The organism is Vibrio sp. 10N.247.311.49, assembly GCF_041467655.1.
GTDB lineage: Bacteria > Pseudomonadota > Gammaproteobacteria > Enterobacterales > Vibrionaceae > Vibrio > Vibrio crassostreae_C.
Genome location: NZ_JBFSVA010000006.1, coordinates 1 through 115,343 on the forward strand (window position 1 = coordinate 1; position 115,343 = coordinate 115,343).

Genomic DNA, 115,343 nt, shown 5'->3' on the forward strand with positions numbered 1-115,343 from the left:
TTCACAATAATTCATCAATCTTAATTAGATCACATTTTTACTTTAATTGGTATAATTCACTAGCTACCACCAAAAACTTAAGTACGATATGCACCTAATCCTAAATGGCGACTAATATAATGAGTAAGCGTCAGTAATTTGGGATTATTATGAGGTTCTTTTTTGCACTGGTTGTATTCTTTTGTTCATTTTCTCTATCAGCAACTTCGTGGGAAAAAGAGAGTCACCCTACTAAAAATTCACCCTCATCAATTGGAAGCTATGCCAATGGCTGTCTAGACGGCGCGCAGGCTTTGCCTATTAATGGTTTGGGGTATCAGATCATTCGCCCTCAAAGAGAGCGCTACTATGGCCATACAGAAGCTATAAAGTTTATTGAGAGGTTAGGAGTCACGACCAGCGAGAAGCTCAATACTAATTTATTGATCGGTGATATTTCTCTTCCCAGAGGAGGGCGCTTTTCTTCAGGTCATTCAAGTCATCAAACAGGGTTAGATATTGATATATGGCTAAGGTTAACCAGTAAGAGGTTGTCAGAGAACGAATTAGCTGTGCCTAAACCTGTGAGCGTTGTGGATCTTACCAACTACAAATTGCGTGAATCGAATTGGACCGATGATCATTTTCAAGTTATTCGTTATGCGGCGAAAGATGAAAAAGTGGTGCGTATTTTTGTTCATCCAGTGATCAAGCAAACCCTTTGTGAACAAGAAAACTCTGACGCTAATGATAGAGCTTGGTTAGGCAAAATAAGACCTTGGTGGGGACACCACTCCCACTTCCACGTTCGTTTAAAGTGTCCTGAAGGCAGTTCAAACTGCATAGCTCAAGCGAGCCCTCCTAAAGGTGACGGTTGTGGAGATGAACTTGCAAGTTGGGCTCCAAAGACTGTTCCAGTTCCACCTCCTAAAAAAGTAGCGAAAACTAAGAAAAAGAAAAAAGTTAAAGTGATGCCAAGTCAGTGTTTGGCCTTGATATCGAATAAGTAATCCTGTTCATCGAGGCTTTTTACAGTGGTACTGCCACTGGTTTTTTCGACTCTAAAATGGAGAAATATCACACTTTTGTCTAGAGTTTATAAACACGAGATTAAGAACATCGTTTGATATTAATAAAAGCAATAACGGTATCAGCAAGGGCGATGGCGAATTTGACAAGGTTTGGTCAGGGATTGAGTGTTTTGGGGTGAAAGATGCGGCTTATATGCAGTATGCGAAATCAGAGTCTGATACCCGTCGATAGATAATTCAAGGATAAGACTATGACTATGATTTGTGCGAAGGAATTTTCAGAATGGTTAAGACATAGGTTCAACGCTGAAAGCTCGGGTATTTCAATTTCAAGAGATGACATCAATCAGCTAACAGGCAGACAACGTTTAGACCCTAGTTTCGTAAATGATGTTCACTATGAATTGATGCAGTATGGAATGGCATTTGTGACCGATACCAGCAGGGAAAACTTTTATCTTGTTCCTATAGCTCAATCAATAAACTGGCGAGAACGGCTCGAATATCAATTTGAAAAAGAGCTCTTCTGCAATATTTATCCAATCGGAAAATCAGGATGAAAAAAAAGGTTCAACTTATGGTTAAGTTGAACCTTTCTTCTTTTAGGTCAAGCCTTGAATGATAACAAACTTCTCAAGTAGCTCGTCATCAGTTTCAATATGGTTTGGGTCAGTGATGATGCATTTTGTAATCGGACACACTGACTGGCATGTTGGCTTTTCATAGTGACCTTTACACTCTGTACATAAATCAGGATCGATCTCGAAGATGCTGTCGCCCATAGTGATTGCACCATTTGGGCATTCAGGATCACACATATCGCAGTTTATGCACTTGTCAGTAATTAACAGAGCCATTATTTTCTTCTCAAGTAAGTCGCTTAAGTAAAAATTATTTGCCTGATGCGTTACGTGTATCTTGGCCTTCGCTCAAGTTACGCATCAGCAAGCCGTACTCTAGATCTAGATCTGCTGGTACAGGAATAAATACAAAGTGACCGTTACCTTTCGCATCGTCGACCGCTTCAGATTTGCGGTTTTCCATAACTTCTAGTTTGAAAACAACGTTACCTTTCGGTGTCATCATTTCTAAGCTGTCGCCTACTAGGAACTTGTTCTTCACTTCTACTTCCGCTAGGTCACCACGGCGCTTACCTGTGAACTCACCAACAAACTGTTGAGTGTCAGAGATAGAGTAACCGTACTCGTAGTTTTGGTATGTATCGTGTGTATGGCGACGTAAGAAGCCTTCAGTGTAACCACGGTGAGCTAGGCTCTCTAGTGTACCCATTAGGCTTTCATCGAATGGTTTGCCTGCCACTGCATCGTCAATAGCTTTACGGTAAACCTGAGCAGTACGTGCACAGTAGTAGAAAGACTTAGTACGACCTTCAATCTTCAGAGAGTGAACACCCATCTTCGTTAGGCGCTCAACGTGTTGGATTGCACGAAGGTCTTTTGAGTTCATGATGTAAGTACCATGCTCATCTTCAAACGCTGCCATTTTCTCTTCTGGCTTGTGTGATTCAGAAAGCAGAACCACTTCGTCTGTTGGTTTACCAAGGCCTAGTGTGTTGTCTGGACGCTCATCTTGAACTTCAATGTCTTGCGTTTCTACTTCTTGAATAGCAACACCAGTAGGGTTTGCTTCAACGATCTGACCGTTTTCGTCTTCTTTCGCTGCTTCTGTTTTGTATTCCCAGCGGCAAGCGTTGGTGCAAGTACCTTGGTTTGGATCGCGCTTGTTCATGTAACCAGAAAGCAGACAACGGCCTGAGTAAGCCATGCAAAGAGCTCCGTGAACAAAGATCTCTAGCTCTGTTTCTGGGCAGTGTTCGCGAATCTCTTCGATCTCTTCAAGCGATAGCTCACGAGATAAAATCACACGCTCAACGCCTTGAGTTGACCAGAACTTAACGGTCGCCCAGTTTACTGCGTTTGCTTGAACAGAAAGATGGATTGGCATTTCAGGGAATGCTTCACGAACCATCATGATAAGACCAGGATCTGACATGATAAGCGCGTCAGGGCCCATGTCTACAACTGGTTTGAGGTCGCGAATGAATGTTTTTAATTTAGAGTTGTGCGGCTGAATGTTACATACAACATATAACTTTTTGCCTTGAGCATGAGCTTCATCGATACCAATTTGTAGGTTTTCGTGATTGAACTCGTTGTTACGAACACGAAGGCTGTAACGTGGCTGGCCTGCGTAAACTGCATCTGCGCCATAGGCGAATGCGTAACGCATGTTTTTAAGGCTTCCTGCCGGTGATAATAGTTCAGGTACAAATGGTTTTTGTGTAGTCATTGCTTCGTTCTCTAATCTGATCTCAAGTCAGGTTGATACCACCAAGTGATATCAAAGGGGCGCAAATTTTACGCTAAAATGAGTTTGGTTGATAGCCCTAAAGATAGCAATGACATTAACAAGAGGGTCTAGAGGCAGATATAAGTGAGAACTTAGTGAGAAATAAGCTCAGATACCGTTAGCACCTGAGCCTATAGTTTGACTGATTAAGCGTTAGGTTGAGTTAACCCGCCTAATGATTCAAATAGGTTTGGAAGGAAAACACTGAACTCACCACAAAGTAGAGAGAAGTCCGCATCAAAACGCGCAGCTTGATCTTCACGAGGAATATCGTCGTTTTCGTCTTTGAGCTCATCACTGAATTTTAGGCGTTTGATGCTGCCATCTTCTGCAAGAATGAATTCAATACGGTCTTGCCAGTTGATAAGAAGTTTCGTCACCATCTTATTGGCTTCGATGTGGTTTTTAATCTCATCAGCTTCTAGTTCTTGTTTCTTAACTCGAACAATACCGCCGTCTTCTTGAATAGATTTTAGTTCTGCTTCATCAAGCATAGTGATGCCTTGTGGCGTATCACCTGATTTCACCCATTCTGTAAGAGTCGTTTCGATCGCTTGCTCTGGGATAGCTGGCACTACTGGCAGGCTACCCATTGTCTTACGTAGCAATGCTAATACATCTTCTGCTTTTTTGTAGCTGCTCGCATCAACCACAATGAAACCTTCTTTTGGCATGATCAGCGCGTAAGTGAAGTTGCTGCGGCTGAATGCTCGAGGAAGTAGATCAATGATGATGTCTTCTTTTAGGCTGTCTTTCTCTTTCTTTTTCAGAGGGGTACCAGACTCTGCCTCAAGCGTTTCTACTTTTGCGTTCAATGATTCTTTGATCACAGAAGCGGGTAGCATTTTCTCTTCTTTCTTTGCACAGATAAGAATGCGGTTTTCTGATACGTGCGTCATCATATCGCCATGTCTACCCATTGCGTGTACCCAACCAAACTTCTGTTTGTCTTGGCTACCACAAGGAGTAAAGCGGAATTCTTCAAGTTGTTTCTCTAGCTGATCTGCGTTGAAATCAATATCACGGTTGAAGCGATAGACTAGGCAATTTTTAAACCACATAAATTTTTCTCATACCTTTTTAGAAGTGCTTCATGATATGAGATCTAATTCGATTTGTCCCTAGCTCTGTATCAAAAGTTATAAAGTGAAATGTTTGAGACAGTTATATGAAAATTTGTTTTCAAAGGTCACAAAAGTGTCATAATTAACTCAGATAATGCAATGCGTTGATTAAATACAAAGGCTATTCAATTATGTCGAGAAGGATTCTGGTCGTTGAAGATGAAGCACCTATTCGTGAGATGCTGTGCTTCGTGCTTGAACAAAAAGGCTACCAAGCAGTAGAGGCTGAAGATTACGATACAGCGGTAAACAAGCTATGTGAACCTTTCCCAGATCTAGTATTACTAGATTGGATGCTACCTGGTGGTAGCGGGATAAACTTTATCAAGCACATGAAGCGTGAAGAGTTAACTCGCAACATCCCAGTGGTGATGCTAACGGCTCGTGGAGAAGAAGAAGATAAGGTGCGTGGTTTAGAAGTGGGTGCTGATGATTACATCACCAAGCCATTTTCACCCAAAGAGCTCGTTGCTCGCCTGAAAGCGGTTATCCGCCGTGTAACGCCTACTGCACTAGAAGATGTGATTGATGTACAAGGTCTTAAGCTAGACCCAGTATCTCATCGTGTTACCGCAAGCGAAGGTCCAGTTGATATGGGACCAACAGAGTTCAAAATGCTGCATTTCTTTATGACTCACCAAGAGCGTGTGTACAGCCGAGAGCAGCTGCTTAACAACGTTTGGGGTACCAATGTTTACGTTGAAGACCGAACGGTTGATGTACATATTCGACGCCTGCGTAAAGCGCTTGAGTCTGCAGGTCACGATAAGCTAATCCAAACGGTTCGTGGCGCTGGCTACCGTTTTTCTACAAAGGCTTAATGTGGCTTCGCTGCCCAGTTTACGGAGTCCTGAATGGTTGAAAAGTTAACCTGGAAAAAGCTGGCTTGGGAGCTGGCTTTTTTTTACGCACCATGGGTTTTAGTCGGATGGATATTCGGTTACCTACCTTGGTTGCTGCTGGCTGCTACGGTATTGCAGCTCGGCTGGCATCTACACAACCAAATGCGTTTGTCCGCATGGCTGTGGGATGAGAAGCGTCTAACTCCACCTTCAGGCTCTGGGAACTGGGAATCTCTGTTTAACGGTATTTATCGTATGCAGCAGAGACAGCGTCGCAAACGCAAAGAACTGACTAACCTTATCCGCCGTTTCCGTAACGGTGCAGAATCGCTTCCCGATGCCGTTGTGGTATTTCGCGGTGAAGGCAATATCGTTTGGTGTAACAAGCTAGCTCAGTATTTGCTGGGCTTTCGTTGGCCAGATGATTCAGGTCAACCGATCTCTAATTTGATTCGTACTCCAGATTTTATTAAGTACCTTAATAAGCAAGATTTCTCTGAGCCATTAGAGATGCCTTCTCCATTGAATGTGGAGCGTATGCTCGAGCTGCGTATTGTGCCGTATACCGAGGGTGAACACCTGATGGTGGTACGTGATGTGACCCAGCTTAAGCAGTTAGAAGGCATGCGCCGTAACTTCTTCGCTAACGTTTCTCATGAATTGCGTACGCCGATGACCGTCCTTCAAGGTTACCTTGAAATGACCGAAGATCCAGACATGATCGTTGGCCCAATGTGGACCAAGGCGCATGGCGTAATGACTGAGCAGCTCAATCGAATGAACAGTTTGGTTAATCAACTACTCACGCTTTCGAAAATTGAAGCGGCGCCAATGCATGAGTTGGATGAAGTGGTCAACGTTCCGGCGATGCTTGAGGTTCTTGAGAAAGAAGCGGCGAGCCTTAGCGGTGAGCGCGAACATAAGCTTGAGTTTGATATCGATAAGAGCCTACGAGTTCTTGCCGATGAAGACCAATTGAGAAGTGCGATATCGAATTTGGTTTATAACGCGGTTAAATACACACCCGCAGGTGCAACGGTCAAAGTGCGTTGGTATCAAACCAGCCAAGGCGCGTGCTTAGATGTGTCAGATACTGGTGATGGTATTGAGCCTCAACACTTACATCGACTCACAGAGCGCTTCTATCGTGTAGATAAAGCCCGCTCTCGTGATACCGGTGGTAGTGGTCTTGGATTAGCGATTGTAAAGCATGCGCTTAGCCACCACGATTCACATCTCGAAATTCAAAGTGAAGTGGGCGTCGGCAGTCGTTTCCATTTTACTTTACCAAATCGACTGACCGTATCATGAGTTGTTCGATACGCAGGATGCATTTTCCAGTCAGCTCATTATTAGCGTTTGCTTTAGTTAACCCTGTGCATGCCGAACAGGGTGTCGATTCTCTTCCTGATTATTCTAAGGTTCCGGGAATTTCTGGGAGCTTATTATCGGTCGGTTCGGATACCTTAGCGGGTATGACGACGTTATGGGTGGAAGAGTTCAAGTCCTACTACCCAAATGTTAACGCTCAAGTCCAAGCATCGGGTTCTTCTACTGCTCCTCCAGCCTTAACCGAAGGGACTGCACATCTAGGGCCAATGAGTCGTCCGATGCGCCTGCGAGAAATTGAAGCATTTGAAAGGGAGCATGGATATAAGCCAACAGCACTGCGAGTTGCTATCGATGCGATTGGGCTTTTTGTGCATCGTGATAACCCTATTGAGGGGCTTAACTTTCGTCAGATTGATGGCATTTTTTCTGAGACATTACGCTGCGGAGCAACAAGGCCCCTCAATAACTGGCAAGATCTCGGAATCGATCAGCCATGGGCGAAACATCGATTCCAATTGTTCGGTCGCAATTCTGTATCGGGGACTTATGGATACTTCAAACAGAATGCACTGTGCGGCGGTGACTTTAAAAATCGTGTGAATGAGCAACCTGGTTCGGCTTCAGTCGTTCAGTCGGTCGCTTCATCCATCAGTGGGATTGGCTACTCAGGTATTGGCTATCGTGTCGCTGGCGTTAAGTTAATTCCTATTGCTGAGCATGGTTCTGATTATGTAGAGCCGACTCGAGCGAATATCTTGAGCGGTGATTACCCTCTATCACGCTTTCTTTACGTATACGTGAACAAACACCCAGATAAACCGCTTTCTCCCGTTGAAAGAGAGTTCCTCACTTTTGTGTTCTCAAAGCAAGGACAAGAACTTGTAGAGAAAGATGGCTATTTAGCAATACCGTCTGAGTTCGCAGAGCAAGAGTTGGCAAAAGTCGGGCTCTAATTCAGGCTGCGATAAACTTAGATAAGAAACGTATGAACAGCTTGCGCGTCGCAGGCTGTTTTAATTTTGACTATTCGTTATTTTAGCTTTAACGACCATCCTGCATTTTGCCAACGTTGTTGCTCTTCTCTGAGCTCATAATCAAGCAGTTGGTTTTGGGCCAACCAATCGCTGTTAGTTCCTTTCAATTCCCAGTTATCCTGTTGTTCAATCGTTAGAGTCACGTCTGGGGCCAGTGCTTGATTTCGCTGACGGTTGAGTAAGATAGCGAGTCTCAATATACGAATCAGCAGGGTGACTTGTTGCTGAGTAAACAGAGAAAGTTCCGGCAAATCTTGTAGTTTGAGCGCTTTTCTTTGATAGCGAACCAATGCTGATATAAGGCGTTGTTGCTCAGTATTAAAGCCTGGCATTGTCGTATGCTTAAGCAGATAAGCCGAATGGCGGTGATAGCCTTGGAATGCAATGCTTTGTCCTACCTCATGAAGTACTGCAGCCCAACCAAGCAGATCATACAGCTCATTAGTGACCGCAGTTGTCACTTGAGGCTGTACTTGTTTCAGCAATGAAAGAGCGAGCACTTTCACTTTCTCGCCATGAGTTACGTCTACATGGTATCGAGAGACGAGCGTTTCGGCAGTTCTTGTTCGAATATCAATATCTTTAAACCTATCCTCCATGTCATAAAGAACGCCTTCTCTCAGGGCACCATCAGAAAAATGTAACTCCTTGATGTCTAGCGTATCCATTGCTGCTGAAAGAATGGTGACGCCTGCAGCAAACACAGGCTTTCTCTCATCACTTAAGCCTGAAAGATTTACGGTGTTGGATGATGAAAACTCACATAAGTGATTCTTTAAATAGGACAGGCGTTGGGGCGTAATGAGACCATCGGTGAACCCTAAGCCAATGAGTACTTCTTTTATTGATTTCGTGGTACCAGATGAGCCAAAAGCGATTTCCCAAGGGGCTTTTGTGTATTCTTCAATCAATGGCATCAATAGACGAGTAGCTGCGGTATAAGCATCTGAGAAGTGTCGTGAAGTTAGCCCTTCGTCAGCAAAGAAACGTTGAGTGAAGTTGACGCATCCCATCGGTAAACTGCGCATAATTAGAGGAGTAAAGCCTTGTCCGGCGACGAGTTCCGTACTCCCTCCACCGATATCAATAACCAACTTAGATTCAGAAGCGGTTTGAGTGTGTTCTGCTCCGTTATAGATTATTCGAGCTTCTTCTTGACCGGAAATGATCTCTATTGGAAAAGGAAACAGTGGCTTGGCTTGCTCTAAGAAGTCTTTAGCGTTTTTGGCTTTTCTTAGGGTATGAGTCGCAACAACTCTGACATCATCAAGCTCAAAATCCGCCAGTCGTTCTGCGAACACCTTGAGGCATTCTAGGCCTCGCTCGATAGCGCTTTCAGATAGGACGTTACGTTCATCCAATCCATCACCTAATCTCACTTTCTGTTTGTGTCTGCTGACTAATTGCAGGTGTTGATCGAATACTCGGGCAACCACCATATGAAAGCTGTTCGAACCTAAATCGATAGCGGCAATACATCGAGAATGTTTGTTATCAATTAGCGGCATGATTTCTTCTCTTGTTTGTACTTCTTGCGAGCAAGTTTCTCCATACGTTTAATATAGTGGTAAGTGGAGAGTTGTGACGTCGGGTATTCGAGTTGGTTTGCTGGTGCTTCTATGTAAGGGTTGCTCATCGCTTGGTCTAGCACTCGAGCTTTGTTGCTGTCATCGAAATGAAATTCGGTGATATCGATAATGGTTTGCTTGATATTTGGATCTAAAATTGGAGTGGCGACTTCGATCCGATGATCGAAGTTTCGCATCATCCAGTCAGCTGAAGATATATAGACTTTCGGCTTTCCAGCGTTACCAAAGATCATCACTCTTGGGTGTTCAAGAAAACGATCGACCACACTGACAATCTCAATATGGTCACTGATGTTGGGTATGCCAGGGACAAGAGAGCACATGCCACGAATGACCATTCTCACTTTTACATTGACTTGGCTGGCCTGATAGAGCTTCTCAATGATCTCTCGGTCGACCAAATTGTTGAGTTTTAGAGTGATGCTTGCAGGTTTACCTTCTATCGCGTTTTGTATTTCATTATCTATCAATTGGTACAGACGTTTTCTAGTATTCTTTGGTGACACAATCAGTTGTTTGAACTGTGATTTTTGATAAGGGTTTTCAATATATTTAAAGACTTGTCTCACCTCTTGGGTCAAATCTTCATTCGCAGTGAGCAGAGAAAAATCGGTATACACGCGCGCTGTTACTTCATGAAAGTTACCGGTGCCAATATGGGCGTAATGCGCCGTATGCTTGCCTTCTTTCCGTTTAATGAGCAGCAGTTTGGAGTGGACTTTCAAACTTGGGATGCCATGGATGACTTTTATACCGGCTTCTTGAAGTTTCTTTGTCCACTGAATATTGGCTTGTTCATCAAAGCGAGCTTGCAGCTCGACAACCACTGTGACCTTTTTTCCATTGTGTGCCGCATCGATGATTGAGCTAAGGAGTTTGGAGCCTTCTGCAACACGGTAAACGTTTATTTTTATGGAGGTTACTTTCGGGTCAAAGGAAGCCTGCCTCACGAGCTCAGTGATGTGATTAAAGGTGTGATAAGGGTAATGCAACAAGATGTCACGAGCTTTGATCGCTTCAAAATAGTTTGGATGGTGGCTAAAATGCGCGCACTTAATCGCGGGTAACGGGCGATTAACTAAATCACGTCGGTTAAGGCTTGGGAACTCAGAGAAATGTTTGAAGTTGTGGTAGCGACCTCCGGCGATAACACTGTCGTAGTCAGATAGTTTTAGTCTGACTTGTAAGAAACTGAGCATTTCAGCTGGCATTTCTGACTCATAGATAAGGCGTATCGGTAGTGCCGTTAAGCGCTGTTCTAAACCTAAAGACATCGATTCTAATAGGCTGCTTTCATTGTTCTCTTGAAGGTCATAATCGGCGTCACGAGTCATTTTTATAGCAAAGCAACGCACTGAGTCATACTCAAAGAACCCTTTAAGTAAGTCATCTAAACAAAATCGAACTATATTATCTAATAAGATCAAAGTAGTACGCTGTGAACTCGAGGTGTCTGGTAGCTTAACAAATCGAGGGAGTGCTTCTGATGGGATTTCGAGTAATACGTATTGAGAAGATGCCTCACGCTCGATGTCGATGGCTAAGTAACTTTGCTCGTCTTTCATAATATTGAGCAACTGGCGATCTTCGTTCAAGAGAAACGGAGTTAAATGTGGCAGCACTTTTTTCTTAAAGTACTTTTTGATCCAGCCACTTTGTTCTTCGCTGATTTGCTGTTCGTTGACCAAAAAAATACGATTGCGCGCCAGTTCCAACAATAGGTCGTTATACAACTCATGGAATCGAGCATCGAGCTTACTTGCTTTGCTCTGCATTTGAGTGAGTAAGGTTTTCTGCGAGTTGGCAGGTAATTGAGGATCTTGAAGTAAGATCTTTCGTTTCACGTCAGCAAATCGGACTTTGTAAAACTCATCGAGGTTTTTTGAGTAAATACCTAAAAAACGAACTCTTTCGATTAAGGGAACTGATTTGTCGGCTGCTTCTTGGAGCACTCTTTCGTTGAAGGATAACCAGCTAAGTTCTTTTGTGACATAGTCTTTTTCCATCGAGATGATAATCCTTGAGTGCTGGCTATAGAGCTGATTACTTTAATTTAGAATGACAAAATTCACAAAATCTATGATCTTACTTTAAGAAATATGGTCAACAAACTTGTTATTAGTTTCAGTTGTTTAACGTAACTTGTAATATAATTGTCATCTAACGTACATATTATGTCAGTAGCTAAAAAAAGGTAGATAAACAGATGGCTTCAGCCCAATTTTCATTGAAAGAGCGTGACAAAAAAAGATGGTTAAAAGATCGTCTCGTCCGTTTTTCAGTGACATGTGGTGCCGTCAGTGTTCTAGCTGCTCTGGTATTGATCTTTGTCTACTTGGCAATGGTCATTTTACCGGTGTTTTCTGATACTGGTTTAGAGACAGACCAAGCCGTAAAGACCGTTGCTTTAGAAAAGCCTATCGCCTTATCTGTTGATGAATACGGTCAGCATGCATTTACTATCGAAAAATCTGGCTTGGTGCAGTTTTGGGATTTAGAGTCTCAAAATACACACTCTTACTTTGAGCGAAATGTTTTAGCCAATCCTGTTGCCTTCTCTCGAAATACCCCATCAGAAAACTGGTTTGCCTTTGCCGATAGTGCAAGCAACCTTACTTTTTTCTATCCTGAGTATAGTGCGCCTGTGCTGCAAAAGGGCAGTGAAGCCGATCCTAAAATTGAGCAAATCGATCTCCCTGAACCATTTTTAAATGATGAATCGTCAAATGGGACGACAATCGAAAAATTCGCGTTCTCTAAGAATGGACGTGGTATCACGGTTGCCGCTCAGCTAAGTGACCAACGAGTCTTAGTGAAGTGGTACCAAAGTGATGTTACGGGTCAGTATGTTTTTCAGAAGAGCCAATGGCTATCGGATAAGTTGGGCTTGCAGCAACAGTTGTTAGTCACACCTGATGGCCAAACCTTATATCTCCGATCTCAATCGGATTTAGTGGTTTTGAAGCTATCAGATAGCGGCTTCAATGTTCGTGAAGTGATTGATCTTAGCTTGAATGATGCGAAGCACTCGGTGAAAAGTATTGATTTACTGTCTGGAGCTTATTCACTGTTGGTTACGCATGAGGACGGACAGGTTTCTCAATGGTTCGATGTACTCAAAGATGAAAAACGTAGCCTGACCCATATTCGAGATTTCCAACTAGCTGAACAAGTGCAATTTATTTTGCCCGATACTTATAGAAAGGGTTTTTATAGCTTCTATAAGAACGGCACATTACAAAGCCACTATACGACCAGTGAAAAGCTGTCGCTGTTCGAGCGTGCATTTGATAAATCACCACAATTAGCGGCTATGTCTGCCAATGAACTGCATCTGGCGACGCTGATTGATGGCACCATCAGTGTGGCTAAGGTCGATAATGAATACCCACAAATATCATTCTCATCGCTTTGGCAAAAAGTCTGGTACGAAAGCTACCCTGAGCCACAATATGTTTGGCAATCAACCTCGGCGAATGATGACTTTGAAGAGAAATTCAGTTTAGTACCTATCACATTCGGTACTATCAAAGCAGCTCTGTTTGCGATGATGTTTGCCGTGCCGGTTGCTGTGCTCGGAGCTATTTACACCGCTTACTTTATGTCTCCACGCATGCGAAGAGTGGTGAAGCCTTCGATAGAGCTGATGGAAGCACTTCCGACCGTGATCATCGGATTCTTGGCCGGGCTTTGGTTTGCTCCAATCGTCGAGACGCATTTAACGGCCGTCTTCTCATTGATGGTGTTATTACCACTGAGCACACTGCTGACTGGACTTGTTTGGTTCTGTTTACCGAAGAGGGTAACGGGTCGCTTCTCTAATGGTTGGCATGCTCTGATATTGATTCCGGTATTGGTGATTACAGTGGTTGCGGTGTTTGCTGGTGGAAACAACATTGAAGCCTTGTTATTTGGTGGTGATATTCGTACCTTCTTGGCTAGCTATGGTATCGACTTTGACCAACGCAATGCGCTAGTGGTTGGTTTTGCTATGGGCTTTGCGGTCATCCCAACGATTTTCACTATTGCTGAAGATGCTATTTTCTCTGTACCTAAACATTTGTCTGATGGGTCATTAGCGTTGGGTGCGACGGCGTGGCAGACGCTTATTTATGTGGTGCTATTGACGGCGAGTCCAGGTATCTTTTCAGCGGTTATGATGGGCCTAGGTCGAGCGGTTGGCGAAACCATGATCGTCTTGATGGCGACAGGTAACACTCCAATTCTTGACTGGAATATTTTGGAAGGGATGAGAACCTTATCGGCAACGATTGCTGTTGAGCTACCAGAATCAGAAGTAGGCGGTTCTCATTTCCGCTTGCTGTTCTTGGCTGCACTCTTGCTGTTTATCTTTACATTCGCGGTGAACTCAGTTGCTGAGTGGGTTAGACAAAGACTGAGAGATAAATATCGTGCGCTGTAGTTTTAAAGGTTTGCCTCAATGTGTATCAATGGCTTTTAGTGGCTTGACTAGCGTGTCTCTTGATCTTTGCAGCTCCTTGATTTCAGCACGCCAAGAGCAAGGTCGATCATGATGAATAAACTGAAGTCATTATTATCTTGGGTTAAATCGGGCTCTCCGTGGATCTGGCTTACGGGCGGGGCGGTGAGCATCAGTATGCTTTCTGTTCTTGGCCTAATGCTGCTGATTGGTTGGAAGGGCTTAACCTATTTTTGGCCCGCACCTTTGTATCAATGGCAAGTTGACTCCAAAGACTTATCGCTAGTGGTCGATCTTGACGAAACCGTATCAAAACAAGATGTATTGGTTGGTCAGTTATATGAACGAAAATACATCCCGATAGAGCAAGTTCCACAAGTCCATGACCTTTTGTCTCCTCAAAATTTGTCGACTGGGCTGATACAGCGCTTAAGCATCAAAGTTGCTAACAGAGAACTGTACCCTGCGGACTTTGTTTCTATTCTGGATGTTAACTTACGTGAACCCACTACCCCGCTTGATTGGGTTGTGATTGAACGAAGTCGAGGTGGTTATTTCTTTGGTAAGCCGGTGGGTTTTAAAACCGCTTCTGGCACCTTTGATTCGAACATAGACCAAAAGCTCGAACAAGGCTTGGCGTTCGCTGATGCGCTACGTAAAGAAACGTCGCGTGTCGTGAACCAAGAAATTCGCAATATCAGCTGGCAATTGGAAAACCTGCGCTTAGAAAAGCGTAAGCTTGAACTCAATGAGTCAGTGAGCGATGAATACCTTAAAACCTATACTCAAACTAAACTGGAATTAAACCGCCAGTTAGGTGAAGCCGAAGTTAAGCTTGAGCACCTTAGAACGCAACTTAATGTCGAAAGCTTACTCGTTGAGGATATGACAGGCGAGCAGGTCGAGATTTCGCTAAGTCACATTCTGGATTATTGGTACCCAAATAATATGTCTTACCTAGAAAAGGTTGGGCACTGGGGCAAACAAGTTTGGAAGTTCTTATCAGAGAACCCACGAGACTCAAACTCTGAAGGCGGTGTGTTTCCTGCTATTTTTGGCACAGTACTGTTGGTTATTCTCATGTCGATCGTCGTGATGCCTCTTGGGGTAGTCGCTGCGATATATCTTCATGAATACGCAAAAAACAACGCACTAACACGTTTAATTCGTATCGCCGTGATTAACTTGGCGGGTGTACCGTCGATTGTGTATGGCGTTTTTGGTTTAGGCTTTTTCGTCTATACCATTGGTGGCTCGATTGATACGTTGTTCTATGCAGAGCGATTGCCAGCACCGACATTTGGTACGCCGGGTCTACTTTGGTCAGCACTAACCTTAGCGGTCTTGACGCTTCCAGTCGTTATCGTAACCACGGAAGAGGGCTTAACGCGTATTCCTAGTGCAGTGAGGCACGGTTCATTAGCGCTTGGTGCGACTCAATTTGAGACGCTTTGGCGCATTGTTTTACCGATGGCAAGCCCAGCGATTATCACTGGTTTAATTTTGGCAATCGCGAGAGCCGCGGGGGAAGTTGCACCACTTATGCTGGTGGGTGTTGTTAAATTGGCATCTAGCTTGCCAGTCGATGGTCAGTTTCCGTATTTACACTTAGATAGAAAGTTCATGCATTTAGGCTTTCATATCTATGATGTTGGTTTTCAAACCTCTAATATCGAAGCGGCACGACCTTTAGTGTATGCGACTTCATTTTTATTGGTTACGGTGATTGTTGGGTTGAACTTAACAGCCATCAATATCCGTAATAACTTGCGTGAAAAATACCGAACCTTAGGACAAGATTAGATGTTCTCGATTAATGAAACCTTGGGTTACCAAGCACCACTTGATGTTCACAATCTGAAGGATGAGCAAATTGCTATCTCGATCGAAGGGCTAAATCTTTACTATAAAGAGAGCCAAGCACTTGATGATATCTCGATGCAGATCCCGAAGGGGCAGGTGACGGCGTTTATCGGCCCTTCTGGGTGTGGTAAGTCGACTCTGCTGCGCTGCATTAATCGCATGAACGATCTTGTTGAAGGCTGTAAGGTTTCCGGGAAAGTGAAGCTTCATGGCAAGAACGTCTATCACCCTAAGGTGGATGTTGCGACCTTACGACGCCGTGTTGGTATGGTATTCCAGCGTCCAAACCCTTTTCCTAAATCTATCTATGAGAATGTGGTTTATGGCTTGAGGCTACAAGGCGTTAGCAACAGCCGAGACCTTGATGATGCGGTTGAACGCTCTCTGCGCGCTGCTGCGTTATGGGATGAAGTGAAAGATCGGTTGCATGAGAATGCTTTTGGTTTATCTGGCGGTCAACAGCAGCGTTTGGTTATCGCTCGTGCGGTTGCGATTGAGCCTGAAGTGCTGTTGTTAGATGAGCCGACATCGGCACTCGATCCGATTTCTACTTTGACGATTGAAGAGTTGATCAACGATCTCAAAACGCAATACACAGTGGTGATTGTTACCCACAACATGCAACAAGCCGCGCGTGTAAGTGACCATACTGCCTTTATTCATATGGGAAAATTGATCGAGTACTCAGATACGGACTCAATTTTTACGTCTCCATTGAAAAACCAGACGGAAGACTACATTACTGGTAGATATGGCTAACCTCTCCAAAGGTGTCATCTAGAGCTAAGTCACTCTACAAAAATGGCTTTCTTCATTTCTTTCAAGGAGCAAGTATGCATTTCGGTCGCCACATTTCAGGGCAATTCAATGTCGAGTTAGAATCGATCCGTACTCATGTATTGACCATGGGCGGGTTAGTGGAGCAGCAACTCTCGTTTGCAATGCAGGCGCTTCATAAAGACGATGTTGAATTGGCCAAAAAAGTGATTCGTGATGACCACAAAGTGAATGCGATGGAAGTGTCGATTGATGAGGCTTGTACTCGAATCATTGCAAAGCGTCAGCCGACAGCGAAGGATCTGCGTTTGATTATGGCGATCATCAAAACGATTACCGATCTGGAACGTATTGGCGATGTTGCTTCTAAAATTGCGCAAGGTGCTATTGAGATCCCTTCAACCAAAGAGCAGAAATTCCACGTATCTTTAGAGCCTCTTTGCCGTCAGGCTATCACCATGCTTCACCAAGTATTAGATGCTTTTGCTCGTATGGATGTTGATGCGGCAGCTGAAGTTCACAAGCTTGATGATAAGTTGGATGCGGAGTACGAGGCCGTTATTCGTCAGTTAATGACCTATATGATGGAAGACCCTAAGAACATTCCTAATATTTTGCAGGTGATGTGGTCAGCGCGTGCGATTGAGCGAGTGGGAGACCGCTGCCAAAATATCTGCGAATACATTATTTACTTTGTGAAGGGTAAAGATGTACGTCACCTAGGCGATCAAAGCCTTGATGACGCACTCAAATAGAGCTTATCTTTAGAAGCTAATTATTGCACCAAGATTGAAATTGACCGTTGTGTCGTAAGGCACAAAGGTTTTGTTGTGATCAAAAATATTCATATCAACACCAGCACGTAATCCAAGCATTGGTGTCGCTTGGTAAACGTAGGCCCCGCCTAGGCTTATACCATGTGTTGTTTTCTCTTCTACTTCGCCTGAGCGCGTTTTCGTACCGTCATAACTTGCCACGCCAATTTCAGCCTGAAAGCCGTGGATTTGGTTTCTTCCAAACATGTTTTGCTTCGTAACAGGTTTAAATCAAGAGAGCTGAATAAGTCTTTAGCCATATCTATCCATGAAAATTTTCTGCGCTATTAAATCTAATATACGTCAGTCAGTTAGATTAGTCAGCGAGGTTCTCTGGATTTATGCTGGCGACTATTGCCCTAAGCGGTGAGGGCGGCTCTCACATCAGATATCTTACTCGCATCTGTCACTGGGATCTGATAATCATCAATATTATCACTGCCCATTTGAGCACTTGAGTTGTTTTCCATTAGACTCGGCCTTGTCGATTTACCTGAAAGGTGAAGAGCAGGTACTTGGGTAGCGCTTTGAATCATTTTGGCATTCGCAGCGTTAACGCCAGCCCCCGCCATGATATCAATTCGTCCATCGGCTTGTTTGACCATTGCAGCCAATACATCGATACCTTGCTCAGCATTAGCAGCAAGCCCTGATGTCAGGACTCTTTCGCATCCAAGTGTAATGATTTGTTCTAATGCTGCTTGGAAATCAGAGCTTTGATCGATGGCTCTGTGGAAGGTAATCCCAAGCTTTAACGAGTGCGCTTTGTCAGCCAGTTGTTGCATCTTTGGCATATCAATACTTCCGTTCGGCGCTAACACACCAAGTACGACCCCATCCAATCCTGCATTTGCACAAGCTTCAATATCTTCAAGCATACAGAGCATATCGTCATCATCGAAAATAAAGTCGCCTTGTCTTGGGCGTATCATAGCGTAGACCGGAACCGACGAAACTATTGCCGCTTGTTTCATCATTCCGAAGCTTGGAGTTAATCCGCCAAGTGCTAATGAAGAGCAAAGCTCAATTCGATTCGCGCCACCAGATAGTGCGGTATGAAGAGATTCTAAGTTATCGATACAGACTTCAATTTCGGTGTTCATCGTGTTTATCCGTTCAAAAAGATACTGATGAAATAATAGCAATCTAGGTGTGATTCTGAATAGATGGGGATAAGGGAAAATAGAGGTAAAGTTTAGGTTTATCGCTACCTCAATTATCTATTACAAGAGTCAGTCTAGGGGAGCGAGGAGGGGGAAAACAAAAAGCCCGAAGCGTTAACTTCGGGCTTTTAATAGGACTTTACTTCTTAACTGATTGGCGGTGCGCTTTGCGCTATTAGCTTATGCTTTATGTCTCTTTAAAGAGAATCTTCCAACCATTAACCCGCGTTGAGTTCGGGCTTAAGAGGTAATTACTTGCTTAGGTCGTCAGCGTGCTCAGATAGGAATGCTGCAACACCTTTTGGAGATGCGTCCATACCTGATTTGCCTTCTTCCCATTGTGCAGGACAAACTTCACCGTTCTTCTCGTGGAAGTTTAGTGCGTCTACCATGCGTAGCATTTCGTCGATGTTACGACCTAGTGGAAGATCGTTAACTACTTGGTGACGTACAAGACCGTCAGCGTCGATTAGGAAAGAACCACGGAAAGCAACGCCTGCTTCTGGGTGCTCAACATCGTATGCTTTGCAGATCTCGTGCTTAACGTCAGCAATTAGAGGGTATTTAACTTGACCAATACCGCCATCAGCGATAGCAGTGTTACGCCATGCGTTGTGAGAGAATTGAGAATCGATAGAAACACCGATTACTTCAACGCCTTTAGCTTGGAAATCTTCAAGACGGTTGTCGAAAGCGATTAGCTCTGAAGGACAAACGAAAGTGAAGTCTAGTGGGTAGAAGAAAACTACAGCTTTCTTACCTTTAGTGAATTCTGCGAAGTTGAAGTTATCAACGATCTCACCGTTACCTAGAACAGCTGCTGCAGTAAAGTCAGGGGCTTGACGACCTACTAGTACCATTTTGGAATCTCCTAAAAAATTAGTTGGCCCAACACATCTTTGTTTGGGCTCCGTTTCTACGGGACAAACTATAGTACAATCGGTACTATAGAAAAAAGCGAATTAAATAGATTAAGTTAATCGAAAAAAGCGATAAGCTTATTCTTTGTCCTGTCCTTAGGTCGAATGACCTTTACCTAACTTATCCTACTCATATTACAAAGTAATTTCATGAATAAATGGCCAAGTCTTAAGCAACTTCACTATCTTGTTACTCTTCACGAAACTCGTCATTTCAGTGATGCCGCAGATCGCTGTTTCGTCAGTCAATCTACGCTAAGTAAAGGCATTCAAAACCTAGAAGAGCTGATTGGTTGCCCGCTTTATGAGAAGAAAGATAAAAAGAGCCCGCTAGTTTTCACGCAAGCAGGTGAGCTGGTGGTCAAGCACGGTCGAGAGCTACTAGCGAAAGGACAAGATCTCGTAGAGCTTGGAAATCTATGTAACGGGGATGCGATGCAAGGGCAGCTGCGAGTCGGGTGTATTCCTACTATAGCGCCGTTCCTTTTGTGCGATTTGGTACAGGAAGCCAACCAGCGCTTTCCACAATTAAATTTGCTGTTACGTGAAGACACAACGACCAACCTATTGGCTGCGCTGCGTCATGGAGACTTAGATGTGCTGATTCTGGCTTTGCCTGTCGATATCGACAATATGGAAAGCCAAGTTGTTGGGCAAGACCCTTTCCGGATGGTGATCAGTCGCAATCAAGCTGATGGTATTCGCGTTCCGATTAAATACGATGACCTGCCAGACGAATCTGTATTTTTGTTGGAGAACGAGCATTGCTTAACCGAGCATGCTGTGTCGGCTTGTAAGTTAACGGATAAAGAGAAGATCAACCCGTTCACTGCGACGAGCCTTCACACATTGGTGCAAATGGTGGCCAATGGTTTAGGAACCACCTTTATTCCGCAAATGGCGATCGACCACGGTTTATTGGAAAACCAGAATCTCGTTGTGATCGATCCTCCTGGTCAGCAGGCCTACCGAGATATTGGCCTTGTCTGGCGACCAAGCTCTTCGCGTCGTGAGACATTCCATCAATTAGCGGATGTGGTATCTGAGCTTCTATAATAATCCGCTGCGACAACAATCCCTCTGAGCGGCTGAATTGGCCGCTCTTCTTTATATCAATTCCGAGCGTTACTCTACTTCTGCTTCTTCTGGCTCTACTTCTTCTTGCAGCTCCAGTAAATTGATCGCTATCGTGACAAAATCGCTGTCTGTAATAATGCCTACTAGTTCGTGGTTTTCTACGACAGGTAAACAGCCCACTTTATGTTTCTGCATGTAGATAGCCGATTCTTTTAATCCTGCACGCGGCTCTACCGACATAACACTTTTGTGCATGATGTCGTTGAGGGGAGTAGCAAGAGTAAAAGATTGAGCTTGTGGGATGTTTTGTAGGCTGGATTCTTGAGCGGCGAGAACGTCTCGTTGTGTGACGACACCTAGTAGTTGCCTGTCGGAATCGACGACCGGAATATGGCGGATATCAAGTGCTTCCATCATGTGCTTAGCATCGGCCAGTGAATGTGAGCGCAATAGGGTATGAGGGTTGCGAGTCATCATATCTTCAACCTTGATCATACGAACCTCCTTCTTTTTTATTTGTTGCTATTACTATAGTTTTTTATCCAAAAAATAACTGAGATCTGACGCATTCTTGGGTGAGTTTTATGCAACTAATTCTTTAGCTTGAGGAGGTGAATCAGTCGCATTATTTTACGCCTCTTTACAATAATCCAGTGCTGTAAACCTTGCTATTGCGGCTCGTGTGCCTATACTAGCCCACTGCGAAATTTTTAGTCGTGTTTGCGATGTGTTTCTGGTAACGATTGACTTACCGTAACGATTATCCAGCAACTACGATTTATGATTCGTCAACGGCACAAATCTCATCAACTAAGACAAGACTAGACACATGCAAGTTTCAGATTTTCACTTTGACCTACCAGATGAACTCATTGCTCGCTACCCTCAAGAGGAGCGTACAGCAAGCCGCCTGCTTAAATTAGATGGCAACAGCGGTAACCTAGCTGATGGTTCGTTTAAAGACGTTTTAGACTTGGTTGAGCCAGGCGATCTTGTTGTTTTCAATAACACTCGAGTGATTCCAGCTCGTGTATTTGGTCGCAAGGCATCAGGCGGTAAGCTTGAAGTGCTGGTTGAACGTATGCTTGATGAGAAAAGCATTCTTGCGCATGTTCGTTGTTCTAAATCACCGAAGCCGGGTACCAAGTTGTTCCTTGGTGAGAACGATGAATATGAAGCTGAAATGGTGGCGCGTCACGATGCGTTATTCGAAATCCATTTCACATCTGATCAAAGCGTTTTAGAGATTCTTAACAGTGTTGGTCACATGCCACTGCCTCCTTACATCGATCGTCCTGATGAAGATGCAGATAAAGAGCGCTACCAGACTGTCTATAATGAAAAGCCGGGTGCGGTTGCAGCGCCAACAGCAGGCCTTCACTTTGATGACAAGCTAATGGCTGACATGAAAGAAAAAGGTGTTGAGTTTGCTTACGTGACGCTTCATGTTGGTGCTGGTACGTTCCAGCCAGTAAAAGTTGATAATATTAACGATCACCACATGCATGCTGAGTACGTTGAAGTGCCGCAAGAAGTGGTTGACGCCGTAGCTGCAGCAAAAGCCCGTGGCGGCCGTATTATTGCTGTTGGTACAACATCAGTACGCTCACTAGAAAGTGCAGCTCAAGATGCATTGAAGAAAGGCACTGAGCTCGTTCCTTTCTTTGGTGATACAGAAATCTTCATCTTCCCTGGCTATGAATACCAGTTGGTGGATTGCTTGATTACCAACTTCCACTTGCCAGAATCAACACTGATTATGTTGGTGAGTGCATTTGCTGGCTACGACAATGTGATGGGCGCATACGATCACGCAGTGAAGAGTGAATACCGTTTCTTCAGCTACGGCGATGCTATGTTCATCAATAAGAAAACGAGCTAATTTAAGCAGGTTTAAGCGATACAAAAATTTACGGGTGCTAGCAGTAAGCTAGGAGTCGGGCAGGGTGTCTGTCTAATCTCTCGCAAGGAATACGCGACCGCTCCTCATAGAACCCACTAGACTGAACTTTTGTTTGGCCTAAGGTTCTGAATTAACAGTCAGATTGTTTCTCTGGCATATTGGAGGCTTCGTGAAATTAAAATACGAACTTAAAAAAACTAATAGCGGCGCACGTCGTGGTCAACTTCAGTTTGAACGCGGTACCGTTGAAACCCCAGCATTCATGCCTGTAGGTACTTACGGTACTGTTAAAGGTATGACACCTGAAGAAGTAAAAGACACAGGTGCTGAAATCCTATTAGGTAACACATTCCACCTATGGCTACGTCCTGGTCAAGAAATCATGAAAATGCACGGTGACCTGCACGATTTCATGAACTGGCACGGTCCTATCCTGACTGATTCAGGCGGCTTTCAAGTATTCAGCCTAGGTGCAATGCGTAAAATCACTGAAGAGGGTGTTCATTTCCGTAACCCTGTAAACGGTGACAAGATCTTCATGGACGCTGAGAAGTCTATGGAAATCCAAAAAGATTTAGGTTCAGACATCGTAATGATCTTCGATGAGTGTACGCCTTACCCTGCGACACACAAAGAAGCAAAAGACTCAATGGAGATGTCTCTTCGTTGGGCTGAGCGTTCACGTAACCACTTCGACAAACTTGAAAACCCGAACTCACTGTTCGGTATCGTTCAAGGTGGCGTGTACGAAGACCTTCGTGATGTATCCGTTAAAGGCCTAACAGAAATTGGTTTTGACGGTTACGCAGTAGGTGGCCTAGCAGTAGGCGAACCAAAAGAAGATATGCACCGCATTCTTGAGCACACATGTCCTCAACTGCCAGAAGATAAGCCACGTTACCTAATGGGCGTAGGCAAACCGGAAGACTTGGTTGAAGGTGTTCGCCGTGGTATCGACATGTTTGACTGTGTAATGCCAACGCGAAATGCACGTAACGGCCACCTGTTTGTGACTGAAGGTGTGATCAAGATCCGTAATGCGAAGCATAAAACCGATACAACACCACTAGATTCAGAGTGTGACTGTTACACTTGTAAGAACTACAGCAAGTCGTACTTACACCATTTGGATCGTTGTAACGAAATCCTAGGTGCTCGACTGAACACGATTCATAACCTGCGTTTCTACCAACGAGTAATGTCAGACATTCGTCAGTCTATCGATGAAGACCGCTTTGAAGAGTTCGTTGCAGAGTTCTACGCAAGAATGGGGCGTGAAGTGCCACCACTAGGTAAAGAATCTTAGTATTTCTTTTTTGCGAGCCCTATCTCTCTTCCGAGTGATGGGGCTTGAAAATAAAGGGATGCGACCCAATTAGACAAACAATTACGAAAATATAAATAGAGGATGTTTTAAATGTTTATTTCTCAAGCTCACGCAGCAGCAGAAGGTGCACCAGCAGGCGGCGGTTTCGAAATGCTTATCATGCTAGGTATGTTCGCTGTGATCTTCTACTTCATGATCTACCGTCCACAAGCTAAGCGTGTTAAAGAGCACAAGAACCTTATGTCTTCTATGGGCAAAGGTGATGAAGTTCTTACAAGCGGCGGCCTAATTGGCAAGATCACTAAGATTGCAGAAGACAGCGACTACGTTGCTATCGAACTGAATGCAAACAACGAAGTAGTTATCAAGAAAGACTTCGTTACAGCAGTGCTACCAAAAGGTACTCTGAAATCTCTATAAACAGCTAGAGGATCCTCGCTGTGCTAAACCGTTACCCGTTATGGAAGTACCTGATGGTGGTGTTTACTATCGCCATCGCTGCGTTGTACGCACTTCCGAATATATACGGTGAAGATCCGGCAGTTCAAGTTACAGGGGCGCGCGGCGCCTCTGTAGATATGTCTACGCTGGATGCTGTCACCAATGCTCTTGAAGCTGAAAACCTTTCTACTAAATCCGTTGCTCTAGAAAACGGTTCCATTCTTGTTCGCTTTAACGATACAGACTCTCAAATTAGTGCTCGTGATGTCATCACTGAAGCATTAGATGAAGACGTAATCGTTGCTTTAAACTTAGCTGCTTCAACTCCTGATTGGCTTGAATCTATTGGTGCTGCACCAATGAAGCTTGGTCTTGACCTACGTGGTGGTGTTCACTTCTTGATGGAAGTGGATATGGACGCTGCGATGCAAAAGCTGGTTGGCCAACAAGAAGAAGCGTTCCGTAGCGAACTTCGTGAAGAAAAAATCCGTTACCGTGCAATTCGCCCATCTGGTAAAGATGCGGTTGAAGTGATTCTACGTAACGCCGAGCAGCTTGCTGAAGCGAAATCGCTACTGCAATCTAAGCACCAAGACATGACGTTTGTAGATTCTGAATCTAATGGTCGTTTTTCTTTGGTTGCTAGCTTCACAGAGGCTCGTCTTCAAGAAATCCGCAACTATGCGGTAGAGCAAAACATTACCATTCTACGTAACCGTGTTAACGAACTTGGTGTTGCTGAACCTTTGGTTCAACGTCAAGGCTCTAGCCGTATCGTAGTGGAATTGCCTGGTGTTCAAGACACGGCTCGCGCTAAAGAAATTCTTGGTGCTACCGCGACGCTTGAGTTCCGTGAAGTGGATAGCAGTGCTGACTTAGCCGCTGCCGCTTCTGGTCGTGCCCCTGCGGGTAGCGAAATCAAGCAAGATCGTGATGGTCGTCCTGTGGTACTTAAGAAGCGCGTTATTCTAGGCGGCTCAAGTATTACTGATGCAAGCTCAAGTGTTGATGAATATGGTCGTCCTCAAGTTAACATCTCGCTAGACAGCGAAGGTGGTAGCAAGATGTCTGCATTCTCTCGTCAGAATATCGGTAAGCTAATGGCAACGGTATTTGCAGAGTACAAAGACAGCGGTCGTAAAACACCGGAAGGTCGAGTTATCTTGAGTAAGCACGAAGAAGTGATTAACCAAGCGACGATTCAATCTGCGCTAGGCCGTAACTTCCGTATTACTGGTATCGATTCGACGGCTGAAGCTCATAACTTGGCACTTCTACTGCGTGCTGGTGCATTGATTGCGCCTATCTCGATTGTAGAAGAACGTACCATTGGTCCATCTATGGGGCAGCAAAACATCGATATGGGTATCATGGCGATGGTTTGGGGTATGGCTGCTGTAATGCTGTTTACGCTGCTTTACTACCGTAGCTTTGGTCTGATTGCGAACGTTGCGCTAATGGCTAACTTGGTGTTGATTATCGGTGTGATGTCGATGATTCCGGGGGCTACCATGACCCTGCCAGGTATTGCCGGTATCGTATTAACGGTCGGTATGGCGGTTGATGCGAACGTTCTGATCTTTGAGCGTATACGTGAAGAGCTTCGAGATGGACGCAGTCCACAACAAGCGATTCACCAAGGTTACGCGAACGCATTCAGCACAATCGCCGATGCCAACATCACCACACTACTAACAGCAATTATTCTATTTGCTGTGGGTACTGGTGCTATCAAAGGCTTCGCGGTAACGCTGTCTATCGGTATCTTGACTTCAATGTTTACAGCTATTGTCGGAACACGTTGTATCGTGAACCTGATGTATGGCGGCAAACGCGTTAAAAAACTGTCGATCTAAGGCTAGGAATTAATATGTTTCAGATTCTAAAAGCAGAAAAAATGATCGACTTTATGCGTTGGTCAAAGGTTGCCTTTTTATTCTCAATTTTGATGATTGGTACTGCCATCTTTACCTTAACAACGAAATCGTTGAACTGGGGTCTAGATTTTACCGGTGGTACCCTGATTGAAGTGGGTTTTGAGCAACCAGCAAACCTACCTGATATCCGTAGTGCACTAGAAGCGGAAGGTTTCGGTGATGCAACGGTACAGAACTTTGGTTCTGCACGTGAGGTAATGGTTCGTTTACGTCCACGTGACGGTGTTGCTGGCGAAACGCTTGGTAACCAGATCCTGTCTGCAATTAAAGATGGTACTGGTGAGCAAGTTGAGATGCGTCGTATCGAGTTCGTTGGCCCTAATGTGGGTGACGAGCTAACAGAAGCGGGTGGCCTTGCTATCCTTGTTTCTCTGATCTGTATCTTGATCTATGTGTCAGTGCGATTTGAATGGCGTTTGGCAGCAGGTGCGGTATTAGCACTGGCGCACGACGTTATCATCACTCTGGGTGTGTTCTCTCTAATGCAAATTGAGGTGGATCTTACCATCGTAGCAGCCTTGCTAACGGTCGTCGGTTACTCCCTCAACGATACCATAGTCGTATTTGACCGTATTCGTGAGAACTTCCGTAAGATGCGTAAGGGTGAAGCACCTGAAGTACTGAACAGCTCAATCACACAAACATTGAGCCGTACATTAATCACTTCTGGTACAACGTTATTCGTAGTTATCGCGCTGTTCGCTCAGGGCGGTGCTATGATTCACGGCTTCGCGACTGCACTTCTATTGGGTATTACTGTTGGTACTTATTCTTCTATCTACGTTGCATCTGCACTCGCTATGAAGTTGGGTATTACGCGTGAACACCTAATGCCACCACAAGTGGATAAAGAAGGTGAAGAGTTTGACGAAATGCCTTAGGCCTTGGCTTACAATTTTCGCTGAACCAAAAAAACCGCTAGGCAACTAGCGGTTTTTTTACGTCTAAATTTAATGGGGAAGCTCAACGCAATTTATTGGCGAATTGAGTTGGACGTACTGTCACTAAGAACCACCATTCTCGTATCTCGTATCTCGTATCTCGTATCTCGTATCGCAGATACAAAAAAGCCTCGCTATATAGCGAGGCTTTGGAATTTCTATGCGCCCTTAAAACAGGGAGCGTTAACGTAAGTTCTGAATTACTTCAGCATACCTTCGTTAGCGTTCTCACGAACGTGCTTAAGAATAGACTTAACACCACGTGCGCTTGAAGCAACAACATTACCAGAAGTCATGTAATCAGTACCGCCAGCAAAGTCAGTCATGATAGCACCAGCTTCACGAGCGATTAGATCGCCAGCTGCTAGATCCCATGGCTTAAGGCCAAGTTCTAGGTAACCATCAACACGGCCAGCTGCTAGGTAACATAGGTCAAGAGCAGGAGAACCTGTACGACGGAAATCAGCACAGTCGATGAATAGACCAGAGATGATCTTCATGAAAGATTCAGAGTGTTGTTTTTGCTTGAATGGGAAACCAGTCGCTAGAACAGTACCTTGAAGGTCTTTTAGTTGAGTAACACGCATACGAGCGTTGTTAAGTTGAGCGCCAGCGCCACGTTGAGCTGTGAATAGCTCGTTTAGCATTGGGTCATAAACACAAGCAACTTCTGTACGACCGTTCATGCGAACAGCGATAGATACAGAGAAGTGAGGGAAACCTTTTACAAAGTTGTTGGTGCCATCCAGTGGGTCAACGATCCATTGTACATCAGAGTCTTTACCTTCAGTCAGGCCTTTCTCTTCAGAAATAATGCTGTGCTCTGGGTAAGATGCTTTGATTGTCTCAATGATCATGTACTCAGCTTCTTGAGCAATGTTAGTAACGTAATCGTTGTTACCTTTTAGAGACGATTCGATCTTATCAGTTGTTTCTAGAGATTTAGCAATATGGTTGCCAGCTTTACGCGCAGCGCGTATCGCAATGTTTAGCATTGGATGCATATGGTTTTTCCCACAAGATGTTAAAGAACAATTTAAAGCGGCGGCGAGTATACCAAAGTTTTACCAAAAGGGAAGTGGTTATTTTTTGAACTCTTGGTTTCACATTACGCGAAGGGTCTGACCATTTTACTTTGCTATGTGTTAATATCTCGCGATTATTTTTAAAGTGGTGTCATATAGCATGTTAGACAATGTAAAAGTCGTTCTGGTTGGTACGTCTCATTCGGGAAATATCGGATCAGCAGCTCGCGCAATGAAAGTGATGGGTTTGAGTCAATTAGTTCTTGTAGACCCTCAATGTGAAGTTGACGAGCAGACCTTAGCACTGGCTGCGGGTGCAGGTGACATCGCAGAAAACGCGACCATCGTTTCTACATTAGACGAAGCCGTAAAAGACTGTGGTTTGGTGGTTGGTTCGAGTGCACGTTCACGTACGCTTGAATGGCCAATGCTTGAGCCTCGTGAGTGTGGACAAAAGTTTGCGATTGAAGGTCAAAAGCACCCAGTCGCATTAGTGTTCGGCCGTGAACGTACTGGCTTGACTAACGATGAGCTTCAGAAGTGCCACTTCCATGTATGTATCCCAGCTAACCCTGAATACAGCTCGCTAAACCTAGCAATGGCAGTGCAGACTCTGAGCTACGAAGTGCGTGTAGCTCACCTTGATATGGTCGCTAGCCAATATCAGCCACAGCAACAAGATGAGTACCCTCGTCACGAAGAACTAGAAATGTTCTATGAGCACCTTGAAAAAGTGATCATTGATACCCAATTTATCTCTAAGGATAAGCCAGGTCAGGTGATGAATAAACTACGTCGTCTGTTCAGTCGAGCTCGTCCAGAGTTGCAAGAGATCAACACTCTACGCGGCATTTTGACTTCAATTGAGAAGAGCAAAAACGACAAATAAAAACCACACAAACCCCAAGGGTGAATACTTGACTAAAATAGTCAACTAAATACTTGACCAATTTAGTCAGGTATGGGAAGATTCCAACCACATAAACAATGTGGATTCGGTGTGATATGAAACTTACATCTAAAGGAAGATATGCGGTAACAGCTATGCTAGATGTAGCACTGCATTCGCAAAAAAGCCCAGTTCCTCTGGCTGATATTTCAGAGCGACAGGGCATCTCATTATCTTACTTAGAACAGCTATTTTCTAAGTTACGTAAAGCTGGCTTAGTTGCTAGTGTTCGTGGTCCTGGCGGTGGTTACCGTTTAGGTGCTGAAGCGAGCGACATCGCTGTCGGAACTGTAATTGCTGCAGTAGACGAATCAGTTGATGCAACTAAGTGTCACGGTCGAGCAGATTGCCAAGGTGGCAGTCGTTGTTTAACTCACACTCTTTGGCGTGATTTAAGCTCCCGAATCAGCAGCTTCTTAAATGACATTACGCTCGGTGAGCTAATGAAAGATAACGAAGTTTTACAGATTTCTGATCGTCAAGATATCGATCTTGCGGTTAATAATGGTTTTGCACATAAAAATACGAGCACTACAACGATTAGTGCAGCACCTCACGGTGTTAATGCCCGCTCTTAGCGGTCAGTTTTTACATTGGAGTAGAAAATGAAACTGCCTATTTACTTTGACTATTCAGCTACATGCCCAGTCGATCCACGTGTTGCTGAAAAAATGGTTCAGTGCATGACGATGGACGGTAACTTCGGTAACCCTGCATCTCGTTCACACCGTTACGGCTGGCAGGCAGAAGAATCAGTAGATAATGCTCGTGAGCAAATTGCCGATCTACTAAATGCAGACCCACGTGAGATTGTTTTCACGTCAGGTGCTACAGAGTCAGACAACCTTGCTATCAAAGGTGCAGCGCACTTTTACGAGAAGAAAGGTAAGCACGTAATCACGTGTAAAACAGAACATAAAGCGGTTCTTGATCCATGTCGCCAACTAGAGCGTGAAGGTTTTGAGGTGACTTACCTTGAGCCTGAAGCAAACGGCATCATTGATTTAGACAAGCTACAAGCAGCAATGCGTGAAGATACGGTTCTTGTTTCTATCATGCACGTAAACAACGAGATTGGTGTAATCCAAGATATCTCTGCAATCGGCGAATTATGTCGTTCACGCAAGATCATCTTCCACGTTGATGCGGCTCAGTCTGCGGGTAAAATCCCACTAGATGTAAAAGAGATGAAAGTTGACCTTATCTCTCTTTCTGCACACAAAGCATACGGCCCTAAAGGCATTGGTGCTTTGTACGTTCGTCGTAAGCCACGTATTCGTCTTGAAGCACAGATGCACGGTGGAGGTCACGAACGTGGTTTCCGTTCTGGTACGCTTGCTACTCACCAAATCGTGGGTATGGGTGAAGCTTTTGCTGTCGCTAAACAAGACATGCAGAAAGATTATGACCACGCACTAGCACTTCGCGAGCGTCTATTGAAAGGGGTTCAAGATCTAGAAGCAGTAACGGTAAATGGCGACTTAGATCAACGTGTACCACATAACCTAAACGTGAGCTTTGCTTTCGTTGAAGGTGAATCTCTGCTTATGTCTTTAAAAGACTTAGCGGTATCATCAGGTTCTGCATGTACATCAGCGAGTCTTGAGCCTTCATACGTTTTACGCGCTCTTGGCTTAAACGATGAACTGGCACACAGCTCAGTACGTTTTTCATTCGGCCGTTTCACTACGGAAGAAGAAATCGACTACGCGATTGCACAAATCCGTGTAGCAGTAAATAAATTACGCGACATGTCTCCTCTATGGGATATGTATAAAGAAGGGATTGATTTGAACACTGTTGAGTGGGCTCATCACTAATCTCACGGAAATAGAGGATTCGAGGTAACTATCATGGCATATAGCGAAAAAGTAATTGATCACTACGAAAACCCACGTAACGTAGGTTCGTTTGATAAAGAAGATCCAAGTGTAGGTAGCGGCATGGTTGGCGCACCAGCTTGTGGTGACGTAATGAAACTGCAAATCAAAGTATCTGCAGAAGGTATTATTGAAGACGCAAAATTCAAGACTTACGGTTGCGGTAGCGCAATCGCTTCTAGCTCACTAGTCACTGAGTGGGTTAAAGGTAAAAGTATTGATGAAGCAGCTGCTATTAAAAACTCTGAAATCGCAGAAGAGCTAGAGTTGCCACCAGTGAAAGTTCACTGTTCAATTCTTGCTGAAGATGCAATCAAAGCAGCGGTTGCGGATTACAAAAAGAAGCACTAATCGTTTCTACAACGTAATCACTTCAAAAAAGTAATATTTGGGAGCACCCTTTGTGCTCCCCCTGAGTTCTCAATTTATATAAAACACAAGGTTGTAGTATGGCCATCACCATGACAGATACGGCAGCAAGCCGAGTTCAAGCTTTCCTAGATAACCGAGGTAAAGGTATCGGGTTGCGCTTAGCGGTAAAAACTACTGGCTGTTCGGGTATGGCGTATGTACTGGAATTCGTTGACGAGCTCAACGAAGAAGACGAAGTGTTCGAGCATTCAGGTGTTAAGGTCATCATTGATCCAAAAAGCCTAGTTTACCTAGACGGTACTGAGCTTGATTACGTAAAAGAAGGCCTAAACGAAGGTTTTGAATTCAACAACCCTAACGCGAAAGGCGAATGTGGTTGTGGTGAGAGCTTCAATGTATAAACGCCTCAATCGTTGAGCGTTTATAATGAGCGAAGAATAAAATTAGGCTCTAAGTAAAGAGCCTAAACTTAGGACCACCGTTACATGAATCATTTCGAATTATTTGGGCTACCACTTCAGTTTCAACTGGATGGTAGCCTTCTTTCTTCTCAGTTTAGAGATCTGCAACGCCAATTCCACCCTGATAAATTTGCCACGGCTTCTGAGCGAGATCGCTTGCTGGCTGTGCAAAAAGCTGCGCAAATCAATGATGCGTACCAGGTGTTGAAAAATCCAGTCAGCCGCGCTGAATACCTGTTAGTTCAACATGGTGAGGATATTCGTGGTGAGCAGCAGACTATGCAAGATCCTATGTTCCTGATGGAGCAAATGGAATTGCGTGAAGAGCTGGAAGATATCGCCGACAGTTCTGATCCTGAAGATGCTTTGTTTGCATTTGAAGGAAAGGTTAGCAAAATGTATAAACAACAATTAAGCGCTATCCAACAAGAACTCGACAGCGAAGCTTGGTTAGAAGCTGCAGACCGAGTAAGAAAGCTTAAGTTTATTGCAAAATTAAAGAATGAAATCGAGTTAGTTGAAGATCGTTTGATCGGCTAGCTCGTATAACAAGGACACATCCATGGCACTACTTCAGATTGCAGAACCAGGGCAAAGCGCCGCTCCTCACCAGCACAAGCTTGCAGTGGGTATTGATTTAGGTACAACAAACTCATTGGTTGCGTCAGTGCGCAGTGGTGAGGCAAGCACGCTTGTTGATCAACAAGGTCGCAGTATTCTCCCTTCCGTTGTTCACTATCAGTCAGAGTCGTACACCACTGGTGATGAAGCGCGTGTAAATGCACAAACTGATCCTAAAAATACCATTATCTCAGTTAAGCGATTAATCGGTCGTTCACTGTCAGATATTCAACAGCGATACCCATCTCTGCCATATCAGTTTGAAGAAAGTGATAATGGCCTGCCTGTGATTAACACAGCGCAAGGAAATAAGAACCCAATTCAAGTATCTGCAGATATTCTTCGTGCACTCGGTCAACGTGCTGAGTCGACGTTAGGTGGTGAATTGGCTGGTGCCGTGATTACCGTCCCTGCGTACTTTGATGATGCACAACGTGCAGGTACCAAAGACGCAGCGCAACTTGCTGGTCTTCATGTGTTACGTCTTCTTAATGAACCCACTGCAGCTGCGATTGCTTATGGCTTGGATTCAGGTAAAGAAGGGGTAATCGCTGTTTATGACTTAGGCGGTGGTACGTTTGATATCTCTATCCTACGCCTGTCTAAAGGTGTCTTCGAAGTTTTAGCAACCGGTGGTGACTCTGCATTAGGCGGCGATGACTTTGACCATTTAATTGCGGATCATTTCCAAGAGCAAATGGGCTTGTTAGAGCTGACAGCAGAACAGAACCGTATTCTTCTAGACGCAGCAACAGAAGCGAAGATTGGCTTATCTGAAGCTGAAAGCGTTAATGTTGAAGCACTAGGTTGGTCTGGCTCTTTAACTCGTGAAGAGTTCGAAGAGATCATCAAGCCACTAGTTAAGAAAACGCTGCTTTCGTGCCGCCGAGCACTGAAAGATGCGGAAGTTGACGCGGATGAAGTACTAGAAGTCGTGATGGTAGGTGGTTCAACTCGTACCTTACTTGTTCGTGAAATGGTCGGTGGCTTCTTTGGTCGTACTCCATTAACCAGTATTAACCCTGATGAAGTGGTTGCGATTGGCGCATCGATTCAAGCGGATATCTTAGTTGGCAACAAGCCTGACTCTGAGATGCTGCTATTGGATGTTATCCCTCTGTCACTGGGTATCGAAACCATGGGTGGCTTAGTCGAAAAGATCATCCCTCGTAATACCACGATCCCAGTTGCTCGTGCACAAGAGTTTACCACGTTCAAAGACGGTCAAACTGCAATGACAGTACACACCGTGCAAGGCGAGCGTGAGATGGTTGATGACTGTCGTTCACTGGCTCGATTTGCTCTGAAAGGCATCCCGCCGATGACTGCAGGTGCTGCTCATATTCGTGTTACTTACCAAGTGGATGCTGATGGCCTGCTATCAGTTACCGCAATGGAGAAGAGCACTGGCGTTCAAGCTGAAATCCAAGTTAAGCCTTCTTACGGTCTAAGCGACAACGAAGTGGCTAGCATGCTGAAAGATTCGATGACGTTTGCAAAAGAAGACATGCAAGCGCGTGCTCTTGCTGAGCAACGCGTAGAAGCGGATCGCGTTATCGAAGGCCTTATCGCTGCAATGCAAGCCGACGGTGACGAGCTACTTGATGAGCAAGGCAAACAACAACTTGTTCAAGCGATTGAAGCACTGATTGAAGTGCGTAATGGCGACAACGCTGATGCTATTGAACTAGAAATTAAGAATACCGACAAAGCGAGCCAAGACTTTGCTTCTCGTCGTATGGATAAATCAATTCGTGCTGCACTGTCAGGTCAGTCAGTCGATAATATTTAATAGTTAGAGAATAGATAAACATGCCAAAGATTATTGTTTTACCTCACGAAGATCTATGTCCAGAAGGCGCTGTTTTAGAAGCAAAAACTGGTGAGACGGTTCTTGATGTTGCATTGAAGGCCGGTATTGGTATTGAACACGCATGTGAAAAATCGTGTGCATGTACAACATGTCACGTTGTGATTCGTGAAGGTTTTGATTCTTTAGAAGAGAGTGATGATCTAGAAGACGACATGCTAGATAAAGCATGGGGCTTAGAGATGGAATCTCGCTTGGGTTGCCAAGCTAAAGTGGCTGATACGGATCTTGTTGTAGAGATTCCAAAGTACACGTTGAACCTGGCTTCTGAAGACCATTAAGAACCTGTTCTCAGTCATGGCTAATACAGCGATGACTGAGAGAGTTATTGCTTAGACAAACATACTAAGAAAACTGGCCTAGAATATAGATCATAAAGGTGACAGAGCGTCGCTGATAAATATAAGGAAGTGTTATGAGCTTGAAGTGGATTGATTCGCGAGATATCGCAATTGAGCTATGTGATTTGTACCCTGATACTGATCCTAAAACGGTACGTTTTACCGATCTGCATCAATGGGTGCTAGACCTTGAAGAGTTCGACGACGAGCCTAACCACTCGAATGAAAAAATCTTAGAGGCTATTATTTTGTGCTGGATGGATGAGATGGATTAATCCTCTTATCTGATGATTTGGTCGCGGGTTGGCATCAGTCCAATATAAAACGCAGCCAAGTTAACAATTCTTACTAAAAAAAGCGGACCTTATGGTCCGTTTTTTTATCAAAATGACATTTTCCTCCTACATAATGCTAACATCAGTGAGCTAATAAAAAATAATCAGAATCACACTCTCGAAGTGGTTCATGACAAGGAGAAATCATGTCTACACAGATGCCAGTATTTTTAAGTCAAGAAGCTGCCCAGCCTCAGTGGGGAGCAAGAGCTATTTTATCGTTCTCAGAAGCGGGAGCGACAATTCACATTGGTGAAGGCCACGATCTAGGCGCAGTTCAACGTGCGGGTCGTACGCTTGACGGACAAGGTATCGCATTCGTTTCACTTCGTGGTGAAGGTTGGGATCTAGAAAGCGTTTGGGCTTTCTACCAAGGCTACCGTGGACCAAAGAAAAAGAATGCATTGGAATGGGATGCACTTTCAGAAGCCGATCAAACTGAGCTTGAAGCTCGTATTCGCGCAACTGACTGGACGCGTGACATTATCAATAAAACCGCTGAAGAAGTGGCACCTCGTCAACTTGCGACAATGGCTGCAGAATACATCAAGTCAGTGGCACCAGCGGGCACTGTTAAAGCGAAGATTGTTAAAGACAAGGATCTACTAACCGAAGGTTGGGAAGGCATCTACGCGGTCGGCCGTGGCTCTGAGCGTACATCAGCAATGCTGCAACTGGACTTCAACCCAACAGGCGATGAAAACGCACCTGTATTTGCTTGTTTAGTCGGTAAAGGTATTACGTTCGATTCGGGCGGTTACAGTATCAAGCCAGGCCAATTCATGACAGCGATGAAAGCTGACATGGGTGGCGCAGCAACGATTACTGGTGGTTTAGGTCTTGCGATTGAACGCGGTCTTAACAAGCGCATCAAGCTTATTCTATGTTGCGCAGAGAACATGATCTCTGGTCGCGCATTGAAGCTTGGCGATATCATTACCTACAAAAACGGTAAAACAGTTGAGATCATGAACACTGATGCGGAAGGTCGCTTAGTGCTAGCTGATGGCCTGATGTACGCAAGTGCACAAAGCCCTGAGCTGATCATCGACTGTGCAACGCTAACAGGCGCGGCTAAAAACGCATTAGGTAACGACTACCACGCACTATTAAGCTTCGATGATGAGTTGTCTCACCAAGCGCTAACAGCGGCAAACCAAGAGAAAGAAGGCTTATGGCCACTGCCTCTTGCTGATTTCCACCGTGGTATGTTGCCTTCAAACTTTGCTGATCTTTCAAACATCAGCACAGGCGATTACACACCGGGTGCAAGTACAGCAGCGGCATTCCTTTCTTACTTTGTAGATGATTACAAAAAAGGTTGGATTCATATGGATTGCGCGGGTACTTACCGTAAGTCAGCAAGTGACAAGTGGGCGGCAGGCGCAACGGGTATGGGCGTTCGCACACTGGCTCGTCTTCTTATCGACCAAGCAAAATAATAATAAGGGTGAGCGGTATTTTGTGCCGCTCATTCATAAAGCTCAGATCGAAAGATCTCAGTAATTTCAGTATTTAATAACAAAAAAATGAAGTGAAGGAATCCCTATGGCTCTAGAAAGAACGTTCTCAATTGTTAAGCCGGATGCAGTTAAGCGTAACCTTGTTGGTGAAATCTACCACCGTATCGAAAAAGCAGGCCTAGAAATTATTGCTGCTAAAATGGTTCGTCTTACTGAAGAGCAAGCGAGTGGCTTCTACGCTGAACATGAAGGCAAAGAGTTCTTCCCAGCTCTTAAAGAGTTTATGACTTCTGGTCCTATCATGGTTCAAGTGCTTGAAGGCGAAAACGCTATCGCTCGTTACCGTGAACTTATGGGTAAAACAAACCCAGAAGAAGCGGCATGCGGTACTATCCGTGCTGACTACGCAATCAGCATGCGTTACAACTCAGTTCACGGCAGCGACAGCCCTGAGTCTGCAGCTCGCGAAATCGAATTCTTCTTCCCAGAATCTGAAATTTGCCCACGCCCAGCTCAATAATCGGCACTGCAAATTATTCTAAAGGCTTCACTTCGGTGAGGCCTTTTTTGTAAGTGGATTTTACGCTCTCGATAATCAATTTAGTCGTCATTCTCGAAAGCGACGAAGGAGCGTAATCGGGAATCTGTTTTTGTTATTGGAGATTCCAGATACTTCGTTCCTCAGTTCTGGAATGACGGGGAACTTTGGAGCAACCATCTCGTGGTAAATATTATCGAGCAATTGGTGATTATTTACGTCATTCCCGAAAGCGACGAAGGGGTGTAATCGGGAATCTTTGTTTAAATTGGCTAATATCAGGCCGATAAACACAATTGTTCAAATTTTAATCGCTTAAGTTTGAATGTCTTAATAAACACAGGGTTTTACAATGCTTGTTGAAGTTGCGTAAAGCCTGTACAATTCGCGCCCTTAATTATTGTTCCGTCATTGAGAGGCATCATGACCACAGCTAAAGTCAATCTACTCGATTTTGATCGTAAAGGTCTTCGTAAATTTTTCACAGAAGAACTGAATGAGAAAGCGTTTCGAGCAGAGCAAGTGATGAAGTGGATTTATCACTTCGGTGTCGATGACTTCGAACAAATGAATAACATCAACAAAAAGTTACGTGAGAAACTTCAACGTCGCTGTGAGATTGTTGCACCTGTTGTTTCTGAAGCTCAACACTCTTCAGATGGCACAATTAAATGGGCGATGAGCGTTGGCGACCAAGACGTTGAAACGGTATACATCCCAGATGGTGACCGTGCGACGCTATGTGTATCTTCACAGGTTGGTTGTGCACTTGAATGTAAGTTCTGTTCTACAGCTCAACAAGGCTTCAACCGTAACCTAAAAGTTTCAGAGATTGTTGGCCAAATCTGGCGTGCATCTCGCGAAATCGGCCTAGAAAAAGAAACCGGTCGTCGTCCAATTACTAACGTTGTAATGATGGGTATGGGCGAGCCTCTATTGAACATGAAGAACCTAATGCCATCATTAGAAATCATGCTTGATGATCTAGGTTTCGCACTGTCTAAGCGTCGTGTAACCGTATCAACTTCTGGTGTTGTTTCTGGCCTTGACCAAATGACAGACAACATCGATGTCGCATTGGCTATTTCTCTACATGCGCCAAACGATGCACTACGTAGCCAAATCATGCCGATCAACGACCGTTGGGATATCCAAGACTTCCTAGCATCTGTTCGTCGTTACATTGCATCTTCAAATGCTAACCGCGGTAAAGTAACGGTTGAGTACGTGTTATTGGATCATGTGAATGATGATATGGACCACGCACGTGAACTTGCTGAGCTAATGAAAGAGACGCCTTGTAAGATCAACTTGATTCCATTCAACCCTTACCCGGGGTCGCCTTATAAGAAGCCAAGCAACTCTCGTATTGATCGCTTCCAAAAAACGCTGATGGAATACAACTACACAGTAACCGTTCGTAAGACTCGTGGTGATGATATTGATGCCGCGTGTGGTCAGTTAGTCGGTGATGTGATTGATAGAACCAAACGTACCAAAATGATCAAAGCAGCCTCTGAAGCGAACTTGATTGCCGGTGGTGTGATTGAAGTAAAAGCGGTATAAAACGCGATTAGAACCTAAACAAGCCAGAAGTCCTACTTCTGGCTTGTTGCTTTTCTGGGGTACAGTTTTTGATTTTTTGGACTTCTTGCCCACGCTTTCTTACATTTTTCGTCAAATTTTGGACAAAACCATGAGCTGACGGTAAATTTTGTTTAAAGTGTTTTTGCCTTGTAATGGCATTAGCTTATGATTAACTAATCTTAAATTAATTTAAGTGCTCGCTTGCTACTGATCATCAATATGTCTATTTAGGTTGGCTACTTGATAAACTAGCTTCCTGAGAAGGTCATCCATAACAAATGAATGATGTTCGCCTTTAAGGGTTGATGATTTAGATAGCAGGAAAAATTCCACATAACGTGGGTTGTTAGATTGAGCTTAAACGACAATAAGAAAACGCTCTCCTCAACCTGCGATAATACTTTAGAAGTTCACTCTCTATGAACACAGAACAAGATACACAAACGCAAGAAACCGTAGCTCCAGCTTTGGAAGCGGGAACGCTGCTTAAGAACAAACGAGAATCTCTTGGTTTAACGCAAAAGCAGATTTCTGATCGCTTGAAACTTCGCGTTACGCTGATCCAACAAATTGAAGAAAACCAATTCGAGTCAGATCAAGTGGCGACGTTTATGCGTGGCTATATTCGTTCATACGCGAAATACGTCAATCTTGACGAAAAAGTCGTATTGAGTGCGCTGCATCATGCCGGTGATGCTCAGCATCAAGAGCAAGAAATGTTGAGCTTTTCTCGTAAGACCAAAACCGAGAAGCACAACAGCCGTATTATGATCCTGACTTGGAGTATTTTTGCGGTCATTGCGGGTATCTCCTCACTTTGGTGGTGGCAGAACCAACAACAAGACACCCTATCTCAATCTTTAGCGAATACTGAAAGCTCAGAAGAGCTAGCGGTAGAAGAATCACTTGCCCCTGAATTCACCTCTTTAGAAGTGATTGAAGCTGAACAAAACGAAGCGGGTGCTTCTGTTGTTGAAGGTACTGAAGGCCTTGCTGCAATAAGCGATGCGGAAGATACTTCAGGTGCTGTTACTCCAGCTGACGAAACTCCTGCACAACAAGCAACAGAGACAGAGCCAACTGCTGAAGCTGCTGCGAATGTAGAAACGGTTGAAGCTAGCACGGCTCCTGAAGCTGTGGCTAACGAGCTAGTCATGCAGTTCTCTGCTGATTGTTGGATCCAAGTGAAAGATGCTTCGGGCAAAACATTATCTACTGGCATTAAAAAAGCAGGCCAGACATTAAATCTTTCTGGAACTGCACCATATAAAGTGATTCTGGGTGCGCCTGAAGGCGTATCGATGACATTTGCAAGTGAACCTGTCGACCTTTCTGGGTATACTTCAGGCAAAGTAGCTAGAATAACCTTACCTTAGAGTTAATATGCAACACGAATCTCCTATTATTCGTCGCAAATCAACCCGTATTTATGTGGGTGATGTGCCGATCGGTGATGGTGCACCAATTGCTGTGCAATCCATGACCAACACAAGAACAACAGATGTAGCCGCGACCGTTGCTCAAATTAGAGCTCTGGAAAAAGTTGGCGCTGATATCGTTCGCGTATCTGTACCGACTATGGATGCAGCTGAAGCCTTTAAGCTAATCAAGCAGCAGGTCTCTGTTCCTTTGGTTGCTGATATTCACTTCGACTACCGTATCGCACTTAAAGTGGCGGAATACGGCGTTGACTGTCTGCGTATCAACCCAGGTAACATCGGTAACGAAAGCCGTATCCGCTCAGTTGTTGATTGTGCACGTGATATGAATATTCCGATTCGTATTGGTGTTAACGGCGGTTCTCTTGAGAAAGAGATCCAAGAGAAATACACAGAACCTACAGCAGAAGCGCTTGTTGAATCAGCAATGCGTCACGTAGATATCCTAGACCGTCTGAACTTTGATCAATTCAAAGTCAGCGTTAAGGCTTCTGATGTATTCCTTGCTGTCGGTTCTTACCGTTTGCTGGCTAAGCAGATTGATCAACCTCTCCACCTTGGTATTACCGAAGCGGGTGGTGCGCGTGCAGGCTCTGTGAAGTCAGCGGTAGGTTTAGGAATGCTTCTTTCTGAAGGTATCGGCGATACGCTGCGTATATCGCTAGCGGCTGATCCGGTTGAAGAGATCAAAGTTGGCTTTGATATTCTTAAATCTTTGCGCATTCGTTCGCGTGGCATCAACTTCATTGCGTGTCCGAGCTGTTCTCGTCAAGAGTTCGATGTTATTAACACCGTTAATGCCCTTGAAGAGCGCCTAGAAGACGTGATCACTCCAATGGACGTATCTATCATCGGTTGTGTGGTTAACGGCCCTGGTGAAGCTGAAGTGTCTCACTTAGGTTTAGCTGGTAGTGCACGTAAGAGTGCCTTCTACGAAGATGGTAAGCGTCAGAAAGAGCGCTTCGACAACGATGACCTTGTCGACAAACTTGAAGCTAAGATTCGTGCAAAAGCGTCAGTGCTTGATAAAGCAAATCGCATTGATGTAGAAAACTTAGAAGATTAATACAACGCGATGGGGTGTGATTGTCTATTCGCACTAACACCTGGTCGTGAGAAATTACGGAATAAATACTGTGGCTAAAAATATTCAAGCAATTCGAGGCATGAACGACTGCCTTCCAACTCAATCACCACTGTGGCAGAAAGTAGAAAGCGCAGTTAAAAACGTGGTGAGTGCATACGGTTACAACGAAGTACGTATGCCTATCGTTGAAGAAACAAACCTATTTAGCCGTGCAGTTGGTGAAGAGACAGACGTTGTTTCTAAAGAGATGTACACCTTTGACGACCGCAATGGCGATAGCCTAACGCTGCGTCCAGAAGGCACAGCAGGTTGTGTTCGTTCATGTATTCAAAACAGCCTTATCAACCGTGATGAACAGCGCCTATGGTACATGGGCCCTATGTTCCGTCACGAGCGTCCTCAAAAAGGTCGTTACCGTCAATTCCACCAATGTGGTGTTGAAGTGTTTGGCCTAGACGGTCCAGACGTTGACGCAGAACTTATCATGATGACAGCACGTCTATGGCGTGAGCTAGGCATCGACAAGCACGTTCGCCTAGAGCTGAACTCAATCGGTTCTCAAGAAGATCGCGTTAGCTACCGCACTGCGTTAGTGGCTTTCCTTGAGCAACACATTGATGTGCTTGACGAAGACTGCAAACGTCGCATGCACACTAACCCTCTACGTGTACTTGATACTAAGAACCCTGATGTTCAAGCTATCTTAGGTGACGCACCTCGACTATCTGAATATCTAGGTGAAGAATCGAAGCAACATTTTGCTGGTTTGTGTGAACTTCTTGACGCTGTTGGTATCGAATACCAAGTTAATGAGCGTCTAGTACGTGGCCTAGATTACTACAACCGCACTGTATTTGAGTGGATCACAGACAGCCTTGGTGCTCAAGGTACAGTATGTGGCGGCGGTCGTTACGATGGTCTTGTTGAGCAACTAGGCGGCAAAGCAACCAATGCAGTTGGCTTCGCAATGGGTCTAGAGCGTCTGGTTCTGATGATGGAAACGCTAGAGCTAACAGAAGTTCGTCGTAGCGTTGATGTATACGTAGTTGCTGCTGGCGAAGGTACTATGATCGCGGGCATGCAGTTAGCGAATCAATTACGCGACACCGTTGAAGGCGTGCGTGTAATGAACCACTTCGGTGGTGGTAACTTCAAGAAGCAATTCAAACGTGCTGACAAAGTAGGTGCTGTTGTGGCGCTGGTACTTGGTGAGAACGAAGTTGCTGACAATACAGTTGTGCTAAAAGATCTGGTTGGCGGCGAGCAAGAAACCGTGTCTCAAACGGAAGTTGCAGAGAAAGTTGCTGCGCTAATCTAATTAGCCATTGAGCAAACGCTCATAATGAATACTAACGTCAGCACTATGCTGGCGTTTAAAGAATTAAAGAGGACAGGAAGTGGAACTTTACGATAGCGAAGAGCAACAAGTTGAAGCCATTAAAGATTGGTGGAAAGAGAACGGTAAAGCCGTAATCTTTGGTGCGGTTATTGGTTTAGGTGGTCTATTTGGCTGGCGCTATTACCAAGATTCAGTAGTTGAAGCGCGTGAAGCAGCTTCAGAAAGCTACACCTCTGTAATTTCAGCTCTTGATGTTAAGGGTGTTGATGCTCAATCTGATATTCAAGCTTTCATCGACGCAAACAAAGATGCTGAGTACTCAGTACTTGCTGCTATGCAACTAGCAAAAGTACAAGTACAAGCAGGCGATCTAGCGGCGGCACTTGAACAGCTCGAGTGGGCAAAATCGGCAACTAAGGACGCGGCACTTGCGCCACTACTTACTTACCGTGTTGCACGTATTAAAGCTGAGCAAGGTGAATTTGACGCAGCACTGACTGATCTTGCTGCTATGACAGACGAATCTTGGAAAGGCCGTGTTGCTGAACTGCGTGGTGATATCTCACTTCGTAAAGGCGACACAGACGCAGCATACAGTGCTTACACAGAAGCACAGCAAGCTGTTGACGCTAGCCAAACGCTTCAAATCAAACTTGACGACCTAGCTAAATAAGGCGCTTTGAATGAAGAAGATGTTTCCAAAAGCGGCGTTGTGTGCGATTGCTCTTGGCCTACTAGCTGGCTGTGCGGGTGAAGAAGACACCGTAATCATGGCTCCAGTACCAACGGTAAACAGCGAGTTCACTCCTAGTCAGGAATGGTCTACGTCGGTTGGTGATGGTGTTGGTCACTACTTTTCAAAACTAACGCCAGAATTGGCTTACGACAAAGTGTTTGTTGCAAGCCGTGAAGGTATGGTTAAAGCGCTTGATCCTGATACAGGTAAAGCGCTGTGGAAAGTCGATCTTGAGAAAGACGTATTGGCTCGTTTATCGGGTGGCTTAACGGCGGCTTACGGTAAAGTTTTTGTTGGTTCTGAAAATGGCGAAGTGATCGCACTGGAAGAATCGACCGGTGAAGAGCTGTGGCGTGTATCAGTCAATGGCGAGGTGCTTGCATCCCCAGCAACTGATAGCAACATGGTCATTGTTCATACCAGTCGCGGTATGTTGATCGCGTTAGATCAAGCAAGCGGTGAACAAAAATGGACCATCAGTACGGAAGTACCAAGCCTAACACTGCGTGGCGATAGCTCGCCTGTTGCAGTTTCTGGTGGTGTATTCTGGGGTACAGCAAATGGTCGTCTAGCTGCGGCTATCGTTGATCGTGGTCAGCTTATTTGGCAACAGCCAGTAGGCACACCAAAAGGTGCAACGGAAATTGATCGTTTGGTTGATGTTGATGCATCTCCAATTGTTCTTGGTGGCACCCTGTATACCGTAGGTATCAATGGTCAGCTGATTGCTATCGACCTTCGTTCTGGTAAGCCAATTTGGAAACGTAACTACTCATCAGCGATTGATTTAGCAAGTGATGGTAGCCGTTTGTTCGTTGTTACCGACAAAGACCATGTGGTTGCGGTTGATGCGCGTAGTGGTACTGAACTGTGGAGCACTCCATTGTTAGAAAACCGCTTACTGACAGCACCTGCTATTATTAATGGTTATGTAGTCGTGGGTGATACTGAAGGTTATCTGCACTGGTTGGATCGTTCATCGGGTGAGTTTGTTGCTCAACAGCTTGTCGATGATAGCGGCTTTGCGGTTGCACCAATTGAACTGCCTGAAGGCTACTTAGTGACGACTCGCAATGGCGATGTAAAGAAACTAACGATTAGCCAATAAAAGCGTGATATAATTCACAGTCGGCTCCTGGTTGGTAACAGCCAGGAGCCGTTTTGTTGTTAAAAATTAATAAACCGTGTGGTTATAGGTAAGAGTTTAAACTTGCGAACAAGTGCTTACCTATAACTACATTTAGAGAAGAAATTGTAGAGGTTGTTATGGTACCTGTTGTTGCTCTAGTAGGGCGTCCGAACGTAGGTAAATCTACGTTATTTAACCGATTGACTCGAACTCGTGATGCATTGGTTGCGGATTTCCCTGGCTTAACGCGTGACCGTAAATACGGTCATGCTCATTTTAGCGAGCATGACTTTATTGTTATTGACACTGGCGGTATCGACGGTACTGAAGAAGGTGTTGAAACTAAAATGGCTGAACAGTCGCTAGCGGCGATTGATGAAGCTGATGTCGTTCTATTTATGGTAGATGGCCGTGCGGGTCTAACACCTTCAGACGTGGCGATTGCTAAGCACCTACGTCAACTAGAAAAGCCTTCAATGCTAGTAGTAAACAAGGTTGATGGTATCGACCCTGATGCTGCAAGTGCTGACTTCTGGCAACTAGGTGTAGAAGACATGTACCAAATCGCTGCGGCGCATGGTCGTGGTGTTACTGCACTTATTGACCTTGCTCTTAACCCATTCGCAGAAGCGCTAAAAGCTGAGAATGGCGAAGTAAGCGACTTAACTGAGTTTGAAGACGAAGAAGAAGAGCAGGTTGAATTTACAGAAGAAGAAGCTGAAGCAGAATTCAAGCGTCTTCAAGATCAACCGATCAAACTAGCGATCATTGGCCGTCCTAACGTAGGTAAATCAACGCTAACGAACCGTATTCTTGGTGAAGAGCGTGTGGTTGTTTACGATATGCCAGGTACGACTCGTGACTCTATCTACATCCCAATGCAGCGTGACGAGCGTGAATACGTTCTAATCGATACTGCGGGTGTTCGTCGTCGTAAAAACATCAACGAAACGGTAGAGAAGTTCTCAGTGGTTAAAACACTGAAAGCGATTGAAGATGCTAACGTTGTATTGCTGCTTATCGATGCTCGCGAAAACATCTCTGATCAAGATCTAAGCTTGCTAGGCTTTGCGTTGAACGCTGGTCGTTCAATTGTTATTGCCGTAAACAAGTGGGATGGCCTAGATAACGACGTTAAAGAACGCGTTAAGAAAGAGCTAGACCGTCGCTTAGGCTTCGTTGATTTCGCACGTATTCACTTTATCTCTGCACTTCACGGTACAGGTGTTGGTCACTTGTTTGAGTCTGTACAAGAAGCTTACAAATCAGCGACTACTCGTGTTGGTACTTCTGTGCTAACTCGTATCATGAAGATGGCGACTGATGATCACCAACCGCCTATGGTTCGTGGCCGTCGTGTGAAACTGAAATACGCGCACGCTGGTGGCTACAACCCACCGATTATCGTTATCCACGGCAACCAAGTTCGTAACTTGCCAGATTCATACAAACGATTCTTGATGAACTACTACCGTCGTTCACTAGAAATTATGGGTACACCTATTCGCATTCAATTCCAGAACAGCGAGAACCCATTTGAAGCTAAGACAAACAAGCTGACAATTTCTCAAGAACGTAAACGTAAGCGTATGATGAGCATGGTTAAAGGTCGTAAGTAAACCTTTCCAATAGATTTGATACCCGAGCCTGTCTCGGGTATTTTTTTAAGCAAAATTCACGTTAAGCCATAACAATACGTTTTTATCATCATGGCTCAACGAATCAGACTAGATTCCAGAAGAAGAACGATATGACTACTAGCGATTTGATTACACCTGTGTCAGCAATCACACCAACCATCACTCAATTTTGTCATCAGGCTTGGCAGCTCAATGCTAAAGCGCAGTACGTTGAAAGCGACGACAGCAAAACTTACCTGATTGCCGACGTAACACCTTTCCACCCAGTGAGTCATATTTGGCCCGATCACCCTGCAGACCAAGGCTTTGTGAATGTTGGTGAAGTGCAATTTCCCGTTGAAGACTGCCTTGTTGGTGCTATAGAACAATCTACTGGCAAGCTTCATATCGCAGCAGATATCCCTGTTAAGCGTGATACGGAAGGGTGGGCGTTTGTTGTTGTCCACCAGCTACCTACATCTGCTTCTATGATTAAGGTTAACGACGAAGTCGTGTTGTCGGTTGATAAAGAGTACCAAGCCAGTTTGAGCCGTGGTCACAGTGCTGGCCACATCGCTTTCCTAGCCTTGAATAAAGTATTGGCTGAGAGCTACTGGCGTAAAGATGCGGACAGAAAAGATCCGCTTGGCAGTTACGACTTCAATAGTTATGCACAAGTGACGAGCTTTGTGACTCCAGAGCTGTGTACCGATAAGTATCGCTTAGGCAAAACCCTGAAGAAGCGCGGTTTGAACGTTGCAGACATGCTAGCAAATCTTGATGACATCGAAGCTGATATCAACCAAATGCTTGCGGGCTGGCTTGCAGAGCCGACGCCAGTTGCGATGAGACTAGAAGGCGAGGCGTTAACAGACTCTCGTTACTGGGAGTGGCAGCTTGACGCAGATACTCAGGTCACTATTCCTTGTGGTGGCACACACATTGGAAATACCTCAGAACTTGGTGCGCTGTCCGTTAAGCTGACCCAGCTAGATGGCCAAAACATTGAAATGCTGACGCATGTAATTCGATGATTTAGACTACAGATCGAAATGGCTTGTGCTGTTTATTTTATTTTTACATGTCACTTTTGATATAAATGACTATTTGAAATTGAAATGCAGCATATGTAACTTATGCTTTCGGTGTGTGGTGATATAAATATTCTTTTTGGGGTAGATCGCTGATCAAAATAGATAAAGCGAAAGATCAACCTATGATCTTCGATTGTGTGTCGTACTAATTTAGTGTGTTATTATTAACCAATAACAAGCTTGCATAAGAACAAGTTGTACCCGATTACACAATTGAAAGCCTTAGTGAATGGAACAACAATTTTTATTAGAAGGTCATCGAGCCGTCAATAGCTTGCTACGGAAGCTTGCGCTTGGGATGGATCGCAAAGATTTAAATCACAAGATTATTCAGCTTACCGAGCAGCTTTTTGGGCAGCGCATGGCTTCAATTCTACTGCTCAACTCAGAGTCTAAAACGTTACACCTTGAATATGCCCCAAACCTGCCTGATTTTTACAATCAACAGATTGAAGGGGTAGGAATTGGTGCGGGGATAGGCTCTTGTGGCGAGGCAGCTGCGCTTAAGAAAGCTGTTATGGTCTCTGATATTAATACTCACTCAAATTGGGCGCCTTTCTTAACCTTGACCAATCAAGCCAACTTACACGCTTGTTGGTCGGTGCCCATCATCTCTTCGCATGGCCACGTGCTAGGTACATTTGCGATTTACAGCCGATGCATTTCAGAACCTCATGAATTTGAACTCGAGATCTTGGAGCTGCTTGCTTCTTTGTATTCAGTAGCGCTAGAGAAATACGAGCTAGAGAATCAACTCAACTTTTTTGCCAGTCATGATTCGCTGACGCATTGCTTGAACCGCCGAGCATTGTTAAGTGAAGCTAAGAAGGTTTTAGTTAAACGATGTTTTGCGGACAAAGTGATGGCCTGCCTGTTTGTTGATGTTGATAAATTCAAGTCAATCAACGATACGTATGGCCATAGCTTTGGCGATGATGTTCTGTTAGCCGTTGCAAAAGTTCTCGATGAAGCGACTACGGCATGTGCCAAGGTAGGTCGTTACGGCGGTGACGAGTTTGTAGTGTTTTCTTGCTTTGATACCGAACAAAAAGTGTCAGACTTTTATCACAGCTTAGAAAAAGCGTTGGATAAAGCTCTCTATATTAATGGCGTTCAGTTTTCAGTCAGTGTTGGGATTGCTTGTGAAAAGTCGCCTAAAGGGCTCGATCAGTTGATTGCGTCAGCTGACAAAAGCATGTATCAAATCAAGCAAGCCAAGGCGAAGAAAGAGTAGATTGCTTATTAGTACTGAAAGTAAAAAGTTAGGATTTCCTATGAGTGAAAATATCTGCCCTAAATGCCAGTCAGAACTTAGCTGGGATGGTAAATACCACTGTGAAAGCTGCCAAGATCACTTTACAAAAGTGGGCTTTTGTCCTGAGTGCAGCAGCCAATTAGAGAAGCTTCAAGCTTGTGGGGCTGCGAGCTATTTCTGCAATGGTGATTGTAACGAGCTTAAATCTAAGTCGAGAGTGAAATTCGAGTTTCAACAAGCCGAATAGTCTTACCTCTCAATGGCAAGACGATAATCTGAGGTGTTTTTTGTAGGTCTAGTATGAAAATATTGGGCCTTTTTTGTATTTAGCGAATATGCGTGTGTCATCTTGGTTCAATCTTATCGTCACTGCACCAGCATGAAACATAGTAACCTTGTCGCTATGCACTGCATTGGTGTTAACTTAGTTAAAGTACTATTAAATACAAAGGCTTAAAACTTTGTTGGTTATGTTTTAAGTTTGGCACTCTTCTTGTAACTCTGTAATTGAATAACAAAAATACAATTATGGAGTAACAATCATGAACAAGGTGTTCAATTTATCGCTAGCTGCACTGTGTACAACACTTTCATTTTCTTCTGCAACAGTGCTTGCGGCTGACGATACCATTAAAGTCGGCGTTCTACATTCATTGTCAGGCACTATGGCGATCAGTGAAACAACGCTAAAAGATACCGTTCTTATGCTCATCGACGAGCAAAACAAAAAAGGTGGCTTACTTGGTAAGAAGCTTGAGCCTGTAGTTGTTGACCCTGCGTCAAACTGGCCGTTGTTTGCTGAGAAAGCACGTGAGCTTATCGAGAAAGAAAAAGTGGATGTGGTATTTGGTGGTTGGACATCGGTATCACGTAAATCCATGCTGCCAGTTTTTGAAGAGCTAAACAGCATCCTTTTCTACCCAGTACAGTATGAAGGCGAAGAGTCCTCTAAAAACGTTTTCTACACCGGTGCTGCGCCAAACCAACAAGCGATTCCTGCCGTTGATTACTTAATGGATGAACTTGAAGTGGAACGTTGGGTGCTTGCAGGTACCGATTACGTTTATCCACGTACCACCAATAAGATCTTAGAGGCCTACCTAAAAAGTAAAGGTGTCGCAGAAGAAGACATCATGATCAACTACACACCGTTTGGTCATTCTGATTGGCAATCTATTGTTTCAGATATCAAGAAGTTTGGTGAAGCTGGTAAGAAAACCGCCGTTGTATCTACTGTGAATGGCGATGCAAACGTACCTTTCTATAAAGAGCTTGGTGCTCAAGGTGTTTCATCTGAAGACATTCCAGTGATTGCATTCTCGGTTGGCGAAGAAGAGCTATCGGGCATGGATACTGAACCTCTAGTGGGTCACTTAGCGGCATGGAACTATTTCATGAGCGTCGATACCGAAGTCAATGAAGAGTTCGTTGAAACATGGCAGTCATTCATTAAGAGTGACAAACGTGTAACGAATGACCCGATGGAAGCACACTATATTGGTTTCAATATGTGGGCTCAAGCTGTGACTAATGCGGGCACAACCGATCCTGAATCTGTGCAAGATGCCTTGATTGGCGTGTCTGTACCTAACCTTTCTGGCGGCTACTCTACCATGCTGCCAAACCACCACATTACTAAACCAGTCCTGATCGGTGAAATTCAAGATGATGGCCAGTTTGACATCGTTTGGGAAACCACAGGCCTTGTTGCAGGTGATGCTTGGTCTAACTACTTACCTGAATCAGCAAAACTATTCTCTAGTTGGTCTAAGCCATTCTCATGTGGTGCGTTCAACGTTGAAACTAAAAAGTGTTCTGGTGGTAACTAGAGTTATTCGCTCTTAGCTGATAACTAGTTACTGGTTATCAGCTTTCGTTACTGGGTGTTAGCTATTACCGGTAACTACTAGCTATGAATATTGAGCCTTCTCTTTAGGGAAGAGTGCTTCTGCATGGAGGCGCAACGAAAGAGAAGGCTCAAATTAGTTTCAAGTCACAACAACTATCCAAACATCCACCAAGTAAAAAATAACAATATCTAACTTGTTGGTTAAGGAAGCAGGGATGAAGAACGTATTAAACGTATTTAAGGCGCTGTTGCTCATGGCTATCAGTGCTCAGTTGGCTTTTGCTGGAATAACGGATGAAGCTAGCTTTACCAAGGCGCTAGTTGGTAAAAAAACATCGGATAAAGAGCTAGCCATCGATTGGATCATTGAGACACAAACGGAAGACGTGTCGAAGGCTATTTTATATGGATGGTTAAACGGCAATCTCTATTACTTCAATGATAAAAAAAACGAACATTATAAACAGCTCTATCTCATTCAAAACACCAAAACAGCCACTTCAGCTCAGTCTGTATGGGATGAATCAACTCTCAATATCGACAATGCTAAGCTGTTTAAAAAGGTGCGCGTAAACAACAAACTTCGCGGGATCTTACGGGGTGAAATTGCCTCTATTGGATTAAATAGCAGTAACCCAGATGTGCGTTATCAAGCGGTTCTCGATCTACTGGGAACTAAGGATGCCACTATCATCGATCGTTTATCCGAACTTAGAGAAAATGAGACCGATGGTAAAGTCGCTGAACTAATGGATTTGTCATTAGCTATTTTTACCTCGCTTGATAACAGTGCAACAACTGAAGCTCGAGTAACATCGATTGAACGAGTGGGCGACTTTAAGCATTCAGTCGTTCTAAAAACACTGAACCAACTACTTAACGGTGAGCAAGAACCAAGCATTTTGGCTGCAACAGAGCGTGCGATGGACGATTATCAACAAAGCCAAGCTCTGTACTCAGGTGTTGAAACCGTATTCTTTGGCTTGAGTTTAGGCTCGGTATTGGTACTGGCAGGCATTGGCTTAGCGATTACCTTTGGTGTGATGGGCGTTATCAACATGGCTCATGGCGAGCTGATCATGATTGGCGCTTACACCACCTACGTATTGCAGTTGTTGATGCCGAATCATATTGGCCTAGCGCTGATACTTTCCATTCCAGCGGCATTCATTGTTTCTGGCTTAGTGGGCATTGCGATTGAGCGAAGTGTGATTCGTCATCTTTATGGTCGCCCATTGGAAACCTTACTCGCGACCTTTGGTATTAGCTTAATCTTGCAGCAGGCTGTTCGCTCGATTTTCTCTCCTTTGAACCGCTCAGTGAGCACGCCTGAATGGATGTCTGGCGCACTTCAATTGAACCCAATGTTGTCCCTGACTTACAACCGACTTTATATCATCCTGTTCTGTGGTTTGGTATTTATGGGCTTATTAATGGTTCTGAAAAAGACACCACTAGGTTTGCAGGTTCGTGCGGTTTCTCAAAACCGTGGCATGGCTCGTGCGATGGGTATTCGTTCAGAGCGAGTTGATGCGATGACCTTCGGTTTAGGCTCTGGCGTTGCGGGTGTTGCAGGCGTGGCACTGTCTCAACTGACCAACGTTGGCCCTAATATGGGACAGGCGTACATCATCGACTCATTCATGGTGGTGGTATTCGGCGGTGTTGGCAACCTATGGGGCACGCTAGTCGCAGGCTTAAGCCTTGGTCTGTTCAATAAAATTTTAGAACCATGGGCTGGTGCGGTTCTCGCCAAGATTCTGGTACTGGTTTTCATCATTCTATTTATTCAAAAACGCCCACGCGGACTCTTCCCGCAACGTGGTCGTGCGGCTGAAGGTTAAGGACAACATCATGCAGTCAAAATCATTTGTACTTTCGGCAATGCGTGGTGACAAAGGTGGCCAACTGACCATCCTTGCCATTCTAGCGGCCGTTATTCTTATCCCACTGGCTAACACCATGTTACCAAGTGGGCACCCGCTCCATGTAGAGACTTTTACTATCTCGCTGATGGGCAAATATCTGAGCTACGCAATGTTGGCGTTGGCGCTCGATCTGGTGTGGGGCTATCTCGGAATCTTGAGCCTTGGCCACGGTGCTTTCTTTGCGCTTGGTGGTTATGCGATGGGCATGTACTTGATGCGTCAGATTGGTGACCGTGGGGTTTATGGTGATCCAGTCTTACCAGATTTCATGGTGTTCCTTGATTGGTCTGCGTTGCCGTGGTTCTGGCAGGGCTTTGACCAGTTCTGGTTTGCTTGCCTGATGGTGGTGCTAGTGCCGGGCGCATTGGCTTACTTGTTCGGTTATTTAGCTTTCCGCTCTCGTGTGTCCGGGGTGTATCTTTCTATCATGACTCAGGCATTAACTTACGCATTGATGCTGGCATTTTTCCGCAACGAAATGGGCTTTGGTGGCAACAACGGACTGACGGATTTCAAAGACATCATCGGTCTGAGTTTGCAGAGTGATGCGGTCAAGATAGGTCTGTTTGTCGCGACTGGTATTGCGCTTATTCTCAGCTACATAGCTTGTCGCATGGTGGTGACCAGTCGATTAGGTCGTGTGGCATTAGCGATTCGTGATACGGAATCACGCACTCGCTTTATGGGCTATGACGTCGATGGCATCAAGCTGTGGGTCTTCGTTCTTTCTGCGGTTATCGCCGGTATTGCCGGGGCTTTATATGTCCCTCAAGTGGGTATTATCAATCCGGGAGAATTTGCTCCTCTTAACTCGATTGAGATTGTGGTTTGGGTAGCCTTAGGCGGTCGTGCCACTCTGTTTGGTGCCATTGTCGGTGCATTGATCATCAACTACGCCAAGAGTTGGTTTACGGTTGAGTTCCCGGAGGTGTGGCTGTTTGCTCTGGGTGGACTATTCGTACTCTCAACCATGTACTTCCCACAAGGTGTGATTGGCTTTGTCAGTGAAAAGTGGCAGCAGCTGCGCAAGGCATCAAATGGGAAAAACCAAGATAAAGATAAGGATGATCAGCACAAGGCCAAGGAGGTGATCGCATGACCACATTTAATAGCGTAAAGGAATCGGTTCAGGCGTTCACTCGTCGAGACGAAGTCTTTGATTACCTCAAACCCGATATTCATCCTGCCATCGATACTCGACATAACGTGCTGTTGTATGTCGAAGGCGTCAACAAAAGCTTCGATGGTTTCCAAGCGATAAACGACCTCAACCTCTACATCAAAGAGGGAGAGCTACGCTGCATCATCGGCCCTAATGGTGCAGGTAAAACAACCATGATGGACATCATTACCGGGAAAACTAAGCCAGATACTGGCGAAGTGTGGTTAGGTTCGAACATCAATCTACTCAAGATGAACGAAGCTGAAATTGCTAACGCAGGCGTTGGGCGTAAGTTCCAAAAGCCGACCGTGATTGAATGTTTAACTGTGTGGCAGAACCTTGAATTAGCCATGGCAGGTGATCGCTCGGTGTGGGCAACTTTCACTGCCGTGATGTCTGGCGAGCAGAAAGACAAACTCACCTCGGTACTAGAGCTTATTCACCTTAAAGACGAAGCGGCGAATTTGGCAGGTAACCTGTCTCACGGTCAGAAACAGTGGTTAGAGATAGGCATGTTATTGATGCAAAACCCTAGGCTATTGCTGGTGGATGAACCCGTGGCAGGTATGACTCACCAAGAAATGGATCGCACCTCTGAGTTACTTAACTCACTGGCAGGTAAGCACTCGGTTGTGGTCGTTGAACACGATATGGATTTCGTTCGTTCTATCGCCAGCCATGTCACCGTGCTTCATCAAGGTCACGTGTTGGCAGAAGGCACCATGGATCAAGTGCAGGCTCACCCTGAAGTTAAACAAGTTTATCTCGGAGAATAGGATGTTAGAGGTTAAATCAGTTAATCAATATTACGGTGAGAGCCACACGCTGTGGGATTTGGATATGCAGATCCCAGAAGGTAAATGCACGGTGCTAATGGGGCGAAATGGTGTCGGTAAAACCACCTTACTGCAATGCATTATGGGGTTGGTGAAGGTTGAAAGCGGTGACATCTCCTTATCGGGTGAGTCACTTTTGAAAACCGATGCCGAGGACCGTCCACGCCAAGGGATCGGCTATGTACCGCAAGGTCGCCAGATCTTCCCAATGCTCACTGTTCAAGAAAATCTAGAGGTCGGTTTACCGATTCGTAAAAAGGGTGACCGCAAGATCCCTGAATTCATCTTCGATATTTTCCCAGTGTTAAAAGAGATGCTACATCGTCGCGGTGGTGATTTATCGGGTGGCCAGCAGCAACAGCTAGCGATTGGGCGTGCGCTGGTGGTTAATCCAAAGCTATTGATCTTGGATGAGCCGACGGAGGGTATTCAACCCAATATTGTGCAAGAGATTGGCGACATCATTCGCATGCTCAACGAGAAAATGGGGCTCACGGTTCTGTTGGTTGAACAGAAGCTGCCGTTTGCAAGAAAGGTCGGTGACCGTTTTTGCATTATCGACCGTGGACGCCAAGTGGCAGAAGGTGAAATGACAGGGCTCGATGAGTCCTTGATAAAGGAGTACCTAACCGTATGAATTCTCTCTTTTCTCCGAATGAAGTAAGCAAGGCTTCTTTAGTAGAAGCTTTATCTTTGAATGAGACCATCGAACAAGATATTCGTGATGGTTGGCAAGCGAGTTTAAACCTCACCTTTGTCGATCGAGGTGATAAAACCGTATTAAAGAATCGTCAGCAGTCTGGTCCGCTTGCGGTGCAACGCCCCCTGTATCCTGATGGGGAAACGTGTCACACCTACTTACTCCATCCCCCCGGCGGAGTGGTAGGTGGTGACACTCTCAATATTAACGTGAATCTTGAGCACGGTGCTCACGCGTTGATTACCACACCCGGTGCGACCAAGTTTTATCGCTCAAACAACAAGTACGCCAAGCAGAAGCAGACCCTACGAGTGAAGAAAGATGCACGCTTGGAATGGATGCCGCAAGAGAACATCTTTTTCCCGAATGCACACGTTCGTTTAGATACTGAAATTCGCCTAGAAAAGGGTGCACAGTTTTGGGGTTGGGAGATGCACTGTTTTGGACGCCCTGCACAGAATGAGGGATTCGAGCATGGTCATCTCGTTGGGAAAACAGAAATCTATCTTGATAATCAAAGGCTTCTGACTGAAGGCTTTAATTTTCATGGTGGCGATAAGTTAATGATAAATATGGGGTTACTTGATTATTCAATGATGGGAACCTTTTATATCACTTCAAATGAGAAGCAAGATTTAGAGTTGGTACAGAGCTTGCTCTTATCTATTACACAGCAAGCTTCACAGCAATCAGTTACATCAAAAACGTCGAGTGAACCCACATTAATATTGGGTGCTACTCAGATAGAAGGATTGATTGTGGTGCGAGCCTTGGGTAATTGGAGTGAAGATATCCTCCAAGCCTTTGGTCAGATTTGGCAAGCAACTCGCTCTCATTTATGTGGTACGACTCCTGATTTACCAAGGATTTGGGCGACTTAGCGATTAGCCCTTTTTGTACCTAGGGTGACTTCCGACCCTAGGTACATTTTTTCAAGCTTGCTGTGATTGAATCCCACTTACTGCTCATGCGTTTTTGAGCAATAAGAAAACAACACTAACAGCGGGCGGCTAAATGGAATTAACACCAAGAGAAAAAGATAAGCTACTTATCTTCTGCGCAGGAATGCTGGCACAGCAGCGCAAACAAAAAGGCTTAAAGCTCAACTACCCAGAATCTATCGCACTGATCAGCAGTGCCATTCTCGAAGGTGCCCGCGAGGGTAAAACCGTTTCAGAATTAATGGATCTTGGACGCACACTTCTTACTGTCGATGACGTTATGGAGGGGATCCCTTCCATGATCCCTGATGTACAAGTCGAAGCCACTTTTCCTGATGGCACCAAGCTGGTGACCGTTCATGAACCTATCGTGTAGGGAGAAGTAATATGGCTGGTTCCACAAAACAATACTCAGGATTCGTTCCCGGAAAAGTAGAAACCGCACCGGGTGACATCACTCTCAATGAAGGCCGAGACACAACGTCCGTTAAGGTGCAAAACATTGGCGATCGTCCTGTCCAAATTGGCTCTCATTACCACTTCTATGAAGCAAACCCTTCGCTGATCTTTAACCGAGAAGTCACTAAAGGCTTTCGACTCAATATTCCTGCGGGTACTGCAACCCGCTTTGAGCCGGGTCAGTCGCGTAGCGTCGAGTTAGTGCGTTACGCCGGTAAGTTAGAGATCTATGGCTTCCAAGGAAAGGTGATGGGCAAGCTCTAAGCGCTCCCACGGAATAATGAAAATAACAAAGGATTGAACATGGCGACGATATCCAGACAGGCTTATGCCGAAATGTTTGGGCCAACAGTCGGTGACCGAGTGCGTCTTGCTGACACTGATTTATGGCTAGAAGTTGAAAAAGATTACACCGTATACGGCGACGAAGTGAAATTCGGCGGCGGCAAAGTTATCCGTGATGGACAAGGGCAAAGCCAACGTCCAAGTGCCGAAACTCCAGATTTGGTGATCACTAACGCGATTGTGTTGGATTACTGGGGCATCGTAAAAGCCGATGTCGCAGTCAAAGATGGTCGAGTTCAGGCATTGGGCAAAGCGGGCAACCCAGATGTTCAACCGGGCGTTGATATTGTGATTGGCCCGGGCACGGAAATTTTAGCAGGCGAAGGTTCAATCTTGACTGCTGGTGGTATTGATTCACACATTCATTTTATTTGCCCACAACAGATTGAAGAAGCACTGGCGTCAGGTGTGACAACCATGATCGGCGGTGGCACTGGGCCAAACACAGGTACTAACGCGACCACATGCACACCGGGGCCTTGGAACATGCACCGCATGCTAGAGTCACTCGATCAATTCCCGATGAACTTTGGTTTGTTAGGCAAAGGCAATGCCAGTCAGCCAGAAGCACTACGTGAGCAAGTAGCGGCAGGCGCGGTGGGTTTGAAGTTACACGAAGACTGGGGAACCACTCCCGCTTCAATCGATACCTGTTTGAGTGTGGCTGACGAGATGGACGTACAAGTTGCGATTCATACCGACACTCTGAATGAATCTGGTTTTGTTGAATCGACACTTGGCGCAATCGGCGACCGCGTGATTCATACCTATCACACCGAAGGTGCGGGCGGTGGTCATGCTCCCGATATTATTCGTGCTGCAGGTGAGCCGAACGTTTTGCCTTCCTCAACCAATCCAACACGCCCTTACACCATCAATACCGTCGATGAGCACTTAGACATGTTGATGGTCTGTCATCACTTGTCACCATCGATTGCTGAAGATGTCGCGTTCGCAGAGTCACGTATCCGCCGTGAAACCATTGCCGCAGAAGACATTCTTCATGACTTAGGTGCCTTTTCGATGATCGCTTCGGACTCACAAGCAATGGGACGTGTAGGCGAGGTGATCACTCGAACTTGGCAAACTGCGCACAAGATGAAAGTTCAGCGCGGCAGCCTAAAAGAAGATTCAGACTACAGCGATAACTTCCGATTAAGACGCTATGTCGCTAAGTACACCATCAACCCAGCGATCACTCATGGTATGTCTCATGAAATCGGTTCTATCGAAGCAGGGAAATTAGCAGACTTAGTGTTGTGGAAGCCCGCTTTCTTTGGTGTGAAACCTAGTGTGATTTTGAAAGGCGGCATGATCGCCATGGCGCCGATGGGTGACCCAAATGCTTCAATCCCAACCCCTCAGCCAGTTCACTATCGCTCTATGTTTGGTAGCTATGGCAAGGCATGTCAGAACACATCAATGTTGTTTGTTTCCAAAGAAGCCAAGGCACAGAACATAGATAAACAATTAGGTCTACAGAGCCTGATTGGTGTTGTGAGTAACTGCCGAAACATCAGCAAAGCGGACATGAAGCTTAACGATTGGATGCCAAAGATCGAAGTCGACTCGCAGACGTATCAAGTGCGCGCTGATGGTGAATTGCTGACGTGTGAGCCAGCTGAAGAGTTGCCAATGGCACAGCGGTACTTCCTATTTTAAGAGCTAGGCTGAAGGCTCCTATTTTAGTGACCCTATTTTAAACGTTATAAATCTCACAAGGAGATTGAGGTAATAGCATGATTGAACTGACTCAACTGAATACTCAAATACAAAATGCACCGGACGGCTACTTAAGCCTGCCGATCGATAGCCGCATTAAGAGCCGTCTTAAGGTGATGCTCGATGACGGGCGCAATGCCGGACTGTTTCTACCACGAGGTCATATCTTGCGTGGTGGCGAACAACTCTCAAGTAAATGCGGTTTAGTCGTAGAAGTGAAAGCGGCACCAGAAACCGTTTCGACTGTTTACTGTGAAGACTTGCTCCTGTTAACGCGAGTGGCGTATCACCTTGGTAACCGTCATGTTCCGCTGCAAGTGGAAGCGGGTTGGGTTCGTTATCAACACGACCATGTTTTAGATGAAATGGTTGAAGGCTTAGGCGCGAAAGTGACCACTGAGAAACAACCGTTTGAACCAGAAGGCGGTGCTTATGGCGGTCGCTCTGGTGGACATCATCACCATCATTAATCGAGTCATTGATGACTCACTAAACGATTTATATAACAACGATATTAATAACAATAATACCAATCACAGTAAGTAAGTGATCAACAATAGCGCAGAAAAAAGGCTTGAGAACAAGGCATAATTTTTCGATAAGTAGTTATTCTACAATCAAAAATTATAACGCAGTTATCGAGCATTTTAGCAAGCTAGGGTGAGCAATTATTTACTACGATTGGTATAAAGCAAGGAACTCGCGATGAACTTTAAAACAGCTGCAGGCTTATGCACTTTCACAATAGCTTCTCTAACAACATCAACGATGGCTTTCGCTCACCCAGGACATGGGGCGCATTCAGTTCATGAGTCTCACTCGTTTATGTCTGGCTTAACTCACCCTGTGACTGGCATGGATCATCTGATCATGCTGATCGCTTTCGGTTTATTAATTGGCGCACTGTCATTTTCCACCAAGACAAAAGCAGCTCTGATTGGCGGTGGATTGGTGTCTTTAGTGGTAGGGCTTATCGCAGGCCAAGCCCTAGGTTTCTCTGTGATTGTTGAGCCTGCCATTATCGCTTCTCTGTTTGTCGTCAGCTTATGTTTATGGCATGTATTCTCACCATCAACCAAGCGTGTAAACAGCGTATTAGTTGCTTCGATTGCTATGTTGTTTTTCCATGGTTACGCACACGGCGTTGAAGCCGCGAGCAACCTGACTCAGTTCGCAACAGGCATGAGTATCAGTGCTTTGGCTCTGATGGTTATCGGTACTTTTGTTGGTCGCGCGGTTTACTCTAAATGGTTGTCAGTCGGCGTGGCTTCAGCAAGCGCACTATTGCTGTTAGGCGCGTAGGCTCTCGAACTTATTTGATTCTGGAAGACTGAGGGCACGATTATGACCACAACAGAAAATGTAGCCGTCTATCGTCTGTTTCAATTGATCAGTCCATCGTTGCCGATTGGTGGGTTCACTTATTCGCAAGGCTTAGAGTTAGCGGTTGAAGCGGGGTGGGTGACCGATCGCAACAGCATGGAACAGTGGCTTAATACCATCGTCAGTTCCAGTGTCGCAACTTTGGAATTACCTATCTTAGAGCGTCTTTATCACGCGCTAGAAAAGGGTGAAATCGATGAGATTGAGCATTGGTGTAACTACTTATACTCAAGCCGTGAAACCAGTGAATTGCGAGCGGAAGAAAAGCAGCGTGGGCATGCATTGAACACCTTGTTGAAGCGCTTGGATATCGATATTTCGCTGGTGGATTCTGTTGATAGTCATCCAAACCAATTGTTGGGCATGTGTATGGCGGCTCAGCATTGGGGTATTGATTTAGAGAGCCTCAAGCAGGGTTATTTATGGAGTTGGCTTGAAAACATCGTTACCGCAGGGGTCAAGTTAGTGCCTTTAGGTCAAACCGATGGTCAGTTGGCATTGATTAATATCACCAACACCTTTCCTGAGGTGATCGAAAAGGCCCGCACGATAGAAGATTGGATGATAGGCAGCTTTTCGCCTTCGATGGCATTAGCGAGTTCATTGCACGAAACACAATACACACGACTATTTCGTTCGTAGCGGTTAGCGCGAACGATGTAGCAAAAAGAATATAAGGAAGTAGACAATGGAAAGTTATAAGCAACCACTTCGAATTGGTATTGGCGGCCCGGTAGGGTCTGGTAAAACAGCGCTATTAGAAGTGCTTTGTAAAGCGATTCGCGACAAGCTCAATATCGCAGTGGTAACCAACGACATCTACACTCAAGAAGATGCCAAGATACTTACGCGAGCAGAGGCTCTAGAACCAGATCGTATTATTGGTGTTGAAACGGGTGGCTGTCCGCACACGGCGATCCGTGAAGATGCGTCGATGAACTTAGCTGCGGTAGAAGAGCTTGCCAAGCTGCATAAGAACCTCGATGTGGTATTCGTCGAAAGTGGCGGTGATAACTTGAGTGCGACGTTCAGCCCTGAATTAGCCGATCTTACCATCTACGTGATTGATGTAGCGGAAGGGGAGAAGATCCCACGTAAAGGCGGACCGGGTATTACGCGTTCTGATCTGCTGGTTATCAATAAGATCGATTTAGCACCATATGTGGGTGCGTCACTTGAGGTGATGGAGCAAGACACACAACGCATGCGTCCAACCAAGCCATACGTGTTCACCAACCTCAAAGAGAGCCAAGGGCTAGACTTCATCATCAACTTTATTGTGACTGAAGGGATGCTAACCATGAAGGAGCCTTCTACTACTGAGTAGGGTTGGAATAGGTTAGTTTTTTGAAAGCGTTAGATACTAAAAAGCCCTGTCGATTATCGATAGGGCTTTCTGGTTTGAAACGTTAGGTCGAACTTAAAGCTCGCTCTTAGTCACTCTTGTGGTCACTTGCGACTCAATCACACCGTCTTCAACTTGAGTGGTGATCACTTCACCGACTTCGACATCGTTAATCGATGATACCGTCTTGCTCGATTCTGAATGAGTAATGCTGTAGCCACGCTTTAGGGTTGCCAGTGGACTAACGGTCTCTAACTTCTCTGCAGCCATAGCGAGCTGGTGGCGAGTGGTTAGTAATGTCTTGTCCATTGCATCCAATAGCTTTTGCTCTGAACGTTGCAGATGCAGTTTCTGTTCGCCAAGGCGTTTCACTGGCGAGTTCAATTGAAGCTGGTGCTGTTTACGTTCAACACGCTGTGCATGCTGTTTTAGGTATTGAGTCATACCACGACGCAAACGCATATCTAGGTCATCAAGCTGCTGACTCTGCTTTTGAAGTTGGTAGCTAGGGTGTTGCTTCTCTAAGCGGTATTTCAACGTTTGAGTTGATTGCGCCTGTTTGATTAACACATGACGAATCGCACTGACTAAGCGAGCACGTTTAGACGCGAAAGCTTGTTCTTTATGACTGTTATCACGGCTAACCAATTCTGCGGCAGCTGATGGCGTTGGGGCACGCATATCGGCAACGAAATCAGCGATAGTGACATCCACTTCGTGGCCAACGGCGCTGATAATCGGGATTTGGCTTGCTGCGATTGTGCGAGCTACGATCTCGTTATTGAAGCACCATAGGTCTTCCAGTGAGCCGCCACCACGGCCGACGATTAACACATCACATTCATTGCGTTCGTTAGCGCGTCCAATCGCTTGGGCAATCTGAATCGCCGCCTCTTCGCCTTGAACCATGGTCGGGTAAACCACAACCGGTAGCGAAGGATCGCGCCTTTTTAGTACATCAAGAATATCAAACAGCGCTGCACCGGTTTTAGATGTGATAACGCCAACACGTTTTGGGTGTTCAGGAAGAGCTTGCTTACTTGATTGAGCAAACAGTCCTTCTGCGGCAAGGTTCATCTTCAGCTTTTCAAATTCTTGCTGAAGTTTACCGTCACCCTCTGGCTGCATGCTTTCGATGATCAGTTGGTAGTCACCGCGTGGCTCGTAAAGAGATAGGCGAGCTTTGACTAAAACTTGATTGCCGTTCTGAGGCTTAAAGGTCACACGGCGGTTATTGCCACGAAACATGGCGCATTTAACTTGAGCGCGAGAGTCTTTTAGCGTGAGGTACCAGTGACCAGAGACAGGTGCAGAGAAGTTTGAGATTTCACCAACGAGCCAGACTATTCCCATTTCGTTTTCTAATAGGAGACGAACCTCTGAGTTGAGGCGAGAAACAGTAAAGATGTTTGGATTAGTCATAGAAGCACTATCTTTCCTTGAAGGAAGGTCTTTCTTGGAATCTCACAGGGCGTGAGTATGGAAGATAGCGGCAATATAATACATAGCAAGGGGGTAAATGCAAATTAAAAATACAAAAATGTGTAGCCAAGCGATTTCGCCGTGCGTATAATCCGTCTGCAATATCAAATCCAAATCACTTTATTATGCGAAACGATAAAGTTGGGTTTACTCCTTTTAACACCTTTGTTGTGAGATATTGCAAATGCTACGAATCGCAAAAGAAGCTTTAACTTTTGATGACGTTTTACTCGTCCCAGCACACTCAACCGTTCTTCCGAACACAGCTGATCTTCGCACTCAGTTAACGAAAAACATTTCTTTAAACATCCCAATGATCTCTGCATCGATGGATACTGTTACGGAAGCACGCCTAGCAATTGCCCTTGCGCAAGAAGGTGGTATTGGCTTTATTCATAAGAATATGTCAATCGAGCAGCAAGCTGAAATGGTTCGCCAGGTTAAAATTTACGAAGCTGGTGTGGTTTCTCACCCAGTAACTGTAAGCCCTGACGCGACAATCGCTGATGTTGTAGCCCTTACTAAAAAACACGGCTTCGCCGGTTTCCCTGTTGTTACTGAAACAAACGAATTGGTTGGTATCATTACTGGCCGTGACGTTCGCTTTGTTACTGACCTTTCTAAGAAAGTTGATGTAGTAATGACGCCTAAAGCTCGCCTTGCTTCTGTTAAAGAAGGTGCAACTCGTGAAGAAGTTCAAGAGAAAATGCACGAAGCGCGTGTTGAAAAAGTTCTTGTTGTAAATGATGACTTCCAACTGACTGGAATGATCACTGCAAAAGATTTCCACAAAGCAGAACGTAAACCAAACGCATGTAAAGATGAGCGCGGCAGCCTACGTGTAGGTGCAGCTGTTGGTGCTGGTGCTGGTAACGAAGAGCGTGTTGCTGCTCTAGTTGAAGCTGGCGTAGACGTTCTACTTATCGACTCTTCACACGGTCACTCTGAAGGCGTACTTAACCGTATCCGCGAAACTCGCGCTGCATACCCTGATCTACAAATCATCGGTGGTAACGTAGCAACTGGTGCTGGCGCACGTGCTCTTATCGAAGCGGGTGTTAGTGCAGTTAAAGTTGGTATCGGCCCAGGTTCAATCTGTACGACTCGTATCGTTACTGGTGTTGGTGTTCCTCAAGTAACAGCAATCGCAGACGCAGCGGAAGTTGCAAACGAATACGGTATTCCAGTAATCGCAGATGGCGGTATCCGCTTCTCTGGCGATATCTGTAAAGCTATCGTTGCTGGCGCATCTTGTGTGATGGTTGGTTCAATGTTCGCTGGTACTGAAGAAGCACCGGGTGAAGTTATCCTTTACAACGGTCGTTCTTACAAGTCTTACCGTGGTATGGGTTCTCTTGGCGCTATGTCTCAAGGCTCTTCTGACCGTTACTTCCAATCTGACAACGCTGCAGACAAGCTTGTTCCAGAAGGTATTGAAGGTCGTATCGCATACAAAGGTCGTCTAAAAGAGATCGTTCACCAACAGATGGGCGGTCTACGCTCAAGCATGGGCCTAACGGGTTCTGCAACTGTTGAAGACATGCGTACTAAAGCTGAGTTTGTTCGTATCTCTGGTGCGGGCATGAAAGAATCTCACGTACACGATGTTCAAATCACGAAAGAAGCACCTAACTACCGTTTAGGTTAATAATACGTCCAAACGTTTGAATAATGTGCTGATTTAGTCGGCACATTAATATACCAATCGTAGTAAATAACTGGTCATCCTAGCTTGTTAAAAACCTCGATAACTTCGTTAGAATTTTTGATTGTAGAATAACTACTTATCAGAAAATCCTGCCTCGTTCTCAGGCTTTTTTCCTACGCTATTCCTGAACACTTACTTACTGTGATTGGTATTATATCTACCGCCTGTTTTGTTAAAAGTCCGATTTTCTCAAAACACGTGGTTAAAGATATCTAACGAAAACGTTTGCTTTATTTCTTGAAGAGTTAATCAGAGGTGAGTAAACTCGCCTCCGTTTTATCACATAGCCAATAAGACTGCTTACAATGACTAAAAATATTCATGACCAACGTATTCTAATTCTGGACTTCGGTTCTCAATACACACAGCTAGTAGCTCGTCGTATTCGTGAGATCGGTGTTTACTGTGAACTTTGGAGCTGGGACGTAGAAGAAGCGGATATTCGTGAATTCAATCCAGACGGTATCATCCTATCTGGTGGCCCTGAAAGTGTAACGGAAGAGAACTCTCCACGTGCACCTCAGTACGTATTTGATTCAGGTGTTCCTGTATTCGGTATCTGCTACGGCATGCAAACTATGGCTGAGCAACTTGGCGGTAAAGTAGCAACGTCTACTGAACGCGAGTTCGGCTACGCTGCTGTACAAGTAACTGGTGAATCTGCACTTTTCGCTGACCTTGAGTCTACTCAAGATGTTTGGATGAGCCACGGCGACAAAGTAGTTGAGATTCCAGCTGATTTCACAAAGATCGCTGAAACAGACACTTGCCCATACGCTGCAATGGCAAACGAAGAGAAGAAGTACTTCGGTGTTCAATTCCACCCAGAAGTAACACACACTAAAAACGGCCTGAAAATGCTTGAGAACTTCGTTCTTAACGTATGTGGTTGTGAAGGTCTGTGGACTTCAGCTTCAATCATTGAAGATGCAGTTGCACGTATTAAAGAACAAGTAGGTGACGACGAAGTTATCCTTGGTCTTTCTGGTGGTGTTGATTCATCTGTAGTTGCGATGCTTGCTCACCGCGCTATCGGCGACAAACTAACATGTGTATTTGTTGATAACGGCCTTCTTCGTTTAAACGAAGGTGAGCAGGTTATGGAGATGTTCGGCAACAAGTTTGGCCTAAACATCATCAAAGTAGATGCTGAGCAACGTTTCCTTGATGCTCTTGAAGGCGAAGCTGAACCAGAAGCTAAGCGTAAGATCATTGGTCACGTATTCGTAGATATCTTCGATGAAGAGTCTAAGAAACTGAAGAATGCTAAATGGCTTGCTCAGGGTACTATCTACCCAGACGTAATCGAGTCTGCTGCATCTAAGACAGGTAAAGCACACGTAATCAAATCTCACCACAACGTTGGTGGTCTTCCTGATGATATGGAAATGGGCCTTGTTGAGCCTCTACGTGAGCTGTTTAAAGATGAAGTACGTAAGATCGGTCTAGAGCTTGGTCTTCCATACAACATGCTTTACCGCCACCCATTCCCGGGTCCAGGTCTAGGTGTTCGTGTACTTGGCGAAGTGAAGAAAGAGTACTGTGATCTACTGCGTCGCGCAGATGCGATCTTCATTGAAGAGCTTCACGCTGCTGACCTTTACCACAAAGTATCTCAAGCATTCACGGTATTCCTACCAGTACGTTCAGTTGGCGTAATGGGCGATGGCCGTAAGTACGATTGGGTTGTATCTCTACGTGCTGTAGAAACTATCGACTTCATGACTGCTCACTGGGCACACCTACCATACGACTTCCTAGGTAAGGTTTCTAACCGTATTATCAACGAAGTTAACGGCATTTCACGTGTTGTTTACGATATTTCTGGTAAGCCACCAGCAACTATCGAGTGGGAATAATCTCTTAGAGATTTAACCAGCTTTGATTAAGATCTTAAGCCTCGAACTCAGTTCGGGGCTTTTTTCTTTTCGATTGATTATATTGATTCATTACATTAAAGGCTTATGAGCAATACCTCGAAATCAAATGAACAATAACTAGAAACCAAATGAGTTGGAAACTAGATATCAGCTCAAGAAACCATGAGACGCTTTGTTGTGTTGAGCCATATATCAAAAAGATCACTCGCACTTTTTATAAATTCACACAGCTACAGCTAGGCCATTTCACATGTGAAGCATACTCTTTGATGGACTTATTAAGGACAGATAAGAGAATCCATCATGTTAAAAATCAAATATTTGGCGACAGTACTGGGCTGCACTTTAGCAGCGCAAAGTCATGCGTCTTTGAACATTCAACCTGATCCGCAAAACCCGAATGGTTACCTTGTTGAAAAGTCGGCTCTACAAGCTGCTGAACAAGCGAAAACATCCGATCCTATGTATGCGATCTGGTCACAGGCCCTTCAAACTCGCCCGAACACCATCGTTGAAGCGATTGAACCCGGTTCACCTTCGAATCCTGAAAACGTAAAGCGTGTAGAGCGCGTGTTCCCTCAATCTGAATGGGACTTCCTCACTCAAATGGCAGCGCCAGAATACACCTACACTCGCTTCTTACGTGCGATCGGTAAATTCCCAGCGTTCTGTGGAGAGTACACAGATGGCCGTGACTCAGACGCCATCTGTAAGAAATCCATCATCACGGCCTTTGCTCACTTTTCACAAGAGACGGGTGGGCACATCGCGATAGGCAACACCTCTGATAATCCATTAGCTCTAGAAGAGTGGCAGCAAGCGCTGGTGCATGTTCGCGAAATGGGTTGGTCTGAAGGCCAAGAAGGTTACACCACAGGTTGTGGTCAGAATGATTGGCAGAATGCCCGTTGGCCATGTGCTGCGGGGCAGGGTTACTTCGGACGTGGTGCTAAACAGCTTTCTTACCATTTTAATTACGGCGCGTTCTCTGAAGTGATGTTCGATGGCGATGCGACGGTGCTTCTCAACAATCCGGGCTTAGTGGCGGATTCTTGGTTGAACTTAGCGTCTGCTATCTGGTTCTTTTTAACACCACAAGCGCCTAAACCGGCAATGCTGCATGTAATTGACCGAACATGGACACCATCTCAACGTGAATTGGATGCGGGTATTGGCTATGGCTTTGGTACCACAATCAACGTGCTCAATGGTGGTATTGAATGTGGCGAGCAGAACAAAGACAAAGGCCAACCCGTTAACCGTATTCGTTACTGGGAAGGGTTAGCCGCGCACTATGAAATTCCTGTAGAAGCCGATGAAGCCAATACATGTTGGCAGCAAACGCCTTACGGAAGCTTGAATCTCAACGGAGCAACGGATGTGTTGTACACCAACTGGGATGGTAACTGGAAATACTACGCAGACCGCCCAGAAGGGTATTCATTTGAGTGTGAGCTAGTGGGCTTTCAAACGGCTTATTCCGCACTGGTGGCTGGTGATTACGAGAAGTGTGTGACCAACTTCTATGGTTCTCATGCGAGTTGGCCTGAAGTGAAAGTGGTCGATAAGCTGGATCCGGTAGATCCTGGTACTGATCCGGGTGGTAATGGTTGGAGTGCGACCAAGGTTTACAACGCGGGTGACCAAGTGACGCATAACGGCGCAACCTATGAAGCGAAATGGTGGACACAAGGGGATGACCCTGCCAATGGTGGCCCTTGGAAACTAGTAGCGGGCGAGCCAACACCACCAGTTGTGACAGATCCAACGCCTGTTGATCCTGCCCCTGTCGATCCAGAACCAGTAGACCCTGCACCCGTTGAACCACCTGTGACAGAACCGCCAGTGGTTGTCGATCCATCTGAATTTATTACGTGGCAAGCGGGCGTTAGCCAAGTGAGTAATGGCGACAAAGTGACGCATAACGGCAAGTGCTTCGTGGCTAAAAACGGCCCGGGTGTATGGGAAAGCCCAGTTCAATCGAATTGGTTCTGGGATGAAATCAGCTGTAATTGATAGTCTGAATACTGAAGAGGTGGCCTAAGTTACGAGCTCAGTAGTACGACCATAGCGATATAAATAATCAAAAGCCGAAAGTTTCTACTTTCGGCTTTTTTCCGTTTCGAACTTGGCTATTTAAGCAGGGTGATTGGTCTATTTGGCTATGTTGAAGCGCATTTAAAGACTAATTATCCAGTTAGAGGATAAAGTTCTGTACAAATGATGCTTGTGAATTTATATTCAAATTTAATTTATATTTATTCTTTTATTTTAGGGTTAAGGTGTACCTATGGAACAGACAGATATCACGTCACTCATCCCCATTGTGATTACTTTGGTGTTGTCATTGGCGACAAGGAATGTGGTGATAGGCCTTTTTGCTGGTGTGCTGAGTGGTGTTGCAATGCTGACTGGCATGTTTAGCGAACTTAACCCGCTTGATACGTTTGGTACCATGGTGAAAGGTTACCTAGTCCCTCAACTTACCGACAGCTATAACGCTGGTGTGATCATGCTGTTGGTATTCATCGGTGGCTTTGTCGCATTGATGGAAAAGTCCGGTGGTGGCGTCGCGTTTGCAAAGCGAGTGACTCAGTGGGTAAGCAATAAATGCCAAGCTCAATTGTCAGCATGGTTGGGTGGAATCGTTATATTTTTCTCAGACTTAGGCACCCCTTTAATTGTTGGCCCTGTTTTTCGTCCCCTTTTCGATAAACTGAAACTTTCTAGACAGAAGCTAGCATTCATCATTGATTCAACCTCGTCGCCCGTTGCTATTCTTATCCCTTTCATTGGATGGGGTGTTTACATCATGAGCCTTATTCAGAAAGAGTTCACGGCGTTGAATGTCAACATGTCCGATTGGGATGCCTTCATCGGTGCGATTCCTTTTCAGTTCTACGCATTTCTTGCGATTTTCATCGTTCCGCTTGTGTCCGTTAAAGGTTTAGACTTTGGGCCAATGGCAAAAGCCGAGCGTGATTGCCAGGCGGGAATTAACTCTGGCGTGAATAACGAATCACTAAATCCGTTCTCGCATAAAAATGCAAAGGCATCTTTTGTCTGGGCACCATTGTTAGTGATGCTGGTGGTGTTGTGTGCCATGTTGGTTCCACAAGGCTTCCCGTTCCAAAAGGTCGCAGGTTCATCATTTAGAGCGGCGTTATCATCGGCTTATTTCTTTGCGGCGATTACCTTAATCTCGCTAATGGCTTACTACGGTGTAAGAAAGCTTTCAGATGGTGTTTCTGTGTACTTAAAAGGTATGGGAAACATGATGCCAGTCGCGATCATCTTGGTACTGGCTTGGGCATTAAGCACCGTTGGTAAAGAGTTGGGTGCAGCGGCTTATATTGCTGAGCAAGCGCAGAGCGGTTTCCCTTACTGGTTAGTTCCTGCTGTAGCCTTTTTACTGTCGGCTATTATCTCATTCGCAACGGGCTCATCGTGGGGAACCTTCGCGATAATGATGCCATTGGTTATTCCAACTGCGATTGCGATAGATGCTCCACTACTCGTCGCAATTGGTGCTGTGTTGTCTGGTGGCTTGTTTGGTGATCACTGCTCACCGATCTCTGAAACCACGATTCTTTCTTCAACCGGGGCAGGGTGTGATCAGTTTGAACACTTTAAGACGCAGCTACCTTACGCATTGATGAACGGCTCTATTGCTCTGATTAGTTTTGTAGTCGCAGGCTTTACGGGAAGTGCATTGGTTGTATTAGGTGCTCTTGTTGCTCAGTTGATTGTCGTGACGTTGTTAGCCAAGCGCGATGCGAGTAAAAACGCTTCTTCAGAAGTTCAATCTCAAGTGCCTGAATCTAAACCACAACAAGCGTAATTTAAGATTACAAATGAGAGACTAGATACGGGATGCGAGTAAACGAGTAACGAAAAGCTCGCTCTCTTGTTCTTCATTTCACTTACTCGCATCTAAGCAAACTTCCGTCATTCCCTACAGTGAGGAACGAACGTGATAGGGAATCTCTTTAGTGCGCCAAACGTGCTTATATCGAAGAGGAGATTCCAGATATCTCGTCCCTCGATTCTGGAATGACGCTTCAATCGAGACCTGCTCCTCTTATCCCGCTTACTCGAATCTAAAGACTCTTTTCGCATCTCGTTACTCGCATCTTTTTCATAGCGCGACAGGGAATTTGTTCATTTATAGGTTCTATGAATTAATTAGCGTTGTTATGAAACTAATTTTCCATAAGATCATTTACACAATCTTAGTTTTCGATAACTGGATTACCTAGTTGTACGGTTTATAGATTAAAATTTTCTGACAACTTTTATCGTTTTTTTTTAATCAACCACTTTAATAAGGTAAATTCGCAATGTCGACCAAACTAGCTAACCCAGCGCCACTAGGCTTAATGGGTTTCGGTATGACCACTATTCTTCTTAATATCCACAACGCAGGTTTCTTTCCAATCGATTCAATGATTCTTGCTATGGGTATTTTTTACGGTGGTTTGAGCCAAGTTATCGTGGGCACAATGTGTTTCAAACGTGGTGACACGTTCGGTACAACTGCGTTTACTTCTTACGGCCTATTCTGGTTGTCTTTGGTTGGTTTAATCGTGATGCCTTACATGGGCCTACCTGCAAGCCCTGCAGCATTCATGGGTTGGTACCTACTACTATGGGGCATCTTCACAGGCTTCATGTTCATCGGTTCTCTATGCTACCCAGTGGCGAAACAAGTAGTATTCGGTTCATTAACTATCTTGTTCTTCCTACTTGCAGCTCGTGATTTCACTGGCAGCGAACTAATCGGCACTATCGCTGGTTTTGAAGGTATCTTCTGTGGCGCTTCAGCTATTTACTTTGCAATGGCACAAGTAATCAACAACGAATACGGCCGCACAGTACTGCCTATCGGTGAGAAGAAAGCACCTCAAATGGCAACACAAGAAATCGCTGCTTAATACTCTAACTCGGGAACAGTTAGTTTGTTATAAGCCATTTATTGGTTATGAATAAAACAAAAGGGGTTAGCCGAAATGGCTAACCCCTTTTTTATGCGTTAATAATAGCGCTATTTTTTTAAAGCGACCTATTTGCTAAGGAAAGCTTAAGCTGAAGGTTGCTCTACAGGTTTAGTGTCTGCAGCTTCTGCTTCAGGAGACTTGCCTGTCTTACGCTTGTACTTCTCTTCCCAGTAAGTAGCACCTTTAATGCCTAGTTTTACAGGGTTGAACGTGTACTCAGTTACGCCTTGTTTCTGCTGTTCTTCGTAGTCAGCTAGAGCTTTAAGCGCAGGCTTAGACATGAAGAAGATGATCAGAATACCAACGATGTTTAACCATGCCATCAAGCCAACACCAACATCACCCATTGCCCATGCAAGGTTCGCTGTTTTAACTGTGCCATAGAAAACTGCAGTGATAAGAACAAGCTTAAGTACGAACATCATGCCAGGGACCTTGATGGTACGACGTAGGTAAGCAATATTCGTTTCTGCGATGTAGTAGTAAGCAAGAATCGTTGTAAATGCAAAGAAGAACAGAGCAAATGCGATGAATGGCTTACCAATGCCTGGTAGTGCACTTTCAATAGCAAGCTGTGTAAATACAGGACCATTCGCGCCAATGTTTGCTGCTAGGTTCTGAACAAGGAACACACCCTCAGCGCCGCCATGAACGTTGTAAGCACCAGTGATGATGATCATGAACGCTGTAGCAGAACATACTAGAAGAGTATCGATGTAGATAGAGAACGCTTGTACCAAACCTTGCTGAGCTGGGTGATCAACACTTGCAGCCGCTGCCGCGTGAGGACCAGTACCTTGACCCGCTTCGTTTGAGTAAACACCACGCTTAACACCCCAACCAATTGCAGCACCGAAGCCTGCCATAGGTGTGAATGCATCACCAACAATCATTGCGAAAACAGTTGGCACTTGGCTGATGTTTAGCAGGATGATAACGAACGCGATGATGATGTAAGCCAATGCCATGAAAGGAACAACGATCTGTGTGAAGTTCGCAATACGTTTAACACCACCAAAGATGATGAAAGCAAGAATGATAGCAACAACAGTACCGGTGAAAATTTTAGCGAAACTGAATGTACCGACAGCTGTTTCAATCATGTCACCTGAGCCAAATGCAGCTTCTACAGCATTACCGATACTGTTTGACTGAACACCTGGAAGCAAAATACCACATGCAAAAATAGTCGCGATAGCGAAGATCCATGCGTACCACTTCTGACCCATTGCTTTTTCAATGTAGTAAGCCGGACCACCACGGAACTGGCCTTCGTCTTCTTCTTTGTAGATTTGAGCTAGCGTAGATTCTGCGTAAGCAGTTGCGGCGCCAAAGAAGGCTACAACCCACATCCAGAATACGGCACCTGGGCCACCGAAACCGATAGCGGCAGCAACACCAGCAATGTTACCTGTACCGACACGGCCAGATAGCGAAACGGCTAGAGCTTGGAAAGACGAGATGCCTTTTGATGAGCTTTTACCCGATAGTAGCAAGCGCCACATTTCAAAGAAGTGACGGATTTGAACAAATCGAGTCATGATGGAGTAGAACAAACCTGCACCTAAACATAGGTAGATAAGTACTGGACTCCAGATTATTCCATTCAAAAAATCAACGAATGACTGCATGAGTATTTTCCCTGTTAGTTTTGCTTATGATTGTTTTTCGAACAACACAATACTTCACTTGTAACCCGAGTGTTAAATTATTTAACTGCCTATTAGGATTACTGTGACATAAAGCATGTTACAGGGGGTGTTTGTTAACGATTAGTGCTAATTTGATAATCGTTCCATTAAAATTGATATGCAATTAGTTGTTTTTAGTGTCGGTTTGTAAAGTGAATAAATAGTGATTAATACAAATTTTCGAAACTCACAATATGTGTCAGAAGGGAAAATAGAAGAAAAATGAGAGGAAACGTTGTTCAGTACTAATGACTGTTAACACATTACGACGGTAAAGATGCAAGAATATATCACCGATATAGTGAAATTAGGCAGGTTTAAGGGGAGGTATTATTTAAAATATCAGTAGTGATTTTTAGAACTTTCCGTAAGGATTACCGCAATCAGAAATCGTGAATTAATCGCCTGTTTTAAACGACTGTAAATCCTTTTCCAACCAAAGCTTGAGCGAACTCAGACTGAGTATTTGGCTCGCCGTGAATCAAATGCACCTCTTTCGGTGGAGTCGCGATGCCGTCTATAAATTGGTAAAGATCCTCTTTATCAGCATGGGCAGAATAGCCAGACATGCCATGAATTTGAGCATTAACCTCAACGTCTTTGTTATCAATAGAAACCTGCATTTCGCCTTGTTGCAGCTCTCGTCCGAGCGTCCCGTGCGCTTGATAGCTCGCTAAAATTACATCGGTTCGTTTATCGGGAAGCAAGGCAGATAAGTAGTTCATTATCCTGCCACCCTGACACATCCCAGAAGCTGCGACCACAATCGCAGGTTCACCTGTCGACTTGAGGCGATTCACGATTTTCTTGTGCATTCTATGTCCATCGACGGTAATGCACTGCTCAAAAGCGAGTGGGTGGCGTTCCAGTTCAAGACGCTGCTTTGCTTCTTGTCCCCACAACTCTTTAAAGCGTCGGTATGAACGTGTCACTTTCTGAGCCATCGGAGAATCGAGAATAATAGGAATATCGCTACTGAGTTGATGCTCAAAGATCAGGTGCTCGATATCAAACAGCAGTTCCTGAGTTCTGCCGATACTGAAGGCCGGAATTAGAATAACGCCACCGTCGAGCAGTGAACGATCAATGATTGCTTTGAGGCGCTCAGCTCGCGTAGCGATATCATCATGAGTACTGGTGCCATAAGTGGATTCGATAAACAGATAGTCGGCTTGTCGTGGTGGCTTAGGATCGGGCAGTAGTGGTGTGTTACTTGGGCCCAAATCGCCAGAGAAGACTACCACCTCTTGGTTGGGTAACTTAATCTCGATATAGGCAGAACCTAAGATGTGCCCCGCAGGTTGAAAGCGAGCATACAGAGTATTTGGCCTATCATGATCCTTTCCGTTGTTTTGCTGTTTAGACGTGATTGGAAACCATTCCCCGTAAGGCTTGGGAGCAATTAACGAATGAATCTTTTTGAGTATCAGCTTCGACTGTTTATTGCTGAGTCCTTGCAGCTTTAAGCCATCCTCAATCATTAAAGGGGCAAGTTCAGCGGTGGCTTGCGTGCAATAAATCGGTTGGTTAAACCCACTGGCGAGTAACCAAGGTAATCGGCCAATATGATCAATGTGAGTATGGGTCAGCAGCAGAGCGTTGAGGTGGGATGTTTCAAATTCAATATCAAGAGGGCGAGTGTCCGCACCTTGAAGCTCTAAACCTTGAAAAAGGCCACAATCGATGAGCACCGCTTGGCCTGAATCTCTTAATTCGTGACAAGATCCTGTGACAGTATGTTTGCCACCATGGTGAATCACTTCCATCGTTTACTCCCATTGCTCTATAAGGCAGATAACGCCTGTTTTTATTTTGCGGATAAGCGCCAGCAAGTAAAACAAGAACAATGAGAGTTGCGATCGTTGAGTGTCTTTTTAAGTAACTGAGCGATGACTCAGTGGTTTCGTTGCGAGTTAGTTCGTAGAAGAACGATCTGAATCCAACTCTGTTTTTTGCTGCGCCTCTAAACGAGCCACTTCGGCATCAAGCTCTGCTATTTTCTCTGCCATGAGTGCGTGACAGCGATTGGCCAGCTCTCTTGCGTCGCTAAGCTTGTATCCGGATACATCGATAGGTTCCAGCATCTCGGTGATCACAATGCCATTATTGGCTCGATTCAAGTCGATCTTATTGTGCGTGGTGCTGGTACACATCGGGGTGATAGGCACACCAGCTTCGATTGCCATTCGGAAAGCGCCCGTTTTGAATGGCAATAGTCCACGTCCTTTACTACGGGTTCCTTCCGGGTAAACCCAAACAGACAGATCTCTCTGATGAATCGCTTCCGCCACTTGTTTGATGGTATCGCGTGCTTTGGACTTATCTTCGCGGTTAATCATGATGTTACCGGTGATCCAATACAGCAGGCCAAAGAAAGGCACGTACAACAAATCGCGCTTGCCCAATGAAACGGTGCGCGGTCTTAGCATTCCTGGATCGGTCACAAAGTCCAATATGCTTTGGTGGTTAGAGATGTAGACGCTGTTTTCTGGTGTTGGGGCATTGTCTAGGCCGCGCTGCACCAGTTTTACACCGATGATCTTTTGGAGTTGGTTGAACCAACGACAGAAAACGTACACATGCTTGGGGTTCTTGGGGCTAAACAAGCAGTAAACAAAAGCACATAGAGTGGTGAAAATAATAAACACCGTAGCCAAAATAATACGAAGAACAGCAAGCACAATTCACTCCTTACTCACCGCAAGATGGCAGTGATTAAATAGTTTTAGATGCTTGAAGTCTTCACTCTATTTAACCGAATTGCAACAATTAACTGTGATAGGGGGCTATTTTTAGATCTTTATATAAAACAAGGACTAACAATGGATGTTTGACACAGTTATCGAGTTTACACGTGTTCACCAGTAATGGCTCATGATCACCAATACTGTTTATTTGGATCCGATTTTTCTACCCATTCCGGATCTTGACGCGATTCTAAGTAGAGTTGTAGGCCGTTATAAGACATGAAAGCGGCAGGGCCGCCGAGGTGCTCGAAATAGTCAAAATACTCATCTTCGAGAGCACAAAGGTGGGCTAAATCTTTAACCTTGTTAGCCAGGGCCCACTGAATAGCAAACACAGGCGCTATTGAGCCTGAAATATTCACCTCTTCGACGTTTGGGTTAAACATTGAATTAGCTTGCTCAAGCAGTATCTCTTCTTGTTCAGACTCCTGTTGCAGCACCTCTTCGACGATCTCCGAGCGCTTGGTATTAGAGACATTCTTGTTCAGCTTGGCGATTCGCAGTGCGTAGCTAAACCTTTCTGATGAAACGATGTCGACAAGCTGCGACAACAGCTCTTTGTCTACGCCTGCTGCCTTGGTGAAATAGTCGATACATGAATTGATTGAGGCATAACGAGTACCGTCAAACTCAAAGCCACTGGTTTCGTCGTATACCTCAAGTGGGATGTCATCAACCGACAAAGGCCAGCCTTTATAATCGACGCGTTGCTTGGCGATTTGATACATCTTCCAAGCGCTGCGCCCAAACCCACCGAGCGTCGAACCCGAGAAATCAGAATCAATAAGCTCTTGCTCCGTCCAGTTCTCACCGATGCCAAGGTGCTTAGCGTACTTGTCTATCAGAGTGTGTTTTATCTGATCGCGCACAGACCAAATTGAGGTCAGATTCTTTGAATAGTTAATTCTCGCACACTCATTACAAGCCGGCAGTGCTATCGGTGAATGGCCAATCTTGGCAACTGCCTGCGCTGTCTTAGGAAATTCAACAAGGTTACTTGAAGGTTCACCACAAAACCAACAGGTGTGGCGCAGGTCGAATGGGGTATCTATGTGTGAGTATGTGTTAACTGTCAATTTTGAACCATTTCTGAGTTATCGAGATAAAGGTAGTGAGTATTTACCTATGGGGAATGTCTTGCTATACCACTATAGCAACCAGCGTTTTATATTCTTTGGATTCGCTAGGGTTAATTGGTACTTTTTTGGAGCTGAAGAGAGCTTCTTAGTATCTACGCAGACATCCAAACGTTTGAGCAAATACTTAATCAATGCTCGTCGACAGTCAATTGTAAATGGCGCATCATGCATCCCGTAGTCGACTTTCACTATTTGCTGTTGTGCGGGTGAAAGATGTGGATTTGGGATGATTTCGATTATCTCTTCTGTTGCCCAATCTTCATCGTCTTCGATGTTAATCTCTGATTGGTTGAGCAGCTCAGGCTCACCTCTAAATCGGCTCAATACAAAGTCTAAGAACATCCTTCTTTCTTCGCAATATGCTCTCACATGCCAGCGAAATCCATCAAATACGATAGTGTGCGGGACAATATTTCTGCCTCGCCCTTCAGGGTTATCCATTGATACATACTCTATATCAACTCTGCGTCTTTCTCGTGCCGCTTGAAGAAGTCTACGAACGATTATAGGGGCTATCTGCCTGTCTGGGACTGAAAGGACAATAGAGTCTGCGAAACCCAGATCTTTTAAATTAAAGCCGTCTACATGGTCACTGTTGTATTTGTGTAGTAGTGACAAATACTCATTCGGAGTGCCTTTTGTAAACTTTGGCGCAAAATGATCAGTAAGTCGGTAGCCTTTAATACTACGATCATGAACAAGTGGTGAAGTAGAAAAGTGCTCTTGATAAGCTTTGATGTCTCTAGAGGCTTGCTGTCGCTTAATGTTGAAAGAGTTACATAGGTGATTAGTCGTAACGCGACCCTCCCACAATGCAACAACTTCGATTAATTTGAAGCGCAGTAACTGATCCCACTTTATTGTCATAACAATTATCTAATGCCTGAAAATGATACATGTTGATGTGTACAGAATATACGTACATTTTTTACATGGGTATAGTACACACTCAACGGTTAAAATTGCGGAGTGTTACGTAACGCAATGTAAGCTAAATCATACTTTTCTAATACTAAACACAATATTTGTTTGTAAAGCGAGTAAGATAAACAATTTGCATATGGCGATGTTAGCTCATCCACTCATTCCATTTTTTTATGGTTATAAGTACCGTTACTTTTCCGTGTTTGATACTATTTATCTCCACAAAAAAAGTCCGTTTAATCAAATTTTGAAGAGATTCTTTTGAACTTAGAAAAAGCCCTCAGCATACTTTCTAAATCATCGCCATACGCGGTAAGTACAGAAAGAGAGCAAAATCAAGATCTTCTGGCTGATTATAAAAGCCATGTGTACATCACCACAAACATCGAAGTGGACTTTAAAAAGTCGCTTTTGTCTTCTAAGAAAAGTGACATCATATTTTTGTGTGGCAGTAGCGGTGATGGTAAATCTGAGATTCTGACTCAGTATAGCCAGAAGCATAAAGCGACACATGAATTCCATCTGGATGCGACACACAGCTTTAACCCAAATCAGACGGCAATCAATGCGTTGGATGAGCGATTCTCACAGTTCAAAGGAAATGATAAGCCACTTGTTGTTGGCATTAATATCGGAATGTTAGGCAACTATGCTGAGGAAGGTGCTGAACAACACGACGATATTAAAGCTTCGATAAAAGCGTTCTTGGAAAACAAAACGGACGATATTCCAGCGAACCACATTTTCTTAGATTTCGAGCAGTACCCGAAATTTACGCTTGGCCACGAAGTTAGCACATCCGACTTTGCTGCTAAGTTTCTCGCACGCTTAACGGAACCAACGTTGGACAACCCGTTTTACGCCCTGTATGACAGCGAAGTACAAAAGTTAGGCCACAGTAAACTCACAGCGAACTATGCGTTGCTAGGGCTGGAATCTGTGCAGAAGAATATTATTTCTTTGCTTCTGAAAGCTCGTTTAATCAAAGATCAGTTCCTAACGGCGCGAGCGCTACTGGACTTTGTGTACCAGATCTTAGCGGGCGATGACTACCTGTTCGACAATTTGTTCTCTGGCTCAGATAATGAGCTTTTAGAGCATATTCAAAGCTTTGACCCAAGCAATATTCACACTCGCAAAATCGACGAATTCGTTCTTCAGTTTGGTCTAGGGATTGAAGACCAAGGCTTTACACAACTTAAAGATCAGGTGAAAGCACAAGGTGTATTTGATGTGCTCACTGCTGCTTCATACCTGCGCATGGTTTATCTGTTGAAAGACGAAGAGCAATTTGCGAATGATTACATTAATGAGCTGAAAGCAGACTTTGATAACTCTTTGGTTGAGCAATACGCAAACATCTGGCTACTTCATAGCGAGTTTTCTGGAAAGCAGAAAAAAGAACTGAATAAGTTTTATAAAGACACTCTCATTGCAGCTGTACATCGCTATTGTAACCGCAATTCGCCATCACTCGATAAAGACCAATTCTTTGTCTCTGAATACAATGGCTACAAAACAGCAGCTGAACTTGAAGTGAAACCTGATTTTTCATCGATTAAAACACAAGCGGTGGGCAAGATAGGCTCATTTAACGCTCATATTCGAGTTGATGACCATTCACTTCTGCCAATGCCGATAAGTATTAACTTGTTGGATTTGTTGGAAAAAATCAACCAAGGGTACCGACCGAATAAGCATGACAAAAATGCGGTGCTTTTGTTGGATGAAGTAATAGAGCAGATCATCACGGTAGCGAACGAAAAGAATACTCTGTTTATTCTGAAAAACGACAAACGCTACAAGATCGTGAATGAAGATGATGAATATTTCGAAGTGAGTGGCTTATAAAATGACAATGGATAATTACACCCAACCATTTAATCAATCGTTGCCACAAACTGCGGAAGGCGTGCCGAATAAAAACAGCCTAAGCAGCTATTTACCTATTCGAACCAAGGGTAATGACTTTGATTTTGATGCGGTCATCGGTTTAGTTTTGCGTGGGCTTCTGCGTAAAAAAGTAGAAGGTTATAGCTACGAACAGTTTGTGGCCGATTGCCAAAGTGCGTTTGAAGAAAAGCTTGGTGAAGAAGAGTTTTGGCAAGTGCTAAAAGAGATGTATTTTGAAAACAAAGACATCTTTACTGTGAGCCCTGAACTCCTTCTGTTCCGTGCTCAAAAAGGTGAATTTGCAGCAGGTGATTCACGTGTTGCTTCTATGTACACCAATTTACTTCAGAACATGCGTGTAGAAGAGTTTGATGCCAAATTAAACTTTATTGAACGTGAAATGCTTTCTACGCTTCGTGGAAAAATGAAGTCTGACTCGTCATTGCAAGCGAGTGAGAAACCATACCTACCTTATCTTTCGAAAGCATTCCGTGACGATCTGAAATTCTTGGCAAGTCGCCCTAAGTATCTGCTTAGTGAAATAGAGTCGTTCCTGTCTTTTTATGGTTTTGCATACTCTGCGCAGTTGAGTCTAGCGCTAACAGATTGGCGTAGTGGTCAAGAGCCAGTGGCTAAGCCTCTCTATTTCATTATGGATCATGAGCGTGCCAGTAATGAGCGTACTCATATTAAGAATCATGGCTATAAGTTGTTTAATGAGTCAGCCACTCGACTATTCCCTATGCTGACGATGCTTGAGCTACTTCAGCCGGGTGTTGGAGATAAGAACGCGATAAAAGTACCCCTGTGGGAAATATCGAAGGGCATTCAAGAGTCGAAGTCGACGCACCTAAAAGAACAACTAGAAAAGTTTGCCAGAGCGTTTAAGTCACAGCGTAATCTAGACACGGCTCTAGATGAATCAGAACTGGCACTCGACTGGCTCGGTAACATAATGAAGCTCGCATCCGCACAGTTTAGCGTCGGCGAACGTTTCAATATCAACAAGAAGTATGTGTCAGAAGTCGAGAAGTACTTAGCGTCTCACTTTATTCAAAGTCGAGGTCGCAGCGGTCGAGTATTAGTGCTCAACCAAGACTACATCATCTTATTGACCAACCTTGTTGTTGGAGAAAAGGACAAACTCCGTTTCCACGAACTGATCACAGCCTTTGAGCAACGTGGCATTTTCGTTGATAAACAAACAGAACAAGAACTAATTAAATTCTATGAGCGCATTGGTAACGTAGAGCGCATGAGTGATAGTGGAGACGCAGTTTATGTCCGTAAAACAATTTGAGACCTTTCTAGTAGAGCAGTTTTTAGCGGATGCTGAAACACACATCAAGGCAGGTTTCCGTTATCAGTTTAAGTCGCCAGATAATGAAAATAGCATGCGCTTGTATCAGGCGATGACGGCTCATTCTGAAAACAGCATTGATGCGACTAACGATATCAAGTTGCCATTCATTGAACTTTCAGGCTGCAAAATCGTACCTGTGATTCATAGCGAAAACCCAGCGGAATTCGAGGGCTTTACTGAAAACTACATCTCTCATCTACGTGATGAAGTGGCGAGCCAATCTGGCTACTTAAAAGGTTGCGCTCTAGTTGTGATCCATAACAGCTTGCTTGATACCTTGATCAACTCTGCAGAAGACCTGGCTCAAGTGGGACAGGTTTGGAGCGCATCAAAGATCAAAGCGGCAATGAAAGGGTTAATCGATCAGCAAGACAAAGGGCGCGATGTGTCAAATTGTCTGCTTGATGACCAATTCGATGCCATTTTAGAAGATGGCGCAACCATGTTTGGTTTCGAGTCTCTATATAAAGCCGTTGAAGACGGTGACTTGCGCTTCAATGAATTAGGCATGTTTGAAGATCCGCTCGTAGCTGAAATGAGCGGCAATCCTAAGCAAATTAAAAAACGCCTAGAAGATAACCGTGCACTTTACGAAGAGCTCTCTTTTGAAGTTGAACACTTTGGTGGTCAGCTTCAAGACCGCTTGAAATCATTTGGCGAGAAATTTATTAAAGAGAACTTTTCAGAAACGGATGCATGGAAAGATGTTGAGCTCGAAGCATTCCTACAAGAGAAAAAGCGCAATGCTCAGCAGCAGCTAGTTCTCGAAGAAGAGCAGGCTAGCGACGGTATTACCATCACGGCTCGTAACCGTGCAGAGACCAAAGCGGGTATGCGTGACCGCCACTTAATCATCGAGTTAGATGAAGATGTAAATGAGTTTGAACTGAAGCTGATCTTCCAAGGTGCGAGTAATCTCGATAAAAGCCAATTCAAAATTCAGCCAGCTAAAGCGCTTAATAACGAAGAAGTAATTGAAACACGTAACAGTTTTAAAACGACACGAGCTAGCTTGAAAGGTACGTATAAGCATGAGCCACTGTTTTTTAACTTAGCTCTAAAGCGTGAGAACAAATCTGAGGTTTATAACTTCCGTTGTTTAGTGGTTCGTAAAGGCGAGTTCTATATTGAGCCATTCAAAAACATCTTCTTGGTAGAGCCTGCACCAGCGAAGCAGCGCTTAACCTTGAACATGGAAGAGAACAAACTGCAAATTAGAGCTAATGAAGGCAGCGCATGTTCACTGCTTGATGCTAAGCAGGTTGTTGATGCAGCAGATTACGCCGTAGTGGATTTTGAAGCCTTAGCTAATGAAGCTGACGAAATAGATTTTGCAGTAAAATCTGGCGATAACCAGCTTAAGTTTAATGTGGAAGGTGCAGTAGCCACCGATTCATTGAGCTTACCTTTATTGATTAATAGAGGTCGTTACCACAAGCTTTTCAAAGATGAATATAACGGCGAATTTTATTCTCAAAAAGGCAAAGTGGGTATCGATAATAGTGAGTTCGTTGTACCAGGTGTTCGTTTAAAGCTGCTTCGTTGGGAAGAAGAATTCATCAACCAAAAAGTTGTTTCTATTGCTGATTCGGGTGCGATTAAGCTCGATGACCTGCAAGCGATTGATGAGGCTATTCACTCTTCTTACGTTGAGCTTTTTGATTACCTAGAACAACGCCGCAGTACGCCTTCATTAGCATCTTGGGGCGATGAGTTTACAACACTTGTCCAAAATACAGTTGATGCTTGCTTAGCGTATTTTGAAGCGATCCCAACGGGTAGCATGCTGACCAAAGAGCAAAAATCAGCGCTGAAAATCGGTTTGGTACAATCTGAAGATGAAGAGTACTACTCACCTTTCCACCCGCTGATTTTGGCTTATTACCTCAATCTAAGAGGTGCGATTCGTGATGATAAGAGCTTTGCTCAGCTTCCTGATGTCACTTTTGAACGCTTGTCGCCAAAAGGTTTACTGCCATATGTTTACCACCCAAAACATGAGTTTTCTTATAACCAACAGGTGAAAGAGAATGCGTTCTGGATCAAGAGTGTGCCACAAGAGAAAAGCTCTCTTACGTTCGTTCGCAAGTTAGTAAAAGAGAAAATCGACGAGTTCCAAACGGCATTCAGCCAATTGTTCACTGGCTCTGAGAAGAGCATTATCGTTAATGCGGTGAACCAAGACAGCGCTGAAGAGTTATTTATGGGGCTGGTGGATTATGTCCGCAGTAACCAAGATCAGGCTGCGTCGATTCATATTAATCTGTATGACGACAAGTTAGCGTTTAATGCGTTTGACCGATTCGCAGAAACAGCCAATTACGATGAATTGAAAGAGTGGTTAGAGCTGAACAAGGGTAAAGTTCGTGAAGTTGCCGATACTATTATCGACATTCTTCGCACGCGCCTAACTTACAGCAAGTTCACTAATGCCCAAGCCGAAAAAGATGGCCAGTCTTATGCGCATCTTTCCTTTTTCCGTAATAACGACAAGGTCGATTGTTCAGACATTGCGATTGAAGATATGGCATCAGGCATAGCTTGTGACGGCCTACTAACGGGTGATGCTTCTGAAAGTAAATCTGGCTCGTACTTTACGGGTTTTGGCTTGAAAGGAACGGATTACCAAGACTACCCACACTTAATGATGGCGAAGTATGTTGGTGCTCTATTGAAGCCAGCACTCAAACCGAACACTCAATATCACGGTGCAAATGCAGTTGCCTTAGCAGTCAGTGAGGACTTTAAAGGCTTACTGGAGCGTTCGTACGAGAGTTCTATCTGGACGACTATCATTGATCCGAAAGTGACGTTGGACTTCTTCCACAGCAATGAAGATGTAGTATTGATTCACTATTCAGATCAGTACACCAGCTCTTCTAGCTACGATGCAATCACTGTTACTGCACAGCGCGGTTTGTTTGAGAAAGTCATCAAGCAAGGTGATGGTGGCCAAATCAATGAGTTCAACGCGTTCAACGGTGATTGGCTGTTGAAAATGATGACTTGCGCGCCAACCATCAATAAAGAGCGCAAAGGCGTGATTGGTGCCTACAAGTTTGTGACTAGCCTAGTGCATGATTCAGACATTACATGGGTGCCTCTGTCCGTTGCCGAGATGATTCGCGTATCGGGCAACATTGGCCTGAAGATGTCTGACAGTGAATTCTCTCGTAATGTTCAAGGTTACAAGAAAGGCGAAATTTCTGACGATGTGTTGCTGGTTGGTTTCAAAGACCAAGACATGTACCTGCTACCTGTCGAAGTGAAAACGGGTTCGGTGCCGAATTACAACAAAGCCGTTAAACAATCAAAAGAGCTATTGCGTTACTTAAGCCAAGACTTACTTGGCAACAAAGACTTAGCGAGCAAGTTATACCGTGGTTTGTTCATGCGCCAAGTTTTGATGCAAGTTGATAAGTATCGCTTATACAAAGTATTTGCTGATGATTACTTCGACACTTTGCTGGCAAACAAAGAAGAGTGGCTAAGAGGTGACTACTCACTTGGTCAAATTGCAGATTACCCAGAAGGCTTTGTGGTTAGCCACCTTGAAGGGGCTGGCTGTTTACAACCCGACTACCAAATGATTGAAGGGGTGTTAAAAGTCGACCTGCCGATGGGGCTACTTCCTGGCTTAGTGGAAACTCCGCTGCAAGAAGTGTTGAACGAATTAGATGTAGTGAAACTCTGCCATGTACCAAGTGAGTATGTGCTGAATGGTGAAACTCGATTAGAAAAACTCCCTGAAGCTGAATCACAGCCAACAGTTGTAGTATCTGATGAGGTTGAAACTCCAGGATTAGTGAAGCCTGAACAGCCTTTTGTTGAAGAGCAAGTATCACCAGTCGTTGAGCCTATGAAGGTTGAGTCTAACAGCAACTTAAACGTATTGTTTGGCCATAATGCTTTAACACAAGCACCACTGAACTGGGAGCCAACGAATACTGCCAAATTCATGAATACCAATACCGGTATTATTGGAACCATGGGTACGGGTAAAACGCAGTTTACCAAGTCGGTGATCACTCAGCTTTATCGTAACCAAGCAGACAACGTAAACGGTGCGCCTATTGGCATGCTTATTTTCGACTACAAATCAGATTATGTAGACGATAAGTTCCAACAAGCGACTGCGGGTAAGAAGTTTAACCTTCACAAACTGCCATACAACCCACTGAGTCTATTTGGTGACACACCAATGCTACCTGTGCACACCGCACGTGGCTTCTCTGAAACCATGGGTAAAGCCTTCGGCCTAGGTCAAAAGCAGCAACTGCGTTTGCGTAAGCTGGTGGGTGAAGCGTATGAGTTGGCGGGTATCCGCAAAGCGGATCCAAACACTTGGTCAAAAGCAGCGCCGACAATCTCACAGGTATGGGACTTGTTCATTGAAACAGAACCTGATGAAGATTCACTGTATGCGGCACTTGAGAGCTTATATGAGCTAGAGATCTTTGAAGACGACAACACTAAGTGCATGAGCCTTTATGACTTAGTTGATGGCATTACGGTGGTTGAACTGGCGGGTTACCCATCAGAGATCCAGAACCTTGTAGTCGCACTAACGTTAGACCTTTTTTACTCGCAGATGCAGAAGAAGGGTAAGCCTGAAGTGCAGGGTGATTTGCGCCAAATTACTAAGATGATCTTGGTGGATGAAGCCGATAACTTCATGTCTCAGAACTTCCCAAGCTTACGTAAGATCTTGAAGGAAGGACGTGAATACGGTGTGGGTGTTATCCTTTCGACACAAGACATTACCCACTTTCAAACGGGTGAGAATGACTACTCAAGCTACGTGTTGACATGGGTAATTCATCGCGTAGCGAAGATTCGCCCACAAGAATTAAAAGCCATGTTTGGTGTAAACGAAAAAGCAGAACAAGAAAAGCTGATGGAAACCATCAATAAACTAGAGAAACACTATAGCTTATACATTGATGGAGCGAAGAAGATTCAAAAGATGCGGGATAAGGCGTTTTGGGAGTTGTGTTGTTAACTGTCTGATTTATTGCAAAAAAAACACCCAATGGGTGTTTTTTTTGGGTTTTGTCTGTAACATTAGATTCTCTTTATTGAAAATGGATAAAAGATTGATTAAACATGGAAAATACAAAAAATAGCAAGAAAAATGCACACTCAGTTAATAAAGAAGTTCTCTTATATATTTCCATCTTAACAACATTAGTAATAATTTTTATTGTTGGTTTTTATATTTATAACTTTAAAGAATTGTCTATATCTCCTGATCCAGAAAAGTGGGGGCCATTTGGTGACTTTTTTGGCGGAGTTCTAAATCCTATTCTAGCATTCATTTCTTTTTTAGCTTTACTTTATACAATTCATATGCAACAAATGGAGCTATCTCTTACTCGTACTGAATTAGAAAGAAGTGTATCTGCTCAACAGGATACTGCATCATTTGCTAAGTCCCAAAATGAAATAACAATAGAACAGATTAAACGTATTGAAAGTAATGAAAAGAAAAATGACATATACAAGCTAATAGGCTCTATAGAAAATAAAGTTTCTAGTGTCTTAAGCTCTGAAGTTAGAAGTTATCGAACAAATAATGACATTACCTTAGAAAAAGTTTTTTACTTTATTAATAGAGATGTAGATAAGGGCGGTCTTACTAAGGATAAAGTGTTTGATATACGAGATGAGTATAAAATACAGTTAGATAACTTAGAGACTCAATTGTCCGAGTTAGACAGACTTATAGATTGCTTTACAGAAATAAGCGGTCATGAATTATTAAAAGAGTATTACGAAAAAACGTATTGTTTAGATAGAAAAGTAATTGAATACATCAAAGGTAATTAAAGTGAGTGACTCTATTATAATAGATAATTTTACTCGTTATACAATGAATGAGTTTCATAAGTTGCCTGAAAATCCAGGTATATATTGTTGGTACAGCAAAACTAATATTGCTGAAATTGACTGGAAGGAAACAAGTGATAAAGATTTTTATGAAATAATATCAAGTTTTTTAAAGAGATATAGGCCAAACTCGCTTCAAGCAAATGTAAAGAGTTCTTTTGGGTTAAGTTGGGAGTCTGACTTAACGGAGCGTAATATTGGAAGTTGGGTCGAAGCTGTAGAAGATAAATTAGTAAATGATAATGCCAGTGAGCCTTCTGGTTTTAACTCTATGATTTCAAAGGATAATAATAGGGAGTTACTGTCAAGAGTACTTAATTTGTCAGGTCCTATTTTTTCATCGCCATTATATATCGGGAAGGCAAATAATTTAAGTGTCAGACTTAATGAACATAAAAATAAGCTAAACGATTTGTATGAGGAAGGTTCAAAAGAAAAAGATAGATTTTTTAATAATGGCTCGGACTTTTCGGAGAGGGCTTTTGGAGCTGGTTTCACAAGAACTGAATTATATGTATACGCTTTAGACCTGGTCAAGTTCTCAGAACAGCTGAAAATAACGAACTATAATGTTGATGATTTGTATAATTTATCATTAACACTTGAGTATATTCTAAATAGAAAATATAGACCATTTTTGGGGAGAAATTAATGTCAGATGATTTATTTGAAGGCTTGGATGACCTGATTACAAAGTTTGAGCATAGCGTTATTGGTACAAAAGGCGAGTTTTGGAGCTCTGGAGGTCCTGTTGAATTTATAATGACTAATGCCAAGCTATCTCTATTGGAGAATGAGGACTCGGCTAAGCTAACAAGACAACTTTACCCTGTGAGAGAGTTATTGGATTTTAATAAATTAGACTTTGACCAATTACTACAGCGAGATTTAGATGATCATAGGGTAGCGACTGAATTAATTCCTTATTTGCTAGAGCGCGCTCATCAAGGCCCGTCATTCTTCCCTCCTATTGTTGCAGCTTTATTACCATTCAAAAAAAAATCACCGATAGAAAATTTCCCTAATATCGAGCTAACAGGTGTAGAAAAGAACGATGGAGCTTTTTGGTCTGGAGAAATTAGTGGTACAGCATACAAGTTTCAAAATTTGGTTACAAAAAGTGGTTCTAAAGCTCCTTTCAACATGTCTCGTTTGCAATGGAACGAGAGTGGAGCTCGCCTTGTAGTGCTTGATGGTCAGCATAGGGCAATGGCTATGTTAGCTATAGCTAGAACCATAACTGATACTTGGGGAGATAGTGGTGGTGAAAAATATAAATACTTTTATGAGAGTCGAATAAAGAAAATAATAGATAAGTTAGGAGGTATAGATTGGGTTGAAAATAACATTGAAAAAATTGAGTTCCCTGTTTGTTTAATTAAATTTAAAGAAGATGAAAATAAAATAGATCATCATGATAGTGCTAGAAAGTTATTTGTAGACGTTAATCAAAATGCAAGGCGGCCATCGGAAAGTAGGATTATTTTACTGTCTGACAATGACTTGCTTAATATTTTTACGAGAAAAACTTTAAATGAAATAAGAAATGAAAGTTGTAGCTTCCCAATTTACGCTATCGAATATGATTATCCTGGCTCAAACAAAAAAACGCACTCAACGAGACCTGTTAAGTGGAGTTCAATAGTTAATATTGAAATGTTAAGAGCTGCAGTAGTTAGAACCGTCTTTGGCCCATCAAAGTTTATTGACTCTGTGGACTCTAAAATCGGTGGTAAGCCGAATTGGACTGATAAAAATCAATTCATGGGAGAAACACTTCAACTGGAAAGCTGGTTTCCTCGCCAAGTAGAGTTTGAAGGGTTAGTTTTTGAAAGAGATAACATTAAGAAAGATTATTTTCCAAAAAACAAACTTAATGAGTTTGTTGAAAAATACAATGAATCTTGGGGAAAAGCGATCATTACTGTATTTGAAAATTTTCTCCCTTTCCAGGCTCATTCTAGAGCGCTCAATGAACTATTAGAGAGTTGGAATACTTATGAAGTTCATTCTTCACTGGCAAAAGAAGCGATTAGCAAAGGTCAGGGAATGTATTGGACTCTTAAAGATAGCTATGACCATTGGAAAGAAAATGGCAAAAAAGGCATAGACGATACATCAAAAGCATGGGATGCCATTGATAGTAAAAAAGAAGACTTTTATATTTTGCTTGCAAATAATTACTTAGGTAAAAGTAATAAAGAATGCTTGGAAAAATCTAGATCTTTTTATGAAATATTTAATACATATGCGAACTTTGTTGGCTTGTTCTTGATGTTGTCAACATTGGTTAGAAGTCATGGTATCAAAGGTAAAGAGATTCCTAGTTTTGTTGATAATGTTATTAAATTAATGAATAGCAAGTTGCAGGCTAGTAATGGGAAGTTGAAGTTGTTTTTGCTGAGAGATATAGATCACCCTATAAATCGTATTAAGGGTATGGACTCGCCAGATTCAGGCTATTTTAGGTACTTCTGGCTTGAGTTACTTTTATCAAGCATAGATGATGATACTAGCTGTCTCGACTACTCGAAGGTTAATGAACTTGCCACAAGTGCAAGGTGCTTTTATCTAAATTACTTAATTAGAAATGAAAGTAACTTAATTAAAAGCAATGTGTCATTATCTCAATGGAAAAATCAACGTTCTGATTTAGAATTGGATGCATTAAATAAAGCTAAAGAACATTTACAAAAAGCGCTAAGTAAGTATTTCAATTTGAATAAAAGTGATTTTGAAGCTTGGTTCGAGCTATCATTTTATGCAGATGAAGCAGATGAAGCAGATGAAGCAGATGAAGCAGATGGTGTGGATGATTTAGAACAAGTTGAATTACAATTTGACAGCAAGTAACTGTACTATTTATTGAGATGAATTAAAAAATTTCATCCGATAAATTTTTGTAATTGATTTGTTGTAAAGATACTTGTTACTTGTTTAGATATTGAAATTACCTGGCCTTAAAAGGCCAGGTTGATTAGTTGATTGATGTCTTTTGAACTATTTAAAAGGTAAGAAATACCTCTATGAAGGTGAAGCTTAAAGTGGTAATTAAGCTCATCTTCATCTATTTCCCCAAAGTCGGTCTTTATTCTCTGGCGCAACATAGCTAAATAGATTTCTGAAAACTCACCACCAAATACTTTCCATGTCATTTCAACATTACTATTAGTGACGATATCTTCATGTGGTGGGATACTTTCCTCTTTCAAGGAAAGCATTAATGCCCAACGACAAAGTACGTTCCAGTTATCAATCTTAGTATATTTCTTTACTGTGATTAATTGCCCTTTGGCTTTCTCTGATAAGCGAACGGTTTCAATGCTCATGCTGACTCTCCAAAGTAGCCTTCTGTAATAGTTGATGTTTTAGCTGTCTCCTCATAGCTAATGTGATATTCCTTAGCTACTGAAGGTTTTAGTTTTTTGTAGTACTGTCCAGCGATCTCTTCGTCGGTTGATAGAAGAATGACTTGGCCGGCTGCTTCTGGGAAATAGTTCTCAACTAGCTTTGTTCTATGTTTACCATCTAGTCGCCCCATAGGAGTATCAATGATTGTTGGAATTTCCTTTCCTGAAGCTTCCGCTAGTGCCCAAAGGATAGCTACTGACAATAGCTGGCGCTCGCCAGCTGAAAGGCGTTTAGTATCCAGAGCTAAACCATCCAAGCCTAAAAGGGTCAAATTGAACGTTTGAGGGTTAATACTCACCTTTGCAACCAGTTCAGATTTTCTCTCTAGTGAAGCGAACTTACTTTTAATGCGTTTTTCTAACGTTGCAATGTTATCTTTAACCAGTTGTGCCTTGAATTCGTCAACAATGCCTCTCATTTCAATTAGATGCTCTGCGACTTGCTCGTTTCGTTTACCTTCAAAATCCTCAGCATTTTTCTGAATCAAAGTTGCATCTAGACGAGCTTCATTCTCATTGATTTGAGTTTTACATAGAGCCATCTCTTCCATTAGGGAGTCTAGTGCTGTTTTAGAATGGGCGATAGATGCTTCTATTCGGCTTTTTGCCTCAATTTGATCTTTAACAGACTCAGAATCAGGAACAGCATCTAGCTTTTTATCTAGTAGAGCTAGTGTCTCTTGTTGTTCACTTTTTTGCTTTAATAGTTCTTCACTTTCCGTTTTATCTGACTCTATCGTGTTTGCAGCGAAGTCAAATATTACAGGGTTAACGTCTAGGTACTTTTCTTGGTTTAAATCTGCTTTAGACTCTTGCCATATTGTGTTCAGCAGTTTGTTTACTTGCTCCGCTATATCATCAGTTGCTGAAGCTTTTAAACGTTTAATGAGCTCGTCATTATTGGTCTTGATATGTTTCTGTGCATTATCAAACCCAACAACTTCAGCTTCTATTAAGGCTTGTTCTTTTGTTTCTTTTAGTAATTTGTGCGCAACAGTTAATGGCATCGCACCAGCGGCCAGTTTGATGAGGTTGTGATCAATAGCCTCTAACTTGGAAGATACCGCTTTTCGGTCGAGTTGAATGTCATTAACTTCGTCTAACAAAGTTGCACCTGAGGTCTGCATTTGGATCTCGATGTCTTTTAACTGGTCAGCTAGAGCATTCTCATCATCTAGAATCTTCTGAACATTATCTTCGATATTCAAAAGGTTGTTATCTAGAAGTTCTTTTCTTTGTTTCAGCTCATCAACTTTTTTAGCCGTAGAGCTGTCTAGATTACGCTCTTGACGACGACGCTTTTGACTATGCAGGTCTTTAGATAATTGAGTGAAGAGCTCTAACCCAAGCAGTGCTTCAATACCTGTTTTTAGCAGTTGTGCTGAGCGAACTGGATCTGCTAAATCTTCAATTTTTTCGCCGTCAAAAAAGAATAGCTCTGACATGCTTTGAGGAATGAACTCGGACACGAAGTCGTTCCAATTATCCGTTAATAGGTTATCAAGCTGTCCGTTAACTAGAACTTGAACTTTGTCCGTAATGTCTTTGTTTGAGCTATTTTTCCAAGAACGAATGACTTCATATCGCTTGGTCTGGGTTCTTTGGGTATGGCGGAAAGACAGAGTGACAGAGGCAAATTTGTTTTCGCTGTATCTGTTGATTGCTTGCTTTAAATAATCGCTGTATGACAACTTACCGCGGTTGGAACATTTCGCGTTTTTTCCGTATAGAGCAAGCTGGAGAGAGTCTAAAAACGTAGTTTTTCCTCCACCATTTAGCCCCCCAAATAAGACAACAGGTTTTGTATGGTCTGTTACATCAAGGTCTACAGTGTGCTCCCCTTGATAGATTCCAAAGTTATGCAGCTTTACTTGTTCAAAAATCACGATTTGTCTCCCTTTGCAATTAAGTTGTCGGCAGACAGAAGTTTGTCATTACGATTATTCATTTCTAGGTTTTCTTGAGCTTTGCGATCTAATAGAGCGAAAGACTTATCGATCTGATGGATGTAGTATTCGTATAATTTAGTGAGGCCGTTTACCAATTTAGTTTCGAGTGTAAAGGATTCATCAGGTTGATAGTTGTCTGAAGTAATCTCCGCATAATAAGCTTTGTATTTCTTTACTTTACTTAGCTCTTTCTTTGAATCCAAAATTTGAAGGTTTGAAGCTAGGTTATTTAGGAACTCATGTTCGTTTCCAACTGTTTGAAGACGGTTCAGTTTTACGAGGGCTTCATTTTTTACCTTGTCTAACGCAAAGCGGCGAGCATGGTCGATACTCTCAAATGCACCCTTGTCGATAGCAGACTCTAAGTCATCTGAAATTTTAGCTCTGCGCAATTGGTGCTTATATCGATCTTCGATAGAAAGTAGAGTTCTGAGTTGCTGGTATTTAAGCTCATCAGGATCATTATGTTGCGAACAAAATGCTTTTAATTTACTTAGAATGTTGTGGTTAACAACAGGGCTGTAAGCTCTAGGCGCACCCTGGTACTTTTCACCAGTGACTTCTTGATAGATTAAAGGAACGCTGTCTTCCGCTTCATTTTTTTCATCAACCCAAATACGACGAATCTCTTCTAAATCATCAAGAGTTAGAAGCTCTAGGTTTTCAACATCCGCAGGTCCACACTCTCTAACTTCCAATTGAGCTTGTAAAACTTTACGAAGCATCGACTCTCTGAATGCCTGCTTATAAGGACCACGAACAATATCAGCAGGCAGATTCTCGTATTTAAAATCGGTGTTGTCTTCGTATTGAGCTAGTAGCTCAAACATATCTTCACTATCAGCAAGATCTTTTTGTTCACTAAACTCTTTCATACTGATATGAACGGTAAGGCTACCATTCATTCTTCTGAAATCACGATTGTGTTTATCTCGTGCAATTTTATTGGCTTTAGCATTTTTGTTAGAGTCATTGATGTCTATTTCATTGCGCAGAGCAAGTAGTGGTAGCATCCACTCTTTTTCTTCGTCATTAGCAATCATTGCTGCCATAGACTTATCTTCTCCGACCATAGTACATACGTAACAACCGAAACGGCTATCACCACAGCTTGGAGTTGATTTGTCTACTACAAGAGGACACTCGCCACCATCAGTAGCGCCCTGATACATTCCCAATAAATCAGAATTTCTATAACCCCATGGGTTTTTCTGCTGTGTTAGAAAGGACCAAACATCATCATTGGTCCAATCTTCTACAGGTGTATAAACCCATACACGGTCGAGCTGTGTATTTACGTTCAACCCATCTTCTTTACGAGTATTGTCGGAACGATTTTCAATGTTTGCCATGCTTGCTGAGCGAACTGTACTTTCGTGCTTGCGAGTGCCTAATACTAAGATTGCTTCACCATTCTTTTTAACGACATTTTGAATAAATGTGTTTGAAGGGCTTATCTTAAGTCTGTCTGTACACCAACGAAATTTGTAGCGTGGTGCAGGGTAGCCTTTGCCAATTAAATTAACCCAAAACCTATCTTCAGTTTTCGGGGTTAAGCGATGTGGTAAAATTGGTAGGTCTTGCTCATCTACTGCTTTCTGCATTTGTTTCAGTGAGCGATCAACCCAAAGAGCAACGATCGGGTTTTCAACCAAGGTGTCAGTGCTGATGACATGGACTGGTTTGCTTGCTTTACCCTCTTCTTTTAGTTCGGCTACGGCATTCCAAACAATTTGAAGTATGGCTGTTGAGTCTTTACCACCGCTATAACCTATCACCCAAGGAATATCATCTTTTTGATAGAGTTCTTTTGTTTTAGCAACTAAGCGTTGGATTGTTTCTTTGAAACCAAGGTCGTTAAATGCTGAGTAACGTGCTTGTTGAGTATTTACTGTCATAATTTGATTTACCCGTAGGCTTACTTGTTCTGTTTTGCTTGGTTGAATTTGGTTTCTTCAGCTTTTTCTTTCGTATTCAAAGGTATTGAAAGATAGTGCTTGATCCTATTTGCTGTCAGTTTCATGGCAACTGAAGAGTTCCTCATAGCACCATTAACAACACATCGTCCTTCCCAGTCTTTTTTATTGCTTCGTGACCAATCAATGTCTTTGAGCGCTTTAGTGGTTTTTTTCCAAGAAGGGTCGTTGTTCAGTAGCCAATTACCCACAATACCTAATGCTTGAAAGGTAACAGAATATGCATGGATAGACTCCTCTCTAACTTCACCACCTGAGACTTGCTCTTTGTAAACCAATGTCCAAGCCGGAATAATGTCAACTAAATGCTCCCAAAACTCACGAGCTATTGCGGTTTGTTCTTGGTATGTATTTTCATTGATTACATCGAAGAGTTCTTTGGTCGCTTTGTTTAAAGCGCTGTGGCTGACTAACTTTTTCGAACGCTTCCCTAGATTGCTATTCTCCATATGTATTAACTTGGAAAGCGCTTTACTTTCGAAAACAACATTTTTGGACAGGAGTGCATCTGGTTTTCCGTCGTAAGTGATACTTAAAGAACTGTCTGTTTTTACTGGGTATAAATTAAGATCTTTGAAGATCTTCTGTCGTTCTGGTAAGGATTTGCCGACAAAAAATACAACGGAGATGTTTTCTTCGCCAAGCGATGGGTCTTGTTTCAAAGCTTCTTGGATCGCTGCGTTACGATGTTGGCCATCCGTAATGTAAACTTCAGCATCGTCATCGATAGTCAAAGTCCCAATTTTTTGCTGGTGTTTGCCTTTACCTATAGGAGTGAAGCCTGTTTCGCCATCAATACAAGCGGTTAAAGCTGAAAAAACATAACTGTCTCTATTCTCTAAGATATAGTTGCTTATCTCAGGGATACGATCCGGGTTTAAGATTCGTTGAGCACGTTCATTGACTGGAAGTGTACTTTCATCAAACGTAAATATTCTTTTAAGTCTTTTGAGAGGGCACATCACCGTGTAGAATTCAGTATCTGCTTGTATGCCTTTTATGGCTGGGAATGAAGTTCCCGAAATTACATCAGTCATATCTTTATCTATTTATTGGTGTTTTTACGAACAATTGAATTTGTTCGTACGAACAATGGCGTGTACTATACGCTACTAACATTCCAATGTCTCCCCATTTGTAAAGGCTTTCCAATGACTACATACCTAGATTGCAATGCAACTACTCCAATGGCGCCAGAAGTCGCTGAAATTGTTAGTAAATACATGTTTGAAGAGCATGGAAATGCGGGAAGCAGGACTCATGAATTTGGTGTGAGAGCAAAGCAAGCCACTGAATTAGCCAGGAAACAGGTCGCTGATGTAGTAGGTGCAGAGAAGAATGAAGTTGTTTTTACTAGTGGTGCAACGGAAAGCAATAATATCGCTATTTTGGGCCTGAAATCATGGGCTAATAGCCAGGATAAGAAACACATTATAACCACCAATATTGAACATAAGGCAGTTTTAGAACCTATTGAGGCGTTAGAAGCTGAAGGGTTTGAGGTTACTTATTTAGGTTGTGATGAATCTGGGTTGATATCGAAAGAGTCATTAGCAGATGCATTGAGAGATGACACTTGTTTAGTAAGTATCATGCACGTTAATAATGAAACCGGTTCAATTCAGGATATACCCGGTTACTGTGATGTTTTAGAAAATCATACAGCATACTTCCACGTGGATGCAGCTCAAGGTTTTGGTAAATACAGCGAGTCTCTAAATCATAGCCGTGTAGATATGATTAGTGTAAGTGGTCATAAGTTGTATGGTCCGAAAGGTATTGGAGCTCTTATTGTTAAACGTCGAGGCTATAAAAAAGTCCCTCTAAAACCTTTGATGTTTGGTGGTGGTCAGGAGCGTGGCTTAAGACCAGGAACATTACCTGTGGCATTGATTGCGGGACTCGGTGAGGCATGTTCTATATCTAATAGGTACTCTGAAGCTTGGTCTAAACATTGCCAAAAATTAAAAGATGAAGCTCTGAGTAGCCTTTCTGAAATTGGTATTAAGGTTAACGGTTACAATACTGCGCCACATGTCCTTAATTTCTCTATTCCTGAGGTTAACTCAGAAGCTGCAATGGTAGCTTTAAAGGGAATTGCTGCTGTTTCCAATGGCTCCGCTTGCACTTCGTCAAGCTATACACCGAGTCACGTTTTAACTGCTATGGGGTTAGATGAAGAGCGTATTGATAGTGCGATCCGTATGTCTTGGTGTTATCAAACAAAAGAGTTACCATTGACGGCAATAGTAGAAAAAATCAAACAATATCTGTGAGTTAAATGAAAATTTATGAAGCTGCGGTCAGTGCTTTAAACATTGTTGGCAAACCGTCAAAAGTCGATGCTATCTACGAGACTATCGTTGAGAACAACTTCTATACATTTGGTTCAAAGACTCCTTTGTCGGCTTTGAGAGTAACCTTAGATCGACATTGTTCAAATAAAAGCATTTCACAGATGCACAAAGATCGTTTTTTCTACAAACATTCCGATGGTTCTTACGAATTACTTGCGGAGTATCGTATTGAGTATCTATCTAGCTATGAAGTTAGAGAGCCTTCTCCGGAAGCGGTGCTGGCTGATTCTACCATTGAACAAATTCTGGATCTGGCGACACAGCAGAAGGAGAAATGCAAAGCTGAGATACTTACATACTTAAGATCTTTGACTCCTTATCAATTTGAAGAGTTTAGTGAGCACTTTTTGACTTGCTATGGCTTTAAGAACATGGCTGTTACATCAAATAGCCGTGATGGTGGTATTGATGTTAAAGGGGCTCTGAAGATTGGTATTGCTGAAATGGGAGTTGCTGCTCAATGTAAGCGCTATGCTGAAAATAATAAGGTTGGCCGACCGGATGTTTCGCAATTTCGAGGTGATATTACTGGTGAGTTTGAGCAGGGGATTTTCATTACGACCAGTAGCTTCACGAAAGAAGCCATGGATATTTCATTTAAACCCGGCTGTGTACCTATAATTTTAATTGATGGGGAGCAACTTGCAGAAATTATGATTGATAAATGTATTGGTATTCAGAAGCAGCAGGTAGAGGTTTATGACTTTGATGCTGACCTCATCTTTGGCTGATAGTCAACTTGGTCTCAGTTCTTAAAGTAAACCCTTTAATTTCTTTATGTTCCTTCTCTAAAAGCACTTCAAATTCTGTTCTCATCATCTGTGTTTCCTCACTTGCTTCAAACTCCATGAGCTTCGCCAATCGTTTGTCGAAGCTCTGTTGTTTCTTGTAGTTCTCGTGTTCGGCTGGCATGTAGAGGTGTTTATTCAGCAATGGCGGCCTGCGCTCTTCATTGACGTAATCGAAGAAGTCGATATCTTGCTCAGCCATCTTGATTTTTATGCGTTCGACTAAGAAAGGAACTGATTTTTCAAAGTCATCATAGGCGGTGAGGGTGAGTTTCCCGGATGTGATATGAATTTTAATTAGGTCTATTTCTTCATCCAGTTCGCCATACATTTGCAACCCTGCACCAACGTAGACTCGCAGCAGTAGTGGTAAGTCGTCGATAAAGTCTCGATGTAGGATCAGTGAATGTCCTTCGTTGAGCAGGCTTGCTGGCAGTTGGCTGTGTGCTTTCTGGCACTGCTGTTGGATTAAGTCGGTGTCTGCAATCGCGAACAGTAATTCTGCAGCCAGGTTGATCGCGGTTTTGTAATCATCAAACAAGGCTTTGATGTCGCGCTTAAGGGGTTCTGGTTGCTGCGTATAGGGTTTTCTTTTCTCAAACAGTCCCATAGTAAAATAGAGGAGAAGATCTTCTTTTCGGCTCTTTTCTGCTTGTTCAAACTCTTTGGTATCAAACATCTCTTGCAGTAAGTTAAAGGTTTTTCTGTGTGAGCCTATTAACTCTCGAATTTTGTCAGATTGTTCAAATTCATCGTTGGCAGGAATACGGCCGAGTTCTAAGCATGTATTCCAAAAGCTGTTGAACAAGTCTTGATGCTGGGTAATAAGCAGTTTGGCTTTGTCTTTGGCTTCAATAGGCTCTGGCGAAGTCAGTTGCTGCCATTTATGGTGGCGTTTGTATTTACTCTGAAGGTACTGTTGTTCTTCCAATTTGTCTTTGAATATATAGAAAATACCAGGCGCGACGGTAATGGCGTCTTCCTGTAGGTTTCTCTCTATGTACGCTTTGATCTCTGATTGCGCGTAGTATTTTTGGAAGGTGTTACGAGAGGTAATCACCCCATCCTTATAAGGTTTGAACTGAGCAATGTAGTTTTCGTTAGCCAGCATGACAGAAACCACCAGAAATTTATCTGCTAGCTCCCATGCGCCTAGTAGGGCATCGAGTCTTTCATCTTGATCTTCTATTACGTTAAGAACAAACCCTATGTTTACGATATCAGAATTGGATTTGTCGTTGTCGGGTTGAAAGTTCGGATCCCAACCCAGAGCGTCGAGGCCATGTGCTTCAAGCTCCCTTAAATCGTCTCCGCGGCCGCAGCCGTAATCGAAAATTGAGTGCTCGCCTTTTAAGTAACCATGTTTAACGAGAGTCTTCATTGGTGCAGAGAGTTCATGGCGCACGATGGCCGTTCTGTGCCTATCAATCCCAGCCTCTTCTTGCGTTGTCACAGAGGAGCATCGGAATAATCGACCATCGACAAGCTCGTAACCATGGCGTGCTATTAGGTTTTCCCAAGAACGTTTAAAACCAATCAAACGGCTGTTTTCGTACAGGCCTGCATTCTCGCCTTCTTGTGTGAGTGAAACGAAGTGTTCGTAATATTCACTTGTTGGCAAAACCATGGTTTCTTTTCGATGTAAGATCGGCGGGTTTTCAGATTCGCGATAGCCTGTAATTTTGTGGCTTAGCTTAGAGAGGTCGACATTGAGGCTTTGTTCTAATGCGGGATAGGAATCAGTATAAAAATCAGGGTAATGAAGAAGAGATAAACGGAACTCTTTTTTAAACAGCTTAACGAGGTTCCAGTCTTCTTCATCTAAGTTAACGGCTTTTGCTACGGCGGGAATGAACTGTGTTAATACTTTAGGCAATGCGCTGAATGCGTCTTTATGAAGATAAATGGCATCGGGAAGTTGTTTTCCAACTTTTATTTGAGAGGTAAGTTCAGCAAATAGCTCTTCGTTCATTCCTATTCCTTAGGTGTTTTTGAAGATTATAAATCATCAAACAATGCCTGTGTGGCGCTGCCTTTTGCACTTTTTGTGTTTACGCGAAGCCCATCACTTCGGCGTTGTCGGATAAGGGCGTATTTTGAATTATCAGCCCCAACGCTAATATGCAAAGGTTTATCTTTGCCATAAAAATAGAGTCGGTCGAACTCTAAATGCTTACAGATAAATCGAGCGACCTCATCCATACGTTGCTCATACCCTTCAACATAAATATCACACGCAGCCCCGCTGCGCTTACAGATACGACTATCCCGGGAGTTGAGTTCCATAGAGGCATGTTGGTCAATATCGGGCGCCATATCTCCAGGGCTATTTTTTAATATCCACCTCAAAAGAGGATGACTTGTATAACCATAGGTCACCGTTATTTCTCCTAGTGAGCGTTCGATAGGTTGTAAAATTTGAACCGCTAAACACTGAAGCTCAGTGGCAGAAAGTTTATTAACCTTGTTGTCTCCTAAGTAATTAGGATGTCTAGACTTATGCCAATCAATAAGCTTGTGGTGCATATTCTGTCCTTAGGGTTCTAGGTTGCTACTATATTTAACGAACGACAGCAGCAAAATCAATGCAATTCGGGGGTTATGTATGCTGTTCATTCTCGCTTTACTCTGCATCTTCTTGTTGGGGTATCTTGCCCAAACTACGGGCCTTTGTATGGTTAGAGGAGTGAAAGAGGCGACAAATGGGTCACCGATGTTCATCATCGCGATTGTGTTTAGTGGTTCGCTGGCTTGGGTCTCTATGGGGTTAGGTTCAGTGGTTGAGGGGCGCCAGTTGTCCATAGCTTTTTGGCCGAGTTTGTTCTCACTGCTTGGTGGCTTTCTGTTTGGTATTGGCGCGGCAATCAACAGTGGTTGTGGGGTTTCTACAGTGAGTAGGTTAGCTCGCGGCGAAGTGGTTATGTTGGCGACTATATTCGGTTGGTTTGTTGCTTGGTTGGTGTTTGCTCCAGTTTTGCCTTCGGAGTTGAAAGGAGCTAGGTTGGTACTGTCCGACTTTTCTAGATACGTATTCCTTGGAAGTATCTCGTTCACAATTGTGGTGAGTTGTTATTTCATGAATGCGGTAAATCGTAAGTTATGGTTATCAATGCTGGGGATTGGGTTAACGGCAGGCTTTGTATTCCTTTATGAGCCACACTGGACGCCAAGTGGGTTGTTGAAATCTATGGGGACTTCTCTTTGGCACGGTAAAGCTGAAGATTGGCCAAGCAGCGAGCGTTTTATCTTGATGATCTCGCTGTTAGCTGGAATGGTTAGCGCCGCGTTATTTACTGGGTCGTTTTCACTGAGGTTAAGCCCTATACGTCGATTGGGTAAACATTTGGTTGCGGGTGTGCTTATGGGGCTTGGTGCTGTGATGGCTGGTGGAGGAAACGATACTCAACTGTTAGTGGCGATGCCTGTACTTTCTCTGGCTGGCGTTTGTTCTGTGTTGAGTATCATTGTTGGCATATATACCGGAGTTAAGTTGATTCAAAGCCGATAGTTAGCGACAGTACAAGCTAGTGTAAGTTTGCAATTTGAGAACATAATGAAATACATCGGAATTGATGGCTGCAAGGCGGGGTGGATCGCTTGGATTGTCTCTGGCAATGATCTACCTACGTTCAAAGTGGTAAACACGCTCGATGAGTTAGTCGATGAACTTGCAGGTTCGACGACGTTAATCGATATGCCGATTGGTTTTAGTGATGCACAAACTCCAGATCGCTTGTGTGACAAAGCAGCAAGGCGTTTTCTAACCAGCAAACGTGGTTCTTCGGTGTTTCCGGTTCCGTGTCGTGAGGCGGTTTACCAAACCGATTACATTGCGGCGTGCAGTGCCAATGTGGAGCAGCTTGATAAGAAGTTTTCTAAACAGACTTGGGGAATTGTGCCCAAGATTCGCGAGCTTGATGAGCTCATTGAAACTCATCCCAATCTTTCTATCAGGGAATCACATCCTGAAGTGGTGTTTGCAGCATTGAAAGACGAACCGCTGACGTTTTCAAAACGAACGCAAGAAGGCAAAGAGGAACGGCTTTCTATTATTCAGCAGCTATCCCCTCAATGGTGTGACCGCTTGTCGTTGGCTATTTCAAATACCAAACGTAAAGACGCCGCGATAGACGATATTTACGATGCGTTCGTACTTATGTTAGTTGCCTATTACGCTCCGCAATTATCGACCTTACCTGAACTTTCTGATGTTGGTGGAGAAGCTGACAAGGATCAGAACGGACGAGTTAGAGAGATTGTTTACTGGAACAAAACACGCTAACAAAGCGTGCGCTCAACTTGGCTTAATATGCTATTTTCCAACTTATGTTATTTTCCAACTCTGCTACTTTTCACTCTTACTATTTTTGAGTTTTTGATATGAAACGTTTTATTGTCGGCTGTCTGGCCACTGTGCTCAGTGCAGTGAGTTATGCCCAAGTCGCTCCTATATCTCAATGGCAATGCGACATGATGAAAAAGAACAATGTCTTGAGTAGTGGTGCGCCCGTTGGTTGTGAGCGACTATCCAAAGTGGATTTCGATTTCATTAGTTTCAAAGGGGAAACGCAACAGGGCAATATGATCGTGCTTGATGTTATTGCGCCTGCTGTTGAACAAATCTTTTCAGAGCTCAAACAGCGCAATTTTCCTCTTCATTCCGCTCGCCTAATGCGTGAATTCAGAGGTGATGATAGCGCCTCAATGGATGCGAACAACAGCAGCGCCTTTAACGCTCGTCCTATTACAGGCGGAGGAGGTTGGTCGAAACATGCCTATGGTGTGGCAATCGACATCAACCCAGTTCAAAACCCTTTCTTAGAGTTTGATAGCAACGGAAGAATCACGGTAAAGCCTTCACAATCTGCGACAAGTTATGTGAACCGTACTCGTTTTCGTGCGCGTAATGAAATAGAACGCAGCGGCATGGCAGAAGATGTTGTGGAGCTGTTTGCCCATCACGGATTTATGATCTGGGGAGGGGATTGGAATTCCCCAATTGATACTCAGCATTTTGAGGTCGGCTCAAGAAAGTTTGTTAACCAACTGCTCTCTAAACCACAACCTGAAGCCGAGGTGTTATTTGAGCGCTACGTCGAATCTTATCGACAGTGCTATCTCAAAAATAAAGGTGAGGACGCAGAAAAAGCTCGAGCTATCTGTGCAAAGAAAACAGTCGGGACTTTTTAGTGCTATGTTTATCTAGAACCGTTTGTGTTTTAGCAAGTTAAACTCGCTTCAGGTGTGTTTTGAATCGCTAAGGTCAGCGCTCGTCGTTGGCCTTTTTTGTATTCATTTCTTCAATAGAACACCGAGTATTGAAAAAGGTTATTGGGTATCCATTAGTCAATAATCGATAAGCGAATGCAGCGCAAAGTCATCGGTTTGTCATTGAAAAACTCATAGCGTTAACGTTATGTGAGAACCATTGCTGGTGGGGGAACTCTTCGCGGAAACGCCAGTATTATTAGTGAACTGATCACAACGGACCAACTAATGAAAAAGATACCTTTGGCTCTAACTCTTTTAAGCACTCTACTTTTTTCACAATACACTTTGGCTACTGACACTTCACCTACCACTCAAAATCCCACTTACGAACTCGATGGTAAAGCAGTATTAGGCCGCACTGAGAACGTGTACCTATCTAGCGTTCAAGGGCTAAAAGACGTTCCTTTCATTGGTAAAATTGATACCGGTGCGGAAACCACTTCTATGCATGCTGAAGACATTCATGTGAAGAGCTCTAATCCCGATTACCAAAATCTCAAAGACCAAGAGTTGATGGCGGCGTTAACCGAAGACCTGTTGAACAATTCCGATGTTGATTACAATGATTGGGATGGCACTACCTTTGCGAAATATGAGGCTGTGGTGTCTTTTAAGGTTCAAAACCCGCGGACGGGAGACATGGTATTAATCGAAGCGCCTTTAGAGCGTGTCAGCATGATACGCAGCCGCACCAGCAGCACGCCTTTGCATCGCCCTACCGTAAAAATGTCGCTCACCATTGCAGACCAAGAGCTAAAAACCGACGTTAACCTGACCGACAGAAGCCACTTCTCTGCGCCAGTGCTGATTGGTAAAACCTTCCTTGCGGATAACGCGCTGGTGTTTGCAGGTTATGACTATTTACAAGAGCAAGAGAACGCGACCGTTGTTGGCCGAAAAGAGGTGGTGTCTATCTCTGGAATGGCGATGAACGCGACCTTCTCATTAAAAAATCGCTACAGCATCCTTCATGCAAAAGACATCGATATAGATAAGAAGAACAGTGAAGTGACGTTTGATATGTTCGATAACGACGGCAAGCAAAAAGAGATGACATTGCCGTTGGTTCGTATGTTAAGCGTGAGCGGTAAGAAGAGACCTTTGGTGTATGTGCCTGTTCAACTCGATGAAAACACGACTAAAGACGTTCTGGTGTACCTACGTGAGCGCTCGAGTAGTGAATCGCAGTTGAGATTTGGAACCAACACAGCCAGCGAACTCTTCATGATTGATACCAGTGCTGAGAATATTTTATCCGAAGGTTCAGAGAACTTTAGTGATGTGGCTGAGTCTGGTGAGCCTATGATTATCTCTCCGGAAGAGGACATTACGATTGATAACTTCCCGCTTAAGGCCGTGGCTTCTTTCACTGTCAATACACCTTTGCTGAAGGTCGACAGTTTTGAAATGACAGGTAAAGGCAAAGATGCTTCCGTTGAATTTTATCTTACGGATGTAAATGGTGAGAAGCAGAAGGTGACCAAGCCAATTATTAAGAAGCTTAAAGTCGGTGATGATACTCGTCCGGTTGTAAGTGGTGAGTTTGCGGTGTCTGGAAAAGTGCGTACGCAAGAGTTTGCCATCGATGTGCTTAATACAAATGAGAAAGAAGCGTACTTTATTTTAGGTAAGAAGATGGCAAAAGAAGGCGTTTACGTTAATACGCGTTCTGATTACCTTCTGAAAGCCGAACCACTGTTTAAAGTTGGGCATATTGAAGTAGTAGAAGTGAACGGCATGAAGTTCCCGGCCAAGCTCGACACAGGTGCCGATGTAAGCTCAATGAACGCAGTCAACATCAAACGATTTAAGAAAGATGGCCAAGACATGGTGAGCTTTACCTATCAAAACAACCAAGGCGATAAGCAAGATTTCACCAAGCCAGTGATTGATGTAATGCGCATTAAAGCCAAGAAAGGCGAGAAGGTGAACATTCGCCCTGTGGTAGAAATGAAGGTTAAGCTCGGAGACCTAGAGAAAGAGGTGAGGGTAAACCTTCAAGACCGTTCTCGCTTCGAATACAGCATGATCCTAGGTAAGAACTTCTTGAAGCACGGCGCAGTAGTGAGCAGCGATGAAGATTACTTGTTAGGTGATATGGAGTAACCCCTAAACTTATCTAAGTTCGTAGCAGAACAGATCTAAACAGCCACACATTTCATTAATGGGATGTGTGGCTTTTTATTGAGAGCCTAAACGGCTAACCATCAATGCCTTGTGAACAAGTTAAAAAAAACGGCTCCTTAGAGAGCCGCTTATTACTTAGTCATCACCTAAATAATCATCATTATTTGGGTTATGTGCATCAGACCAATCATCCATATCAGTATCGTTGTTTGGGTTGTTGATATCTGACCATACATCGAGCTCGTCTTGAGACATATCACTTGAATTTGGCATATTATTTCTTCCCTTGTTGATTAGGGTTTAGTTGTTTACCGCGGTTGCCTTTGTTCTGATCATGCTGACGGTTAGTGCCGCTTGTTCCCTTGTTGGCATTAGGGATGTTTGCTGCATTGTCTGCTGGTGTGATTTTCTTAGCCATTGTCAATTTCCTTGTTTAATAACTAGCCTTGCGGATTTGTTTAATGATTCGCTCAAATCCTTGCCTAGTTGTGATTGCTTTGGGATAAAGCCCATCAGGAGCAACACGCCAAACAAACCGGAACCCTCTACCCAACTTAAACCTAATATAGGTCGGACAAGAGCGGATCTTCTTACCCCCTAAATTTGGGTATAAAGCTCCAGCTCGGAGTTGGGCTTCAATACTGAAAGCTCGCTCTGCATAGCATGGAGGGAGTTGAGATTGGAATGTATCAATAAGCTGTTTAGTTGAAGTCATTCTTGCTCTCCCTGATGAACTGATAGCAAGAATGATTGAGTGCACTGCACTCGCAACAACTAATTTAATAAATTATTTAATAGGTCATCGAACTCGACGGCTTCGAGGTATTTCTGCTTGATAAGGGTTTGGTATTGAGCCAGCGCAGGAGTTGTATTTCCTAGAGAGCATGCTGCAAGGTAGGCTTTTTCTATATCCTGATTGAAAAAGTGCATGATCATTGATTCACCTTGTGTCAGCAAGGCGCTTTGAGCCAATAGAGCCTGCATTACACTGGTTACGCCATTAAGAGAAAGTTGCGGTAACTCTTGAAAAGGTTTTGGTAACTTTTCCTTACTCAGGTCGATGTGTTCTGATTTTAATTTTACGATCAGCTCTGACAGCGTAGTCGTTTGAATGCCAACTGCGAGAATAGATTGTCTACCCATGACGACTGTTTCTAAAAAGTCCGCCGCTTCTATGCGTTTTTTAGAATGAGAAAAGATCTCTTTGACTCGTTTACTATCAGCAAAGAACCCTTGTAGCAAAACGGCATTATGGAGTTTGGTTAGGCTATTACTTGCAATGAGCAAGTTGTTCTTTGTTGAGCCCAGCGCCATAGGCTCTTTTTTAACCTCAAAGAAACCTTTGCTTCTTACTAGTGGGTACACCAAATCTTTGAATGATTTATGTTCGGCTAACTTTATGTTAAATAGCTTCTTAATTGCATCAGGCGTTGAGATGTAGCTATCGTTAGATTTCACACGATAGCTCCAATAGTTTTCGCTCTGGCAACGGCTTATCTTTTAATGACTCGCGTGCAATAAACTGTGCTCGCTCATACCAATCTGAACGGCAGCCATATTCGGACTTTTCATATTGGTCAATCACTCCCAAGCAGTATCCTGCACGTAAACTTTCTGATAGCGATGTGGTTTGTGCCGCTAACAATCGTTTCGAACTTTTGGAGTCATAAATATTGATAAGTTCAACACAGCTATCGACCAGAGAGAGTTTTTTAGCATTGGAAACCATTGGTAAGATCGCTAGTGCAATAGCAAGCATGGCGTGTTTTTTATTGAGCATTTGTTACCTCAGCGTCCGTTTGTGCTTGTTTAGTATCGTTGTCGTTATTTGGGGTTTCTAATGGGGTGTCTGAGCCTGGGTTTAGAATCAGATCCTGGCTTGGAACTGCAATATACAAGCACAGTAATATAATGCTGAAAGAAAAGATTTGGTCGTAACTTTGCTCTAGCAATAACAGGTTTTTAAAGTGCTCGGTACCTTCGAATAGGTCAATAAAAACAATCGTACTGGCACAAAGTAACGCAGCCGTAATGAATTTTCCGTGCCATAAAAACGGGGTGCTAATGATATGCCACCAGCGAAGTGAGGTTTGTTTTGTATATACCCAATAGCGTTTTAACAACACAAGAAATGAGATAAAAAAGATAATCTCGATGGTTGATACATCAGAGAACCCATCTTGATATTCAAAAATATTGAGTAATTCAAAACTGATGACTGCAATACTCATACTGACGAGGAAAATGTAAATTAACGCTTTTAAAATAAATCCTAGCAAGCGACTTAATGTCCAATCAACCTGCTGTAAATAGTGTTTTAAAGAGGGCGTAGCCAATTTGGGCTTCGGGGTATCGTTGTTGATAGTGCTCTGCTCATGATTTGTTTACGTAATAGATATTTTACATACATCACGGGTGTTTAATTGCATAAAAAATAGATATTAATATGAAATGTTATGCAAATCATGGATTGCATCGATGATTTGTTGTGTTTGCACTCTTTCATTGCCCCACCAGCCCTACGACAATGCGAGAGTATGTGTCAGGTGAGTCATTGCCATACTTAGGGCGGAATTATCGCTTAAAAGTGCTTAAAGGCGACTTAAAGCCTACAAAACTACTTAATGGACGTATTACGGTCACCGTTTCCGACCCATCCACACAAACGCACTATATTCTCCGAGCTTTAACGAATTGGTATAAGCAGCCATGCTGATAAGAAGATTCGAGAGAAGGTAAGGCGTTACGAATCGTTGGTGGGCGTTGAAACGGGAGTTGTTCGTACTAAAGAGTTTAAGAGTAGATGGGGCAGTTGTACCCCTTACGGTGATTTAGAATTTAACTGGGTGATTGTCATGGCTCCCAACAGGGTTGTTGATTACGTAGTGGTGCATGAGCTTTGTCATCTAATCCACCATGACCATTCGCCACAGTTCTGGAAAGAAGTTGAACGAGTCATGCCCGACTATAAAGAGCATAAAGAGTGGCTTAGAGGAAATGCACAAAATCTAATCATATAGTGCGTACGTTCACTAATGTAAAAAGACATCCTCAAATGAGACATAAAAAAAGGGCCAACTCTTTCGAGTTGGCCCTTTCCAAACGTTTGGTGGAGCTGGCGGGAGTTGAACCCGCGTCCAAAAATCATTCATCATTGGTACTACATGCTTAGTCGATCTTTAATTTCACCAGCAACCTGCGAACCGACACGCTAGTTAAAGGCTAACCTGAATTATAATTCGCGCTTTTCCTCTCAGGTGGGAGAAGCCACGCTAGCTAGTTTGGGTTTGATCTCTTATTGGTCCCCGTCTTACGAGCGGAAGCTAGGGTAAGAGAGCTCTGAGCAGGTTATTAAGCTGCTAGTGCGTAGTTTTCGTCGTTTGCGACTATTTTTTTGCGGCTTTTAACGTGGCCAACCGCCCCACGGCATGCACCTCAGACTTCAAAATTCCTGTCGAATCCTAAATCAGCCCCAAGTGTTATTTGCATAGTACCAGAAAAGCTTACCCTGTCTAGCACTGTGCGTTTAAGTGCTTAAAATTAACGCAAATTACTCTTCATAATTCGTGCTTTATCTCTCGCCCAATCTTTTTCTTTCATATCAGTACGTTTATCGTGCAGCTTTTTACCTTTCGCTACGCCAACTTTAATCTTCGCCCAAGAGCGAGACCAGTAAAGTGCGGTTGCGACAAGCGTCATGCCTTCACGGTTAATACGACCGATAAGGTTGTCGAGTTCTTTTCTCGACATTAATAGTTTACGGATACGTGTTGGGTTCGCCACGATATGAGTACTCGCTTGAGTTAGCGGAGTAATCGTCATACCACTGATGAATGCTTCGCCATCTCGGATGTATACGTAGCTTTCTGCGATATTGGTTTTGCCTTCACGTAGGGATTTTACTTCCCAGCCTTGTAGCTCAAGCCCCGCTTCTATCTCATCATCGATGAAATATTCGTGGCGAGCTTTCTTATTAAGCGCAATGGTATTACTACCGGCTTTTGATTTTGATTTATTCTTTGCCATAATGGCCTCATTATACGGAATGCGCCCTAGATGGGGAATCCTTTTTATTTGCGCTCTGGCCCAATACAATTAAAATTGCAGTTTGTGTTAATGTAACGCTGTCTTTAACAGGAGTCTATATGCCAAAGGTTACTCGTTCAGCATTAGTGTCTTTTAGTGCCGACCAGATGTTCAGCTTGGTCAATGATGTTGCTCGTTATCCTGAGTTTTTGCCAGGATGTTCTGGTTCTCGTGTGATCGAATCTTCAGATTCCGCGATGGTGGCTTCGGTTGATGTCTCTAAAGCTGGTATCAGTAAAACATTCACTACGTCGAATCGAATGGCGGATGGTGCTGAAATTTTAATGGAGCTGGTAGATGGCCCGTTTAAGAAGCTGGAGGGGGGCTGGTATTTCACTCCTCTAGACGACCAAGCATGTAAGGTTGAACTTAAACTAGAGTTTGAATTTTCTAGTCGAATGATTGAAATGGCATTTGGCAAGATTTTCAATGAACTGACAAGCAATATGGTCAGTGCTTTTACTCAACGAGCGAAACAGGTTTACTAAGCCATGACTATTGAATCAGATATGATCCACGTAGAAGTTGTGTTTGCGCTTCCACATGAGCAGCGTGTATTTACCTTAGTGGTAAATAAGAACGCGACCGTTGAAGAGATTATTGCGCAGTCTGGTGTTTTAGAGTTGTATCCAGAAATCGACTTGGCGAAAAATAAAGTTGGCGTATACAGCCGCAACGTTAAGTTAGATGCAACCGTTCGAGATAAAGATCGTATCGAAATTTATCGAGCACTGTTAGCCGATCCAAAAGAAATTCGCCGTAAGCGTGCTGAACAAGCAAAAGCGGCCGCAGCTAAATCGTAATGCTAAACAAGTTTGACTAAGAAGAGAGCTCGCTATATTGGCGAGCTTTTTTGTGCCTGTTGGTTAGACAACGCAGCTAATTTGTTAGCAGATATTAAAAAGCCTGCTCATGTGAGCAGGCTTTTGCGATTCTTGCTTTGTCGACGGATAGTTTTGTCGACTGATAGCTTTATCGGCCGAGAGCTTTGTTGACTGGAAAGCTAGCGAAGGCTTTCGAAGAATTCATCACTGGCTTCAAAATCACCATTGATCGTCACTAAGGTGCCCGTTGCATCAAAGTTAACAACAAGATTTTTTTGAATCGAGTCTTCATGGCCTTTTGTGTGGTGGTAAATGTAGTACCACGTATCTGGGTAGCCATTTTCGATAAGCATAGGTGAGCCCATAACGTAACGAACTTGTGTTTTTGTCATGCCAAACTTGAGCTGATCGACAGCTTCCTGTTCAACATAGTTACCCTGATTGATGTCAATTCGATAAACCAACTTCTCTAATAGAGAGCAACCGGTCAACATTGTTAGTGCAAGTGGAACTGCAACTAACCACTTTTTAATTCGCATAGTTTGAGATCTTTCTTCGCTAAAATACTGCCTGATAATAAACAAGCTCCAGCAAGAAGTAAAAAGCTCCTTGCGCTTTGAGCTTGTTATGACTGGCAATTTTGAATTAAGTTGCAAAATTGCCAAGAATTTTCGGTAAATTATCAGAAAGTTGCTGAATATGTAACCTATGCTGCGATTAATAACTCTTTTGCATTGGCAAGCGTCGATTCGGTAATCTGGCTGCCACCAAGCAGTCGAGCAAGCTCTGAAACGCGTTGTTGCTCATCAAGCGTGTGCATTTGAGTCTCGGTTTTACCTGATTTCGTGTTCTTCGCTACAAAAAGTTGTTGGTGACCGCAACCGGCAACTTGAGGTAAGTGAGTCACGCACATAACTTGTGTCGATTCGCCCAGCTTACGTAGCATTTTTCCGACAACCGCAGCGGTTGGTCCACTGATACCCACATCGACTTCATCGAAAATCAGGCTTGGTGTATCCACTTTTTGCGCTGTGATCACCTGAATCGCTAATGAGATTCGTGATAACTCACCACCAGAGGCCACTTTCGCAATCGGCTGCATCGGTTGGCCTGGGTTGGTCGAAACAATGAAGGTCACGTTATCCATACCCAATGGAGAAGGGTGTGTGTTGGTGTTGTTCACTTCAATGGCAAACTGCGCTTTTTCCATGCTCAGTTCGTGCATGCTTTGCGTGATCAGCTTGTTGAGCTCTTTTGCGTAACGAGTTCGAGATTTATGAAGCTTCTCTGATTTAGCAACGAACGATTGGTATTGGTTTTCCACCTCGTTTGCCAGTTCTTCTAATTTTTCATCAGAGCAATCAAGCGCTTCAACTTGTTGTAGTAAGTCTTGATGGTGCTTATACAGCTCTTCAGGTAACACGTGGTGTTTACGAGACATCGACATCACTTTAGAGAAACGCTCCTCAACGTAAGCCATACGACCGGGATCAACATCAATGCTGTCTAGGTAGGTTCTTAACTCGTTGTTGGTCTCTTCGATCTGAATAATGGCTTCAGAAAGCAAGTTCGGTAACTCGGCCAATCTTTCATCTAGCTCAGCTAGCTGAATTAAGGAGTTATTGGCCGATTGCAGAATACCAAGCGCATTAACTTCTTCGCCTTCATAAATAAGCTCGATAGCTTGCTGACAGGTTGTGGCCAGTTCTCCGCTATTGGAGAGGCGCTTATGCTCTTGTTCGAGGTCTTCATATTCTTCCTCCCCAATAGACAGCTCATTTAACTCTTTGATTTGGTATTCAAGAAGTTGTTTTTGAGCTTGGTTTTGCTGGCTATTTTCACGTAACTCTTTTAAGTGGTTATCCGCTTGTCGCCAGGCTTGATAAGCATTACGTGTCGATTTCAATAGGTTCAAGTGGCCTGCGTATTGATCAAGCATGGCCATTTGGTAATCGCTTTTCATCAACTGGTGATGCGCGTGTTGACCATGGATGTTGATCAGCAGTTGTCCTAGCGATTTCAATTGCGAAAGAGGGACAGGGCTACCGTTGATGAATGCACGAGAACGACCTTCTTTTGAGATGGTTCTGCGCAGGATGCACTCACTGCCATCAAGCAATTCGTTGTCTTCTAACCAGCGGGTTGCATGCAGATTGTTCTCAAGTAAAAAAGCGGCACTGACTTCGGTTTTTTCTTCACCTTGTCGAACCATTCCTGCATCGGATCTTCCCCCAAGACATAAGCCTAAAGCATCGATAGCGATAGATTTACCCGCACCAGTTTCCCCGGTGATTGTTGTCATGCCTTTAGATAGTTCTAGCTGTAAAGACTTAACAATAGCGAAATTATTAACACTTAAATGAGCCAGCATTTTTATTTACCTGTATAACTGAACAATACTGTATATAAGTTCAGTATATACTGTTTCTTTATACAGTAAAGTCGACAGGTGAAAATTTTTTGCGACCGTTATCAGAATTGAGGTTGTTCGTAGATCACTGAAACCGCTATAGATTCCCAACTCAGTCGTTCCTCCCTCTTGGGAGTGGAGGTATAAGGAACTGCAGAGAAGCTAGAGCCGACGGGCTTTTACTGGCAATAAAAAGGCTGACGAATGTCGTCAGCCTTTCAAATTTTCGGTTACCACTGGAGCGTTTATTCTTTTAGAACAGCTTACTCGACCAACCTAGTTTGTTACGTAGAACATGGTAGTAGTTGTAGTCTTTAGGATGGATCAACTTAAGTACATTCGGGCTTTGGTAAATGTGGATCTCATCACCAGGAGAAACAGGCAGTGAGATTTGACCATCGCAGCTCACCTCCTGAGTTCCACGGTTATCAGGCGATACGATAAGCTTAATACGACGCTTGCCATCCACCACTAATGGGCGGCTTGAAAGGGTATGCGGGAACATTGGCACGAGTGAGATAGCATTTAGGCTTGATGACAGGATAGGGCCGCCGCCGGAAAGCGAGTAGGCGGTAGAACCTGTCGGTGTTGAGACGATTAAGCCATCAGAGCGCTGTGAGAAGGCGAAGCTATCATCGATATACACTTCGAACTCGATCATGTGCGCCACTTGTCCGGGGTGCAGTACTGCCTCATTAAGTGCCGCATTGTGGCTTTTTATCTGGCCGTGACGATGAATTTCCGTTTCAAGTAAGAAGCGCTCTTCTTCCATGAACTCGCCTTTGAGAACATCAGTCAACGCGCTCTGGAAGTTTTCAGGGTTGAGATCGGTTAGGAAACCAAGATTACCTCGGTTAACACCAATCACTGAAATGTCGAAACGTGACAAGATTCTAGCCGCACCGAGCATGTTTCCGTCACCACCGACCACAATGGCGAGATCGGAGCGTTTACCTAATTCAATCAGGCTAGAAAAATGTTCTTTTGGGATGTCGTCTAAAATAGTGGCGAGTCTGTCATCAACAAACACTTGATAACCCTCAGCACTTAACCACTGATAGAGCTCTCTATGAGTCTGAATTGCTTGCTGATCTCGAGGTTTACCGATAATGGCGATGACTTCAAATGGCTTTTTCATAACGTTTCCAAACGAATTAGGCTTGAATCAAAATTCTTCATCCCCATAATAAAGGCAAGTTGAACGTCTATGCGAGTGTTTTATATCAATTTGGGGTGCAAACACGCCTGTCACTTGCATTGAAAACGAATTCTGGAGATATCATGAGCAACGAAGAAAACAAAGTAACCGAAGCAGAGCTAGATCAGATCATCGCTGAAGCTGAGAAAGTTGAAGAAGCTGAACTGAATGAAGACGCTGCTGATGAGCAGGAAGCAAAAATCGCTCAACTGGAAGCTGCACTGCTTTCTAGTGAATCTAAAGTGAAAGAGCAGCAAGATTCTGTTCTTCGCGCGAAAGCTGAAGTTGAAAACATGCGTCGCCGTAGCGAACAAGAAATTGATAAAGCGCGTAAATTCGCTTTGAACAAGTTTGCTGAAGGTCTGCTTCCTGTAATCGACAACCTAGAGCGTGCAATGCAAGCAGCAGACGCTGAAAACGAAGTGGTTAAGCCACTGTATGAAGGTGTTGAGCTAACGCACAAAACGTTCGTAGACACAGTTGCTAAGTTTGGTCTTAAAGAGATCAACCCTGAAGGTGAAGCGTTCAACCCTGAATTCCACCAAGCGATGTCTATTCAAGAAAGCCCAGATCACGAATCAAACACGGTTATGTTTGTGATGCAAAAAGGCTACGAACTAAACGGTCGTGTGGTTCGCCCAGCGATGGTTATGGTTGCTAAGTAATGACGTATTACGTTACCAAGTGGTTGACTGGCGCATTGACTGAATTAGTAGCAGCGACAAAATAAATCACTGGTTTACGTAAAATAAAAAGAGAGGCATAGGCCTCTCTTTTTTTGTGCCTATAACTTGAGAGTCCACGTAAATAAGCATCAAAACCGCATTAAGAATGTCGTTCTTTTTATTTCATTCAGATCAGCGATTTAGAGTTTTGTGTTATGAAACTTGTTGTGATTGAGTAAATGTTTTGATGTCACATTTGTGATGTTTTTGTAAATAAATACTTTTAATTGTTATCTTTATATGTAAAATCCACTGCCATATAGCGATTTTGGTCGCATATATAACTATAAAAGTACAAATTTCAAACACAACAAACTGGAGAAGAACGATGGATAAATCGCTCTCAAGTAAAATTTTTGTAGGCTTGTTCGCCGGTCTACTTATTGGTACTGCTATTCAGTACCTATTCAGCGGTATTGCTATTTTTGATACGTATCTACTTGGCGCTGCCGAAGGTGCTGGTGGTATGTTCGTATCACTTATCAAATTGCTTGTAGTTCCTCTTGTATACGTATCTATTGTTTGCGGTATTGTTGAGCTAAAAGATATTCGTTCATTTGGTCGTCTTGGTGGTAAAACCTTTGGTCTTTACATTATTAACACCATCATCGCGATTTCAGCAGCGCTAACGATTGGTCTTATTTTCCAACCAGGTGCAGGTGCGAACCTTGCGGGTACGGTTTCTGAGACAATTGCGCTTACAACAACTGAAACACCAGACATCTTCTCTCTTGTTGTTAACATCGTTCCTAGCAACCCTGTAGAAGCGTTCGCAAGCGGCGACATGCTACAAATCATCTTCATGGCAATTTTGACAGGTCTTGCTATTCAAGCGCTTGATTCTCGTGGTGGCCCAGCTATCAAGACATTCAAGATGGCTAACGAAATCATGATGAAGCTTATCGGCCTAGTAATGAGCTTGGCGCCTTACGGTGTATTTGCTCTGATGATTCAACTGGGCGCAACACTGGATGCAGACACGCTAATGTCAGTTGCTGGCTATGTGGCGCTTGTGGTTGCAATGCTTGTGTTCTGGATTTTCTTCTTCTATCCAATGATGGTTGGTTCATTCACTGGTATTTCTCCAAAGCAGTTCCTACGTGCAACTCGTGAGCAAGTTCTATTCTCACTATCTACAGCAAGTTCGAACGCAACAATCCCAGTAACAATGCGTACTCTTACTGACAAACTAAACGTATCTAAGTCAGTAGCAGGTTTCGGTGTACCACTGGGTGCAACAATGAACATGTCTGGTGTATCTATCTACATTGCACTCGCAACTATGTTCGTAGCAAACGCGTTTGGTCAGCCAATCAATACTGCTGATATCTTCACTCTTGGTCTAACTATCCTGCTACTGTCTATCGGTGCTGGTGGTGTTCCTGGTGGCGGTGTTGTGATGGTCGGTGTTCTATTGCACCAACTAGGTTTACCACCAGAAGGTCTAGCGATTGTTGCTGCTGTTGACCGTATCTGTGACATGTTCTGTACTTCTTCAAACGTAGTCGGTGATACAGCGGTTAACACTATCGTTGCTAAGTCTGAAAACGAAATTGGCGTTGAAGCTAACGAAGAAGCTGAGCTGCAAAAAGCAGAAGCTTAATTCTTAATTAAGACTCAATAACTGCGAAGCCCCGCTCAACCAGAGCGGGGCTTTTTTGTTTCTGATGATAAGTGCTTTGGGCTATCTGATAACTTAGCTAAAAAGATCTTTGATTGGTGTTAAGTCTCATTTTTTCTTTTTACTCGTGCCGAATTGGCCATCAGTTTTCAATCTTTAATATAGATCACAT

At 43.8% G+C, this 115,343-nt stretch carries 102 protein-coding genes, 1 other RNA gene and 1 pseudogene; 72 read left to right on the forward strand and 32 right to left on the reverse strand.

The genetic code is table 11. From position 1 onward, the window contains the following. Positions 1-149 precede the first annotated feature (149 nt). Positions 150-989 (forward strand): penicillin-insensitive murein endopeptidase, encoded by an 840-nt coding sequence (gene mepA, locus AB6E54_RS08115; protein ID WP_029235577.1) that lies wholly within the window; start codon positions 150-152, stop codon positions 987-989. Between the two features lie 272 nt (positions 990-1,261). Further along, positions 1,262-1,570: a hypothetical protein gene (locus tag AB6E54_RS08120; RefSeq protein ID WP_017062536.1), complete on the forward strand. Its 309-nt coding sequence runs from the start codon at positions 1,262-1,264 to the stop codon at positions 1,568-1,570. A 42-nt stretch (positions 1,571-1,612) separates the two neighbouring features. Here the strand turns inward: AB6E54_RS08120 and AB6E54_RS08125 are convergent, their stop codons facing one another. The 3 genes from AB6E54_RS08125 to rdgC all read right to left on the reverse strand — a co-directional run bounded on the left by AB6E54_RS08125 (position 1,613) and on the right by rdgC (position 4,441). Continuing rightward, a complete protein-coding gene (locus tag AB6E54_RS08125; protein WP_004735061.1) occupies positions 1,613-1,867 on the reverse strand; it encodes a YfhL family 4Fe-4S dicluster ferredoxin in 255 nt (84 codons plus the stop codon). Positions 1,868-1,901: 34 nt separating this feature from the next. Continuing rightward, positions 1,902-3,320 carry a tRNA 5-hydroxyuridine modification protein YegQ gene (gene yegQ, locus AB6E54_RS08130; RefSeq protein WP_017062848.1) on the reverse strand — a complete coding sequence of 473 codons (1,419 nt, stop codon included), beginning with the start codon at positions 3,318-3,320 and terminating at the stop codon, positions 1,902-1,904. A 206-nt stretch (positions 3,321-3,526) separates the two neighbouring features. Further along, entirely contained in the window at positions 3,527-4,441 is a 915-nt protein-coding gene (gene rdgC / locus AB6E54_RS08135; protein ID WP_017062534.1) for a recombination-associated protein RdgC, read from the reverse strand. A gap of 194 nt (positions 4,442-4,635) precedes the next feature. On the opposite strand from rdgC, the gene phoB reads away from it, so the two are divergent. The 3 genes from phoB to AB6E54_RS08150 are packed head-to-tail and all read left to right on the forward strand — an operon-like array spanning position 4,636 to position 7,631. After that, the gene (gene phoB, locus AB6E54_RS08140; protein WP_004735064.1) at positions 4,636-5,325 is read left to right on the forward strand and encodes a phosphate regulon transcriptional regulator PhoB; all 690 of its coding nucleotides are present in this window, start codon (positions 4,636-4,638) and stop codon (positions 5,323-5,325) included. A 33-nt stretch (positions 5,326-5,358) separates the two neighbouring features. Then, positions 5,359-6,657 (forward strand): phosphate regulon sensor histidine kinase PhoR, encoded by a 1,299-nt coding sequence (gene phoR, locus AB6E54_RS08145; protein ID WP_004740365.1) that lies wholly within the window; start codon positions 5,359-5,361, stop codon positions 6,655-6,657. Next, positions 6,654-7,631 carry a PstS family phosphate ABC transporter substrate-binding protein gene (locus AB6E54_RS08150; protein WP_032548820.1) on the forward strand — a complete coding sequence of 326 codons (978 nt, stop codon included), beginning with the start codon at positions 6,654-6,656 and terminating at the stop codon, positions 7,629-7,631. The genes phoR and AB6E54_RS08150 overlap by 4 nt, the downstream gene beginning before the upstream one ends. A gap of 77 nt (positions 7,632-7,708) precedes the next feature. Here AB6E54_RS08150 and ppx read toward each other — a convergent pair whose 3' ends face one another. Beyond that, positions 7,709-9,220, reverse strand: a complete 1,512-nt coding sequence (gene ppx / locus AB6E54_RS08155; RefSeq protein WP_017068609.1) for an exopolyphosphatase — start codon at positions 9,218-9,220, stop codon at positions 7,709-7,711. Further along, the gene (ppk1, locus tag AB6E54_RS08160) at positions 9,211-11,307 is read right to left on the reverse strand and encodes a polyphosphate kinase 1 (protein WP_372105937.1); all 2,097 of its coding nucleotides are present in this window, start codon (positions 11,305-11,307) and stop codon (positions 9,211-9,213) included. Before ppk1 ends, ppx begins: the two co-directional genes overlap by 10 nt. A gap of 200 nt (positions 11,308-11,507) precedes the next feature. Here ppk1 and AB6E54_RS08165 point away from each other — a divergent pair, with 200 nt between their 5' ends. The 4 genes from AB6E54_RS08165 (at position 11,508) to phoU (ending at position 17,137) form a co-directional block, all read left to right on the forward strand. Further along, entirely contained in the window at positions 11,508-13,724 is a 2,217-nt protein-coding gene (locus AB6E54_RS08165; RefSeq protein WP_372105935.1) for an ABC transporter permease subunit, read from the forward strand. A gap of 111 nt (positions 13,725-13,835) precedes the next feature. After that, positions 13,836-15,545, forward strand: a complete 1,710-nt coding sequence (gene pstA / locus AB6E54_RS08170; protein WP_029235348.1) for a phosphate ABC transporter permease PstA — start codon at positions 13,836-13,838, stop codon at positions 15,543-15,545. Further along, positions 15,546-16,364 carry a phosphate ABC transporter ATP-binding protein PstB gene (pstB, locus tag AB6E54_RS08175; protein WP_009848269.1) on the forward strand — a complete coding sequence of 273 codons (819 nt, stop codon included), beginning with the start codon at positions 15,546-15,548 and terminating at the stop codon, positions 16,362-16,364. 74 nt (positions 16,365-16,438) lie between these two features. Further along, positions 16,439-17,137 carry a phosphate signaling complex protein PhoU gene (gene phoU / locus AB6E54_RS08180; protein WP_009848270.1) on the forward strand — a complete coding sequence of 233 codons (699 nt, stop codon included), beginning with the start codon at positions 16,439-16,441 and terminating at the stop codon, positions 17,135-17,137. A 9-nt stretch (positions 17,138-17,146) separates the two neighbouring features. On the opposite strand, the pseudogene AB6E54_RS08185 reads toward phoU, so the two are convergent. The 3 genes and pseudogenes from AB6E54_RS08185 to AB6E54_RS08195 form a co-directional block, all read right to left on the reverse strand. After that, positions 17,147-17,410: pseudogene (locus AB6E54_RS08185) on the reverse strand (hypothetical protein); the annotation flags it as partial. Positions 17,411-17,556: 146 nt separating this feature from the next. Next, on the reverse strand, positions 17,557-18,300 hold the full coding sequence (locus tag AB6E54_RS08190; protein ID WP_372105933.1) for a copper homeostasis protein CutC: 744 nt from the start codon (positions 18,298-18,300) through the stop codon (positions 17,557-17,559). A 311-nt stretch (positions 18,301-18,611) separates the two neighbouring features. Then, the gene (locus AB6E54_RS08195; protein ID WP_017062526.1) at positions 18,612-19,220 is read right to left on the reverse strand and encodes a peroxiredoxin C; all 609 of its coding nucleotides are present in this window, start codon (positions 19,218-19,220) and stop codon (positions 18,612-18,614) included. 210 nt (positions 19,221-19,430) lie between these two features. On the opposite strand from AB6E54_RS08195, the gene AB6E54_RS08200 reads away from it, so the two are divergent. Then, a complete protein-coding gene (locus AB6E54_RS08200) occupies positions 19,431-20,336 on the forward strand; it encodes a hydrogen peroxide-inducible genes activator (RefSeq protein ID WP_017062525.1) in 906 nt (301 codons plus the stop codon). A 69-nt stretch (positions 20,337-20,405) separates the two neighbouring features. On the opposite strand, the gene AB6E54_RS08205 is transcribed toward AB6E54_RS08200, so the two are convergent. Next, entirely contained in the window at positions 20,406-20,852 is a 447-nt protein-coding gene (locus AB6E54_RS08205; protein WP_017062524.1) for a CBS domain-containing protein, read from the reverse strand. Positions 20,853-21,186: 334 nt separating this feature from the next. Here AB6E54_RS08205 and queA point away from each other — a divergent pair, with 334 nt between their 5' ends. From queA to secF, 5 genes are all read left to right on the forward strand, one after another. Then, the gene (gene queA, locus AB6E54_RS08210; protein WP_017062523.1) at positions 21,187-22,239 is read left to right on the forward strand and encodes a tRNA preQ1(34) S-adenosylmethionine ribosyltransferase-isomerase QueA; all 1,053 of its coding nucleotides are present in this window, start codon (positions 21,187-21,189) and stop codon (positions 22,237-22,239) included. A 190-nt stretch (positions 22,240-22,429) separates the two neighbouring features. Further along, the gene (tgt, locus tag AB6E54_RS08215) at positions 22,430-23,566 is read left to right on the forward strand and encodes a tRNA guanosine(34) transglycosylase Tgt (protein ID WP_017056177.1); all 1,137 of its coding nucleotides are present in this window, start codon (positions 22,430-22,432) and stop codon (positions 23,564-23,566) included. 111 nt (positions 23,567-23,677) lie between these two features. Next, a complete protein-coding gene (gene yajC / locus AB6E54_RS08220) occupies positions 23,678-24,007 on the forward strand; it encodes a preprotein translocase subunit YajC (RefSeq protein WP_010440492.1) in 330 nt (109 codons plus the stop codon). A gap of 20 nt (positions 24,008-24,027) precedes the next feature. Further along, entirely contained in the window at positions 24,028-25,884 is a 1,857-nt protein-coding gene (gene secD / locus AB6E54_RS08225; RefSeq protein ID WP_081325187.1) for a protein translocase subunit SecD, read from the forward strand. Positions 25,885-25,898: 14 nt separating this feature from the next. After that, positions 25,899-26,846, forward strand: a complete 948-nt coding sequence (secF, locus tag AB6E54_RS08230) for a protein translocase subunit SecF (protein WP_004735089.1) — start codon at positions 25,899-25,901, stop codon at positions 26,844-26,846. Positions 26,847-27,106: 260 nt separating this feature from the next. Here secF and suhB read toward each other — a convergent pair whose 3' ends face one another. Further along, positions 27,107-27,910, reverse strand: coding sequence for an inositol-1-monophosphatase (gene suhB, locus AB6E54_RS08235; RefSeq protein WP_017062836.1), 804 nt, complete (start codon positions 27,908-27,910; stop codon positions 27,107-27,109). A gap of 181 nt (positions 27,911-28,091) precedes the next feature. Between suhB and trmJ the strand changes: the two genes are divergently transcribed. From trmJ to ureG, 34 genes are all read left to right on the forward strand, one after another. Further along, entirely contained in the window at positions 28,092-28,820 is a 729-nt protein-coding gene (trmJ, locus tag AB6E54_RS08240; RefSeq protein ID WP_017062835.1) for a tRNA (cytosine(32)/uridine(32)-2'-O)-methyltransferase TrmJ, read from the forward strand. 116 nt (positions 28,821-28,936) lie between these two features. Next, the gene (gene iscR, locus AB6E54_RS08245; protein WP_017079865.1) at positions 28,937-29,458 is read left to right on the forward strand and encodes a Fe-S cluster assembly transcriptional regulator IscR; all 522 of its coding nucleotides are present in this window, start codon (positions 28,937-28,939) and stop codon (positions 29,456-29,458) included. A 27-nt stretch (positions 29,459-29,485) separates the two neighbouring features. Further along, complete coding sequence (locus tag AB6E54_RS08250; protein ID WP_010440514.1) at positions 29,486-30,700, forward strand: IscS subfamily cysteine desulfurase; 1,215 nt, start codon at positions 29,486-29,488, stop codon at positions 30,698-30,700. 33 nt (positions 30,701-30,733) lie between these two features. Then, positions 30,734-31,111 carry a Fe-S cluster assembly scaffold IscU gene (gene iscU, locus AB6E54_RS08255; RefSeq protein ID WP_004735094.1) on the forward strand — a complete coding sequence of 126 codons (378 nt, stop codon included), beginning with the start codon at positions 30,734-30,736 and terminating at the stop codon, positions 31,109-31,111. A gap of 98 nt (positions 31,112-31,209) precedes the next feature. Continuing rightward, on the forward strand, positions 31,210-31,533 hold the full coding sequence (iscA, locus tag AB6E54_RS08260) for an iron-sulfur cluster assembly protein IscA (protein WP_010440519.1): 324 nt from the start codon (positions 31,210-31,212) through the stop codon (positions 31,531-31,533). 84 nt (positions 31,534-31,617) lie between these two features. Then, positions 31,618-32,133: a co-chaperone HscB gene (hscB, locus tag AB6E54_RS08265; RefSeq protein ID WP_010440522.1), complete on the forward strand. Its 516-nt coding sequence runs from the start codon at positions 31,618-31,620 to the stop codon at positions 32,131-32,133. Between the two features lie 22 nt (positions 32,134-32,155). Continuing rightward, positions 32,156-34,006 carry a Fe-S protein assembly chaperone HscA gene (gene hscA, locus AB6E54_RS08270; RefSeq protein WP_017062518.1) on the forward strand — a complete coding sequence of 617 codons (1,851 nt, stop codon included), beginning with the start codon at positions 32,156-32,158 and terminating at the stop codon, positions 34,004-34,006. A gap of 20 nt (positions 34,007-34,026) precedes the next feature. Then, a complete protein-coding gene (gene fdx / locus AB6E54_RS08275) occupies positions 34,027-34,365 on the forward strand; it encodes an ISC system 2Fe-2S type ferredoxin (protein WP_010440525.1) in 339 nt (112 codons plus the stop codon). A gap of 134 nt (positions 34,366-34,499) precedes the next feature. Next, positions 34,500-34,700 (forward strand): Fe-S cluster assembly protein IscX, encoded by a 201-nt coding sequence (iscX, locus tag AB6E54_RS08280; protein ID WP_004740335.1) that lies wholly within the window; start codon positions 34,500-34,502, stop codon positions 34,698-34,700. Positions 34,701-34,906: 206 nt separating this feature from the next. Continuing rightward, complete coding sequence (gene pepB / locus AB6E54_RS08285; RefSeq protein ID WP_065584659.1) at positions 34,907-36,202, forward strand: aminopeptidase PepB; 1,296 nt, start codon at positions 34,907-34,909, stop codon at positions 36,200-36,202. Between the two features lie 106 nt (positions 36,203-36,308). Next, positions 36,309-36,743, forward strand: coding sequence for a nucleoside-diphosphate kinase (gene ndk, locus AB6E54_RS08290; protein WP_016797173.1), 435 nt, complete (start codon positions 36,309-36,311; stop codon positions 36,741-36,743). Positions 36,744-37,184: 441 nt separating this feature from the next. Continuing rightward, positions 37,185-38,327 carry a bifunctional tRNA (adenosine(37)-C2)-methyltransferase TrmG/ribosomal RNA large subunit methyltransferase RlmN gene (locus tag AB6E54_RS08295; RefSeq protein WP_019822113.1) on the forward strand — a complete coding sequence of 381 codons (1,143 nt, stop codon included), beginning with the start codon at positions 37,185-37,187 and terminating at the stop codon, positions 38,325-38,327. 440 nt (positions 38,328-38,767) lie between these two features. After that, the gene (gene rodZ, locus AB6E54_RS08300; RefSeq protein WP_102333718.1) at positions 38,768-39,724 is read left to right on the forward strand and encodes a cytoskeleton protein RodZ; all 957 of its coding nucleotides are present in this window, start codon (positions 38,768-38,770) and stop codon (positions 39,722-39,724) included. 7 nt (positions 39,725-39,731) lie between these two features. Continuing rightward, positions 39,732-40,853 (forward strand): flavodoxin-dependent (E)-4-hydroxy-3-methylbut-2-enyl-diphosphate synthase, encoded by a 1,122-nt coding sequence (ispG, locus tag AB6E54_RS08305; RefSeq protein WP_009848294.1) that lies wholly within the window; start codon positions 39,732-39,734, stop codon positions 40,851-40,853. Positions 40,854-40,923: 70 nt separating this feature from the next. Beyond that, positions 40,924-42,192: a histidine--tRNA ligase gene (hisS, locus tag AB6E54_RS08310; protein ID WP_017062514.1), complete on the forward strand. Its 1,269-nt coding sequence runs from the start codon at positions 40,924-40,926 to the stop codon at positions 42,190-42,192. A 79-nt stretch (positions 42,193-42,271) separates the two neighbouring features. Then, positions 42,272-42,886, forward strand: a complete 615-nt coding sequence (locus AB6E54_RS08315; RefSeq protein ID WP_017062513.1) for a YfgM family protein — start codon at positions 42,272-42,274, stop codon at positions 42,884-42,886. Positions 42,887-42,896: 10 nt separating this feature from the next. After that, a complete protein-coding gene (gene bamB / locus AB6E54_RS08320) occupies positions 42,897-44,057 on the forward strand; it encodes an outer membrane protein assembly factor BamB (protein ID WP_017062512.1) in 1,161 nt (386 codons plus the stop codon). A 158-nt stretch (positions 44,058-44,215) separates the two neighbouring features. Further along, on the forward strand, positions 44,216-45,697 hold the full coding sequence (gene der / locus AB6E54_RS08325) for a ribosome biogenesis GTPase Der (protein WP_017062511.1): 1,482 nt from the start codon (positions 44,216-44,218) through the stop codon (positions 45,695-45,697). Between the two features lie 131 nt (positions 45,698-45,828). Then, positions 45,829-46,731, forward strand: a complete 903-nt coding sequence (locus AB6E54_RS08330) for a metal-dependent hydrolase (protein WP_102428298.1) — start codon at positions 45,829-45,831, stop codon at positions 46,729-46,731. Positions 46,732-47,020: 289 nt separating this feature from the next. After that, positions 47,021-48,025 (forward strand): sensor domain-containing diguanylate cyclase, encoded by a 1,005-nt coding sequence (locus AB6E54_RS08335; RefSeq protein WP_065584656.1) that lies wholly within the window; start codon positions 47,021-47,023, stop codon positions 48,023-48,025. 40 nt (positions 48,026-48,065) lie between these two features. Next, positions 48,066-48,293, forward strand: coding sequence for a zinc ribbon domain-containing protein (locus AB6E54_RS08340; RefSeq protein ID WP_010440564.1), 228 nt, complete (start codon positions 48,066-48,068; stop codon positions 48,291-48,293). Positions 48,294-48,588: 295 nt separating this feature from the next. Next, entirely contained in the window at positions 48,589-49,875 is a 1,287-nt protein-coding gene (gene urtA / locus AB6E54_RS08345; RefSeq protein ID WP_065584655.1) for an urea ABC transporter substrate-binding protein, read from the forward strand. A 235-nt stretch (positions 49,876-50,110) separates the two neighbouring features. Continuing rightward, positions 50,111-51,739: an urea ABC transporter permease subunit UrtB gene (gene urtB / locus AB6E54_RS08350; protein WP_017065607.1), complete on the forward strand. Its 1,629-nt coding sequence runs from the start codon at positions 50,111-50,113 to the stop codon at positions 51,737-51,739. 10 nt (positions 51,740-51,749) lie between these two features. After that, a complete protein-coding gene (gene urtC, locus AB6E54_RS08355) occupies positions 51,750-52,922 on the forward strand; it encodes an urea ABC transporter permease subunit UrtC (RefSeq protein ID WP_017062507.1) in 1,173 nt (390 codons plus the stop codon). Then, positions 52,919-53,761: an urea ABC transporter ATP-binding protein UrtD gene (gene urtD / locus AB6E54_RS08360; RefSeq protein ID WP_017056203.1), complete on the forward strand. Its 843-nt coding sequence runs from the start codon at positions 52,919-52,921 to the stop codon at positions 53,759-53,761. Before urtC ends, urtD begins: the two co-directional genes overlap by 4 nt. Before the next feature lies 1 nt (position 53,762). After that, entirely contained in the window at positions 53,763-54,458 is a 696-nt protein-coding gene (gene urtE / locus AB6E54_RS08365) for an urea ABC transporter ATP-binding subunit UrtE (protein WP_017062505.1), read from the forward strand. Then, entirely contained in the window at positions 54,455-55,402 is a 948-nt protein-coding gene (locus AB6E54_RS08370; protein ID WP_102428296.1) for an urease accessory protein UreD, read from the forward strand. The genes urtE and AB6E54_RS08370 overlap by 4 nt, the downstream gene beginning before the upstream one ends. A 133-nt stretch (positions 55,403-55,535) precedes the next feature. Further along, on the forward strand, positions 55,536-55,838 hold the full coding sequence (gene ureA / locus AB6E54_RS08375) for an urease subunit gamma (protein WP_102428295.1): 303 nt from the start codon (positions 55,536-55,538) through the stop codon (positions 55,836-55,838). A gap of 11 nt (positions 55,839-55,849) precedes the next feature. Beyond that, positions 55,850-56,185 (forward strand): urease subunit beta, encoded by a 336-nt coding sequence (locus AB6E54_RS08380; protein WP_017062503.1) that lies wholly within the window; start codon positions 55,850-55,852, stop codon positions 56,183-56,185. Positions 56,186-56,224: 39 nt separating this feature from the next. Next, positions 56,225-57,928, forward strand: a complete 1,704-nt coding sequence (gene ureC / locus AB6E54_RS08385; protein WP_017084416.1) for an urease subunit alpha — start codon at positions 56,225-56,227, stop codon at positions 57,926-57,928. A 77-nt stretch (positions 57,929-58,005) separates the two neighbouring features. Next, positions 58,006-58,458 carry an urease accessory protein UreE gene (ureE, locus tag AB6E54_RS08390; RefSeq protein WP_017062501.1) on the forward strand — a complete coding sequence of 151 codons (453 nt, stop codon included), beginning with the start codon at positions 58,006-58,008 and terminating at the stop codon, positions 58,456-58,458. Between the two features lie 235 nt (positions 58,459-58,693). Beyond that, positions 58,694-59,290: a HupE/UreJ family protein gene (locus AB6E54_RS08395; protein ID WP_017079882.1), complete on the forward strand. Its 597-nt coding sequence runs from the start codon at positions 58,694-58,696 to the stop codon at positions 59,288-59,290. Positions 59,291-59,332: 42 nt separating this feature from the next. Continuing rightward, entirely contained in the window at positions 59,333-60,013 is a 681-nt protein-coding gene (locus AB6E54_RS08400; protein ID WP_065584651.1) for an urease accessory protein UreF, read from the forward strand. Between the two features lie 46 nt (positions 60,014-60,059). Then, positions 60,060-60,698, forward strand: a complete 639-nt coding sequence (gene ureG, locus AB6E54_RS08405) for an urease accessory protein UreG (protein WP_017062498.1) — start codon at positions 60,060-60,062, stop codon at positions 60,696-60,698. A 93-nt stretch (positions 60,699-60,791) separates the two neighbouring features. Here the strand turns inward: ureG and xseA are convergent, their stop codons facing one another. Beyond that, entirely contained in the window at positions 60,792-62,138 is a 1,347-nt protein-coding gene (gene xseA / locus AB6E54_RS08410) for an exodeoxyribonuclease VII large subunit (protein ID WP_065584650.1), read from the reverse strand. Positions 62,139-62,382: 244 nt separating this feature from the next. Between xseA and guaB the strand changes: the two genes are divergently transcribed. From guaB to AB6E54_RS08435, 5 genes are all read left to right on the forward strand, one after another. Then, positions 62,383-63,846, forward strand: a complete 1,464-nt coding sequence (gene guaB / locus AB6E54_RS08415; RefSeq protein WP_102333724.1) for an IMP dehydrogenase — start codon at positions 62,383-62,385, stop codon at positions 63,844-63,846. A gap of 365 nt (positions 63,847-64,211) precedes the next feature. Next, on the forward strand, positions 64,212-65,765 hold the full coding sequence (gene guaA / locus AB6E54_RS08420) for a glutamine-hydrolyzing GMP synthase (protein ID WP_017066418.1): 1,554 nt from the start codon (positions 64,212-64,214) through the stop codon (positions 65,763-65,765). Positions 65,766-66,089: 324 nt separating this feature from the next. Then, positions 66,090-67,802 carry a glycoside hydrolase family 19 protein gene (locus tag AB6E54_RS08425; protein ID WP_372168823.1) on the forward strand — a complete coding sequence of 571 codons (1,713 nt, stop codon included), beginning with the start codon at positions 66,090-66,092 and terminating at the stop codon, positions 67,800-67,802. Between the two features lie 274 nt (positions 67,803-68,076). Next, positions 68,077-69,627, forward strand: coding sequence for a Na+/H+ antiporter NhaC family protein (locus AB6E54_RS08430; RefSeq protein WP_102333726.1), 1,551 nt, complete (start codon positions 68,077-68,079; stop codon positions 69,625-69,627). Positions 69,628-70,126: 499 nt separating this feature from the next. Next, entirely contained in the window at positions 70,127-70,720 is a 594-nt protein-coding gene (locus tag AB6E54_RS08435) for an acetate uptake transporter (protein WP_010440610.1), read from the forward strand. A 146-nt stretch (positions 70,721-70,866) separates the two neighbouring features. Here the strand turns inward: AB6E54_RS08435 and AB6E54_RS08440 are convergent, their stop codons facing one another. The 5 genes from AB6E54_RS08440 to AB6E54_RS08460 form a co-directional block, all read right to left on the reverse strand. Continuing rightward, positions 70,867-72,414 (reverse strand): sodium:alanine symporter family protein, encoded by a 1,548-nt coding sequence (locus tag AB6E54_RS08440; RefSeq protein WP_102333727.1) that lies wholly within the window; start codon positions 72,412-72,414, stop codon positions 70,867-70,869. A 470-nt stretch (positions 72,415-72,884) separates the two neighbouring features. Further along, complete coding sequence (locus tag AB6E54_RS08445; RefSeq protein ID WP_372168825.1) at positions 72,885-74,240, reverse strand: MBL fold metallo-hydrolase; 1,356 nt, start codon at positions 74,238-74,240, stop codon at positions 72,885-72,887. Between the two features lie 147 nt (positions 74,241-74,387). Next, entirely contained in the window at positions 74,388-75,155 is a 768-nt protein-coding gene (locus tag AB6E54_RS08450; protein WP_102333729.1) for a 1-acylglycerol-3-phosphate O-acyltransferase, read from the reverse strand. Positions 75,156-75,352: 197 nt separating this feature from the next. After that, positions 75,353-76,297 (reverse strand): hypothetical protein, encoded by a 945-nt coding sequence (locus tag AB6E54_RS08455; protein ID WP_372168826.1) that lies wholly within the window; start codon positions 76,295-76,297, stop codon positions 75,353-75,355. 72 nt (positions 76,298-76,369) lie between these two features. Further along, positions 76,370-77,227, reverse strand: a complete 858-nt coding sequence (locus AB6E54_RS08460; RefSeq protein WP_372168827.1) for a helix-turn-helix transcriptional regulator — start codon at positions 77,225-77,227, stop codon at positions 76,370-76,372. 318 nt (positions 77,228-77,545) lie between these two features. Between AB6E54_RS08460 and dptF the strand changes: the two genes are divergently transcribed. The 6 genes from dptF to AB6E54_RS08490 all read left to right on the forward strand — a co-directional run bounded on the left by dptF (position 77,546) and on the right by AB6E54_RS08490 (position 89,282). Further along, positions 77,546-79,135 carry a DNA phosphorothioation-dependent restriction protein DptF gene (dptF, locus tag AB6E54_RS08465; RefSeq protein WP_372168828.1) on the forward strand — a complete coding sequence of 530 codons (1,590 nt, stop codon included), beginning with the start codon at positions 77,546-77,548 and terminating at the stop codon, positions 79,133-79,135. A gap of 1 nt (position 79,136) precedes the next feature. Continuing rightward, a complete protein-coding gene (gene dptG, locus AB6E54_RS08470) occupies positions 79,137-80,477 on the forward strand; it encodes a DNA phosphorothioation-dependent restriction protein DptG (RefSeq protein WP_372168830.1) in 1,341 nt (446 codons plus the stop codon). Then, positions 80,458-85,542 carry a DNA phosphorothioation-dependent restriction protein DptH gene (gene dptH, locus AB6E54_RS08475; RefSeq protein WP_372168832.1) on the forward strand — a complete coding sequence of 1,695 codons (5,085 nt, stop codon included), beginning with the start codon at positions 80,458-80,460 and terminating at the stop codon, positions 85,540-85,542. The genes dptG and dptH overlap by 20 nt, the downstream gene beginning before the upstream one ends. A gap of 104 nt (positions 85,543-85,646) precedes the next feature. Then, positions 85,647-86,369, forward strand: coding sequence for a hypothetical protein (locus tag AB6E54_RS08480; RefSeq protein ID WP_372168834.1), 723 nt, complete (start codon positions 85,647-85,649; stop codon positions 86,367-86,369). Position 86,370: 1 nt separating this feature from the next. Continuing rightward, entirely contained in the window at positions 86,371-87,081 is a 711-nt protein-coding gene (locus tag AB6E54_RS08485; protein WP_372168835.1) for a hypothetical protein, read from the forward strand. After that, entirely contained in the window at positions 87,081-89,282 is a 2,202-nt protein-coding gene (locus AB6E54_RS08490) for a hypothetical protein (RefSeq protein ID WP_372168836.1), read from the forward strand. The genes AB6E54_RS08485 and AB6E54_RS08490 overlap by 1 nt, the downstream gene beginning before the upstream one ends. Positions 89,283-89,389: 107 nt before the next feature. Here AB6E54_RS08490 and dndE read toward each other — a convergent pair whose 3' ends face one another. Genes dndE through dndB form a run of 4 tightly spaced genes read right to left on the reverse strand, consistent with a single transcriptional unit; the run spans position 89,390 to position 94,801 of the window. Then, on the reverse strand, positions 89,390-89,758 hold the full coding sequence (gene dndE, locus AB6E54_RS08495; RefSeq protein WP_102269950.1) for a DNA sulfur modification protein DndE: 369 nt from the start codon (positions 89,756-89,758) through the stop codon (positions 89,390-89,392). Beyond that, the gene (gene dndD / locus AB6E54_RS08500; protein WP_372168838.1) at positions 89,755-91,725 is read right to left on the reverse strand and encodes a DNA sulfur modification protein DndD; all 1,971 of its coding nucleotides are present in this window, start codon (positions 91,723-91,725) and stop codon (positions 89,755-89,757) included. Before dndD ends, dndE begins: the two co-directional genes overlap by 4 nt. Beyond that, on the reverse strand, positions 91,722-93,686 hold the full coding sequence (dndC, locus tag AB6E54_RS08505) for a DNA phosphorothioation system sulfurtransferase DndC (protein WP_372168840.1): 1,965 nt from the start codon (positions 93,684-93,686) through the stop codon (positions 91,722-91,724). The genes dndD and dndC overlap by 4 nt, the downstream gene beginning before the upstream one ends. A gap of 20 nt (positions 93,687-93,706) precedes the next feature. Beyond that, a complete protein-coding gene (dndB, locus tag AB6E54_RS08510) occupies positions 93,707-94,801 on the reverse strand; it encodes a DNA sulfur modification protein DndB (RefSeq protein WP_372168841.1) in 1,095 nt (364 codons plus the stop codon). A 114-nt stretch (positions 94,802-94,915) separates the two neighbouring features. Between dndB and dndA the strand changes: the two genes are divergently transcribed. Then, positions 94,916-96,040, forward strand: coding sequence for a cysteine desulfurase DndA (gene dndA / locus AB6E54_RS08515; protein ID WP_372168842.1), 1,125 nt, complete (start codon positions 94,916-94,918; stop codon positions 96,038-96,040). 5 nt (positions 96,041-96,045) lie between these two features. Continuing rightward, positions 96,046-96,852 (forward strand): restriction endonuclease, encoded by an 807-nt coding sequence (locus AB6E54_RS08520; protein WP_372168844.1) that lies wholly within the window; start codon positions 96,046-96,048, stop codon positions 96,850-96,852. Here AB6E54_RS08520 and AB6E54_RS08525 read toward each other — a convergent pair. Together AB6E54_RS08525 and AB6E54_RS08530 are read right to left on the reverse strand one after the other, a co-directional pair. After that, the gene (locus tag AB6E54_RS08525) at positions 96,839-98,881 is read right to left on the reverse strand and encodes a DNA phosphorothioation-associated putative methyltransferase (protein ID WP_372168846.1); all 2,043 of its coding nucleotides are present in this window, start codon (positions 98,879-98,881) and stop codon (positions 96,839-96,841) included. The genes AB6E54_RS08520 and AB6E54_RS08525 overlap by 14 nt on opposite strands. 26 nt (positions 98,882-98,907) lie before the next feature. Beyond that, a complete protein-coding gene (locus tag AB6E54_RS08530) occupies positions 98,908-99,435 on the reverse strand; it encodes a hypothetical protein (protein ID WP_372100201.1) in 528 nt (175 codons plus the stop codon). Positions 99,436-99,622: 187 nt separating this feature from the next. On the opposite strand from AB6E54_RS08530, the gene AB6E54_RS08535 reads away from it, so the two are divergent. From AB6E54_RS08535 to AB6E54_RS08550, 4 genes are all read left to right on the forward strand, one after another. Then, the gene (locus AB6E54_RS08535; RefSeq protein WP_372168856.1) at positions 99,623-100,417 is read left to right on the forward strand and encodes a YeeE/YedE thiosulfate transporter family protein; all 795 of its coding nucleotides are present in this window, start codon (positions 99,623-99,625) and stop codon (positions 100,415-100,417) included. A gap of 45 nt (positions 100,418-100,462) precedes the next feature. Further along, the gene (locus AB6E54_RS08540) at positions 100,463-101,191 is read left to right on the forward strand and encodes a DUF429 domain-containing protein (protein ID WP_372168848.1); all 729 of its coding nucleotides are present in this window, start codon (positions 100,463-100,465) and stop codon (positions 101,189-101,191) included. Positions 101,192-101,289: 98 nt separating this feature from the next. Next, positions 101,290-102,099 carry a M15 family metallopeptidase gene (locus tag AB6E54_RS08545; RefSeq protein WP_372168849.1) on the forward strand — a complete coding sequence of 270 codons (810 nt, stop codon included), beginning with the start codon at positions 101,290-101,292 and terminating at the stop codon, positions 102,097-102,099. Positions 102,100-102,405: 306 nt separating this feature from the next. Next, positions 102,406-104,286: a RimK/LysX family protein gene (locus AB6E54_RS08550; RefSeq protein WP_102333734.1), complete on the forward strand. Its 1,881-nt coding sequence runs from the start codon at positions 102,406-102,408 to the stop codon at positions 104,284-104,286. Between the two features lie 156 nt (positions 104,287-104,442). Here AB6E54_RS08550 and AB6E54_RS08555 read toward each other — a convergent pair whose 3' ends face one another. The 5 genes from AB6E54_RS08555 to AB6E54_RS08575 form a co-directional block, all read right to left on the reverse strand. After that, the gene (locus AB6E54_RS08555; RefSeq protein WP_170967427.1) at positions 104,443-104,580 is read right to left on the reverse strand and encodes a hypothetical protein; all 138 of its coding nucleotides are present in this window, start codon (positions 104,578-104,580) and stop codon (positions 104,443-104,445) included. A 1-nt stretch (position 104,581) separates the two neighbouring features. Continuing rightward, positions 104,582-104,725, reverse strand: coding sequence for a hypothetical protein (locus AB6E54_RS08560; protein WP_170964600.1), 144 nt, complete (start codon positions 104,723-104,725; stop codon positions 104,582-104,584). Positions 104,726-105,081: 356 nt separating this feature from the next. Continuing rightward, positions 105,082-105,765, reverse strand: coding sequence for a hypothetical protein (locus AB6E54_RS08565; RefSeq protein WP_102333735.1), 684 nt, complete (start codon positions 105,763-105,765; stop codon positions 105,082-105,084). Beyond that, the gene (locus AB6E54_RS08570; protein WP_054542203.1) at positions 105,755-106,087 is read right to left on the reverse strand and encodes a hypothetical protein; all 333 of its coding nucleotides are present in this window, start codon (positions 106,085-106,087) and stop codon (positions 105,755-105,757) included. Before AB6E54_RS08570 ends, AB6E54_RS08565 begins: the two co-directional genes overlap by 11 nt. Further along, positions 106,077-106,538 (reverse strand): hypothetical protein, encoded by a 462-nt coding sequence (locus AB6E54_RS08575; protein WP_102333736.1) that lies wholly within the window; start codon positions 106,536-106,538, stop codon positions 106,077-106,079. Before AB6E54_RS08575 ends, AB6E54_RS08570 begins: the two co-directional genes overlap by 11 nt. 296 nt (positions 106,539-106,834) lie before the next feature. Here AB6E54_RS08575 and AB6E54_RS08580 point away from each other — a divergent pair, with 296 nt between their 5' ends. Both AB6E54_RS08580 and AB6E54_RS08585 read left to right on the forward strand, forming a co-directional pair. Beyond that, positions 106,835-107,023, forward strand: coding sequence for a YgjP-like metallopeptidase domain-containing protein (locus AB6E54_RS08580; protein WP_372168851.1), 189 nt, complete (start codon positions 106,835-106,837; stop codon positions 107,021-107,023). Between the two features lie 40 nt (positions 107,024-107,063). Next, on the forward strand, positions 107,064-107,327 hold the full coding sequence (locus AB6E54_RS08585; RefSeq protein ID WP_229649987.1) for a M48 family metallopeptidase: 264 nt from the start codon (positions 107,064-107,066) through the stop codon (positions 107,325-107,327). 87 nt (positions 107,328-107,414) lie between these two features. On the opposite strand, the gene ssrA is transcribed toward AB6E54_RS08585, so the two are convergent. Further along, positions 107,415-107,781: a transfer-messenger RNA gene (gene ssrA / locus AB6E54_RS08590) on the reverse strand. A 66-nt stretch (positions 107,782-107,847) separates the two neighbouring features. Further along, entirely contained in the window at positions 107,848-108,333 is a 486-nt protein-coding gene (gene smpB / locus AB6E54_RS08595) for an SsrA-binding protein SmpB (protein WP_004735156.1), read from the reverse strand. Between the two features lie 119 nt (positions 108,334-108,452). Here smpB and AB6E54_RS08600 point away from each other — a divergent pair, with 119 nt between their 5' ends. Continuing rightward, complete coding sequence (locus tag AB6E54_RS08600; RefSeq protein ID WP_010438915.1) at positions 108,453-108,881, forward strand: SRPBCC family protein; 429 nt, start codon at positions 108,453-108,455, stop codon at positions 108,879-108,881. A 3-nt stretch (positions 108,882-108,884) separates the two neighbouring features. Further along, a complete protein-coding gene (locus AB6E54_RS08605) occupies positions 108,885-109,196 on the forward strand; it encodes an RnfH family protein (protein WP_010438916.1) in 312 nt (103 codons plus the stop codon). A 200-nt stretch (positions 109,197-109,396) separates the two neighbouring features. Here the strand turns inward: AB6E54_RS08605 and bamE are convergent, their stop codons facing one another. The 3 genes from bamE to nadK all read right to left on the reverse strand — a co-directional run bounded on the left by bamE (position 109,397) and on the right by nadK (position 112,765). Then, positions 109,397-109,756 (reverse strand): outer membrane protein assembly factor BamE, encoded by a 360-nt coding sequence (gene bamE / locus AB6E54_RS08610; protein WP_010438918.1) that lies wholly within the window; start codon positions 109,754-109,756, stop codon positions 109,397-109,399. A 167-nt stretch (positions 109,757-109,923) separates the two neighbouring features. Continuing rightward, on the reverse strand, positions 109,924-111,588 hold the full coding sequence (recN, locus tag AB6E54_RS08615; RefSeq protein ID WP_017059862.1) for a DNA repair protein RecN: 1,665 nt from the start codon (positions 111,586-111,588) through the stop codon (positions 109,924-109,926). A gap of 292 nt (positions 111,589-111,880) precedes the next feature. Then, positions 111,881-112,765 (reverse strand): NAD(+) kinase, encoded by an 885-nt coding sequence (nadK, locus tag AB6E54_RS08620; protein ID WP_372135089.1) that lies wholly within the window; start codon positions 112,763-112,765, stop codon positions 111,881-111,883. A 143-nt stretch (positions 112,766-112,908) separates the two neighbouring features. Between nadK and grpE the strand changes: the two genes are divergently transcribed. Next, positions 112,909-113,490 (forward strand): nucleotide exchange factor GrpE, encoded by a 582-nt coding sequence (gene grpE / locus AB6E54_RS08625; RefSeq protein ID WP_017069543.1) that lies wholly within the window; start codon positions 112,909-112,911, stop codon positions 113,488-113,490. A gap of 388 nt (positions 113,491-113,878) precedes the next feature. Further along, positions 113,879-115,153, forward strand: coding sequence for a dicarboxylate/amino acid:cation symporter (locus tag AB6E54_RS08630; protein ID WP_019823920.1), 1,275 nt, complete (start codon positions 113,879-113,881; stop codon positions 115,151-115,153). Positions 115,154-115,343: the final 190 nt, after the last annotated feature.

Coding starts and splice junctions, on each gene's coding strand:
- AB6E54_RS08125 (WP_004735061.1), bottom strand. CDS start 1,867: ATGGCTCTGTTAATTACTGACAAGTGCATAAACTGCGATATGTGTGAT.
- phoR (WP_004740365.1), top strand. CDS start 5,359: ATGGTTGAAAAGTTAACCTGGAAAAAGCTGGCTTGGGAGCTGGCTTTT.
- AB6E54_RS08330 (WP_102428298.1), top strand. CDS start 45,829: ATGACTACTAGCGATTTGATTACACCTGTGTCAGCAATCACACCAACC.
- AB6E54_RS08560 (WP_170964600.1), bottom strand. CDS start 104,725: ATGGCTAAGAAAATCACACCAGCAGACAATGCAGCAAACATCCCTAAT.
- AB6E54_RS08295 (WP_019822113.1), top strand. CDS start 37,185: ATGACCACAGCTAAAGTCAATCTACTCGATTTTGATCGTAAAGGTCTT.
- rodZ (WP_102333718.1), top strand. CDS start 38,768: ATGAACACAGAACAAGATACACAAACGCAAGAAACCGTAGCTCCAGCT.
- pstA (WP_029235348.1), top strand. CDS start 13,836: ATGAATAAACTGAAGTCATTATTATCTTGGGTTAAATCGGGCTCTCCG.
- dptH (WP_372168832.1), top strand. CDS start 80,458: ATGTCCGTAAAACAATTTGAGACCTTTCTAGTAGAGCAGTTTTTAGCG.
- hscB (WP_010440522.1), top strand. CDS start 31,618: ATGAATCATTTCGAATTATTTGGGCTACCACTTCAGTTTCAACTGGAT.
- AB6E54_RS08120 (WP_017062536.1), top strand. CDS start 1,262: ATGACTATGATTTGTGCGAAGGAATTTTCAGAATGGTTAAGACATAGG.
- dndC (WP_372168840.1), bottom strand. CDS start 93,686: ATGACAGTAAATACTCAACAAGCACGTTACTCAGCATTTAACGACCTT.
- mepA (WP_029235577.1), top strand. CDS start 150: ATGAGGTTCTTTTTTGCACTGGTTGTATTCTTTTGTTCATTTTCTCTA.
- iscU (WP_004735094.1), top strand. CDS start 30,734: ATGGCATATAGCGAAAAAGTAATTGATCACTACGAAAACCCACGTAAC.
- AB6E54_RS08550 (WP_102333734.1), top strand. CDS start 102,406: ATGAAAAAGATACCTTTGGCTCTAACTCTTTTAAGCACTCTACTTTTT.
- bamE (WP_010438918.1), bottom strand. CDS start 109,756: ATGCGAATTAAAAAGTGGTTAGTTGCAGTTCCACTTGCACTAACAATG.
- rdgC (WP_017062534.1), bottom strand. CDS start 4,441: ATGTGGTTTAAAAATTGCCTAGTCTATCGCTTCAACCGTGATATTGAT.
- AB6E54_RS08630 (WP_019823920.1), top strand. CDS start 113,879: ATGGATAAATCGCTCTCAAGTAAAATTTTTGTAGGCTTGTTCGCCGGT.
- guaA (WP_017066418.1), top strand. CDS start 64,212: ATGACTAAAAATATTCATGACCAACGTATTCTAATTCTGGACTTCGGT.
- suhB (WP_017062836.1), bottom strand. CDS start 27,910: ATGCATCCAATGCTAAACATTGCGATACGCGCTGCGCGTAAAGCTGGC.
- trmJ (WP_017062835.1), top strand. CDS start 28,092: ATGTTAGACAATGTAAAAGTCGTTCTGGTTGGTACGTCTCATTCGGGA.
- guaB (WP_102333724.1), top strand. CDS start 62,383: ATGCTACGAATCGCAAAAGAAGCTTTAACTTTTGATGACGTTTTACTC.
- hscA (WP_017062518.1), top strand. CDS start 32,156: ATGGCACTACTTCAGATTGCAGAACCAGGGCAAAGCGCCGCTCCTCAC.
- urtD (WP_017056203.1), top strand. CDS start 52,919: ATGACCACATTTAATAGCGTAAAGGAATCGGTTCAGGCGTTCACTCGT.
- AB6E54_RS08520 (WP_372168844.1), top strand. CDS start 96,046: ATGAAAATTTATGAAGCTGCGGTCAGTGCTTTAAACATTGTTGGCAAA.
- dndE (WP_102269950.1), bottom strand. CDS start 89,758: ATGAGCATTGAAACCGTTCGCTTATCAGAGAAAGCCAAAGGGCAATTA.
- AB6E54_RS08250 (WP_010440514.1), top strand. CDS start 29,486: ATGAAACTGCCTATTTACTTTGACTATTCAGCTACATGCCCAGTCGAT.
- AB6E54_RS08480 (WP_372168834.1), top strand. CDS start 85,647: ATGGAAAATACAAAAAATAGCAAGAAAAATGCACACTCAGTTAATAAA.
- ndk (WP_016797173.1), top strand. CDS start 36,309: ATGGCTCTAGAAAGAACGTTCTCAATTGTTAAGCCGGATGCAGTTAAG.
- grpE (WP_017069543.1), top strand. CDS start 112,909: ATGAGCAACGAAGAAAACAAAGTAACCGAAGCAGAGCTAGATCAGATC.
- AB6E54_RS08540 (WP_372168848.1), top strand. CDS start 100,463: ATGAAATACATCGGAATTGATGGCTGCAAGGCGGGGTGGATCGCTTGG.
- ureE (WP_017062501.1), top strand. CDS start 58,006: ATGATTGAACTGACTCAACTGAATACTCAAATACAAAATGCACCGGAC.
- urtB (WP_017065607.1), top strand. CDS start 50,111: ATGAAGAACGTATTAAACGTATTTAAGGCGCTGTTGCTCATGGCTATC.
- ppk1 (WP_372105937.1), bottom strand. CDS start 11,307: ATGGAAAAAGACTATGTCACAAAAGAACTTAGCTGGTTATCCTTCAAC.
- yegQ (WP_017062848.1), bottom strand. CDS start 3,320: ATGACTACACAAAAACCATTTGTACCTGAACTATTATCACCGGCAGGA.
- AB6E54_RS08395 (WP_017079882.1), top strand. CDS start 58,694: ATGAACTTTAAAACAGCTGCAGGCTTATGCACTTTCACAATAGCTTCT.
- AB6E54_RS08435 (WP_010440610.1), top strand. CDS start 70,127: ATGTCGACCAAACTAGCTAACCCAGCGCCACTAGGCTTAATGGGTTTC.
- phoB (WP_004735064.1), top strand. CDS start 4,636: ATGTCGAGAAGGATTCTGGTCGTTGAAGATGAAGCACCTATTCGTGAG.
- AB6E54_RS08605 (WP_010438916.1), top strand. CDS start 108,885: ATGACTATTGAATCAGATATGATCCACGTAGAAGTTGTGTTTGCGCTT.
- AB6E54_RS08195 (WP_017062526.1), bottom strand. CDS start 19,220: ATGGTACTAGTAGGTCGTCAAGCCCCTGACTTTACTGCAGCAGCTGTT.
- urtA (WP_065584655.1), top strand. CDS start 48,589: ATGAACAAGGTGTTCAATTTATCGCTAGCTGCACTGTGTACAACACTT.
- iscA (WP_010440519.1), top strand. CDS start 31,210: ATGGCCATCACCATGACAGATACGGCAGCAAGCCGAGTTCAAGCTTTC.
- pstB (WP_009848269.1), top strand. CDS start 15,546: ATGTTCTCGATTAATGAAACCTTGGGTTACCAAGCACCACTTGATGTT.
- iscR (WP_017079865.1), top strand. CDS start 28,937: ATGAAACTTACATCTAAAGGAAGATATGCGGTAACAGCTATGCTAGAT.
- AB6E54_RS08600 (WP_010438915.1), top strand. CDS start 108,453: ATGCCAAAGGTTACTCGTTCAGCATTAGTGTCTTTTAGTGCCGACCAG.
- ureC (WP_017084416.1), top strand. CDS start 56,225: ATGGCGACGATATCCAGACAGGCTTATGCCGAAATGTTTGGGCCAACA.
- dndB (WP_372168841.1), bottom strand. CDS start 94,801: ATGACTGATGTAATTTCGGGAACTTCATTCCCAGCCATAAAAGGCATA.
- xseA (WP_065584650.1), bottom strand. CDS start 62,138: ATGACTAATCCAAACATCTTTACTGTTTCTCGCCTCAACTCAGAGGTT.
- AB6E54_RS08380 (WP_017062503.1), top strand. CDS start 55,850: ATGGCTGGTTCCACAAAACAATACTCAGGATTCGTTCCCGGAAAAGTA.
- pepB (WP_065584659.1), top strand. CDS start 34,907: ATGTCTACACAGATGCCAGTATTTTTAAGTCAAGAAGCTGCCCAGCCT.
- AB6E54_RS08400 (WP_065584651.1), top strand. CDS start 59,333: ATGACCACAACAGAAAATGTAGCCGTCTATCGTCTGTTTCAATTGATC.
- AB6E54_RS08580 (WP_372168851.1), top strand. CDS start 106,835: ATGCGAGAGTATGTGTCAGGTGAGTCATTGCCATACTTAGGGCGGAAT.
- urtE (WP_017062505.1), top strand. CDS start 53,763: ATGTTAGAGGTTAAATCAGTTAATCAATATTACGGTGAGAGCCACACG.
- fdx (WP_010440525.1), top strand. CDS start 34,027: ATGCCAAAGATTATTGTTTTACCTCACGAAGATCTATGTCCAGAAGGC.
- dndA (WP_372168842.1), top strand. CDS start 94,916: ATGACTACATACCTAGATTGCAATGCAACTACTCCAATGGCGCCAGAA.
- AB6E54_RS08165 (WP_372105935.1), top strand. CDS start 11,508: ATGGCTTCAGCCCAATTTTCATTGAAAGAGCGTGACAAAAAAAGATGG.
- AB6E54_RS08200 (WP_017062525.1), top strand. CDS start 19,431: ATGAATAAATGGCCAAGTCTTAAGCAACTTCACTATCTTGTTACTCTT.
- AB6E54_RS08490 (WP_372168836.1), top strand. CDS start 87,081: ATGTCAGATGATTTATTTGAAGGCTTGGATGACCTGATTACAAAGTTT.
- AB6E54_RS08340 (WP_010440564.1), top strand. CDS start 48,066: ATGAGTGAAAATATCTGCCCTAAATGCCAGTCAGAACTTAGCTGGGAT.
- AB6E54_RS08205 (WP_017062524.1), bottom strand. CDS start 20,852: ATGATCAAGGTTGAAGATATGATGACTCGCAACCCTCATACCCTATTG.
- phoU (WP_009848270.1), top strand. CDS start 16,439: ATGCATTTCGGTCGCCACATTTCAGGGCAATTCAATGTCGAGTTAGAA.
- AB6E54_RS08525 (WP_372168846.1), bottom strand. CDS start 98,881: ATGAACGAAGAGCTATTTGCTGAACTTACCTCTCAAATAAAAGTTGGA.
- AB6E54_RS08570 (WP_054542203.1), bottom strand. CDS start 106,087: ATGCTCAATAAAAAACACGCCATGCTTGCTATTGCACTAGCGATCTTA.
- queA (WP_017062523.1), top strand. CDS start 21,187: ATGCAAGTTTCAGATTTTCACTTTGACCTACCAGATGAACTCATTGCT.
- recN (WP_017059862.1), bottom strand. CDS start 111,588: ATGCTGGCTCATTTAAGTGTTAATAATTTCGCTATTGTTAAGTCTTTA.
- iscX (WP_004740335.1), top strand. CDS start 34,500: ATGAGCTTGAAGTGGATTGATTCGCGAGATATCGCAATTGAGCTATGT.
- der (WP_017062511.1), top strand. CDS start 44,216: ATGGTACCTGTTGTTGCTCTAGTAGGGCGTCCGAACGTAGGTAAATCT.
- ispG (WP_009848294.1), top strand. CDS start 39,732: ATGCAACACGAATCTCCTATTATTCGTCGCAAATCAACCCGTATTTAT.
- AB6E54_RS08460 (WP_372168827.1), bottom strand. CDS start 77,227: ATGACAATAAAGTGGGATCAGTTACTGCGCTTCAAATTAATCGAAGTT.
- AB6E54_RS08445 (WP_372168825.1), bottom strand. CDS start 74,240: ATGGAAGTGATTCACCATGGTGGCAAACATACTGTCACAGGATCTTGT.
- AB6E54_RS08370 (WP_102428296.1), top strand. CDS start 54,455: ATGAATTCTCTCTTTTCTCCGAATGAAGTAAGCAAGGCTTCTTTAGTA.
- AB6E54_RS08555 (WP_170967427.1), bottom strand. CDS start 104,580: ATGCCAAATTCAAGTGATATGTCTCAAGACGAGCTCGATGTATGGTCA.
- secF (WP_004735089.1), top strand. CDS start 25,899: ATGTTTCAGATTCTAAAAGCAGAAAAAATGATCGACTTTATGCGTTGG.
- bamB (WP_017062512.1), top strand. CDS start 42,897: ATGAAGAAGATGTTTCCAAAAGCGGCGTTGTGTGCGATTGCTCTTGGC.
- AB6E54_RS08575 (WP_102333736.1), bottom strand. CDS start 106,538: ATGAGTATTGCAGTCATCAGTTTTGAATTACTCAATATTTTTGAATAT.
- AB6E54_RS08535 (WP_372168856.1), top strand. CDS start 99,623: ATGTTCATCATCGCGATTGTGTTTAGTGGTTCGCTGGCTTGGGTCTCT.
- AB6E54_RS08335 (WP_065584656.1), top strand. CDS start 47,021: ATGGAACAACAATTTTTATTAGAAGGTCATCGAGCCGTCAATAGCTTG.
- AB6E54_RS08440 (WP_102333727.1), bottom strand. CDS start 72,414: ATGCAGTCATTCGTTGATTTTTTGAATGGAATAATCTGGAGTCCAGTA.
- yajC (WP_010440492.1), top strand. CDS start 23,678: ATGTTTATTTCTCAAGCTCACGCAGCAGCAGAAGGTGCACCAGCAGGC.
- AB6E54_RS08545 (WP_372168849.1), top strand. CDS start 101,290: ATGAAACGTTTTATTGTCGGCTGTCTGGCCACTGTGCTCAGTGCAGTG.
- AB6E54_RS08530 (WP_372100201.1), bottom strand. CDS start 99,435: ATGCACCACAAGCTTATTGATTGGCATAAGTCTAGACATCCTAATTAC.
- dptG (WP_372168830.1), top strand. CDS start 79,137: ATGACAATGGATAATTACACCCAACCATTTAATCAATCGTTGCCACAA.
- AB6E54_RS08190 (WP_372105933.1), bottom strand. CDS start 18,300: ATGAACACCGAAATTGAAGTCTGTATCGATAACTTAGAATCTCTTCAT.
- AB6E54_RS08150 (WP_032548820.1), top strand. CDS start 6,654: ATGAGTTGTTCGATACGCAGGATGCATTTTCCAGTCAGCTCATTATTA.
- urtC (WP_017062507.1), top strand. CDS start 51,750: ATGCAGTCAAAATCATTTGTACTTTCGGCAATGCGTGGTGACAAAGGT.
- ureG (WP_017062498.1), top strand. CDS start 60,060: ATGGAAAGTTATAAGCAACCACTTCGAATTGGTATTGGCGGCCCGGTA.
- nadK (WP_372135089.1), bottom strand. CDS start 112,765: ATGAAAAAGCCATTTGAAGTCATCGCCATTATCGGTAAACCTCGAGAT.
- smpB (WP_004735156.1), bottom strand. CDS start 108,333: ATGGCAAAGAATAAATCAAAATCAAAAGCCGGTAGTAATACCATTGCG.
- AB6E54_RS08425 (WP_372168823.1), top strand. CDS start 66,090: ATGTTAAAAATCAAATATTTGGCGACAGTACTGGGCTGCACTTTAGCA.
- ppx (WP_017068609.1), bottom strand. CDS start 9,220: ATGCCGCTAATTGATAACAAACATTCTCGATGTATTGCCGCTATCGAT.
- ureA (WP_102428295.1), top strand. CDS start 55,536: ATGGAATTAACACCAAGAGAAAAAGATAAGCTACTTATCTTCTGCGCA.
- AB6E54_RS08430 (WP_102333726.1), top strand. CDS start 68,077: ATGGAACAGACAGATATCACGTCACTCATCCCCATTGTGATTACTTTG.